Here is a 115,343-nt window from a genome sequence, read left to right as displayed (position 1 = left end):
GGGCCAGGTTGTCCAGAACGTTCAGACTGGCACTCAGGTGCAGGCGCTGCGGCACAAATCCGAGCTGGGCGCCGCGCCAGGCATCGCGTTGCCGCGCGCTCAGGCTGCCCAAGTCGCTGCCGGCCATGTCGATCCGTCCCTCGGTAGGCGTCAGCAAACCAGCCATCAAGGCCAGCAAGGTGGACTTGCCGCTGCCCGATGGCCCGCGCAAGAGCAGGTGTTGGCCGGCGGCCATGGAGAAATCAGGGAAAGACAAGAGGCCACTGCCACCGGCATAGCGGTAGCTCAGCCCTGACCATTGAATGCTCATCGACGCAATTCCCGGCGGAGAAAGATTCAGGCCGCAGGGCGCAAGAGTCGGGCAAAGGTCTTGCGGAATTTCTCCACTTTGCCTGCCACCACGAAGGCGCAATAGCCTTGGTCCGGGTTACGGGCGTAGTAATGCTGGTGGTAGGCCTCGGCCGGCCAGTAGTTCTGTTCGGGCAGCAACTCGGTCACCAGCCGGCCATCGTGCGCCGCTTGCGCTTCGTCCCAGACCAAGCGGGCTTCGGTGGCCTGCGCAGGCGAATGCACATAAATGCCCGAACGGTATTGGCTGCCGACATCAGCGCCCTGACGATTCAAAGAGGTTGGGTCATGAATGACAAAGAACACCTCCAGCAACTCGCGCAGGCTGACCACACTCGGGTCGAAATCGAGCCGCACCACCTCGGCGTGGCCGGTCTGGCCAGAGCAGACTTGCTCGTAGCTGGGATCATGAACCAAGCCGTTGCAATAGCCAGACTGCACCGCATGCACGCCCTTGACTTGCTCGAACACCGCTTCGGTGCACCAGAAACAACCACCGCCGAGGGTGATTCGCTGCAATGGGGTGTCAAGGCTGTTCATGCTGTGGGGCGACCGGTTCTTTGAGAGACGGGGCGAGCATAGCCGAGCCCGGAATTCCTAAGAGCGGCAGGGTAACGCGCCGGCACCGGCGATGATGTCCGCCTCGTAGTGACACAAACCATGACCGTGGACCTGAATCCGCTGACCCAGTTTTTCAAACCCTTCGCCCTAACGCTGGTCCAGCCTCCCCTGGTCTTCATGCTCCTGGCCGTGGCCGGCGGATTTCGCCTGCAACGGGGCCGCAAGCGGTTGGGCTGGGTTCTGCTCGGCATGGCCGCTGCGGGCATCTGGCTGAGTGGAAGCGAGGGCTTCGGACTGTATTTGGGCCGAGTCTGGCTGAAGACACCGCCCGCCCTGGAGCGGGCTGAGACCGAGCGGCTGCGTGAGCTGCAGGCCTCCAAAGGCGGGGTGGCGGTGCTGGTCCTGGGAGGAGGTGCGCGCCAATCGGCACCGGAGTACCAAGGCTCCAGCCTCAACGAATACAGCCTGCCGCGGCTTCGCCTGGGCATATGGCTGGCGCGACAGATCGGGGCGCCGCTGGGCTTCTCGGGTGGCGTGGGTTGGCAAGCGCACGATCAGATCAGCAGCGAAGGCGAGATCGCCCGGCGTATTGCTGCCGAAGAATTCCGCCATCCACTGAGCTGGGTCGAAGATCAATCGCGGGACACCCGAGAAAACGCCCAATTCAGCGTGGCGCTGCTGCGGCAGCGCCAGGTTCGGACCTTGGTGTTGGTCACCCATGAGCAGCACATGCCGCGCTCGCTTCGCGCTTTCAGGGATGCCTTGGCAGACAGCGGCGCGGAAAGCGACATCACGCTCATCCCTGCGCCAGCTGGTTTGCGGCCGGCGGAGCGCTGGCGCCTGAGCGCGTGGCTGCCCAGCAACGAAGGCTATGCACGCGTGCGCTACGTGGTCTACGAGGCCATCGCGCTGGCAGCTGCCCATTGAGACGCACCAAAAATACAGGCGCCCAAAGTAGAAACCCCCTCCGAGCCTGAGCTGGGAGGGGGTGTGGTGGCTGACGCCACCGATGGGGCTCTCGGGGGATGTGCCCGAGGGCTCCTGGCGCGCAATGATTGCGCCAGAGGTTGTGCCTGAGACAGGCTATGCAACAGTAGGCGAGCCCCGCCCCGCTTTCAAGGCCCGGATAAACCCGTGGGTGCCGCTGCGAACAGGGTCTCGAAGAGCTGATCGGCGCGCGCCTGCACGTCGGCACTCATGACAATGCCCCTGCCCCATTCCCGGCTGGTTTCGCCGGGCCATTTGTTGGTGGCATCCAAGCCCATCTTGCCGCCGAGACCGCTGACCGGGGAAGCGAAATCCAGGTAGTCGATCGGCGTGCTATCGACCAAGGTCGTATCTCGGACCGGGTCCATGCGCGTGGTAATGGCCCAGACCACTTCCTTCCAATCACGAATATTGATGTCCTCGTCCACCACCACAATGAACTTGGTGTACATGAACTGGCGCAGAAAGCTCCAGAGCCCAAACATCAGGCGCTTGGCATGCCCCGGGTAGGCTTTCTTGATGGAGATCACGGCCATCCGGTAGCTGCAGCCTTCGGGCGGTAAATAGAAGTCAACTATCTCCGTGAACTGCTTCTGCAAGATGGGCACGAACACTTCATTGAGCGCCACGCCCAAGATGGCCGGCTCGTCCGGAGGCTTGCCGGTGTAAGTGGAGTGATAAATCGGCTGCTCGCGCCGCGTCAGTCGGGTGACCTCGAAGACCGGAAACCAATCTTGCTCGTTGTAGTAGCCGGTATGGTCGCCGTAGGGGCCCTCCAGCGCATGGAGATAGCCGCCCTTTTCTTTCAGCGCAATGCCGTCTTCGCTGAACCCCGTGAAACCGGGTGCTGCCACTGGAATGCAGCCTTCCAGAACGATTTCAGCACTGGCCGGCACCTGCAGCATGCGAGCACCCTCACCCACACCGCTGTCGATGAGCTCGGTGCGTGAGCCGCGCAGCAGGCCGGCAAACTGGTACTCCGACAGGCTGTCAGGTACCGGCGTGACGGCGCCCAGGATGGTGGCCGGATCGGCGCCCAGCGCCACAGCAATCGGGAATGCTTGGCCCGGATTCGCCAATGCAAACTCGCGGAAATCCAATGCGCCGCCGCGATGGGCCAGCCACCGCATGATGAGTTGCTTGCGCCCGATCAATTGCTGGCGATAGATGCCCAGGTTCTGACGCGTGCGCGGCTTGGGCACCGACTGAGGACCACGCGTGATGACCAAGCCCCATGTGATCAGGGGGCCAATGTCACCCGGCCAGCAGGTCTGAATGGGAATGTCCTTCAAATTGATCTCGGCACCTTTCAACACCAGCTCTTGGCAGGCCGCACGGCGCACGGTTTGGGGCTTCATGTCCCAGACCGACTTCATCATCTGCAGGAGCCGGCCCACGTCCTTCACGCCCTTGGGTGGTTCTGGCTCTTTCAGATTGGCCAAGACGTGACCGACCTGGCGCAGGTCCTCCAAACTCTCAGCCCCCATGCCGAGCGCGACGCGTCGAGGCGTGCCGAACAGATTGCTCAACACCGGCATGCGGTGCCCCGTGGGATTTGCAAACAGCAAGGCAGGCCCTTCGGCTCGCAACACACGGTCGCTGAGAGCGGTCATCTCCAACACAGGAGACACCGGCTGCTCAATCCTTTTGAGCTCACCCATGGCCTCCAAACCGCCAATAAAGTCGCGCAGGTCACGGTACTTCATAACATCCAGTAATATAAAAACAGGTCTATAAGCTTGACGGGTTATTTTTGACCCTTAAAATCCGCCTGCCTTGAGTTTTCAGGGTTAACCCGTGTCTTCGCCTTTGGGAGGGTGGAGACGCCCCGCTGCCGATGGACGTCGGCCCGGTCGAAGTCAACGCTCGTCGTACTTCGCCCTCTGAGCCGACCCATTATCACTGCCGCACCTTTAGCCCCTTGGCCTCGGCCGGGGACTGGATGGTGTGGAAGAGAAGAAAGGAGTCGCATGACAGCGCGTCGTGATCTTTTATCCCTGACCCGCAGTACAGGTGCCGCTGCATCCTTGTTTGTCAAGGACATCGGCCAAGGCCTGCTGGTTGTCAGCCACAACACGCTGGCCCTCGTCGGTTTGGCTGTCGTGGCCATCATCCTGACCTTTGCCAGTCAGGCCGAATTGCGCCAGCAACTGGAAGGCCAGGTTCGTGGCTGGTTGCATGCACGCCAGGAGGCCCGCGACATCGCCGGTGGTAACACCTTGACCGGCAATGAAGAACCGGATGCCATTGCCCGCACCACGGCCGTCGACCCCAAGGACTTGCCGCGCCAGCAAGCCGCCATCGCTCAGTGGGTGGCTCGGCGCTACAAGGTCGCCCCTGAGCCGATCAGCCGTCTGGTTCAGGAAGCCTACACGGTGGGACAACGTGCCCGTGTCGAACCCACGCTCATTCTGGCCATCATGGCGATTGAATCTGCCTTCAATCCCTTTGCGCAAAGCACAGTCGGCGCACAAGGCCTGATGCAGGTGATGACCCAGGTCCACAACGACAAGTACGAGGCCTTCGGCGGCAATCTGGCCGCTTTTGACCCGATCACCAACTTGCGGGTGGGCGTCCAGGTGCTGAAGGAGTGCATTCAACGCGCGGGGAGCGTCGAGGAAGGCCTTCGTTTTTACGTGGGTGCAGCCAATTTGCCCGACGAAGGCAGCTACACCGGCCGTGTCCTGGCCATGCAAGAGCAACTCAAGGCGGTTGCCTCGGGTCGAGCCTTACCCGCCCGCCCGGCCAGCACGCCCATGGCTGCGCCCAAGCTGATCGAGCAGACGTCGCTGGACGACGAAAAGGTGGCACAGCTGCGCTGAACCGCTGCCTCTGGCCCGCGAGCGGCACCGTATGCTGAGGCTACACTCCAAGCTTCGCGCGACTGGCGATCAAGAGGGCCGAGCGACAGAGTGTCGCTGGCCGCCTGAGGTGGTGGACCACCGGGGAGCGCGAACGGTGATGGGCGGATGCTCACACCGACTTCAGCCGTTCGCCTGGGCAGCCTCCTCGGCCTGCATCTTTTTCAATCGATGCCTGGCATGACGGGCACTCCACTTCTAGAGCATTGCCACCCTATGTTTGACCGTAGCACTTCCACCCTCGCCCTTGTCGACCCGGATCTCTGGGCCGCTGTCCAGAACGAGAACCAGCGCCAGGAAGATCACATCGAACTGATCGCCTCGGAAAACTACACCTCGCCCGCCGTCATGGAAGCGCAGGGCAGCCAACTGACCAACAAGTACGCTGAAGGCTATCCCGGCAAGCGCTATTACGGCGGTTGCGAGTATGTGGACGTGGTCGAGCAACTGGCCATCGACCGGCTGAAAGAGCTGTTCGGCGCCAACTTTGCCAACGTGCAGCCGAATTCTGGCTCACAAGCCAACCAAGGCGTGTTCTTCGCCCTGCTGCAGCCAGGCGACACCATCATGGGCATGAGCTTGGCCGAAGGCGGTCACCTGACCCACGGTATGGCACTGAACATGAGCGGCAAGTGGTTCAACGTCATTTCCTATGGTCTCAATGCCAAGGAAGAAATCGACTACGACGCCATGGAAGCGCTGGCTCGTGAAAAGAAGCCCAAGCTGATCATCGCCGGCGCCTCAGCCTATTCCCTGCGCATTGACTTCGAGCGCTTCGGCAAGATTGCCAAAGAGATCGGCGCCTATTTCATGGTGGACATGGCCCACTATGCAGGCCTGATTGCTGCGGGCGTGTACCCCAACCCGGTGCCGCACGCCGATGTCGTGACCTCGACCACCCACAAGAGCCTGCGTGGCCCGCGCGGCGGCATCATCCTGTGCAATGACGAAGCCATTGCCAAGAAGATCAACTCGGCCATCTTCCCCGGCATCCAGGGCGGCCCGCTGATGCACGTCATCGCAGGCAAGGCTGTGGCCTTCAAGGAAGCACTGACGCCGGAATTCAAGGCCTACCAGACCCAGGTGGTCAAAAATGCTAAGGTCTTGGCAGATACGCTCATTGAACGAGGCCTACGCATTGTCTCTGGCGGCACCGAGAGCCATGTGATGCTGGTGGACCTGCGCCCGAAAAACCTGACGGGCAAGGAAGCCGAAGCCATCCTGGGCGCAGCCCACATGACTTGCAACAAGAACGGCATCCCCAACGACCCGCAGAAGCCCATGGTGACCAGCGGCATCCGTCTGGGCACACCGGCGATGACCACGCGCGGCTTCAAGGAGGAGCAGGTGCGCGCTACAGCCCATCTGATCGCCGACGTGTTGGACAAGCCACATGACGAAGCCAATTTGGCAGCTGTTCGCGAGAAGGTCGCCGCGCTGACGCGCGACTTCCCCGTCTACCGCTGAGCCTGACCCAGTCAAGGAACGCCGATGCGCTGCCCCTTTTGCAGTCATGGAGAAACCCAGGTCGCCGAGACCCGGGAATCCGATGAAGGCGATGTGGTGCGCCGTCGGCGGCGCTGCCTTGGCTGCGACAAGCGTTTCACCACCTACGAACGAGCAGAAATTGCCTTGCCCGTGGTGGTAAAAAAAGACGGCACGCGTGCGGATTTTGACTCTCGCAAAGTCCGCGCCTCCATGCAACTTGCCTTGCGCAAACGCCCGGTCAGCATTGAGCAGATCGACGCCGCCCTGCTGCGCATTGAGGAAGCCCTGCTGACCAGCGGCGCCCGAGAGCTGCCCTCGACCAAATTGGGCGAGTTGGTGATGCGCGAACTCAAGCGCATCGACAAGGTGGCTTATGTGCGCTTCGCTTCGGTCTACCGAAGCTTTGAAGATGTGGATGAATTCCGTCAGTTGATCGGCGAGATCTAACTGCCCCCCATCCCCGCTGAGCCCCCCCCTTTGGAGGGGACCATTCGCCCCCTCAGGGTGACAGAAAGCCAGCGCACCAGCTCCTAAATTTGCTGCATCCCACACAGCAAAGGAGACGGTCATGAACAACAGCAAGTCAGTCTCGCAACGCGGTCTTTCCGGTGTAGAGAGTCTGCTCGCACTTGTCGTTTCTGCCCTGCTCGCAGCACAAGCCCTGCCAGCCATGCAGCAGTTGAAGCAGAGGAAGGCTGTAGAGCTACGGGCTCAGGCCCTGATGACCGACTTGAAACAGGCTCGCAGCGAATCGGTGATGGCCGCCGCTCAGTACCACATCCGTTTTCGTCAAATGCCCGGCGGCAGCTGCTACGTGCTGCACTCAGGTCGCCCCAACGACTGCAGCTGCGATGAAAGTGGGCAAGCCATGTGCATCGGTGAGGCACAAGTGCTTCGCCACGAGTGGCTGCCGAGCAGCACCAGGATCACCATACGCGCCAATGTGGGCACCATGAGCTTCAATGCGCGACAAGGCGCCGTCACGAGTACGGGCAGCATCGACATCACCGAGGCCTCCGGACTGGGCATCCGGCATATTGTCAGCATTGCCGGTCGCGTGCGCAGCTGCGCGTTGTCGTCCGGTATTGGCAACCTGCCTGCGTGCGCTTAGATTGTCACTGAGAGAGCCCCCCCTATGTGAATGTCCCGCCGACTAGCGGTCAAACGCTCGCGACAAACGGCGCCTGAACTGGGGCTTTATATGAGGCAGCCTTCACATAATCTCTCATGCAAGCACCGTCCAGACTCAGCGCCCTTACGCATCATCAGCCGTACAAGACGAGCCGAGGGTTCACCCTTGTAGAGTTGATGATCGCGCTCGTGATCGTCGCCATCCTGGCGGCAATCGCTCTGCCCTCGTATCGCGAGTATTCAATGAAGAGCCGGCGATCTTCCGCCATTGCAGCCTTGACAGCGGTCACGCAAGCGCAGGAACGTTGGCGCAGCAACCGCGCAAGCTACTCGAATTCGCTGTCCAACTTGGGCTTTACCTCGAGCACCACATCCGACGGCAACTACGACCTGACCTTGAGCGGGCTCGGTGACCCTGCGCAGTATGTGTCGGGCTTCCAGATCAAGGCGGAAGCCAAATCTTCGGGCAGCCAATCCAACGATGTTCGTTGCGCCGTCATGATCATGCGCATGGAGGGAGGAAGCTTGCGATATCTCGCCCAAACCCAAGCTGGTGCTGACAATCAACAAGAATGTTGGCCCAAATGAAGGCCGCATTTCGCGAGCGCCGTGGCGTGACACTGGTCGAATTGATGATCGTGCTGATGGTTCTAGGTGTGCTGCTCAGTTTGGCTTTGCCATCTCTTGCAGACCTGTTGAACCGGCGTAGGGTCCAAATGGTCGCGGATCAGTTGACGACCGATCTCGCCTACGCGCGCTCTGAAAGTGGCATCGCATTGGAGTCGGTAAGCTTGCGCTTCATGAGCGATGCGACCCAGAGCTGCTATTCAATTCTCTATTTCGGGACCATCGGCGGCTGTGAGTGCACCCGCGGGGCAGGAAGTTCATGCATCAACACTCTGGGCCCTGGGTACACCAATTTCAGAGAAATCAGAACGACGCAGGTGCCACGGAATTCCGGAGTCAGTCTTCAGACCACGGGGAGCTGGGATGCGTCCTCGGTCGACAGGGTTCGATTTCTATATCCGCAAATGACTCCCACGGTGCCCGATTTCGCGGTCATCGTGCGCGGCCGTGGGTTCACCTTGAAAGTACAGCTGAATGCCATGGGCCGAGCGACTCAGTGCACGCCTGATGGCTCAATGCCGGGAGCACCCGCATGCTGAATTCACTCGCCTCGAAACGCCGTCAAACTGGTTTGAGCCTGATCGAACTGATGGTTGGCATCACCGTCGGCATGATTGTTGTGGCCGGCGCCAGCTTGATGATGACCAACCAAGTGGCCGAGCATCGCCTCCTCACATTGGAAACTCAGATTCAGCAAGACTTGCGAGCTACCGCAGATCTCATGCTCAAAGAAGTCAGGCGTGCCGGCTCCTGGGCCGTGCCGCAGAATGGGCTTTGGGCACCGGCAGCGGCGGGTAGCCCCTTTGTTGCCCCTGTGGCCAACCCCTACATCAGGCGCCTTTCGGTCACTCAAAGTGAGGGTGGAGACGAACTCCAGTACAGCTACTCGAAGCAGAAAGAACGATTCAACGACGCCAGTCCTCTCGAGGACAACTTGGTGGACGAGAGTACCGAGCTGTTCGGCTTCAAGCTGGAACAAGGTGTGATCAAGTTCCTTTTGGGCGGCAATTGGCAACCCATGACGGACCCCAGCGTGCTGATCGTGACCGGCTTGCAAATCACATTGAACACCCAAGAAAGTAGCTTGGCCGACAGTTGCGAGAACGTTTGTTCACCGGCGGCAGGAACCTGCCCGAAACTACAACAACGTCGCGTGGCCATTCGAATCGCGGGCCGCTCCGCCCACGACGCAGCGGTCACGCGCGAGCTGAACGTATCGGCCAGAGTGCGAAATGATGAACTCGCAGGGGCCTGCTCATGAGGCCCAAGCAAAAGTACACGCAGACCGGTGCTGCCACATTGGTGGTCGTCATGGTGTTGTTTCTCATCATGGCGATGATGGCGGCTTATGCCAATCGCAATATGATTTTCGAACAGCGCATCGCCAGCAACTATTACCGAATGGGCGTATCGAGCGAGGCCGCCGAAGCTGGTCTTGAATGGACGGTTGCCATGCTCAACGGCTTGAACGTGAACGCGAGCTGCCGAGAAGCCGCCGGTGCGAGTGAACGGTTTCGGGACCGCTATCTGAACGTCGCTAGCGACCGCGCGATAACCGAAAAACTCGCCGCCGGCTATGTCAGCAACTGCGTACGGACAAACGCAGGAAATAGTTGGGCCTGCCGCTGCCCAAACCCTAGTGCAGCAGGGCTTCCAGCCCCACCTGCGGTGGCCGCGGGCGACACCATGCAGCCGGGCTTTGCTGTATCGATCATTCCACCCCCGGTCACCAGTCCGACCCTGAAAAATCGGCCCGGCGCAGTTCGACTGAGAGTCGATGGTTGTAGCAGTGGTAACTATGTCGATTGCCGGAATCCTACTGCCATGGCCTCGCAGCTATTGAGCCTGACGGTCGCCGAAGTGGATGTCTCGCTCATCAGTGCGCTCAAGAACCCGCCTGCATCGCCACTCACGGTCAAGGGCACTTTGACCGTCGGTGCCACCGGGCTTGGCCTGCACAACAGCGATCCGCGCAGCGCTGGAATTCTCATGGTCAGCGGACAGCCTGCCCTTGCCACGCTCACCCCCTACTCCGATCGCTTAGACAGCCTACCGGGCACTCCTGGCTTGACCGCCATCATCGAGAACGAGTCAAACCTGAGCGGCAGCAGCGCAGCGCGTATGTTCTCCATGTATTTCGGCATGACGGCACCCCAGTATCGAGATCAGCCAGCCATGCGCATGGTCAATTGCCCCGCTGGCGCCGATTGCAGCGGGACTCTCTTGGCCGCCTACAACCGCGGCGTTCGCATGGCCTGGATTGAGGGGCCTTTGGTCCTGCAAGCCAACATCACCCTGGGCACCGACGCCAGCCCGATGGTGATCATTGCCACTGGCGATGTCGCCATTGATGGCCCCATGACCATTTCAGGGCTGCTCTATGCGCGCGGCGACTTGCGATGGACCAATGCCGGCGCGGATGTATCCCTACTCAAGGGCGCCCTGCTGGTGGAAGGCGATATGGATGCGTCTGGCCGAGTGGACTTGTGGTACCGAAGCGCCATCATCGACGCCCTGAAAAACCAGACCGGCAGCTTTGTGCGCGTACCAGGAAGCTGGTGGAACTGACATGAAGACGAAGAATCAGAGCCCAAGACCGGCCTTGCCCAGAACACCCATGACAGTAGAACGTGGCGTTGCCTTGATTGAGGCGCTGGTAGCGCTACTGATCATGGCCTTCGGCATGGTGGCCTTGGCGGGCATTCAAAGCACCATGCGACGCGGCAGCGATCAGGCCTTGCAGCGCGGTGAAGCCTTGCGTCTTGCACAGGGTGAGATGGAAACCTTGCGCGACTATTCCGTACTCAGTGCAGAAGCGGCGGCATCTGGCCCGGCAGGGACACGAGCCTATGCTGGAGTCGTTTCGGCAGCCGCGAGTTCAGCCGGCGGCAACACTGACTTCAGTGTCACCCGTTCGGTCGCTGACTGGGCTGATCCAGTTGTGGGTCAAGAGCAGCAACAAGCCGGCTTGCGGGAAGTCCGAGTGCGTGTGCAATGGCAGGACCGGGCAGGCAATGAACAGTTTGTCATGCTCGACAGTTTCATTGCCCGAGCCGACCCCGCCTTGGGCGCCTCGCTGGGCCTGCCCGCAAGCACTTCAGCAACTCGGCGCCCGGCTGAACGCAGCGTCAGCATTCCTGTTGCTGCCAAGGACCTGGGAAATGGCACGAGCGTGTTCGTGCCATCCCCAACTGCCACTGTCGCTTGGGTGTTCAACAACATGACAGGCGTGATCACGGGGCGCTGCACCGTGGCCATGGGAACCTTGAACAGCAGCCTGACGGCGGCTGATGTCGCCGGCTGTTCGAACAACACAGTGGGCTATTTGCTCAGCGGCGTGGTCAAATTTTCCTCGGCGGCGAGGCCAGATCCGGCCCAACCCGGCGGGACGGCTTGGCCGCTCGATGTCGGCATCGTCAACAGCACCTTGAACGGCGCGATCAGTGCTCCGGTCCACCAGTGTTTCGATGACGCGCCGACCAGCGCAGCAAACACCATGGCTTTTGTCAGTTTCAACTGCTTTGTCGAGCCCAACAACGGCACACCACGCATCTGGTCAGGACGACTCGAGCTGTCAGGCTTGAATTTGGGCGGCGGCGCCGACGCCAAGAAAGTGTGCCGTTACAGCGCTGACTATGATGGCAACGGCAGCGTCAGCAACAGCGAACATCCGGAGAACTACAACGCAGTTTCCGGCTCTCTGTCGCGTCAGAACTTCCTGGTCATCAACGCAACAGCCAGCTGCCCAGCGGGCGCAGCGATCAACCCCGAAAACGGTGTTTTCGTCAACAACAGCACCGTCCAACAGCAGCCTCGTTAAGCGGACCCGTCAGCGCCAGACACCGCGAGCTGAGTGACAATCCAAGCTTTGCCGCTCGCGCCCCAAGCGAGCGAGCTCCAGTGAAAAAGCAAGGACTGCAGTGTTCAAGAATTTGATGGTGTACCGCATTGCTGCGGAATGGCAAGCCACGGTTGAGCAGATTGAAGAAAGCCTAGAGAAATCGGTCTTCGTCGAGTGCGGTGCCACTCAGGCGCAGTCCTTGGGCTGGACCTCACCACGCGGCATTCCCCATGCCCCTTTGGTGGAAGACATCGGTGGCCATTGGCTGCTCAAGCTGATGCTGGAGCAGCGCGTGCTGCCTGGATCGGTGGTCCGCAAGCGAACCGATGAGTTGGCGGCCCGGATCGAGCAGGAAACCGGCCGCAAGCCCGGCAAGAAGCAGACCAAGGACCTGAAGGAGCAAGCCACGCTGGAGCTGCTTCCCCAGGCCTTCACCAAGCAGTCGTCGATCCGCGTCTGGATCGCGCCCGCACAGCAACTCTTGATGATCGACGCCGGCAGCGCCAGTCGCGCCGAGGAAGTCGTCACCCTGTTGGTCAAGGCGCTCGATGGCCTCAACCTGCACCTGGTGCAGACAGCCGAGTCCCCAGCCGTTTGCATGGCCGCCTGGTTGATGGACGGCGTGCCGCCCGAGGGCTTCACGATCGACCGCGAGTGTGAACTCAGAAGCGGAGACGAGATGAAGTCGGTCGTGCGCTACGCCCGTCATTCGCTGGACATTGAGGAAGTCCGCCAACATCTGCAGAGTGGCAAGGCACCGACACGCTTGGCCATGAGCTGGAAAGACCGCGTGTCCTTCATGCTCACTGACACCTTGCAAATCAAGAAGATCAGCTTTCTGGATCTCGCTTTCGAAGGTCGCGACACGCCCGAGAAGGACGAAGCCTTCGATGCCGATGCGGCCCTGGCCACCGGCGAGCTGTGCAAGCTCATTCCTGAGTTGATCGAGGGATTGGGCGGCGAGCACGACTTCTTCGCTGCCGGCGCAGCCCTGGCGGCCCTGCCGCCGTCGGAGAGCGTAGCCCTGAGCAGCAGCCCGGCCCCAGCCCTCGAAACCGCGCCCTGGGACTGAGCGGTGGGCGTCACCATGGCCCTGCCTCGCCCGGCCAGCTTGGCTTCGCCGCAGGAGGCCATGGGCCATGCCCTTCGTCTGGCCGAGCTGGCCGTTGGCTTGACCGACCCCAATCCGCGTGTGGGTTGCGTCATCGTTGCGCCCGATGGGCGCCTACTCGGCCAGGGCCACACCCAGGCGGCGGGCCAGGCCCACGCCGAGGTGATGGCACTTCGCGACGCGCAAACATGCGGTGAATCGGTCCAAGGCGCCACAGCCTACGTCACCTTGGAGCCTTGCGCCCACCATGGCCGCACGCCGCCTTGCTGTGATGCATTGATCGCGGCCGGCCTGGCTCGCGTGGTCGCGGCGCTGGAGGACAGCAATCCACAAGTCGCTGGCCAAGGCATGGCACGCCTGCGCGCGGCCGGGCTGGAAGCTAAATGGATCAGCGACACAGCCCTGAACGCAGCGGCACGCGAGCTGAACATCGGTTTTCTCTCGCGCATGCAGCGTGGCCGGCCCTTTGTGCGCATGAAGGTGGCGGCGTCCTTGGACGGCCGCACGGCGCTGGAAAACGGTCTCAGCCAATGGATCACCGGCCCGGCAGCCCGCCAGGACGGCCATGCCTGGCGCAAGCGCGCGGGCGCGGTGCTCAGCGGCATCGGTACCGTGCGCGATGACGACCCAAGGCTCGATGTGCGCCTGGTCGACACCGTGCTGCAACCGCTGCGCGTCATCGTTGATTCCCGGCTGGAGATATCGCCCGCGGCCCGATTGCTACCACCACCGGGTCAGGTCTTGCTCTGCCATGCGCTTGGCTCGCTGGAGGGGCATGCGTCGGCCGCCGCGCTGCGTGAGCAAGGCGCCGAACTGATCAGTCTGCCCAGCCCGGGCGGCAAGGTCGATCTGGCGGCCTTGCTGGATGAGTTGGGCCGGCGCGGCATCAACGAACTGCATGTCGAGGCCGGACACAAGCTCAACGGCTCTCTACTCAGGGCCGGGCTGGTCGACGAGTTGCTGGTCTATATGGCGCCCCTGCTGCTGGGCCCAGGGCGCGAGCTGGCCGCCTTGCCGACGCTCGACCAGCTCGACCAGGCACAGCGCTGGCAATGGCAGGAATGCACGCCCGTGGGCGAAGATCTGCGCCTGCGGGCCCGGCCGCTGCGCGATTGATGGCCCCGCTCCAGTTGGAGCGGCCCTGCCCCGCCTACAATCGGGTTTATGCCCATATCTCCCGTCCCCGAGTTGGTGGCCGAGCTTGCAGCCGGCCGTATGGTGATCCTGGTTGACGAAGAAGACCGCGAAAACGAGGGTGACCTCGTGCTGGCGGCCGACCATGTCACGCCAGAGGCGATCAACTTCATGGCCAAGTATGGCCGTGGTTTGATCTGCCTGACCCTCACCCGCGAGCGCTGCGAGCGCCTGCAGCTGCCGCCCATGGCCAGCCGCAACGGCACCAAGCACGCCACCGCCTTCACCGTGTCCATCGAGGCCGCCACCGGCGTCACCACCGGCATCTCGGCCGCCGACCGCGCCCGCACGGTTCAGGCCGCCGTGGCCCGCGGTGCCGAGGCGCGCGATCTGGTGCAGCCGGGCCACATCTTCCCGCTGCAAGCCCAGGACGGCGGCGTGCTGATGCGCGCCGGTCATACCGAAGCCGGTTGCGACTTTGCCCAGATGGCCGGCCTGACACCCGCCGCGGTGATCTGCGAAATCATGAAGGACGACGGCACCATGGCCCGTCTGCCCGACCTGATCGAGTTCGCCAAGGAACACGGGCTCAAGATCGGCACCATTGCCGACCTGATCGAACACCGCAGCCGCAATGAAACCCTGATCAGCCGCGTGGCCCAGCGCAAGCTGCAAACCGCACAGGGTGAATTCGACTGCAGCGTCTACACCGACCGCACCGGCGCCACCCACCTAGCCTTGAGCAAGGGCCACTGGTCGGCCAGTGACGAGGTGCTGGTGCGTGTGCACGAGCCCCTGTCCGTGCTCGACCTGCTGGACACCGGCTCCAGCGCCCACTCCTGGCCGCTGCCCGCCGCCCTGGCCGAGCTGCACGCCGCCCCCTGCGGCGTGGCCGTGTTGCTGAACTGTGGCGAAGAAGCCGGCAGCCTGCTGACACGACTGCAAGCCAGCGAACCCGCCCAGCCGCCTCGCACAGTGATGGACCTGCGCACCTACGGCGTCGGGGCGCAAATCCTGCGCGAACTGGGTGTGCACAAGATGCGCCTGCTCGGCAGCCCGCGCCGCATGCCCAGCATGACCGGCTACGGCTTGGAAGTCACCGGCTTCAAGGCCTCCACCCCTAACTCCTGAGAGAAGCGCACACCATGCAAGGATCGGACAAAGGCCACGCCGCGGCTCAAGCCTCGCTGAACGGGCAAGACTTGCGCATCGGCATCGTGCAAGCCCGTTTCAACCACGCCATCACCAGCCGCCTGGCCGAAGCCTGCGTGGCGGAGCTGAAGGCCCTGGGCGTGAGCGAACACCACATCCGCCATGTCACCGTGCCCGGTGCACTGGAAGTGCCGATTGCCCTCAACGCCATGGCCGACAGCCAAGACTACAGCGCCTTGGTGGCCCTGGGCTGCATCATCCGCGGCGAGACCTACCACTTCGAGCTGGTCGCCAACGAAAGCGGTGCGGCCATCACGCGGGTGGGCCTGGACAACCAGATCGCCATCGCCAACGCGATCCTGACAGTCGAGAACGAAGAACAAGCCTGGGCTCGCGCCGAGGAAAAAGGCCGTGACGCGGCCCGTGTGGCGGTCGAGATGGCCAATTTGATGGAAGACCTGCAGTGAACACGAACGACAAGAGCGCCACACCCCAAGCAAAAAGCGCCACTGGCAGCGCCCCGCGCAAGCGCGTGCAGCCCAAATCGGCCCGCCGTCGCTCGCGCGAAGCGGCGCTGCAAGGCCTCTATCAATGGCTGATCACGGGCGATGACGTGGCCACCATCGACGCCCATATGCGCGAGCAGCAGGACTTCGACAAGGCCGATCGCGCCCATTTCGACGCCCTGCTCAATGGCTGCATTCTGGAGGCTTCCGACCTCGACGGCGTGCTGGCACGCCATGTGGACCGCAAGACCACCGAGCTCTCGCCCATCGAGCACGCCGTGCTGATGATCGGTGCCTACGAGCTCAAGCACTGCGTCGACATTCCCTACAAGGTGGCCATCAACGAAGCCGTTGAGCTGGCCAAGTCTTTCGGCGGCACCGATGGCCACAAGTACGTCAACGGCGTGCTCGACCGTGCAGCCGGTGACTTGCGCCCTCTTGAAGTGAGCGCGCGCGGCAAGGCCGGCGGCGCCGGGAGTTCCGCTTCGAAATGAAGCTGGCCGGCCGACTCGACCACATCGAGCCTTTCTATGTGATGGAGTGCAGCAAGGCTGCCGCCGAACTGGCGCGCAGCCCCGTCTGCGACCCTGCACAGGGCGGCCGCCCCATGGTCTTCCTCAATATCGGCGAGCCTGATTTCGCCGCGCCTGCGGCCGTGCAAACGGCGGCCTTGGCCTGCATCAGCGCCGGCCGCACCCAGTACACACCGGCCACGGGACTGCCCACACTGCGCCAGGCCCTGTCCGACTGGTATGCCCAGCGTTTCAGCCTGAGTATTGCGCCCGAGCGCATCGTCATCACTGCCGGCGCTTCGGCCGGCTTGCAGCTGGTCTGCCAGGCTTTGTTTGAGGCGGGCGATCAGGTGCTGATGCCCGACCCCTGCTACCCCTGCAACCGGCATTTCGTCGCTGCGGTGGACGCCGAAGCCGTGCTGCTAGCGGCGGGACCCGAACAACGCTTCCAGCCCAGCCCAACTCAGGTGCGCGAGGCCTGGACCGCGCAGACCCGCGGCGTGCTGCTGGCCTCGCCCAGCAATCCGACCGGCACCTCGATCGAGCCTGAGGCCTTGCGCGAGATTGTTGAAGCCGTGCGCGCCCGCGGCGGAGTGACCATCGTCGACGAGATCTACCTCGGCCTGAGCCAGGACGCGCGCTTCGAGCACAGTGCGCTCGGCTTGGGCGAGGACGTGATCTCGGTCAACAGCTTCTCCAAATACTTCAGCATGACCGGCTGGCGCCTGGGTTGGCTGGTGCTGCCGCCCGCGCTGGTGGCGCCGATCGAGAAGCTGGCGCAAAACCTCTTCATCTGCCCGAGCAGCATTGCCCAACATGCCGCCCTGGCCTGCTTCGAGCCCGAAAGCCTGGCCATCTACGAACAGCGCCGCGCTGCTTTCCGCGAGCGGCGTGACTTCATCGTGCCGGCGCTGCAAGCCCTGGGTTTACGCGTGCCGGTGCTGCCGGACGGTGCCTTTTACGTCTGGATGGATGCATCGGACTACTGCCAAACCAGCAGCTGGGATTTGGCCTTTGACTTGATGCGCAGCGCTCAGATCGCCCTGACACCCGGCCGCGACTTCGGTCGCAGCGGTAGCGAACGCTGGCTGCGCCTGTCCTACGCCAGCAGCATGGAAGACTTGCGCGAAGCTGTGGCCCGGCTGGCCGAGCAACTGCCGCGTTACCGGATCGCATCCGTATGAGTGCGAACGACGTGACTCTTGCTAGTGCCACGCCAGTCTTCGAACATGGCCTGCGTGTGTACTGGGAGGACACCGACGCCGGTGGCGTGGTGTTCTACGCCAACTACCTGAAGTTCTTCGAGCGCGCGCGCACCGAATGGCTGCGGTGCCTAGGCTTTGGCCAGGAAGCCATGCGCCATGAAGCGGGCGTGATGTTCGTCGTCGGCCAGACCGCGGTGCGCTATCTGCGCCCGGCGCGGCTGGATGACTGGCTGTTCGTCACGGTCGAGCCGCGCGAACTCGGCCGTGCCAGCATGCTGGTCTTTCAGCAGGCCTTCATCGAGGGCCCCCAAGGCCGACGCTTGCTGGCAGAAGGCGAAATCCGCATTGGCTGCGTCTCCGCCCAGCTCTCGGGCACGGACGCCATCGCCGAATTCAAACCCTGCCGTATTCCTGCCTCGGTCATCGAGGCGCTCCAAAAACCTGTTGTGGCTCTATGAACCAAGACCTTTCCATCGTCGCCCTGATCATGCACGCCAGTCTGGCGGTGCAGCTGGTGATTGCCGCCTTGCTGACCGTGTCACTGGCCAGCTGGAGCGTGATCTTCAGCAAGTTGATCTCGCTCTCGCGCATCAAGAAAGGCAATGAGGATTTCGAGCAGGAATTCTGGTCGGGCAAGAACCTCAATGAGCTCTACACCGCCGTCAACGGCAAGGTCGGCGGCGCACCACTGGAACGCATCTTCGCTTCCGGCATGCGTGAATTTCTGAAGCTGCGCGAACGCCGCGTGGTCGAACCCACGGCCCTGCTGGACGGCTCGCGCCGCGCCATGCGCGCCAGCTTCCAGCGCGAGATGGACACCATGGAGAGCAACCTCTCCTTCCTGGCCTCGGTGGGTTCCGTCTCGCCCTATGTCGGTCTGTTCGGCACCATCTGGGGCATCATGCACGCCTTCGTCGGCCTGTCCAATGTGCAGCAGGTGACCCTGGCCACGGTGGCACCCGGCATTGCCGAAGCCCTGGTGGCCACGGCCATTGGCCTGTTCGCCGCCATCCCCGCCGTGCTCGCCTACAACCGCTTTGCGCGCCAGATCGACCGCAGCGCCATCACCCTGGAGTCCTTCATCGAAGAGTTCTCCAACATCCTGCAGCGCAACGCCACCCTGCCCGCCCAGCCGGCCGGCCCGGCGCGCTGAGCACGCGGAGCCCGCCACCATGGCCGCCGTCTCCTCGCGCAGCGGATCCCGCCGCCGCACCATCAATGAAATCAATATGGTGCCCTTCATCGACGTGATGCTGGTGCTGCTGATCATCTTCATGGTCAGCGCGCCGCTGATCACCACCGGTGTGGTTGACTTGCCCAGCGTGGGCAAGAGCCGCCAGCAACCCGAGCATGTGATCCACGTCATCGTCGGGCAGGACGAAAAGCTCAAGCTCAAGCTGGACCAGGAAGAGCCGCAAGCCCTGACTCTGAAGCAGCTGCCCGAGCGCGCGCGCCAGGCCCAGGGCGCCCAGAGCAACACGCCGGTCGTGATCTCGGCCGACAAAAACGTCAAATACGAGGCCGTGGTCAAGGTAATGGATGTGCTGCAAAGCGCTGGCATTCAGCGCGTCGGCCTGGCCGTACGCAATGGCGGCGGCAACAGCAGCAACAGCGGGAACCCCTGATCCGTTCATGAGCAGCCTGCCCCTGGGTGCCCGCCACCTGCATGATCCCCTGCGACCGCCGGCCCCGCCTGGCATGGGACGCGGCTTCGCCTTCGCCCTGGTCGCCCATGCGGCCTTGCTGGCGGCACTTAGCGCCGGTGTCAGCTGGCGCACCCAAGACCCGCCGGCCTTCGAGGCCGAGCTGTGGTCCGCCGTGCCGCAAGCAGCCGCGCCCAAGCTGGTCGAGCCCGAACCTGAGCCGGAACCCGAGCCGCCTAAGCCTGAACCCAAGCCTGAGCCCAAGGTCCAACAACCCAGCCCCGAAGAACTGCAGGCCGAGCGCGATGCCGAGATTGCCATCGCCAAGGCCAAGGAAAAAAAGAAGCTGGAAGCCGAACGGCTGCGCCTGGCCGAGCTGGAGGCTGAACGCAAGAAACAGCTGGCGCAGAAGGAAAAGGAACGGGAAAAGCTCGAACGCGAGAAGCAGTTGCAAGCCAAACGCGAGGCCGAGGACAAGCTCAAGAAAGAGAAGCTGGACAAGCAACTCAAAGAGAAGCAAGCCAAGGCCGAAGATGCCAAACGCGAAGCCAAGCTGGAGGCGCAGCGCCAGGAGAACTTGCGCCGCATCCAAGGCATGGCCGGCGCCAGCGGTGGGCCCGGAGCCACGGGCTCAGCGCTCAAGAGCTCCGGCCCTTCAGCCAGTTATGGCGGTCGCATCAAGGCACGCATCCGCCCCAACATCATCTACACCGACATACCCGAAGGAAACCCGGTGGCCGAGGTGGAGGTGCGCACCCTGCCCAGTGGCCAGATTGTGGCCAGCAAGCTGCTCAAGTCGAGCGGAGATGCCGAGTGGGACAGGGCCGTGCTGCGCGCCATCGACAAGACCGAGACCCTGCCGCGCGACACCGACGGACGTGTACCGCCGGTGCTGGTGATCAGTTTCCAACCCCGCGAGTGAGGGTTCAGGCGCGCTTCGCCCGGCGCGCGGCCCACCAGGCGTCCAGCGACCAGGGGCCGGCGCCCCAGAGCGCCAGCGTCATCAGCAAGGCGCCCCAAAGCTGATGGCCCAAGAGGGCCGCTGGCGCGATCTCACTCAGGCTGAGCACGGCGATGACGTTGACCACGCTCAGTCCCAGAGCAGCGAAGCGCCCGCCCAGCCCCAGGGCCAGAAGCAGGGGCAAGACCAGCTCGCCCGCCGTACCCATGTAAGCCGCCAGCTCGGGCGACAAAAGCGGCACATGGTATTCATCCTCGAACAAGGCCAGGGTGCTGGGCCAGTCGCGCAATTTAGTCAGACCGGACAGCAGGAAGACCTGGGCCACATAGAGCCGCGCCAGCAAGCTGGCCAGTGCCTGGGCATGGCATTCGATGACATGCAAACGCGGCGTCACGGGGTCCTGCGCATCGGCCGCAAGCAGCGTTCGGCGCGGGCCGGCATCCATCAGGAACAAGAGGGCCGCCCGCAGGCCGCCGATCAATGGGGTCGCCATGAGGTAGCTCCTTGAATGATGAAACAAGAAAAAACGGAAAGAACAAGACAGCAGGCAGGTCGAGCGCGCGAGTCGTTCAGCGCCTTGCCAGCAGGCGTGCGGAGCCCAGCCAGCCCTGCTTCAGCGCGGCCTGCAGCCAGGCTCCAAAATCAAACGCATCGCCGGACGATGCGCTTCGCTGCGCCGCATCCAAGGCCTGCTCCAGGCTTTGCCCCTGCAACAAGGCCCGCATGAACGCAGCTTCGTTCGGACCGAGCCGCTGCAGCTCAGCCCGCCAACGTGGGCGCCAGAGCAAAAGCTGCACGGCATCCATGTCGTCGCGTGGACTCTGTTCGCCCTGCCAAGCGCCCCAGGCCGTTCCGCTGAGCTCCAAAAGCTGCGAACCCGCGCGCAGAACCAGGGTGTAGTCCGGCGGCGCTGCCGTCGCCATGAGACCCAAGGAAGCCGGGTCGAGCGCATCGTCAGGCCAGCGTTCCAGGCTGTGAATTGCCCACTCCAGTTCTGCAAGCTCGGGCAGCCAGGGCTCCATCCCTGACTGATCAGCCAAAAAGCGAGGCACGACGGCGCCCCATTCGCCCAGGTCCCCGCAATGCGGAGGGCGCTGACGCCAGCAAGCCCAGGCCATGGCCGCAAAGTCGGCTTCACCCAGTTCTTGCCGGAGCCGGGGGAAAGCCTGCGCCAGCACCTTGTCAGCCAGCACCTGCGCATTGAGCCGGTAGGCCTGCAGTCCGCGCGCCAAGCCCGCTTTACCAAGCGCTGCATCACCATCTCTCACGGCCTGCAAGCCTTGCGGAATCAGTCTGACAGCTTCTGAAGCCGAAGCCGTCAAAGCCTTCAGCAAGGCTTGCTGACGCTGCAAGAGGATGGCTTCACTCATGCTTGCGCCGCCTGCATTTCCGCACGTGCCCGCGCCACCTCGGCGAGCAAGACCGGCAATTCGGGAATCTCGCTGTCCCACTCGACCAGGCTGGGCACAGGGCCGAAACGCGCAATCGCCGCCCGGTACACCTGCCAGACGGGCTCTGACACGCAGCTGCCATGGTCATCGATCACCAGATCGGGCAATTCGCGATGCCCGGCCAGGTGGATCTCGCCCACGGCGTCGGGCCGAAGGGCTTGCAGCCAGTTGGTGGCCTGCTGAGCCGCTGCATCGGCAGCAGCTCCGGCATTGCGCGCATTGACCACGAGGTTGTTGACATCCAGCAGCAGCCGACAACCGCTGCGCAAGGTCAGAGCATTGAAGAACTCGGGCTCGGACATGGCTCCATCGCCTTCGACTTGCCAGCCAAGATAAGCACTGAGGTTCTCCACCAACAGCGGCCGATGCAAGCGATCCTGCACTTGCTGCACATGACGGACCATCAAGTCCAGACTGCTGCGCTCAAACGGGATGGGCAGCAAATCGCCGGCATGCATCAAGCTCTGCTGCGTGCCGGACCAAGGCGCGCGGGTGAAAGCCGCATGGTCCGAGACCAGAATGGGATCCACCCGCTCGACCAAATCGACCAGGCGATCCAGATGCCACGGGTCAAGGCCGCAGGCCGACCCCAGGCCAAGGCCGACACCGTGCAGACTGACAGGCAGGCGCTCGCGCCCGGCCATCAAGACCTGCAAGCTGGCCCCACCTCCGGCAAAAAAATTCTCAGAATGGACTTCGAGAAAATCACAGCCCGGTTCGCTGCGCTCAGCGGCCAATACCTCGTCGTAATGCGCTTGCCGCCAACCCATGCCCACCAGGCCGCCTGCCATGATGATGAAGCCGCCCGGCCTTACTTCTTCAGCTTGGCTTTGGCTTCTTCGGCGCTCAGGCCGTTCTGGGCCTTGCAGCTGCCCTTGGCCACGTACTTCCATTCCTCGACGGCCATGTCCGTCTTGGCCTGACCCGCGCAGGAATGGCTGCCGCTGAGGTTGGAGCAGTCGTTTTCACCGGCCTTGGCAATACCGAAGCACTTTTCCTTGGCCGTTTTGTCCTGAGCGGCGGCTTGCCCGACCAGGCCGATGGCGAACACGGCAGCCAGTGCGGCAGAAACCATTTGCTTGCTTTGCATGAACTACTCCTGATGAATGAAAAGGGAGAGGAAGGAGACCGCTAGAGAGACTCGGTCCCGGCGGCATGATGCCGCGGGCTGGATTCAGTCGCAAGACAAGGGCCTGGTCTTACAGCGTTCGTGCAAAAAAACTTCGAAATCAGGCAATGGCGCCATCTGCGACCTGCAAATCCTGCTTCACTTGCAGCGCCACTTGCAAGGCCAAACGCAGGCCTTGGCTCATGCAGGAGAGGCTCATGCTGGCCATCTGGGCGTGCCGAGCTGCTTGCTCAGGCAGCATGGGAATATGCATGAAGCCGCTGCGCACCGGACTGCCTGCCAGCGCATGTTGCAGGCCGAAAAACACATGGTTGCAAACAAAGGTGCCGGCCGTCTGGGACACGGCCGCAGGCAGTCCGGCTGCACGCACGGCGGCCGTCATGGCCTTGATCGGCAAGGTTGAGAAATAGGCCGCCGGCGCGCCATGCACCACCGGTGTATCAACAGGCTGGGCCCCAGCGTTGTCTGCAATGCGCGCGTCGTCGACATTGATGGCCACCCGTTCCAGCGACAACTCACTGCGGCCCGCCGCCTGCCCCAAGGCCAACACCAAACTCGGCCGCACCTCGTGCAAGGCGCGGTCGAGCACCTGCAGCGCCTGCCCGAAGACACAAGGCAGCAGGCGCGCCACCACCCGGTGCCCTTCGATCACCTGTCCGTCCAAAGCTTGGGCCAGCAGCCAGGACGGGTTGACGGTTTCACCGCCAAAGGCTTCGAACCCTGTCAACAGAACGGTGGGCTGGCTTGATGGCAACTGGGGCATGGAGTTTCCGCGGCGTTGGTGGCGATGAATGATTGGATTGTGCCGGCAAGCATCCTGCACACCGAGTCGCCCAGCGAGCAGCTCAGCCTCACCCAAGTCTGCCCATGAAAAAACAAAGAGAATGTGGCACGCTGACCTATTCACGGTTTGCCGGCACTGCCGCCGGCCTTAGCATTCGTGGCGGACCTTGCGACCCGTTCGCGCCGCAGCGGCTGAAGCGGGTTTGCGCCTTGCCCTCATTGGAGAATTTCTGCATGACCGATCTGTCCACCCCACTGCCCTGGCCCCACGAGAAGGCCGGCTCCAGTGCGGGCGAGGCCGCCGCCACCATGCGAGCACAGAGCCGAGCCAATGATGGCTTTGCGTGGCCCATGCCGCCCTATGCGGCCTATCCTCAGGCCACGACGCAGGTGTCCCCTGAGCCCTGCGAGATCCTCGGGCTCAACAACAGCCGCAGTGCGGGTCATGTGATCCTGATGGCACCGCACGAACGCCTGGCGCAGATCAATGTGCCGCCGGCGCGCAGTGCCATGCCTTTGAAGTTCAGCCAGTTTCGCGCGCTCAAGCTGCTGCGGCCCATCGTGGTGCCGGCCCGAGCCGTGACCGATGATGACGTCCTGCGCCTAGACCACCGTCCGCGCAGCGAGTTCAAGCTGCACTTTGTGGGCGGCGGTGAACTGCGCGGCATCACCGTCGGCCACTGCCATGACGACCTCGGCCTGTTCCTGTTCCCGCCCTTGAGCGACAGCGACGACTCGGTCCTGCGTGTCTTCATCCCGCGCGAGGCCCTGGAGCATTTCGAGATCGGGGAACGCATCGGCGATCTGTTGATCAAGGAGCAGTTGGTCACCTCCGATCAGGTCGAAGAGGCGGCGTCGGAGCAATCGCATCTGCGTTCCCGCCGCGTCGGCGACATCCTGGTGGCGCAGCAGATCGTCACCGCCGACCAACTCGTGCAAGCCATCGACCAGCAGGCCCGCATGCCCATGGTGCGCATCGGCGAGGCCTTGCTGGCCTTGGACCTGATCACGCAGGAGCAGCTGGAACAAGCCCTGATCCAGCAGCGCGACGACCGTTCGGTGCCACTGGGCGAACTGCTGGTGCGCAAGGGCGTGGTGACCCGTCAAGCCCTGCAGTCGGCCCTGGCCCGCAAGATGGGCTACCCCCTGGTCGACGTCGGCAACTTTGCCTTCGAACCCGAGGCTATCGTCAAGCTCCCCTATGCGGTGGCCAAGCGATTGGAAGTCTTGCCCCTGCTCTTGCGTGATGGCCGCTTGATCGTGGCCATGGAGGACCCAACGCGACGCGATGCGCTGGACGAGGTCGAGTTCATCTCTCAACTCAAGGTCACGCCCACGCTGGCCAAGATCGGTTCACTGAGCTTCGCCATTCACCAGGCCTATGAACGCTACGGCAGTGAATCCGTGGGGCGCAGCAGCGAACTGAACCTGGGCGCTTTCCAGGTCGACTTCAGCCTCGACAAGGCCGACAAGCTGATCGAGACCCTGGAGCGCGAAGGCCAGGAGCGCAGCGTCCGCGAGGATGAGCAGCCGATCGAGCAAAGCGACAACTCCCTGGTCCGCCTGATCAACACCATGATCATCGACGCCAGCAACCAGGGCGTGTCCGACATCCATATCGAAACCCACCCGGGCAGCGAGAAGGTCAAGATCCGCTTTCGCCGTGACGGTGTGATGCACCCCTATCTGGAGCTGCCTCACACCTACCGCAATGCCATGATCGCCCGCATCAAGATCATGTGCGAGCTCGACATTTCCGAGCGCCGCAAGCCGCAGGACGGCAAGATCAATTTCTCACGCTATGTGCCGCAGTCCAAACTGGAACTGCGCGTGGCCACCATTCCGACCAACAACGGTTTGGAAGATGTGGTGATGCGCCTGCTGTCCTCCTCGCGGCCGATTCCGCTGGAGAAGCTCGGTCTGAGCCCGGACAATTTAAGCAATTTGCAGACGGCTGTGGCCCGCCCTTACGGCATGGTGCTCTGCGTCGGACCCACGGGCTCGGGCAAAACCACCACCCTGCATTCGGCCCTGGCCCATATCAACACACCCGACCGCAAGATCTGGACAGCCGAAGACCCGATCGAGATTACCCAGGCCGGTCTGCGCCAGGTGCAGGTCAACCCGCGCATCGAGTGGACCTTTGCCAAGGCCTTGCGCGCCTTCCTGCGCGCCGACCCGGACGTCATCATGGTCGGCGAAATCCGCGACCAGGAAACCGCTGAGATCGCCGTCGAAGCCTCGCTGACCGGCCATATGGTGATGTCCACCTTGCACACCAATAGCGCGGCGGAGACCATCACCCGCCTGCTGGACATGGGCATGGACCCCTTCAACTTCGCCGACTCCCTGCTCGCCGTGCTGGCACAGCGCCTGGTGCGCCGTCTGTGCCCGGCCTGCCGGGTTGGCGAGCCCTTGAGCCTGAGCGACCAGGACGAATGGCTGGATGATTACTTGCACGTATTCAGTGCCGAGCACCGCCCCTCGCGCACAGCCCTGCTGGCCAGCTGGCAGGCCCAGTACGGCATCAATGGCGAGCTGCTGCACTTCCACAGCCCTGGCTGTGAAAAGTGCGAGTTCAGCGGCTTCAAGGGCCGGGCCGGTCTGCATGAACTGCTGGTCGTCAGCAAGCCCATCCGTCGCCTGATCCAGACCGGGGCCCGTGCCGAAGAGCTGTTCCAGGCCGCTCTCAACGAAGGCCTGCGCTCGCTGCGACAGGACGGCATCGTCAAAGTGTTGCAAGGCGTCACCACAATGGGCGAAGTGCGCGCAACTAGCAACGCCTGACATCTGTTTTTCAAATATCCAAGCTTCAAATTGGGGGGCTAGACCTGCCAACCCGACCTTCCCCGCTTGCCAGCTTCCGGCACTTGCCCGATAGTGGTTCTTCAAATAAAGCATTCAGGGGCAGGTATTGTTTTCATCCCAAACCGTGAGGCCGGCTGCATCTGCGCACAGCCAGGCCTTGCACCAAAGCACCATCCAGAGTTCCCACGAGCGCTGCCAGATGTTCGGGCTGCAGCCGCATCAAACGCCGGATCTCCACCGAATCGAAGGCAGCCGGCTTGCTGACTTGCAGCTGCGCAATGCGCGCCTGTGCGCGCAAGCCCTGCCCTTGATGGAAATGCTCTACGAGCAACTGAGCCATGCGCAGAGCATGGTGTTGCTGACCGATGCCAGCGGCGTGGTCCTGCACTCGCTCGGCGACGCCGGTTTTCTAGCCCGGGCCCAGCAGATTGCGCTGGCACCGGGGGCGCAATGGGCCGAGGCCACGCAGGGCACCAATGCCGTGGGCACGACGTTGATGACCGAGCGCCCGACCGTGGTCAATGGCGCCGAACACTATCTGCGTTCGCTGCAGTTTCTGACCTGCTCCGCCGCACCCATCTTCGACCACAAAGGCGCCTTGCTGGGCGTGATCGATGTTTCCAGCGACCGCCGCAGCTACCACCCCCACACCCTGGCGCTGGCCCGCATCTCGGCCCGCATGATCGAAAACCAGTGGTTCAACGACCGATTCAGCAGCAACACCCGCCTGCATCTGCATGCCAGTCCGCAGCGGCTGGGCACGCTCAATGAAGGGGTGATGGCCCTGGGCGAAGACGGCCAGCTCTTAGGCGCCAACCGGCGTGCCCTGGATTTGCTGAACCTGCCTGCCACGGCGCTGCGCCGGCTCGATCTGACGCAAATCTTCGGCCTGGGCATGAGCGAACTGCAAGCGCTCAGCCGCAACCAGCCCGACACAGCGATGAGTCTGCTGCTGCATGGCACGGTGGCACGCGGCCACCCCGATGCCGCACCCATGCTCTACGGCCGTTTGAGCCCCAGCAGCCGCCCGTCATGGCCCGTCACGGCAGCAGCGGCCAACATGGCGACACCGGAAGCTCCAGCGGACGCGCCGGCCATCGTGCTCACTCCAGAACAGTCGCTGGATGAGCTCGCGCCTGTGGCTGACACCTCATTCAGCCCATTGCTGCTGGAGCCTGCCGTGCCCACAGCCGATGCCTTGACCTTGCGTGCCTCGGAGATGCGCATGATCCGCCAGACCGTGCACGCCTGTCAGGGCAACCTGGCCTTGGCAGCGCGGCAGCTGGGCATTGGCCGCAGCACCCTGTACCGCAAGCTCAAGAGCCCGGACGCGCATTCCTGAAGGACGCAGGGCCGGACGGGCTAAGCTGCAAATTCAGCGCGTCTTGCCCCAGCCAATCAGGCCCAAGGCCATCGCCGTTCCCGCCAGCACGATGGCGCAGCCCAGCGCCATCTGCCCAGTGAAGGCCTCGGCCAGAAACAGCCAACCCCAAAGCACGGCAAAGACCGGGATCAAAAAGGTCACGGCCAGGGTGTTGCTGGGACCGATGCGTTGCATCAAACGAAAGTACAGGATGTAGGCCACGCCGGAACACAAAAGCGCCAGCATCACGACACCCAACCAGGCCGAACGGCTCGGCGCCACGGGCGGCCAAGCCTGCAGCGCCGGCGCGGCCAGCAGCAAAGCAGCATAGACCTGGCTGCCGGTCGCCACCGTCAACGGCCGAATATGCGCGGCAAAGCGTTTGGTGAAGCTGGCCGCCAACCCGTAGCACAGCGTCGCCGCCAGACAGGCCAGCAAGGCCCAGCCACTGCCGCCGGGTTTGAAGTCAGCCTGCCCCCAGGCCAGAAAAAACACGCCGGCAAAGCCGATCGACAAGCCCATGACCCGCGACAGGCTCAAGGACTGGCCCAGCCAGGCCCAGGCCACCAAGGCGCCCCAAAGCGGAGTGGTGGCATTGAGGATGCTGGACAAACCGGCCGTGATCGACAGCGCCGCGAAGCTGAACAGGGTGAAGGGCAAGGCGCTGTTCAGCAAGGCAATGCCCAGCAGCACCCGCCATTCCCGCCGCAGCTCTTGCCAACCCTGGGCGCCGAATCGGCCGATCAACAAAGGCAGGAGCAAAAGGCTGGCGCCGCTGACGCGCAGAGCCGCCATCGCCACGGGGCCGAATTCGTGGGCTCCCAAGCGCATGAATAGAAAGGAGGCGCCCCAGATGGCCGCCAGCAACAGGAGCTCGCCCAGGTCAAAGGGCTTCATGGCGCCCAACTTACATGGCCTTGAAGAGATGGACATAGGCGCGGCTGACCGGCAGCTCGCGCTCGTGCCCCTTGAAGCGGACAAACAGCCTGCTCAGCTCGTCGCGCCGCGTCCCGGCCAGGTGGCTCAGATTGATCACCGTGGACCGATGAACCTGCCAGAACTGCGCGGGCTCCAGCTGGGCCACCAAGTCGACGATGGGGGTGCGGATCAGATGCTCACCGCGGGCCGTTTGCACCACCGTGTATTTGTCGTCGGCATGGAAGTAGAGAACATCCTCCACCGGGATCTGATGCGTCAGATCGCCTTGGGCAGCGCGCACATAACGCAAAGGTCCAGCGCCAGATTCCGCGCCCGAGACGACACCCGAACCAGTAACTGCGCTCCCCCGCAGCAAGGTCTGCAAGGCGGCGGCCAGGCCGCCTTCCAGCGCGGCCGCAGGCGCTGCATCGGCCGCGGCCGGCAGCAGGCTGGCGCGCACGCGCTCCAGCGTGCGTGCAAGTCGCTCGGTCTTCAGCGGCTTGAGCAGGTAGTCAAGGGCGGCGTGCTCGAAGGCCGCCACCGCATAGTCGTCATAGGCCGTCACAAAGATCACCCGGGTCGCACCCTCGATGCCCTGCGCCACCTCCAGCCCCGTCAAACCGGGCATCTGGATGTCCAGAAACGCGAGATCGGGTTGCAACTCGGCGATCTGCTCGGCGGCTTCGATGCCGTTACGGGCGATGGCCACGATCTCGAGTTCGGGCCAGAGCTGCTGCAGCTGGTTCTTCAGATAGAGGGCGAGATGCGCTTCGTCGTCGGCAATCAGGGCACGGGTCATGATGTCAGGTCGGGCTGGCGGTGGTGATGAAAGGTAGGCTGAGCGTGGCCACCGTGCCCAGGCCTTGCGGGCCAGTGCTCAGGGTCAGGCTGGATCGATCAGGATAGCGGGACTGCAGACGGGCGCGGATGTTAACCAAGGCAAGCCCGTGGCCTGCTTGGGGCGCCCGCCGGGGCCGGCGCGGCGCCTCCAGGCCGAGGCCATCGTCGAAGACCTGAATCTCCAATCGGGTCCCGTGCACGGAAGCGCGCACCCGCACCTGCCCGCCCTCGACCTTGGGTTCGAGCCCATGGTGGATGGCATTCTCGATCAGCGGCTGCAGCAACAGAGGCGGCAGCACGGCCGCGCGGGCCGCGTTGTCGGCCTCGATCTCAAAGCGCAGGCGCTCACCCATGCGGATCTGAAGCAGCTGCAAATAGCACTGAGCCATGTCCAGCTCCAGGGCCAGGGTGCTGTCGGCGTCACGCAACTGGCCCAGACTGGCACGTAAGTAGTCGGTGAAGGCCTCGAGCATCTGGCGCGCGCGCGGCGCGTCCACCTCCATCAAGCTCTGCACATTGGCCAGGGTGTTGAACAAGAAATGCGGCTCGATCTGGGCCTGCAAGAGGCGCAGCTGCGCCTCAGTGGCCTGCAGCTGCAGGTGCTTGCGCTGCCAGCGGATCTGCGCCCAGAGGCCCCAGATCACCGACACGGCCAGCGAAATAAGCAGGAACTTGCTGATGCCCTGCAAACTCTCGAACGCTTCAATGCGCACCGTCTGTTGCAGCATCCAGGACAGCAATGGGCGTGCCATCAGCATGCCCAAGGCCGTGCCGACGATGGGAATGCCGGCGAACAGCAGGCCGGTCCGCCAGCTGGGCTGATCTTGCAGGCGGTCGATGCGGTCCTGCGACAGCAGCAGCTCCGTCGCCCGGTACATGGCGTGGATGGTGAAGGCAATGAGGATACCGAGCAGCCAGGACGGCCACCAGGCATGGGTCGGCAAGCGCCCGCGCAAGGCCGCGTCGATCAGGATGAAGCCGGTCGGGAAAGCCAGGCCGATGCCAATGGTGATCAGCGCGCGCGCCCAGAAGGGCTCGTCGCGCCGCTTGTGCAGGCGCCAGTAGCGTCGCCACGTCTGTTGCAGGGTGTGCCAAGGGCTGTGGTTCATGGGCGTGCAGCATAAAGGTGATGAGGCTTCAGCCTAGCGCTGCCACCCACGCCGAACCCAGGTGGACGCGACAGATGGACAGGGGCAGCGACGAATGGCAAGCGACCCAAGCCGAAAGGCAGCGCCCGGTCTGCCTACAATCCGCCCTCAAATTCCACTCACAGGGGTATCCATGCAAGTTCAGGCGTCCATCTTCAAGGCTTACGACATCCGCGGCGTCGTCGGCAGCTCCTTGAACGAAGAGCTGGCCGAACATCTGGGCCGGGCTTTCGGCACCGAGGCTCGCAAGCTGGGCGAGAAAGCCGTGGCCGTGGGCCGCGACGGTCGCATCTCCGGCCCCAGCCTGGTGGCAGCCCTGATCCGTGGCCTGCAGTCGACCGGCCTGGACGTCGTCGACCTCGGCGCCGTGACGACGCCGATGCTGTACTACGTGGCCGCCACGCGCAGCAAAGAAGGCTGCCGCTCCGGCATCATGGTCACCGGCAGCCACAACCCCAAGGATTACAACGGCTTCAAGATGGTGCTCAAGGGCGCTGCCGTCTATGGCGAGCAGATCCAGGGCCTGCGCCGCCGCATCGAGGCCGAGGACTACACGAGCGGCCAGGGCCGCGTCGGATCCATGGACATCATTGCCGAGTACAGCGCCCGCATCGTGCGCGATGCCAAGCTCAAGCGGCCGATGAAGATCGTCGTCGACTCGGGCAATGGCATCCCCGGCGCCTCCGCCCCGGCCATTCTGCGCGCCCTCGGCTGCGAGGTGATCGACATCTACTCCAAGGTCGACGGTGACTTCCCCAACCACCACCCCGATCCTTCGCGCCCGGAAAACCTGGAAGACCTGAAGCGCATCGTCCACGCGACCGACGCCGAACTGGGCCTGGCCTTCGACGGCGACGGCGACCGCCTGGGCGTGGTCACCAAGGACGGCACCATGATCATGCCGGACCGCCAGATCATGCTGTTCGCCGCCGAGATCCTCAAGCGCAAGCCCGGCTCCGAGATCATCTTCGACGTCAAGTGCACCCAGCGCCTGGCGCCTTGGATCCGAGAGCACGGTGGCCGCCCGTTGATGTGGATGACCGGTCACTCGCTGGCCAAGGCCAAGCTCAAGGAAACCGGCGCTCCGCTGGCCGGCGAGCTCTCGGGCCACATCTTCTTCAAGGACCGCTGGTACGGCTTCGACGACGCCATGTACACGGCCGCCCGCCTGCTCGAAATCCTGTCCAAGGTGGCCGACCCCAGCGCCGTGCTGAACGGCCTGCCCAACAGCTTCAACACCCCCGAGATCAACGTGCCCTGCGCCGAAGGCGAGCACCACGAGGTGGTCAAGAAGCTGCTGGAAGTGGCCGAGTTTCCGGGCGCCAAGGAAATCATCACCATCGACGGCCTGCGTGTGGAGTACGACGACGGCTTCGGCCTGGTCCGCCCCAGCAACACCACGCCGGTGCTGGTGCTGCGCTTCGAAGGCCAAACGCCCGAAGCCCTGGCCCGCATCGAGCACGATGTGCTGGCCCAACTCAAGCGCGTCAAGCCCGACGCGACCTTTGCCGCCGGGCATTGATTCTTGAGCAAGGCTGACACCGCCGGCCGCAGCAGCACCCTGGGCCAGGCTCTGGCACTCGGACTCTACGGCCTGTTGCTGCAGCTGCTGAGCCCGCTCTATCTGCTGCGCCTGTGGCGACGCGGTGCGGCCGAACCGCTGTACCGCGAATGGCTTGGCGAGCGCTTCGGCTTCTACGCGCAGCCAGAGACGGCAGGAGGCCGGCTCTGGCTCCATGCGGTCTCCCTGGGCGAGACCCGCGCCGCCGCGGCCCTGGTGGCAGCCCTGCGCCAGGCCCGGCCGGACTTGCGCCTGCTGCTCACTCACAGCACGGCCACCGGCCGCGAGGCCGGGCGCGAACTGCTGCAGGCGGGAGACGCGCAGGCCTGGCTGCCCTATGACAGCCCGGGCGCCGTGCGCCGTTTTTTGCAGCACTGGCAGCCTGCGGTCGGCGTGTTGATGGAAACCGAGATCTGGCCCTGCTTGCAAGCTCGCGCCGAGGCGGTCGACCTGCCCATGGTGTTGGCCAACGCCCGATTGTCGGCACGCAGCCAGCGGCGCGGCCAACGCTTCGCCGCCCTGCTCCATCCGGCCGCGCGGCGCCTGCGCTTGGTCTTGGCACAGACCGAACCCGATGCCGGCCGGCTGCGCGCCAGCGGCGCCGCCGAGGTGCAGGTGCAGGGCAATCTGAAGTTCGACATGAAGGTCGATGAGCAGTTGCTGAGTCGCGGCCAGGCCTGGCGTGCCCAGCTGGGCCGGCCCGTGCTGCTGGCCGCCGTGAGCCGCGAAGGCGAAGAAGCCCTGCTGCTCAAGGCTTGGCAAGACCTGCCCCCCGGCACGACTCGGCCTCTGCTGCTGATCGTGCCACGCCACCCCCAGCGCTTTGGCGAGGTCGAAACCCTGCTGCTGGCGGCGGGCTTGACCGTAGCCCGACGCAGCCGCTGGCAGGCGCAGCCTGACCCGCAAGCCCTGCAAGCCGATGCCTGGTTGGGGGACTCCATGCGCGAGATGCACCTCTATTACGGCTTGGCCGATGTCGCCTTGCTTGGCGGCAGCTTTGCGCCCTTGGGCGGGCAAAACTTGATCGAGGCCGCCGCCTGCGGCTGCCCCTTGCTGATGGGGCCGCACACCTTCAACTTCGCCCAGGCGGCCGAATTGGCCGCCGAGGCTGGAGCCGCGCTGCGTGTGACCGATCTGAGGGAGGGGCTGGACCAAGCCCTACTGCTGTGCCAAGACCAAGAGCGCCGCAGCGAGATGCAGGCGCGCGCCCTGGACTTCGCTGCGCAACACCGCGGCGCAGCTGCGCGCATGGCGGCGACCATCCTGACGCTGGCACCACCACCGCCGGCCTGAGCTGAACCGACCCTCGCTGCCCGAGGAAAAACCGAGCACGCAGAGCGCACACAATCGCCTACATTGCTTAGCGCGAGCCATCATCGGGCCGCGGTGGCGGAGGGAGCGTGATGCGATCGAGTCCGAGACAGAACGATGTGTCCGAGGCGCTGCAGGCGCCGGCGGCCGCCTTGCCTGTGCCAGATTCACCGCGCCCGACCGGGCATTTCCGGCTGACCCGTTATTTCTCCTGGGTGTCGCTGGGCTTGATCGCAACAGTCGGTCTGCTGCTGACCCTGAGCATGCGCGCGCAGATGGAGCGCGAACTGATCCACATGGCCGAGCGCCGCAACGAGGCCATGACGGCGGTCTTCATCCATGCGCTCGGAGAGCGCTTGGCGCCTCTCCTGCACGACAACTCGGCGCTTGAGCCCGCGCAGTTGCAATCCCTGGTCGAAGCCCAAGAGCTGCACACCCGAGCACGAACCCTGATGTTCGGGGCCGACATCATCAAGATCAAGCTCTACAACCGCCAGGGCCTGACGGTCTATTCCAGCAGCGCCGCGCAGATCGGCGAGGACAAGCGCGACAACCCCGGTTTCCAGGCCGCCCTGGGTGGCCGCACCACCAGCGTTCTTGTCCACCGCAACAATTTCGATGCCTTTGAGGGGCAAAGGGCCACGGTCGACCTGATCAGCAGCTATATGCCGATTCCGGCCGGCGCCGAGCAGGCCCAGTCGCCTGGCGTGATCGAGCTGTACCAGGACGTCACACCCTTCGTTCAGCGCCTGGCCGCGCTGCATCGCCGCACCGTGCTGGCCGGCTTCGCCTTGATGCTGGGCCTGTACGGCCTGCAGCTGCTGCTGGTGCAGCGCGCCCAGGGCATTCTGCGCCGCCAGGAAGCTGCATTGCAGGAGGTCAACCGTGTGCTCGACCAGCGAGTTCAGTCTCGCACCGAAGAGTTGCGCGCCGCCCTGGCCCGGCTCGAGCACCTGGCCCATCACGACCCTTTGACCGGCCTGCCCAACCGTCTGCTGTGCAATGACCATCTGCGTTATGCCATCGCCAAGGCGCAACGCCAGCAGAGGCAGCTGGCCGTCCTCTTCCTGGACCTCGATCAGTTCAAAGAAGTCAACGACATGCTCGGCCACTCGGTCGGTGACGATCTGCTGATCGAAGTGGCGCGTCGCCTGGCGGCGCATCTGCGCGGCAGCGATCTGTTGGCTCGCCTGGGCGGCGACGAGTTCGTCTGCGTGCTCGAGTGCGAGAACGCGGCGCTGGAGTCTCCGCTGGTGGCTGACAAGCTGATCCAGGCCTTGAGCCGCAATATGGAGCTGCAAGGGCACGAAGTGCAGATCTCAGCCAGCATCGGCATTGCGCTCTACCCCGGTGACGGCGGCAGCGCCGACGAGCTGGCGCGGGCGGCCGACACCGCCATGTATGAGGCCAAGCGCGCTGGCCGCAACCGTTTCCATTTCTACCGCCCCGAAATGACTCAGGCGGCGCTGGCACGTGCACACATGGACCGCCTGCTGCGCCGCAGCCTGGAGTGCGCTGAAATCAGCGTGCACTACCAGAGCAAGTTCCTGGCTCGCGCGCCAGGCGTTCCGACTGGCGGTGTCGGCCCCTGCTGCGGCGTCGAGGCCCTGGCCCGCTGGCACAGCGCGGAGCTCGGCGCCGTGCCACCGGCCCGTTTTATTGCACTGGCCGAGGAGAGTGGCTTCATCAACGAGCTGGGTGCCTGGATGCTGCGACGCGCCTGCGAGGACATGATGGCCTGGCGCAGTGCCGGCCTGGCGCTGGACCATGTCTCGGTCAATGTCTCAGTGCGGCAGCTTGAGCGAGGCGACTTTGTCGACTTGGTGCAAGCCACCCTGGCCGCGACCGGTCTGCCGGCCTCGGCCCTGGAGCTGGAAATCACCGAGTCGGTCATCATGAATGCCGACAACGCCCTGGCCACCTTGAACGCCTTGCATGGCCTGGGCGTGCAGCTGTCCATCGACGACTTCGGCACCGGCTACTCCTCGCTCGCCTACCTCAAGCTGCTGCCGATCCAGACCTTGAAGATCGACCGCTCATTCGTGGCCGGCATCGGTGCCGCCGGCCGCGACACCGGCGACCGCGCCATCATCGAGGCGGTGATCGGCTTGGCGCGCAGCCTCGGCCTCAACACCGTGGCCGAAGGCGTCGAAAGCCCCGAGCAGCTGGCGGTCTTGCAAACGCTGGACTGCGCCCAGGTGCAGGGTTTTCTGTTCAGCCGCCCTGTGCCTGCCGAGCAGGTTCAGCTCGACTGCGTGCAGGAAGCTGCTTCGTCAGCCGTTTGAGTCGCCGGGGCCTTGGCCCTGCAGCAAGCCCTGCAGGCCCGCTTCATCGAGCACGGCAATACCCAGTTCGCGCGCCTTGTCCAGCTTGGAGCCCGCCTCCTCGCCGGCCACGACGTAATGGGTTTTCTTGGACACGGAACCGCTGACTTTGCCGCCGGCGGCCTCGATCAAATCCTTGGCGGCGTCGCGCGAAAGCGTCGGCAAGCTGCCGGTCAGCACCAGGATTTTGCCCAGCAAGGGCTGCGGGCCCCGTTCGGCCAAGGTGCCGCCGCCCTCCTCCCAGTGCAGGCCGGCGGCGCGCAGCTGCTCGACCACCTCGCGGTTGTGTGGCTGGGCGAAGAAGGTGTGGATGCTTTGCGCCACGATAGGGCCGACGTCAGGCACGCTGAGCAGTTGCTCGGGGCTGGCGTCCATCAGAGCGTCGATGCTGCCGAAATGGCGTGCCAGGTCCTTGGCCGTGGTCTCGCCGACCTGGCGGATGCCCAGGCCGAAGAGAAAGCGCGCCAGCGTGGTGCGTTTGCTCTTTTCCAGCGCGTCGACAATGTTCTGCGCACTCTTCTCGGCCATGCGCTCCAGCGCAGCCAGCTTGGCCACGCCGAGCTTGTACAGGCCCGGCAGGCTCTGCACGATGCCGGCGTCGACCAGCTGGTCGACCAGCTTGTCGCCCAGACCCTCGATGTCCACGGCCCGCCGGCCGGCGAAATGCAGCAGGGCTTGTTTGCGCTGGGCCGGGCAAGAGATGCCACCGCTGCAGCGGTAGTCCATGCCGCCACGCTCACGCAAAGCCGCGCTACCGCAAACCGGGCAGGCGCGCGGCAAGCGGAAATTGGGCACATAGGCCGCGCGCTCACCAGGCACGCGACCAACCACCTCAGGGATGACATCGCCGGCGCGCCGCACGATCACCTGGTCGCCGATGCGCACGCCCTTGCGCCGCAGCTCGAAGACGTTATGCAGGGTCGCGTTCGACACCGTCGTGCCGCCCACGAAGACGGGCTCCAGCTTGGCCACCGGCGTCAGCTTGCCGGTGCGCCCGACCTGGACCTCGATGCCGTTGAGGCGCGTCACCTGCTCCTGGGCCGGATATTTGTGGGCGACCGCCCAGCGCGGCTCTCGCGTCTTGAAGCCAAGCTGGCGCTGCAGCTCAAGGCTGTTGACCTTGTAGACGATGCCGTCGATGTCGAAAGGCAGCTGGTCGCGCTTGGCACCCATGGCCTGATGGAACTCGACCAGGCCCTGGGCGCCCTGCACCACGGCGCGGTCGGCGCAAACTGGCAGGCCCAAGGCAGCCAGGGCGTCCAGCAAACCGCTGTGACTGGTTGGCATGTCCCAGCCCTGAACCTCGCCCAGGCCGTAGGCAAAGAAACTCAAAGGCCGCTGCCGCGCCAGCGCCGGATCGAGTTGGCGCACCGCGCCGGCCGCGGTGTTGCGCGGGTTGACGAAGGTTTTTTCATGGGCCGCGCGCTGGCGCTCGTTGAGTGCCTCGAAATCATCGCGGCGCATATAGACCTCGCCACGCACCTCCAACACCGCCGGGCTCGGGCCCCGCAAGCGCAGCGGAATCTGGCCGATGGTGCGGATGTTCTGGGTCACGTCTTCGCCACTCTCGCCGTCACCGCGCGTGGCGGCCTGCACCAACAAGCCCTGCTCGTAGCGCAGATTGATGGCCAGGCCATCGAACTTCAGCTCGGCGGCGTATTCGATGGCCGGCGCATCCTCGCTCAGACCCAGCTCCCGACGCACGCGGGCGTCAAAATTCAGCGCCCCGCTGGCCTCGGTGTCGGTTTCGGTCTGGATGCTCAGCATGGGCACGACATGACGCACCGGCGCAAAGCCATCCAGCACCTGGCCGATCACACGCTGGGTCGGCGAATCGGCGCTCAACAGCTCCGGGTGGGCTGCTTCCAGGGCCTGCAGTTCCTGAAACATCTTGTCGTACTCGGCATCGGGCAAGGCCGGCGCATCGAGCACATAGTAGAGATGGGCGTGGTGGTTCAGGCTCTCGCGAAGCTGGGCGGCACGTTCGGCCGGGCTGGAGGCTTCAGCAGGAACGGAGGAAAACAAGTCAAGGGGCGTGGAACTCATGGCCCGGATTGTGGCTGAGCGGCGAACGCCTCGCCGGCGGGTCTTGCTTCAGCTCGAAGATGATCGGCCACCACCCCCGCCAGCCAGTCCATCACGTAGCGCACTCGTGCCGGCAACTGGCGGCGATGGGCATAGAGCAGGGTCAGCGGCATGTCGGGTGGGCGGTAGGCCGGCAGCACTTCGCGCAAAAGTCCTTGGCCCAGCAGCGCTTGCACGCCCACGCGCGGCGCCTGGATCAGGCCCAAGCCGGCCAGGCAGGCGGCCTGGTAGGCCTCGGCATTGTTGACGGTGAGCGCGCCCGCCATGGCCTGGCACTGCTGCTGCCCCGACGCATCAAGGTACTCAAAGCCGCGGCTGCGTGCGCCCAGCACCGAGACGTAATGGACCAGGCGATGCTCAGGCAATTCATCGGGCGTGCGTGGTTCGCCGCGGCGGGCCAGATAGGCCGGGCTCAGGCAATTGACCACCGGCAGCAGGCCCAGCGGGCGCGCCTGCAGCCCAGCCTCCGCGATGCCAAGGGGGCCGATGCGCAGCACGCAATCGAAACCCTCGCGGACCAGATCGACGCGGCGCTCGGTGCTGCTGAACTCGATCTCCAGCTCAGGGTGGCGCTCCAACAGCTCGGGCAGACGCGGCATCACGATTTGGCGCGCCACGCCGGTCGACATGTCCAGGCGCAGACGGCCGCGCAGCGATTGCGTGTCCGCCTGCCGGAACAGGCCATGGAGCTCGTCCAAGTCAGCCAACACCTCCTTGGCCCGTTCGTAGAACAGTTGACCGTCCTGGCTCAGCTGCAGGCGGCGCGTGCTGCGATGGAGCAGCCGGGTGCCCACGCGGGCTTCGAGCTTCTGCACCGCCGCCGACACACTGGCCTTGGCCAGGCCCAGGCTGGCGGCGGCCTGGGTGAAGCTGCCGGTTTCTACGACGCGGCTGAAGACCTGCATTTGCTCCATCGGATTCATCGCTTAGCTCCACGCTGAATTGTCTTCATTTCGAGAACAGTTCTTCCATTTGCAGATAGTTTATCGAATGGAATGCGATCAATAGACTTCACTCAATGATGCTGAAACACCAGCCTCTGCCCCCACAAACACCCGCCCAAATTCACAACGAGACCCTTATGAACGCCATCACCAGCAAGCCAGCCCAGGCCCTGCAGCACCCCATCACCCTGGTCACCGGCGGCAGTCGCGGCCTGGGTCGCAACACCGCCCTGCATCTGGCCGCCCAGGGCCATGACATCATCCTCAGCTACCGCAGCCAGGCGGCCGAGTCCGCCAGCGCCGTGGCCGAGATCCAGGCCCTTGGGCGCCGCGCTGTGGCCTTGCAACTAGACACAGGTCACAGCGAAAGCTTTGCCGATTTCGCCGCCGCCGTGCAGGCCGCGCTGGCCCACACTTGGCAGCGCGAGCACTTCGATCACCTGGTCAACAACGCCGGTCTGGGCATCCATGCCGGCCTGATGGACACCACCGAGGACCAGTTCGACGAGCTGTTCCGCGTGCACCTCAAGGGCGTGTTCTTCCTCAGCCAGAAGCTGCTGCCGCTGATGAACGACGGCGGCCGCATCGTCAATATCTCCAGCGGCCTGACCCGCTTCGCCCTGCCCGGCTACGGTGCTTACGCGGCCATGAAGGGCGCGGTCGAGGTGCTGAGCCGCTATATGGCCAAGGAGCTGGGCCCGCGCGGCATCGCGGTCAATGTGGTGGCGCCGGGCGCCATCGAAACCGACTTCGGCGGAGGCCTGGTGCGTGACGACGCCCGCGTCAACGGCTTCATCGCCAGCCAGACCGCGCTCGGCCGGGTCGGCCTGCCTGATGACATCGGCGGCGCCATCGCCGCCTTGCTGAGCCCAGGCAACCGTTGGCTCAATGCCCAGCGCATCGAGGCCTCGGGCGGCATGTTTCTCTGAACCGGTAAGTTTGACTCAGGCAGTGTCAGCCGTGTCGGCCGCTGAAGCCGCAGGCACGCGCGTGATCATCACCTGGTCGACCCGGTGGCTGTCGACGTCCACCACCTCGAAGCGCCAGCCCTCCCAGAACACATGGTCGGTGCGCTTGGGGATGCGGCGCAGCATCACCATCAGGAAGCCGGCCAAGGTGTCGTACTGACCGGCGTGGGGCAGGCTGTCGAGTTCCAGCGAACGCTGCACATCGCTGATCGGGGTGATGCCATCGGCCAGGAAGGAGCCATCCTCGCGGCGCACGATCTGCTCTTCATCGTAGGACGTGACCAGACTGCCCATGACCGTGCTCATGACGTCGTTCAGCGTGATCACTCCAACCACCAGGCTGTACTCATTGACGATGACGGCGAAGTCCTCGTGCACTTGGCGAAACTGGGTCAGCACCTCGGACAAGGTCAGCCGGTCCGGCACGATCAACACCTTTTTGACCAGACCCTCGGCACGCAAAGCGATCGGCTCATCACGCAGCACGCGCTGAAACAGATCGGTGGCGTCGACATAGCCAACGATGCTGTCGATCTCGCCGTCGCAGACCAGGTAGGTGGAATGCGGGTCATCGGCAATGCGGGTGCGGATCAGCGCATCGTCATCGGCCAGGGCGAAGAAGACGATGCGCTCGCGGTTGGTCATCGCGCTCTCGACCGTGCGGGTGTCGAGTTCGAACACATTGGCGATCATCTGCTGCTCGGCATCAGCGACCACACCGGCCTGGTTGCCGGCCTCGGCCAGCGCCAGGATGTCGTAATGGGTGATGGTGTTGTCGCGCTCGGCCGGCAGGCCCATCAGCTTGATCAGGCTGGCGGTCAAGGCACTGAAGGCCCAGGCCAGGGGCTTCATCAGGGTGATCAAGCCCAACATCGGCCCGATCACGACCACCGCCATGCGCTCGGGCTCGTTCATCGACAAGCGCTTGGGCACCAGATCGGCCAGCACGATGAACAGCGCCGTGATGGAGGCAAAGGACAGCGCAAAGGCTGCGGTCTGCGCCTGTTGCGCGCCCATTACCACTTGCAGCAGGGTCTCGAAATGCGGCGTCAGCGCGCCTTCACCGACGATGCCGCCCAGAATGGCCACGGTGTTGACGCCGATCTGCACCACCGTGAAATAGTGACCCGGCTGCTCCTGCACGGCGAGTACTCGCTCGGCGCGGGCGTCGCCTTCGTCGGCCCATTGGCGCAACTTCAAGCGGCGCGAAGCGGCCAGCGACAGCTCGGCCACGGAGAAGAAGGCGCTCGCGGCAATCAGGGCCGCAATCAAAAGCAGGCTGGAGGACAAGGCGGGTCTCGTTCGGTCTCGGCCTGCAAGTCTAGCCGCTGACTACCAGTGAGGTCTGGGCCTGTCGCAGCATCTCGCTGGCCTGTGCCGCCGGCACCGGGCGTGCATAGACATAACCCTGCATCAGGTCGCAACCCCAGTCGCGCAGGCAGGCCTCCTGAGACAGATCCTCCACGCCTTCAGCCACCACGGTCAAACCCAGGCTGTGGCTGAGCTGGATCAAGGCCTGAACGATGGCAGCATCCTCGCTGCGACGCATCAGGTCGGTGATGAAGGAGCGGTCGATCTTCAAACGGTTGATCGGGAAGCGGCGCAGATAGGCCAAGCTCGAGTAGCCGGTGCCGAAATCGTCGATGGCCAGATGCAGGCCGAGCGCCCGCAGGGCATGGAGCTGCGCCGTCGACCCATCGGCTTCGTCCATGACGGCGCCTTCGGTGATCTCCAACTCCATCTGCCCCGGGTTGACGCCGCTGCTCTGCAAGGTCTGTCGAACCATCTCCATGAACTCGGGGTGCTGGAACTGGCGCGGTGAGATGTTGACAGCCACCATGGGCTCGCCCAGGCCGGCCTCCTGCCAGGCGCGGGCTTGGGCGCAGGCTTGCTGTAGCACCCAGCGGCCTATGGGCACGATCAGACCCGAGGCTTCGGCCAAGGGGATGAAGCGGTCGGGCGGGATCAGGCCGTCGACACTGCGCCAGCGCAGCAAGGCCTCAAAGCCACTCAAGCGCCGGTCGCTGAGGCGGCACTGGGCCTGGTAGTGCAGCTCGAACTCGCCCTTTTCCAAAGCCTGCGACAGGCGCGACTCCAGCAGCAGGCGCTCATGCTGGCGCGACATCAAGTCTTCCGAGAACACCACCGCGCAGGTGCCCGCCTGCTCGCGGGCGCGGTGGCTGGCGAACTGGATCGCCCGCGCGACATCGGCCGGCGTGCGCCCATGCTTGGGGTACTCGGCGGCGCCGATGCTCAGGGTCACGGTCAACTGCTGCTGCGCGATCTGGAAGCTCGGTGCGATCACCTCGCTCAATTCAAGCAGCAAGGCGTCGAGGCCCAAAGACTCGCTGTTGCCCTTGAACAAGACCCCAAATGACAGGCCGTCGAGCCGGTACAAGGTGCCGCCGCGCCGGGTCACCACGGCGCGCAGGCGCTCTCCAACCTGGCACAGCAAGGCATCGCCCAGCACATGCCCGAGGCTGCCCATGATCAGGCCGAAGCGCTTGATGCCGATGCCCAGGCCGACAAAGCTGCTGTCCTTGAGCGCCTCGGTGTCGCGTTCGATCGCCCGGCGGTTGGGCAAACCGGTGACCCGGTCATGGAGGCTGACGAACTCCAGCTCCGCGTTCTTGCTCAGCAGCTCGCGATTGGCGCGGCGCACGCGCAGGTACAGCAAGGCGGTCAGAACGATCCCCAGAGCCAGGCTGCCGGCCAGCGCCAGGCCCATCAAGCGCTCGCCGCGCTGGCGCTCCAAGCTGCCGGCCAGCAAGGCACCTTGATGCGCCAGTTGGTCACGCTCGCGCTGCTGTGTTTCCAGACTGGACTGATGCTGCAGGTCCAGCACGGTGTTGAGCTTGTCCTTGCGCACCAGCTCCGACTCCATGGCCAAGGCCTCGCGCAGCCGCAGCAGCGCACCGCCGGCATCGCCGGTACGTTCCAGCAGCAGGCCGTAGCGGTTGAGCTCCAGCAGCAACTGCACCGATTTGCCGCGCTGGCGCAACCAGTCCAGGCCCTGTTCGACCGACTTCTGGCCTTCTGCCGGACGCCGCAGTCCGTGCAAAGCCATGCCATGGTTGATAGACGCCAGCGCGGACGCTTCGGCATCGCGCTGCTGCGCGGACAGCTGCAGACCACGCGCGGCCGACAGCCGGGCCTGCTCGAAATTGCCGGCGCTGAGGTAGAGGCCGCTGAGCTGCTGCAGCACGTGGAGCTGTGAGCTCAGCCAACGCGGCCCGCCGGCCTGCGGATTGATCTCCTGCCCATCGCTCCAGCCCTGACGCTGCATGGCGTAGGCGAGGTCCTGGCCACGCTTGGCGGCCGCTGTGGCCGCGGTCGGGTCATCCGAACGCTCGGCCACCAGGGACTCCAGCAAGCTGGCGGCGATCATCAAGGGCCCGACCTTGATCTCGTCCGCCAGTCGGTAAGCCAGCACCGCATCGACGCGCGCGCCGACCAAATCACCCATGGCCAGCTTGACCGGTGCCAAGGCCACATGCGCTTGCGCACTGCGGCGCAGGTTGCCGAGCTCGGTGGCCGCTGCATCGGCGGCTTCGAAATGGGCCCGCCCCAACTCCAGGCGCCCCAGGAACGCAGCGAGGTCGCCGGCCGTCATATAGACCCAATAGCGCAGCGAGGCGTCCGGGCTTTGTGCGACCAAGGGCAAGGCGGCTTCGATCCAGCCATAAGCCGCTTCAATGCGCCCGGAGAATTGCAGCATGGTCGCGCGCAAGGCATAGCCCGAGGCCAGGGCCAGCGATTGACGCTCCCGCTCCCCCAAGACCAGCAACTCGGCAATGGCGGCGTCGGCCACGGTCGGCTTGTCGAGTGCGCCATGGACATAGCCCCAGGCCGCCAGGAAGACACGCAGATCATCACCACCGGCGGCGCGCGCAGCGGCTTCCAGTGGTTTGAGCTTCAGCAGCAGCTCTGGCAACTGGTTGCCCCAGCGCGCCTCGATGTCATTGACCTGCTGTGCGATCGACACCTGGCCCGGCGCGGTCGAGGCCGCCTGGGGCGGCTGAGGTGGCTGAACGCCCTGTTGAGCCACGGCTGCGCCCTGACTCAGCACACAAAGGCAGGACAAGGCGAGCGAGCGCAGCCGAACTGCGCCTAAAGAGCAGGAGCGCGAAAAAGGCATATCTCGCCTTTTTCGGCGCCCCATGGGCCGACTTGAGCGGCCACGGCCAGGCTTTGGCCTAGCCCGGATGTTTCACGAAGGACGCGGGAATTGCGTGCGTCCAGGCCGCAGCCGGTGGCGCCGAGACGGCCGCAGCCGATGCCCAGTGACATCGGCGAGGAGTTGAGGCGTCAGGGGCAAGGTCTGGGCCGCGCAAGCCCGCATAGGCCCAGTGTCCAAAATGGATCGAAGGTCGAAGCGAGAGATCATCGTGCCCATCGGTGCTGCGGACCGGCCAGGGCCGACCTCGCGAAACACCCGGGCTAGGGCAGGCGCTCGCTCAGCTGAACAGGCGGCGGGCAGCCAGACTGCCGGCCGCCAGATCGCGCGAGGCCAGGGCGCGGTACAGGGTGCTGAGCTCCTGCCCGATGCTGGCGAAGGCATGGAGGTTGAGGATCTGGGCGCGGTCGTCGCAAACATCGGCCTCGATGTCGCGGGCCAGGCCGCGGGCAGCCTCCTGCCAGCTGGCAAATGGCTCCAGGGCCTCGGGCGTTTGCGGCACATCCAGCGACAGAGACAGCTCACGCAAGGAGGACTGCTGCGGATCTTCGGCCAAGGCGGCCTGGGGATCGAAACTCAAGGACAAAATCGGCGGCGCGCCCTCCTCGGCCGCCGGTAGCACCAGGCGCCCGGGCATGGCGCCCGGCACAAAACCGTGGCGCAAGGCCATCTGCTGCACATAACCGAGGGTCCAGGCGGCATTGCGGGCACGCAGGACCACGGCCAGCTGGGCGTCATGGGCGCTGGCAAACTGGTCCAGCTCGCGGGCCCGGCCGACCACATCGAGCATGTCGGGGAACTGGACAAAAGCACCGACACCATCGGCAAATCCCTGCACCTTCTGCACGAACTCCGAATACTCGATCTCGTTCATGGCGCCGTTGCGGTTGGCCATCTGCACGCCGGCCTGGAATTCGCCGTAGCGCTGGCCGGCCAGGGGCAGCTCCCATTCGCCGCTCTCGGCATTCAGGCCCTCGATATGAAAAGGCTTGGTGCCGGCACGCCGGCTGCCGGGCAGCTGCGAGCTGGCCATCTCACCGCTGATCGGCGTGTCCAGGGTGATGGTGGCAATGGCGTCGATCAGCGCGTCGATGCGAGCCGAGGGCTTGCGCGCGACGCGGCCGACGGCCGGCATGGTTTCATCAAGCGAGGCAGGCTGGCCACCGGCGTCGGCGTCCAGACCGGGCTCCAGGCGCTGGCCGTCCATCACCGGCTCCATCTGCGGGTCCGCCCGGCGCGGCCCAGCCTTGCGGGCGCTCCAGGCACCATGGCCGACCACGCCGGCCAGCACCAGGCCACCGAGCACGGCCAGCATTTCGGTCAGGCTCATGCTCATGCTTCCGCCAGCGCAAGCGCCTTGTCCATGTCCACCGCCACGATGCGTGACACGCCCTGCTCCTGCATCGTCACCCCAATCAGTTGTTCAGCCATTTCCATTGCAATCTTGTTGTGCGAGATGAAGAGGAACTGCGTCCCGCTGCTCATCTCGGCCACCAGTTTGGCGTAGCGTTCGGTATTGGCGTCGTCCAGCGGCGCATCGACCTCGTCCAGCAGGCAGAACGGCGCCGGGTTGAGCTGGAAGATCGCGAACACCAAGGCAATCGCCGTCAGCGCCTTCTCACCGCCCGAGAGCAGGTGGATGGTGCTGTTCTTCTTGCCCGGCGGTTGGGCCATGACCTGCACGCCGGCGTCGAGGATTTCATCGCCCGTCATCACCAGCTTGGCCTGGCCGCCGCCGAACAGGGTCGGGAACATGCGGCCGAAATGCAGATTGACCTGGTCGAAGGTGGCGCCCAGCAGATCGCGGGTTTCCAGATCGATCTTGTGGATCGCATCTTCCAAGGTCTTCATGGCCGACATCAGGTCGGCGCATTGCGAATCGAGGAAAGTCTTGCGCTCGCGCGCCGAAGTCAGCTCGTCCAGGGCGGCCAGGTTGACGGCGCCCAGGGCGGCGATCTCCCGGTTGATGCGGTCGATCTCGCCCTGCAGGCCGTAGAGCTTGACCTGACCCTGCTCGATGCTCAGTGCCAGAGCCTCCAGGTCGACCGCGCCGGCAAGCAACTGCTCCATATACTGTGCGCCGCCGAGCTGGGCCGCTTGCTCTTCCAGCTGAAGCTTGGTGATGCGGTCGCGCAGCGGGTCCAAGCTGCGCTCGAAAGTCAGGCGCTGCTCGTCGGCCTTGCGCAGGCGCAGGCTGAGGTCGTCGTAACTGCTGCGGACGGCGGCCAGGGCTTGCTCGCGTTCCATCTTGAGCGCCAGCGCATCCTGCAGGCCGGCTTGCGCGGCGGCATCGTTGAGCGTGTCCATCTCGCGCTGCAGGCTCTCGGCCGAAGCGCTGTTGGTCTGCACCTGCTGCTGCGCGGTCTCGATGGCGCGCTGCAGCTCGCCCCGGCGCGAGGCCAGGGCGCGGGCGCTGTACTGCGCCTCCTGGGCACGCCGCTCCAGCGCGCGCAGCTGCTCTCGCGCCTCGCCCATGCGGCGCTCGGCCAGGATCACCGCATCGTCGAGTTCGGCATGGCGCTCTTGCGTGGTGGCCAATTGCATGTCCAGCTCTTCGAAGCGAGCCTCGCCGGTGACGCGGCGCTCCTGCAACTCTTCGGCCTGGGCGTCAATCTCGCCCAGCTCGCCCTCGAGCTGGCCGCGGCGTGCGCTGGCCGCTTCGCTCTGCTGGCTCAGGCGCAAGAACTCGACATGCAGCTGATGGGCGCGGTTCTGCGCCTCGCCGGCCTCACGGCGCAGGTTCAGCAAGCGCTGCGAGCCTTCGGTGTAGCCAGCCTCAGCGCGCACCAGGGCGCTCTTGGCCTCTTCGGCAATCAGGGTCTGGGCGCGCAGCTCCAGCTGCAGGTGTTCGATTTCCTGTGCACGGGCCAGCATGCCGGCCTGCTCGGAATCGGGCGCGTAGAAGCTGACCGCGAACTGGCTGACCGCGTGGCCGGCCGGCGTCATGATCAGCTCGCCATGGCTCAAGCGGGCGCGCTGGGCCAGGGCTTCTTCCAGGCTGGCCGCGGTGTAGACGCCTTCCAGCCAGTCATTGAGCAGGGCTTTCAGGCCGGCGTCGTCCAAGCGCAGCAGATCGCTGAGCCGCGCCAGGGTTTCATGGGTGTTGGCAATGGCCGAGGCCGGCGGCGAGTAAAACGCCAGACGGGCCGGCGGCGCATCGGCCGCAAAGGCCTGCACGGTCTCCAGGCGGCCGACCTGCAGCGCGCTCATGCGCTCGCGCAGCGCCGCCTCCAGGGCATTCTCCCAACCCGCTTGAATATGGAGTTGGGTCCACAGTCCTTGCAGGCCGTCCAGGCCATGCTTGGCCAGCCAGGGCTTGAGCTTGCCCTCGGTCTGCACCTTCTCTTGAAGAGCGCGCAAGGCATCGAGTCGGGCCGAGAGCTCGGACTGGCGGCGGCCCTGCGCATTGGCGTCGGCCTGGGCGTGGCGGCGCTGCTCGTCCAGCAGTGGCACCTGCTCCTGCAGCTCATGCAGACGGGCATCGGCCATGTCGCGGGTCTCGTCGGCCGCTTCGCTCTGTTGCTTGAGTTCGCCCAGGCGCTCGGCATCGGGCACCGTCAGGCCTTGGCGTTCGGCCGCCAGGCGTTCGCGGCGGGTGCGCAGCTGACGGGCTTGCTCTTCGATGCTGCGGCTCTCGGCCGCCAGCACCTGGATTTGCTGCTGCACCTGCACGACCAGGGCGCGCTGCTCATTGGCCCGACCCTGGGCGGCGCGCACCGCGTCTTCGCCGTTGGGTAGATTGGCGGCTTGCTCCTCGGCCTGGGCGGCCAGGATCTCGCTTTGCTCCTCGGCCGTGGCGATCTGCTCCGCAATGGTCTCCAGCTCGTCCTGAGCCTGGATCGAACGCTCCTGCCACTGGGTGTTCTGGGCCTGCAGCTCGATCAGGCGGGCCTCGACCCGCTGGCGGCCCTCGACCACATAGCGGATGCGCTCTTCCAGGCGGCTGACTTCCAGCTGCGCCTCGGCATAACGGCCTTGTGAAGCGTGCAGCTCGTCGCCAGCGGCGTAATGGGCCTGGCGCACGGTCTCCAGCTCCGCCTCGACCTGGCGCAGCTCCGCCATGCGCGATTCCAAGGCGTTGACAGCCTCCAAATGCTCGGTCTTGACCCGGCCTTGCTCGGAGGTGGCGTCGCGGTGCTTGAGAAACCAAAGCTGGTGCAGCTTGAGCGTGCCGGCGTCCTGCAAGGCGCGGTAGCTGGCCGCCACCTCGGCCTGCTTTTCGAGCTTCTCGAGGTTGTTGTTGAGCTCGCGCAGGATGTCGTCGACGCGAGTCAAGTTTTCGCGCGTGTCCTTGAGCCGGTTCTCGGTCTCACGGCGGCGTTCCTTGTACTTGGAGACGCCGGCCGCCTCCTCCAGGAACATGCGCATCTCTTCCGGCTTGGATTCGATGATGCGGCTGATGGTGCCCTGGCCGATGATGGCGTAGGCGCGCGGCCCCAAGCCCGTGCCCAGAAACACGTCCTGCACATCGCGGCGGCGCACCGGCTGGTTGTTGATGAAGTAGCTGGAGGTGCCATCACGGGTCAGGACGCGCTTGACGGCGATTTCGGCAAATTGGTTCCACTGGCCACCCGCACGACCGTCCTCGTTGCTGAAGACCAACTCCACGCTGGCACGACTGGCCGGCTTGCGGTTGCCCGAGCCGTTGAAGATCACGTCCTGCATGGACTCGCCGCGCAGCTCGGAAGCCTTGCTCTCGCCCAGCACCCAGCGCACCGCGTCCATGATGTTGGACTTGCCGCAGCCATTGGGCCCGACCACGCCGACCAGCTGCCCGGGCAGCTGGAACACCGTCGGATCGGCGAAGGACTTGAAGCCCGAGAGCTTGATCGAGTTCAGACGCATGGGCGCAAGACCATTCTCACCCGGCGGGCGGCACCCAAGGCGCCTGCCACCGAGCCTCCTAAGCTGTTGATTTATTTGAACAAAAGCCCATAAATCGGGGGCTTGAGCGGGCCTGGATGATACCATCGGGCCCTCCCCATCTTTTGGCATGTCGTCGCGTCTTTCCGACGCGGTGATCGCCCCGCATTGACTCCATGGCCAAGTCCACCCCCACCACGTCTGCCACTGCCCCCTCCACCCGTCGAAAGACTGCCGCGCCCGCTGTCCTCCCCGCCGAGGCCTACAAGGCCCCGATCAAATCGGCCGCCAAGCCCAGCAAGGCGGCCCCCAAGGCAACGCCCAAGATGCGCGAGATGCCGCCCAACCCGCCCTCGGCGCCGAGCAAAGAGCTGCACGTCTTCCCCAACCCGGCCCCCGAGCGTGACTATGTGATCCAGTTCCAGGTGCCCGAGTTCACCTGCCACTGCCCGCTGACCGGCCAGCCTGACTTCGCGCACTTCACCATCGACATGATCGCGGACCAGTACTGCGTCGAGCTGAAGAGCCTGAAGATGTACTTCTGGAGCTACCGCGACGAGGGCGCCTTCCACGAGAAGGTGACCAACACCATCCTGGAAGACATCGTCAAGGTCACCAACCCACGCTTCATCCGCATCACCGCCAAGTGGTATGTGCGCGGCGGCATCTACACCAATGTGGTGGTCGAGCACCGCAAAAAAGGCTGGAAGCAGGAGCCGCGCGTGGACCTGCCGGCCCACGGTTTCGAGTCCGGCCTGCTGCGCTGAAGCGCGGTTGAGCTGCACGCCTTGGCCCTCGCCTCTCATCCGGCCTACCAGCTGATCGAAGTCACGGTGCGGCGCAGCCGCATCGATGGCTTCGGCGTGTTTGCGGCGGAAGCCGTGCCCGCGGGCGCCCAGATCGGCGCGCTCACCGGCGAAGCCATCAGCGTGGCCGAGGCGCGGCGGCGCGCCCAGGGCCGCCAACGCATCATGCTGGTCGAGCTGTCCAGCAGCCGCGCGGTGGACGCCACTCGCTCCAGTGACCCCATGCGCTTCACCAACCACAGCTGCCGGCCCAATGCCCGCATCGCGGTGGAAGGCGGCGCCATCGAGTTCTTCGCCCTGCAGGAGATTGCCGTGGGCGAAGAAATCACCGTGGCCTACGGCGCCACCCACCACGAAGGCAGGCTTGCCTGTCGCTGTAGCCAGCCAGGGTGCCTGGGCTGGCTATGATGCCGGCGATTCCCCCACCCGCTGTCATGAACGCTGCTGCCGCCTCTTCCGTGCCCCACAACCCGCTGCTGGACAAGCTGCACCCCTATCCTTTTGAGCGTTTGCGGGCCCTGAACGCGGGCATCACGCCAAGTGCGGCCTACCGGCCCATCAGCCTGGGCATCGGCGAGCCCAAGCATCCGGCGCCCAAGCTGATTGAAGACGCTCTGATGGCCAGCCTCAAGGGCTTGTCGGGCTACCCGGCCACGGCCGGCGAGCCGGCGCTGCGCGAAGCCATCTGCGCCTGGCTGCAGCGCCGCTACGGTCTTAGCCTCAACCCGGCCAGCCAGGTGCTGCCGGTCAACGGCTCGCGTGAAGCGCTGTTCGCCCTGGCGCAAACCGTGATCGACCCCAGCCGCGCCGGCGCCACCGTGGTCTGCCCGAATCCCTTCTACCAAATCTACGAAGGCGCAGCCCTGCTGGCCGGCGCGCAGACCGCTTTTGCCAACAGCGACCCGGCCAAAAACTTCGCCGTCGACTGGTCGCAAATCGACGAGGCCACCTGGGCCCGCACCCAGCTGCTCTACGTCTGCTCGCCCGGCAACCCGACCGGCGCGGTCATGCCGCTGGACGAGTGGCGCATGCTCTTCGAGCTCAGCGATCGCCATGGCTTTGTGATCGCCTCGGACGAGTGCTACTCGGAGATCTACTTCCGCGACGAAGCGCCACTGGGCGGCCTGGAGGCCGCCGCCCGCCTGGGCCGCGCGGATTTCAAGAACCTGATCGCCTTCACCAGCCTGTCCAAGCGCAGCAATGTGCCGGGCATGCGCTCGGGCTTTGTCGCCGGCGATGCGGCGCTGCTGAAGAAGTTCCTGCTCTACCGCACCTACCACGGCAGCGCCATGAGCCCCATCGTGCAAGCCGCCAGCGTGGCCGCCTGGAACGACGAAGCCCATGTGATCGAAAACCGCGCGCAGTACCGCGCCAAGTTCGCCGCCGTCACACCGCTGCTGGCCGCACATATGGATGTGGCACTGCCCGATGCGGGCTTCTACCTCTGGTGCGGCGTGCCGCACCACATCCACGGCGGCGACGACATCGCCTTCGCTCAAGGGCTGCTGGCTCAATACAATGTGGCCGTGCTGCCCGGCAGCCTGCTGGCGCGCGAGGCCCACGGCGTGAACCCCGGCGCCGGCCGCATCCGGCTGGCCCTGGTGGCCGAAAGCGCGGAATGCCTTGAAGCGGCCCAGCGCATCGTCGCCTACATCGAATCCTTTTCCACCTCCTCTTCTTCCCTTTCCTCCTGACTGGCACCCGCTGCCGCGAGCTTTCACTCATGACACAAGCCCATCTGCAATCGACCATCGAACTGGCCTGGGACAACCGCGCCAACATCACGGCCGCCAATGCCCCTGAAGTGCGCGAGGCCGTGGAGCATGTGCTGGCCGATCTGGACGCTGGCCGCCTGCGCGTGGCCGAGCGCCAGGCCGTGGGCCAGTGGACCGTGCACCAGTGGGTCAAGAAAGCCGTGCTGCTGTCTTTCCGCCTGAACGACAACCGCCTGATGGGCGCCGGCGACATGACCTTCTTCGACAAGGTGCCGACCAAGTTCGGCGGCCTGAGCGAAGAAGCCGTCCGCGCCATGGGCGTGCGCGTGGTGCCGCCTGCCGTGGCGCGCCGCGGCAGCTTCTTGGCCAAGAACGTGATCCTGATGCCCTCTTACGTGAACATCGGCGCCTACGTCGATGAAGGCACCATGGTGGACACCTGGGCCACCGTCGGCAGCTGCGCTCAGATCGGCAAGAACGTGCACCTGAGCGGCGGCGTTGGCATCGGCGGCGTGCTCGAGCCCCTGCAGGCCAACCCCACCATCATCGAAGACAACTGCTTCATCGGCGCCCGCTCGGAAGTGGTGGAAGGCGTGATCGTGGAGGAAAATTCGGTCATCTCCATGGGCGTCTACATCGGCCAGAGCACACCGATCTATGACCGCGAAACCGACACCGTCAGCTACGGCCGCGTGCCCGCCGGCTCGGTGGTGATCAGCGGCAGCCTGCCCAAGAACGAGGGCAAGTACAGCCTCTACGCGGCCATCATCGTCAAGAAGGTCGACGCCGGCACCCGCGCCAAGACCAGCATCAACGACCTGTTGCGCGCCTGAGCGCAGCACCGCACAGCCCTGGCTGAAGCCGGGGCGCATCCAGCGGCTTGAAAACCAAGAACAGGGAGACTGCGCGATGAGTGGAAACATGGAACGCATCCTGCGGCTGATGGCCGAGAAGGGTGCGTCCGACGCTTACCTGTCGGCCAAGATGCCGGTGCTCATCCGCCTGAACGGGCAGATCGTGCAGCTGTCTGATCAATTGCTCGGGCCCATGCAGCCACGCCAGCTGATCGCCGAGGTGGTCGAGCCGGCGCAGATGGCCGAGCTGGACCAGAACGGCGAGCTGAACATGGCCGTGGCCATTCCCGGCGTGGGCAGCTTCCGGCTTTCGGGCTTTCGCCAGCGCGGCACCATCGCCGCGGTGTTCCGCCACATTCCGCACATCATCCCCTCGCTGGAGCAGCTGAACCTGCCGCCCATCCTGGGCAAGCTGGTACAGGAAAAGCGCGGCCTGATCCTGATGGTGGGCGCCACCGGCACCGGCAAGAGCACGACTCTCGCCTCCATGCTGGAGCTGCGTAACCAAACCATGGCCGGCCACATCCTGACCATCGAGGACCCGCTGGAGTACCTGTTCAGCAACAAGCGCTCGGTGGTCAACCAGCGCGAAGTCGGGCGCGACACGGCCTCGCTGCAGATTGCCTTGAAGAACGCGCTGCGCCAATCGCCGGACTGCATCCTGATCGGCGAAATCCGTGACCGCGAGACCATGACGGCCGCGATTTCCTACGCCCTGTCCGGCCATCTGGTGCTGGCCACGCTGCACGGAAATAACACGTATCACGCGCTGAACCGCATCTTGTCCTTCTACACGCCGGAGTCGCGCCCGGCTTTGTTGAACGACTTGGCCGCTGGCCTGAAATCCATCATCTCGCAGCGACTGGTCCGGGCCACAGCCGGCGGCCGCATTCCGGTGATTGAGATCATGCTGAACACCAAGTTGATCGGTGAGTTCATCGAGAACGGCGACTTTGGCGGCGTCAAAGAGGCCATGGAGAAGTCCATTGCCGAGGGCTCTCAGAGTTATGAAGAGCATTTCGCCCAGCTGATCAAGGACGGCGTCATCACCCGTGACGAAGGCCTGGCCTTCGCCGACTCGCCGACCAATCTGCTCTGGCGTTTGCAAAACGACGAGCCGGGCGCCAACAAGCAAGCGGCGATCAAGGAAGAGGCCGCCAGCGACGAGGCCAGCTTCACCGAGATCACTTTGGACGTGCGCGGCGACTGAAACGCCTCCCTTCGCTGCGCCTTGGCGCGGCCCCCATTTCACTCTGTTGCCCATCCACTGCCCACCCATGTCCGACACCCTCGCCCTGCTGGAAGCGCTGGTCGCCCGCCCCTCCGTCACGCCCGATGACGCCGGTTGCCTGGAATTGATCGGCGAGCGCCTGTCCGCCCTGGGCTTCGAGCTGCAGCGCATGGACAGCGGGCCCGAGTCCTTCCGGGTCAGCAACCTCTGGGCCATCAAGCGCGGCCGCGATGCCGAAGGCCCCGTATTGATGTTCGCCGGTCACACCGATGTGGTGCCGCCTGGGCGCCTGGACGCCTGGACCTCCGACCCCTTCGTGCCCAGCTACCGCGAGGGCCGCATCTACGGCCGCGGCGTTGCTGATATGAAGGGCTCGCTGGCCGCCATGGTGGTGGCCGCTGAGGAGTTCGTGCGCGCCCAGCCCGAACACAGCGGCAGTCTGGCCTTTTTGCTGACCAGCGACGAAGAAGGCCCTTCGGTCGACGGCACCAAGGTCTGCTGTGAGCAACTCAAGGCTCAGGGCCAGCGCCTGGACTTCTGCATCGTCGGCGAACCGACTTCGGTCGAACAAGTCGGCGACATGATCAAGAACGGCCGCCGGGGCACGCTCTCGGGCAAGCTCAAGGTCAAGGGCGTGCAAGGTCATGTGGCCTACCCGCAGCTGGCCCGCAACCCGGTGCATCAGGCGGCTGCGGCCATCGCCGAGCTGGCTGCGGCCCGTTGGGACGAGGGCAACGACTACTTCCCGGCCACCACCTTCCAGATTTCCAACATCCACGCCGGCACCGGCGCCACCAACGTCATCCCTGGTGACATGGTGGTGGATTTCAACTTCCGCTTCTCGACCGAGTCGACGCCGGAAGGGCTCAAGGCCCGCGTGCAATCGCTGCTGGCCCGCCATGGCCTGGAGTACGCACTCGACTGGACCCTGGGCGGCGAACCTTTCCTGACCCCGGTGGGCACACTGAGCAAGGCCATCTGTGCCGCCATCGAAGCCGAGACCGGCCGCCCGACGCAGCTGTCCACCACCGGCGGCACGTCGGACGGCCGTTTCATCGCCAAAATCTGCCCCCAGGTGATCGAGTTCGGCCCCATCAACGCCAGCATTCACAAGGTGGACGAGTACCTGCCGGTCGACAACCTCGAGCCCTTGAAGAACATCTACCGCCGCACGCTGGAGCTGCTACTGGCATGACATGAAGCGCAGCCTCGAAGGGCTGCTGCATGAAAGGGCGCAACTTCCGGTCGGTGACCGTCACTGAATGTGGCTTGGCCTATAGGGTGGTACACCTGATGTTCCCGAACAGGGATTGAGCTGAGGGCTCCATGGCGTACAGACCCGGTGACCGATAGGTACCGCACCATCGGCGACAATCACGCCCTGCCCTTCACCGAGCCCCCATGAATTTACTGAACTGCATCGAGGCCCAAGCCGCCCGCCTTTCCGAGGCGGGCGTTTCATTTGGCCACGGCACGGCCGTGGCCTTCGACGAGGCCGCCTGGCTGGCGCTCTGGGCCCTGGGGCTGCCACTGGACCAGCTGGACGAGCATGAAGCCCAGGAACTGAGCGCCGAGCAGCAAGCGCGCATTGGCGAGTTGATCGAGCAACGCATCGCGACGCGCAAGCCGGCCGCCTACCTGACCCGCGAGGCCTGGCTGCAAGGCGTGCCCTTTTACGTGGACGAACGTGCCATCGTGCCGCGCAGCTTCATCGCCGAACTGATCGCCGATGCCAGCATCGACTCTTGGCTCTCCGGCCAAACGACCGAGGTGCTGGACCTGTGCACCGGCAATGGCTCGCTGGCCGTGCTGGCCGCCATGGCCTGGCCCGAGGTACAGGTGGACGGCCTGGACCTGAGCGCCGAAGCCCTGGAAGTGGCGCGCATCAACGTCGACAAGCATGGCCTGCAAGCCCGCATCCGCTTGATACAAGGCGACGGCCTGGCACCGGCGATCGCCGCCGGCCGCCGCTACGACCTGATTCTTTGCAACCCGCCCTATGTCAACAGCCAGGCCATGTCGGCCCTGCCGGCCGAGTACCGCGCCGAGCCCGAGTTGGCACTGGCTGGCGGCACCGATGGCATGGACTTCATACGTCGCCTGCTGGCCGATGCGCCGGCTGTGCTCAAACCTCATGGCGTGCTCTTGCTGGAGATCGGCAATGAGCGGCCGTTTTTCGAAGCGGCCTTCCCCGAGCTGGAAGCTGCCTGGATGGAGACCTCCTCGGGGGCCGACCAGGTGCTGCTGATCACTGAAGAATCACTGAATATGAACGCCAACAAGAACAACAACCAGGGCCCGGCTACATCATGATCACGCTGCGCAATATCACGCTGCGACGCGGCACCAAGGTCGTGCTGGATGACGCCAGCGTTCTCCTGCAACCGGGCGAGAAAGTCGGCCTGGTCGGGCGCAACGGCGCCGGCAAGTCCAGCCTCTTTGCCCTGCTGACCGACCGCCTGCAAAGCGACAAAGGCGAAGTCGACATTCCGCGCCAATGGGCGGTGGGTGAAGTGGCGCAGAACATGCCGGAGACCGACATGCCGGCCACCGAGTTCGTGCTCGAAGGCGATGTCCGCCTGATGGCAGCACGCAAGGCCTTGGCCGACGCGGAAGCTGCCGAAGATGGTCACGCCATGGCCGACGCTCACGCCCTGCTGATGGACGCCGGCGCCTTCGATGCCAAGCCGCGCGCGCAAGCCCTGTTGATGGGTCTGGGTTTCAAGGGCGAGCAGGTGGATGCCCCGGTGAACAGCTTTTCGGGCGGCTGGCGCATGCGCTTGCAACTCGCCCGCGCCCTGATGTGCCCGGCCGAGCTGATGCTGCTGGACGAGCCGACCAACCACTTGGACTTGGACGCCCTGGTCTGGCTGGAGGCTTGGCTGCAACGCTATGACGGCACCCTGATCATCATCAGCCATGACCGTGAGTTCCTGGACGCCATCACCAAGGTGACCTTGCATCTGGACGAGGCCAAGCTGCATCGCTATGGCGGCAATTACACCGCCTTCGAGTCGATGCGCGCCGAGCGCATGGAGCAGCAACAGGCCGCGTTTGGCAAGCAGCAGGACCGCATCGCCCACCTGCAGAAGTTCATCGACCGCTTCAAAGCCAAGGCCAGCAAGGCCAAGCAGGCGCAAAGCCGGGTCAAGGCGCTGGAGCGCATGGAGCGCCTCGCGCCGGTGCTGGCCTCGGCCGACTTCAATTTCGAATTCAAGGAGCCGGTCAGCCTGCCCAACCCCATGCTCATGTTCGATGACGTGGCTTGCGGCTATGAAGTTGACGGCATCGAGAACATCATCGTGCGCGGCATCGACCGTTCGGTGCTGGCCGGCCAGCGCATCGGCATTCTGGGCGCCAACGGCCAGGGCAAGTCCACCGTGGTCAAGACCGTGGCCCGTATGCAGCGCGCCATGGGCGGCAAGATCACCGAGGGCAAGGGCCTGACCATCGGCTACTTTGCCCAGCAGGAAATGGACGTGCTGCGGCCCGAGGAAGGCCCGCTCTCGCACATGGTGCGCCTGGCCAAGGAAGTGAGCCCGCAGGCGCGCGAGCAAGAGCTGCGCGACTTCCTGGGCCAGTTCCGCTTTGTCGGCGATATGGTCAACCAACAGGTGGGCAGCCTCTCGGGCGGCGAGAAAGCACGCCTGGTGCTGGCCATGCTGGTCTGGCAGCGCCCTAATCTGCTGCTGCTGGACGAACCCACCAACCACCTGGACCTGAACACCCGCGAGGCACTGTCCATGGCGCTCAACGAGTTTGAAGGCACCGTCATGCTGGTCAGCCACGACCGGGCCCTGCTGCGCGAGGTCTGCGACGAGTTCTGGCTGGTCACCAAGGGCGCGGTGTCACCGTTCGACGGCGACCTGGACGACTACCAGCGCTGGTTGCTCGACCAATCCAAGGAAGCCGCGAAAGCGGCCAAGGAAGCCGCCAAAGCCATGGCCAAGGCCGGCAAATCCACGGCGGCACCAGCACCTGCGCCCGTGGCTGCCGTGGCCACACCAGCCTCTGCCCCGGCCGCGCGCGAAGACCGCAAGCTCAGTGGCCAGGCGCGGCAGAAGCTGGCCGATCAGACCCGGCCCTTGCGCAAAGAGATGGACGCCATCGACGCCAAATTAAACAAACTCGCCGACGAGCGCACGGCCCTGGAGGCGCAGTTGGCGGCGGGCTCGGCCACGCCCGGACAAATCGTCGAAGCGGGCAAGCGCCTTAAAGGCATCCATGATGAGCTTGAAAGCGCCGAACTTCGATGGTTGGAACTGAGTGCCCAGGTGGACGCGATTCACGCGGCGGCTTGATCCTCACGACGCGAAACAAAGCGCTGTTGTCAGGCACGGTTTGACGCAAAAAGGGCCCGAGGATTTCGGGCCCTTTTTTCTTGCCTGCTCCAGCGCTCAGGCGAGCAAGACCAAGGCAGCAGCAAGCGCCGCTGGCACGGCTTGCACGAACAGGATCTTCTTGCCCACCGTGGCCGCGCCATACACGCCCGCCACCACCACGCACGCCAGGAAGAACAGCTGCGTGGGCACACCGGCCGCCCCCTGCAGCAGGCCCCAGACCAAGCCCGCGCTCAGGAATCCGTTGTACAGCCCCTGATTGGCGGCCAGGGTCTTGCTTGCCTCCGCAAACTCAGGCGTCAGGCGGAACACCCGCCGACCCAAAGGTTTGGTCCAGAAAAACATCTCCAGCACCAGAAAGTACAGGTGCAAGGCAGCCACCAGGGCCACCAACACATTGGCCAAAAGGCTCAGAGACATGTCGTGCTCGCTTTCATCGTCAGCTCGGACCTGCGGCGCCCAAAGGTCGCCGCGAATACCCGCATAAATTGTGCGCAATTAAATTGCGAACTACATTATTACCCATGCCACGCAAGAGCAAGCACAACAGCGACGCACCGCACTCAGCCTACAAGCCCGAAGACTGGCTCCGTCTGGACCGGCAACTGTGCTTCGCGCTCTACGCCAGTTCGCTGGCCATGACCAAGCTCTACAAGCCCCTGCTGGAACCACTGGGTCTGACCTATCCGCAATACCTGGTGATGTTGGTGCTTTGGGAACAAGACGGCATCAGCGTTTCTACCCTGGGCGAGCGCCTGTCGCTCGATTCCGGGACGCTCACGCCCTTGCTCAAACGCATGGAAGTCGCAAGCCTGGTGAAACGACAGCGCGCCATTCAAGATGAACGGCGCGTCGACATCCTGCTGACCCCGACCGGCCTCAGCCTCAAGGCTCGGGCCCTCGCCATCCCTCCGCAGCTGGCCTGCGCCGCCGCCTGCTCACTGGAAGAACTGAGTTCCCTGACTCGACGTCTGCACGAGCTGCGCCAGCAGCTGGCGGACGCCGACATTCCTCCCGCCACCTCTGTTTGATAGGAAGAACTGCATCATGTCCATCGAAAAAGTCCTCTACACCGCCCGCGCCACCTCCACCGGCGGCCGCCAAGGCACGTCCTCCAGCTCGGACGGCGCGTTGAGCGTGCAGCTCTCCACGCCCAAGGAACTGGGCGGCGCCGGCGGCCCGGGCACCAACCCCGAGCAGCTGTTTGCGGCCGGTTATTCAGCCTGCTTCATCGGCGCACTCAAGCATGTGGCCATGATGAAGAAGGTCGCCCTGCCGGCCGAAGTGTCCATCACAGCCGATGTCGGCATCGGCCCAATTCCCGCCGGTTTCGGCATCCAGGTGGCACTGAACATCTCGGTGCCCGGCGTGGACCGCAGCGTGGCCCAAGACCTGGTGGATGCTGCCCACCAGGTCTGCCCTTACTCGAACGCCACCCGCGGCAATATCGACGTCACGCTGACCCTGGCCTGAGTCGGAAGCTAGGGGCGCGGTTCAGCGCTGCGCTGGGTTTGAGAGCAAGTCCAGCAGCAGTGCAATCCGCGCCTTCACCGGGCTCAGCGCGCCCGCGCTGGGCAAGGCCTCGTTTGACGCCGTGACTGGCCCAGCATCGCAGCGGGTGCTTCGCAGCACCCGCACGCCTTGCGCCTGGGCCTCCCGCAGCGCAGCCTCAAGCGACTGAGAAAGACTGCCATTGCCGGTGCCGGCGACCACCAGCCCGTCCACACCTTGCGCCAACAAGGCCCGCACCACGGAGCCATCCGCGCCGACGTGGTTGAACACCATCTGCACACGCGGCCAAGTCAAAGCTGAACGTCGCAAAAGAGCGAGATCAAACGCCGCGCCTGCATCGCGCTGCGGTCGGGCCGCGAACCAGCGCACGACGCCCTCTTCCACCGCAGCCAAACGCGCCCCATCAGCGGACGCGAATGCATCCACGCGGTAGCTGTGGACCTTGCGAACTTGTTCGGCGGAGTAAATGCTGCCGGCAAACACCACAAAAACTCCCGGCGATAAACCCTCGGCAGCCAGCGTCACCGCATCGAGCAGGTTCTGAGGCCCATCGGTTTGCAAGGCCGTGGCCGGGCGCATCGCTGCCGTGATCACCACCGGCTTGCCCGGCGCCAAGACGCGCTGCAGGAAATAGGCCGTCTCTTCCAGCGTGTCCGTGCCGTGGGTGATGACCAGACCTGCCACCTCGGGTCGCTCCAGGTGGAAAGCCACCCGTTCGGCCAACAACTGCCAGGTGGCGAAATCCATGTCCTTGCTGTCCAGCTGCGCCACTTGCTCGGCCTCCAGACGGCGCTGAGCCAGCGGTGGAATAGCGGCGATCAACTGACCCACGCCGAGCTGAGCGGCCTGATAACCGACATTGTCCAAGGCATCGCTGGCCGTCCCGGCAATGGTGCCGCCGGTCCCGAGAATCACGACCAAGCCAGAATTCACTGCTGAAACTGGCTCATTCACTGCATTTGAGTCTGGCTTGCTTTGCAATTTTAGATTTCCTGGATGAAAATACAGTCACTGGATAAATATTCAGGCACTCAAGCTCCAAGCAGAGGATGACCACCGTGGAAGACAGCCCGAAACTCACCGCGCGCCAACAGCAGATCCTCGATCTGGTACGAGCCGCCATCGAACGCACCGGCGCTCCACCGACCCGCGCCGAGATCGCAGCCGAGCTCGGCTTTCGCTCCGCCAATGCAGCCGAGGAACACCTGCAAGCCCTGGCCCGCAAAGGCGCTATCGAACTGGTTGGCGGCACCTCGCGCGGCATCCGGCTGAAGTCTGACACATTGAGAGCGCTCAACTCCGCACGTGATGCCCGCGAATCACAAGAAGCCCGCGAGTTTCAAGCCGAGTATGCGCGTGGCCGCGCGGCACCGCGAGGCAGCGATCGGCAGCAACTTGACTTCCCATTGCCCAGCCTGGCCCAGCTGAATCTCCCGCTCATTGGGCGCGTGGCAGCCGGCAACCCCATCCTGGCGCAGGAACACATCGAACAAAACTACGCCGTCGAGGCGAGCATGTTCGCCAAGAAGCCCGACTTCCTGCTCAAAGTGAAAGGCATGAGCATGAAAGATATCGGCATCATGGATGGCGACCTTTTGGCCGTGCAAAAAGCATCAGAGGCCAAGAACGGCCAGATCGTGGTGGCGCGGATCGGCGATGAAGTGACCGTCAAGCGCTTCAAGCGCAACCGCAATGGCATCGAATTGCTGCCGGAGAACACAGATTTCGAACCCATCCAGGTGGCTGCGGACGACGAAAGCTTCGCAATTGAGGGCTTGGCTGTAGGATTGATCCGCAATCAGATGTTCAGCTGAGCCTTAGATTCGGGTTGCGAGGAAACCTGAGTTCCTCCCGCGAGATTCAACAGAGTCGCGAACGACGCTTTGAATCAGCGAACGTCGGTCTGCATATGCAAAGAGCTCCCTGCGGGAGCTCTTTTTTGTTGGATGCAACGCGCCTGGGGCGAATTCAAAACAGATTCGGTGATAGTGGCTGGGCATTCGGGAAACGCGAACCCACCTGAATTCTCAACTCTGAAGCTATCCATCCACGTTCAGGTGTGTATTCTTCATCACCATTCACTTGCCTGCTATGGATATTGCATCGATATCCGAACTGATATCAAACAGCAATTGAACAGAACTGTAAGGCAAGTATCGTTCGGGCAAGAAAAAACCCCACAAACTCTCGTATGCGGGGTTTATCCAAATGTTGGCGGAGTGGACGGGACTCGAACCCGCGACCCCCGGCGTGACAGGCCGGTATTCTAACCAACTGAACTACCACTCCAGATGAGCCACAACATCGAAACCGATATTGCGCTACACCGAACAAGTTACGCAGCGCTGTTTCATGCACTGCCAAGCCTTGTCAAACTTGGCGTCCCCTAGGGGATTCGAACCCCTGTAGTCACCGTGAAAGGGTGGTGTCCTAGGCCTCTAGACGAAGGGGACTAAACCTTCTTGCCTGATCGCATACTGAATCGCGCGCCACTTCCAAACAGCGTTTGGTGGTGGAGGTAAGCGGGATCGAACCGCTGACCTCTTGCATGCCATGCAAGCGCTCTCCCAGCTGAGCTATACCCCCAGATCCTTGCGAACCTCGGTTGCCGCGCCATTCAAGCGTGTCAAACTTCAAAACAATCTTACAAATAACTGCGGCCAATTTCTTGGCCGCCTTTGAAACTCGTTTTACCGAATTTCTTCAACGCAAACAAAGAACCTACATTCTTTGCTTAAAAGCTGGCGGAGTGGACGGGACTCGAACCCGCGACCCCCGGCGTGACAGGCCGGTATTCTAACCAACTGAACTACCACTCCAGATGACGAATCAACATCGAAACCGATATTGCGCTACACCGAACAAGTTACGCAGCGCTGTTTCAATAACTACCAAGCCTTGTCAAACTTGGCGTCCCCTAGGGGATTCGAACCCCTGTAGTCACCGTGAAAGGGTGGTGTCCTAGGCCTCTAGACGAAGGGGACTAAACCTTCTTATTAACTGCCGCAAAGTATACAGCAATTAACTCTATATATTCAAGCTCTGCAGTATATCGCAAAACTTTTGCACATGAACCGCGCGCCACACAAACTCCATATTGAATTTGGTGGAGGTAAGCGGGATCGAACCGCTGACCTCTTGCATGCCATGCAAGCGCTCTCCCAGCTGAGCTATACCCCCGACGATTCTTTTCAGCACTTCAGACAGTCAAGCAGTCTCTACAGACCTTTCAACTCCCCTAAGCACCGCGAGACATCTAAAGTTTCGCGCTGTTCAAGCAAGACGTAGAGTATAGGATGTTTTTCACAAGGAGCGCAAGCGTTTCACAACAATTTCTTGATCGAACAGTTCCAGCACCGCATCGACGCTGGGCGTTTGCACGCGGCCGCACACCAAAGCGCGCACCGGCATGGCCAATTGAGGCATCTTCAGACCGTGTGCTGCGATGGTTTCCTTGATGGCCACGGCAATTGCGGGCTTGCTCCACTCAACCAAGGCTTGCAGCTTGTCTGCGAGCGTGTCCAACGCTGGCTTCACTGCGTCAGTGACATGAGCAGCCAAGTCCTCGGCCGAAGGGCTGACCGGACCGAAGTACATGGCAAGCCAATCGGCCAGCGCCACGGTCGTGGAACAACGATCCTTGAACAAGGCGCACATCGGTACAAGCTTGGCAGCATCGGCCTGCATGCCGCGTGATGCCAGCTGAGCCGCCACAAGAACAGACAAGCGGCCGTCATCAGCCTGCTTGATGTATTGGCTGTTGACCCACTCCAGCTTGGCCGGGTCCCATTGCGCGGGGCTCTTGTTCAGATGGCTGCCATCGAACCACGACACCAGCTGCTCACGGCTGAACAGTTCGTCGTCGCCATGGCTCCAGCCCAGGCGCGAGAGGTAGTTCAGCATGGCCTCAGGCAGGTAACCGCCTTCTTCGTAAGCCGTGACGCTGACGGCGCCGCGGCGCTTGGACAGCTTCTGGCCATCGTCACCCAGAATCACCGGCACGTGCCCGAAGGCCGGTAGCGGTGCGCCGAGGGCACGGAAGATATTGATCTGCCAAGGCGTGTTGTTGACATGCTCGTCGCCGCGGAAGACATGGCTGATTTGCATATCCCAGTCGTCCACCACCACGGCGAAGTTGTAGGTCGGCACACCCAAGCTGCCGGCTGGTGCATCTGCAGCCGCTGGGCGAACGATGATCAAGTCATCGATCTCGCGGTTGTTGATCGTGATGGGGCCCTTGACCAGATCGTCCCAGGTGACGTCGCCGTCCAGCGGATTCTTGAAGCGCACCACGGGCGCTATGCCGGCCGGCACCGGCGGCAAGACCTTGCCGGGCTCGGGACGCCAGCGGCCGTCGTAACGGGTCTTTTCACCGCGTGCCCGTTGAGCTTCGCGCGTTTCGTCCAGCTCGGCCGGCGTGCAGTAGCAGCGATAGGCCTTGCCCTCAGAAATCAACTGTTCGGCCACGGCCTGGTAGCGATCGAGGCGCTGCATCTGGTAGATCGGACCCTCGTCGTAATCGAGGCCCAGCCACTTCATCGATGCCAGGATCTGCTCGACCGAATCCTGGGTGGAGCGCGCCACATCGGTGTCTTCGATGCGCAGTACAAACTTGCCGCCGTAATGGCGGGCGTAGGCCCAGGAATACAGGGCCGTTCGGGCCGTGCCCAGATGCAGGAAACCGGTCGGCGACGGCGCAATGCGGGTGCGCACGGGAGTGTTGGCGTGTTGGCTCATAAGCTGTTCAAAGTGGAAAGGCCGCGGTTCAGGTCGTCGGTGATGTCGTCAACATGCTCAAGACCGACGGCCAGGCGAATCAGACCTTGGCTGATGCCTGCGGCCTGACGCTGGGCCTCGCTGAGGCGGCCATGCGAGGTGGTGGCCGGATGGGTGATGATGGATTTGGTGTCGCCCAGATTAGTGGCAATGCTGAGCACGCGGGTGCTGTTGATCACATGGAAGGCCGCCGCGCGTGCAGCATCGGGCGTGTCAGCCCTCAACTCGAACGACAGCACCGCCCCGCCCTGCCCTGACTGCTGGCGCATGGCCAACTCATGTTGGGGATGCGAGGGCAAAGACGGGCAATAAACACGCGCCACCTCGGGCCGGGCTTCCAGCCAGCGCGCCACAGCCAGCGCCTGTTCGCTCTGCGCCTTTATGCGCAGGCTCAAGGTCTCCAACCCTTTCAAAATAACCCAGGCATTGAAGGGCGAGAGCACCATGCCGGCCGTGCGCATGACCGGGCCGAATACATCTTTGATCAGGCGATTGGTGCCGCACAGGGCGCCGCCCATCACGCGGCCTTGGCCGTCCATGTACTTGGTCGCTGAATGCATGACCAGGTCTGCACCAAAGCGTGTGGGCTGCTGCAACGCTGGTGTGGAATAGGTGTTGTCCACCACCAGCAGCGCGCCAGCGCCATGGGCGATGTCAGCCAAGGCACGGATATCGCAGACTTCGGTCAGCGGGTTGGTCGGCGTCTCGGCAAACAGCAGGCGTGTGTTGGGGCGCAGGGCCGCGCGCCATTCATCGAGATTGGTCTGCGAGACAAAAGTCGTTTCGACGCCGAACTTGCCGAACTCCTTGGCGAACAGATTGATGGTGGTACCAAACACCGAGCGCGAGCACAGCACATGGTCGCCCGCCTTGAGCAAGCCCATGCACAGCAACAGGATGGCACTCATGCCCGTGGACGTGGCGATGGCAGCTTCGGTGCCTTCCATTGCAGCCAGGCGCACTTCCAGACTGCGCACCGTCGGGTTGCTGGTGCGCGAGTAGGTGAAATCTCCCGAGTCGGCAAAACGCTGGGCTGAGGTGGCCGCATCCGGCTGCACATAGGCGCTGGTCAGAAACAAGCCCTCGGAGTTCTCGCCGTGCTGGCTGGGCGGCAAGGCCGTGCGTACCGCCAGGGTTTCTGGGCGCAGGCCTTCGGGCAGCGTCGCGCGGGCCATGCGGCGGGCTTCATCGCTCAAACTCATTGGCCATCACCCCCGCTTTGCAGCGCCAAGCGGCTGCGCGCCGGGCCGTCCTCTTCATCACCCTGGCTGCGGCGCTGGGCTTCGAGCTTGGCGAAGTCTTCGGCGGTCACATCACCGGTGATGTAGCGCCCGTCGAAACAGGAGGCCTCGAAGCCTTGCAAGTTGGGCTGCAGGGCCGCGACCACGCGCTTCATTGCGTCCACATCCTGGTAGATCAGCGCGTCGGCGCCAATAAACTCTCGGATCTCTTCGATGCTGCGGTTGTGCGCCACCAGCTCTTCGCTGGTCGGCATGTCGATGCCGTAGACATTGCGGAAGCGCACCGGCGGCGCGGCCGAGGCGAGGTAGACCTTGCGCGCACCGGCTTCACGGGCCATCTGCACGATTTCCTTGGAGGTGGTGCCGCGCACGATGGAGTCATCGACCAGCAGCACATTGCGGCCCTTGAACTCCAGACCGATGGCGTTGAGCTTCTGGCGCACCGACTTCTTGCGAGCGCCCTGCCCCGGCATGATGAAGGTGCGGCCGACGTAGCGGTTCTTCACAAAGCCTTCGCGGTAAGGTTTGCCGATGCGATGCGCCAGCTGCATGGCCGAGGGGCGGCTCGATTCAGGAATCGGGATCACCACATCGATGTCGCTGGGCGGCATGGTCGAGATCAGGCGCTGGGCCAGGGTCTCACCCATATTCAGGCGGGCCTGGTAGACGGAGATGCCGTCCATCACCGAATCCGGGCGAGCCAGGTAAACGAACTCGAACATGCAGGGGTTCAGCGTCGGGTTCTCCGCGCATTGCTGGGTGTGCAGCGTGCCGTTCATGTCCACGAACAACGCTTCGCCGGGCGCCACATCGCGGGCCAGCTGGAAACCATTGCCTTCCAAGGCCACACTTTCGCTCGCCACCATGTACTCGCCATCGGCCGCTTGCCCAAAGCACAACGGGCGAATGCCATAAGGATCACGGAAGGCCAGCAGTCCATGACCTGCGATCAAAGCGATCACGGCATAAGAGCCCTTGATGCGCTTGTGCACGGCTCGCACCGCCTTGAACACACCGTCAGGCGTCAGCGGCAGATCGCGAGCCACCTGTTCCAGCTCGTGGGCCAACACATTGAGCAACACCTCGGAGTCACTCTCGGTGTTGATGTGGCGGCGATCAATGTCAAACAGCTCGGTCTTCAGCCCTTGCGCATTGGTCAGGTTGCCGTTGTGCACCAGCACCAGGCCGAAAGGCGCATTGACGTAGAAAGGCTGAGCCTCTTCTTCGTTGTAGGCATTGCCGGCGGTCGGGTAGCGGACTTGGCCCAGGCCGATGGTGCCGGGCAGCGCGCGCATATTGCGGGTGCGGAAGACATCACGCACCATGCCGCGGGCCTTGTGCATGAAGCATTTGTTGCCCTGCATCGTGACGATGCCCGCAGCATCCTGACCGCGGTGCTGCAGCAACAGCAAAGCGTCATAGATCAGCTGATTGACAGGGGAACGGGAGATCACGCCAACGATGCCGCACATGGCTTTTCCTTCTCTGGATGAGACTTTTGTCTACGAAATACCCAGCGGCGCCGCGAGGCGCCGCTCAAATTCACACCGGCCCAAGCTTGTGGCTCAGGCCGGCAATCGATTCACCACCGCCTCCGGCAGCAGCGGCCTCAAGGCGCCCAGCACCTGATGCAGCTGCGGCGCCAGCCGCGACTCTTGCCAGGCCGGCCACTGCGCGGCCGGCGTCATCTGCACCAGCACCACCAACAGCAAAGCCACCAACAGCCCACGCAGCGCGCCGAATCCGGCGCCCGCCAAACGGTCCAAAACACTCAGCGGCGAGGCCTGGATCAAGGCCCGCAGCAGTTTCGCACCCAGGCCCCACAGCAACAAGACAAGGGCAAAACTCAAGACCAGCCCCAGGCCCGCACTCAGGCTGGGCCCGAGACGCTGCTGCGGCAAGAAGGTCTGCAGCCAGGGCGCCACATGTGGCGCCGCGAGATAAGCGACAAACCAACCGGCCAAGGACAACAGTTCAAACACCAGGCCGCGCCATACGCCGACCAGCACGGACAAGAGCAGCAAGCCCAACAGCGTCAGATCCACCCAGCTCATACCGCAGCGCGCTCCATCGCAGGCTGCGCGCTTGTCCGCAAGAGCAGGTTGCGCCGCATCAAAGCGTCAGTACCGCTGCCGACAAGCCGGCCGATTTCAGCTTGGCCGCAGCCTTGTCGGCCTCTTCGCGGCTGGCGTAGGGCCCCAGGCGAACGCGAATGCGCTTGCCGGCGGCCGTGTCCACGGCCTGGGTGTAGGTCTTGAGGCCCAAGCGTTCAACCTTCATGCGAACCTCCTGCGCCGACTTGCTGTCGGCATAGGCGCCAATCTGCAGGATGTGGCGGGTGCTTGCTGCAGCATCGGCGGGCTTGCTGCTGCCGCTGCGGCCTTCGAGCAAGGCTTGCACACGGGCGGCTTCGGGGCTGTGCTTGGAGTTGTCGCTGGCGGCTGCACTGCGTTTTTCTGCAGCTTTGTCTGCGGGTTTATCAAGCAAAGGCTTGGTGCTGGTCTTGTCGACATGCTTGTCCGCCACCTTTTCGGTCGGCTTGTCGATCAATCTTTCAGTCGGTTTGACCGAAGGCTGCTCGGCGCCTCTTTCGGCGGCCTTGGCAGCCGCAGGAACTGGCGCAGGCGTCGGGATGGCGGCCGGCGCCACTTTGCCTTCGCTGGCGCTGGCTGGAGCAACATTCAGCCCAGGGTGATCCGCAGCGGCCAGCGGCGGCAAGCTTTGCTGTTGCGGCTGAGCCTGAGCAGGCCGAGGCTGCGGAATTGCCAGCGGCGCCGCACCATCCTTGCTGGGAATTTGAATCGGCAGGTCCACCGGAATCGGCCGCGGCTGAGTTTCAAACACCAGCGGGAAACCAATCACACCCACACCCACCAGCACCGCGGCGCCGATCAAGCGATGGCGGGCGCGTAGGCGCAGCTGCTGCACCGCATCGGCCGAATCCGACACCCGCTTGGCAGCCGGTGCGGCCTTGTCGCGCTTGAAAAAGGACAGCAAACCCATGGCAAGAAATCCGGCCTGCGCCGAGGTGAAGGACAGCGTTGACGATGGAAAGCGAAGCACCGGAGCGGGTGAGGCAACCGGCCTCGGCGCATCAGCACCGCACCGAACACCCCGCCCGGCCGCCGGACGAATCTGGCGACCCAGCCCGATCAGGCGGTGGGGAATTGCGGTGGCGGCACCGCTTCTGACGGCGGTTTGTGGGACTGCAAACGGGGGACACCGTTCTTGAGTACGCCACCCACTGTGTAGAAGGAACCGAAGACCAGAATTCTATCAGCGGGGTCTGCCTCGGCCGCCGCGGCGGACAGGGCGTCGAGCGGCTGCGCATGGGTGTGCAGGCGCACCTGCGGCGGGGCTTTCAGGCGCCCATCGGCCTGCAGGGCTGCGAACTGAGCCTGCAAATCGGCGGCGCTGGCGGCACGGGGCAGTTCCAGATTGCAGAAATGCCAGACGTCAACCAGCGGGGCCATCCGTTGAAAGATGCTGGCCAGGTCTTTGTCGGCCATGGCGCCGAAGACCGCATGCGTGCGCGGGTAGAAGCCCATCTGGTCCAGGTTCTGGGCCAGGGCCGCCACCGCATGCGGGTTGTGCGCCACATCCAGCACCAGGGCCGGCTGGCCGGCCACGACCTGGAAGCGCCCGGGCAACTCCACCAAGGCCAGGCCGGTGCGCACCGCCTGCGCACTGATCGGCAAGCGCTCGTACAAGGCCTCGAACACCGCCAGCACGCCGGCCGCATTGAGCAGCTGATTGACGCCGCGCAGCGCCGGATAGGCCAGGCCGCTGAAGCGGCGCTCGCGGCCCGACCATTGCCACTGCTGGCGGTCGCCGCTGTAGCTGAAATCAACGCCCAGCTGGCGCAGATCGGCGCCGATCTCGGCCGCGCGTGCCGCCAGGCTGTCCGGCGGCATGGGGTCGCTGACGATCACGGTGCGGCCGGCGCGCATGATGCCGGCCTTCTCGCGGCCCACCGACTCACGGTCCGGCCCCAGGTACTCGGTGTGGTCCAGGTCAATGCTGGTGATGACGGCACAGTCGCCGTCGATGCAGTTGACGGCATCCAGGCGCCCACCCAGGCCCACCTCGAGAATCACCAGATCCAGCGGCTCGGCCGCCAGGCGGCGCATGATGGCCAGGGTCGTGAACTCGAAGTAGCTCAGCGTCATCTCGCCGCGCGCCGCCTCCACCGCCGCGAAATGCGGCAGCAGGCTCTCGGCCTCCACCGGCGCCCCGCCCACCCGGCAGCGCTCCTGGAAATGAACCAGATGCGGCTTGATGTAGAGGCCCACGCGGTAGCCCGCCTGCAAGGCGATGGACTCCAGCATGGCGCAGGTCGAGCCCTTGCCATTGGTGCCGGCCACCACCACCACTGGCGGCTCGAAGTTCAAGCCGAGGCGCTCGCGCAAGGTGGTGACCCGTTCCAGGGTCATGTCGATGGTCTTGGGATGCAGACGTTCGCAATGGGCCAGCCAGTCGTCCAGAGTGGCAGGCACGGGCGTGAGGTTCTGAGAGGTCATGGCGAAGAAAACGCTTCCAGCAAAGAAAGACGGCCAGACCTTGTGGGCCTGGCCGTGTGGGGAGAGGAGCGAGGGCTCAGACAGCGGCCGCCAAGGCAGCTCAGGCCACGGCGTCCGAGCTCTGGCGTTGCAGCATGGCCAGCGAGCGGGCGATGGTCTCGCGCAGTTCGCGGCGGTCCACGATCATGTCTACGGCGCCCTTTTCCATCAGGAACTCGGCGCGCTGGAAGCCAGCGGGCAGCTTCTCGCGCACGGTGTTCTCGATCACGCGCGGGCCGGCAAAGCCGATCAGCGCCTTGGGCTCGGCGATCACCACGTCACCGACGAAAGCAAAGGAGGCCGACACGCCGCCCATGGTCGGGTCGGTCAGCACGCTGATGTAGGGCAGCTTGGCTTTGGCCAGGCGGGTCAGGGCCGCATTGGTCTTGGCCATCTGCATCAGGCTCAAAAGGCCTTCCTGCATGCGGGCGCCGCCGGTGGCGGTGTAGCAAATGAACGGAGTCTTTTGCTCGATGGCGGTTTCCACGCCACGCACAAAGCGCTCACCGACCACCGAACCCATGGAGCCGCCCATGAAGTTGAACTCGAAGCAGGCCACCACCACCGGCAGCGTCATCACCGCGCCGCCCATGACGATCAGCGCGTCGGTTTCGCCGGTGTGCTCCAGCGCTTCCTTCAGGCGATCGGGGTACTTCTTGCTGTCCTTGAACTTCAGCGCGTCCACCGGCAGCACTTCCTGGCCGATCTCGTAGCGGCCTTCGCCATCGAGGAAGGCGTCCAGGCGAGCCCGGGCACCGATGCGGTGGTGGTGGCTGCACTTGGGGCAGACGTTGACGTTCTTTTCCAGATCGGTCTTGTAGAGCACCGTCTCGCAGGACGGGCACTTGATCCACAAACCTTCCGGCACCATGCGGCGCTCGGTCGGGTCGGTTTGCTGCATCTTGGGCGGCAACAGTTTCTCAAGCCAACTCACAAGCAGACTCCTTTGTTCTGGTTCTCAGGTCAGGCTACGCGTCGAGCGCAGCGCGGATCTCGCGGATGAACTGGGCACCCGTCAAAGCGACATTATCGCGTGTCTGCGTCTCCAGCAGCTCGACCAGGCGAGAACCGATCACCACCGCGTCCGAAACATCGGCCACGGCCCTGGCGGTGGCCGCATCACGGATGCCGAAACCCACACCCACCGGCACGCTGACATGCTTGCGAATGCGCGGGATCATCTCGGCCACGGCCGCGGTGTTCAGGTGGCCCGCGCCCGTCACACCCTTGAGCGAAACGTAGTAGACGTAGCCGCTGGCGATCTTGCCGATGCGAGCCATGCGCGCCTCGGTCGAGGTGGGCGCCAGCAAGAAGATCGGGTCCAGGCCGCGCGCCTGCAGCAGGCCGGCGAAGGTTTCGCACTCCTCGGGCGGATAGTCCACCACCAGCACGCCGTCGACACCGGCCGCCGCCGCATCGTCAACGAAACGGGCAATGCCGTAGCGCTCAATCGGGTTGGCGTAGCCCATCAACACCACCGGCGTGACATCGTCGGCCTGGCGGAATTCGCGCACATCGGCCAGCACACGGGCCAGACCGATGCCTTTTTGCAAGGCCCGCTCGGCCGCACGCTGGATCACCGGGCCGTCGGCCATGGGGTCGGAAAAGGGCACACCGAGCTCGATCACATCGGCGCCGGCCTCGGCCATGGCGCGCATCAGCGGCACCGTGGTTTCGGGATACGGATCACCGGTGTGGACGAAAGGGATCAAGGCCTTGCGGCCTTGCGCGGCCAGACGGGCGAAGGTGGCTTGGATGCGACTCATCACAGGCCTCCTTTCGACGTCAGCACATGGACCGGCTGTTCACCACCCTTGACCGATTGCCCTTTGCAAGACGGCCGGCAGTAGAACTCGGCCTTGGACAGATCGGCCACGGTGCCGATGTCCTTGTCGCCACGGCCGGACAGATTGACCAGCAGGTGCTGATCGGGCCGCATCGTCGGTGCCAGCTTCATGGCATGAGCCACCGCATGGCTGGACTCCAGCGCCGGGATGATGCCCTCGGTGCGGCACAGGTGATGGAAGGCGGCCAGCGCTTCCGCATCGGTCACGCCCACATACTCGGCGCGGCCGATGTCCTTGAGGTAGGCATGCTCGGGGCCGACGCCAGGGTAATCCAGGCCAGCCGAGATCGAATGGGTTTCGATGATCTGGCCGTTGTCGTCTTGCAGCAGGTAGGTGCGGTTGCCATGCAGCACACCCGGGCTGCCGGCGCTCAGCGTGGCTGCATGCTTGCCGCTGTCCATGCCCTCCCCGGCTGCCTCCACGCCGATCAGGCGCGTACCGGCATGGGGGATGTAGGGGTAGAAGATGCCCATGGCATTGCTGCCGCCGCCCACACAGGCGATCACAGCGTCGGGCTGGCGGCCGATCATCTCGGGCATCTGCGTCAGGCACTCGTCACCGATCACGCGCTGGAAGTCGCGCACCAGCATCGGATACGGGTGCGGGCCGGCCACGGTGCCGATGATGTAGAAGGTCGATTCGACGTTGGTGACCCAGTCGCGCATGGCTTCATTGAGCGCGTCTTTCAGCGTCTTGGAGCCCGACTCCACCGGCACCACGCGAGCGCCCAGGAGGTTCATTCGGTAGACATTGGGGCTCTGGCGCTTGACGTCCTCGCTGCCCATGTACACCACGCATTCCATGCCATAGCGAGCGCAAATGGTGGCCGTGGCCACGCCATGCTGGCCGGCGCCAGTCTCAGCAATGATGCGTTTCTTGCCCATGCGCTTGGCGAGCAAGGCTTGGCCGATGGTGTTGTTGATCTTGTGCGCGCCGGTGTGGTTCAAGTCCTCGCGCTTGAGGTAAACCTGGGCACCACCGAGCTCACGACTCAAGCGGTCGGCGTGATAAATCGGGCTGGGGCGGCCGACAAAATGGGCCAACTCGCGCTTGAACTCTTTGATGAATTCCGGGTCCTTGCTGTAGTGGGCATAGGCCTCTTTCAGCTCGTCGAGGGCGTGAACCAGGGTCTCGGCGACAAAGCTGCCGCCATAAGTTTGGCCATGGATGGGGCCGAAATGCCCTTGGGCATCGGGCTGGGCGTAGTCTTGCATGGTAGGGCGTGCTTCTCTTCAGGCGCAGTCCAGACCGGCCACTTGGGCATCGGCCTCGCGCACGGCGGCGCAGAACTGCTGGATCAGGGTGGCGTCTTTCAGGCCCTTGGCCTGCTCGACGCCGGAGCTCACATCAACGGCCGTGGGCCGGACCTGAAGCACGCCAGTCAGCACATTTCCGGCATGCAACCCACCAGACAAAACGACTGGAGAGGGCACGTTTCTTGGAATGAGTGACCAATCGAAAACCTTTCCACCACCGCCATAGCCTTCGACATGGGCGTCGAGCAGGATGGCTTGTGCTGTTGAAAACTGTTGGGCGAAGTTTAACAAATCAAAGCCCGGCTCCATGCGCGCAGCGCGGAGATAGGGCCGGCCGTAGCGCTCGCAGTCGGCCGCGCTCTCATCACCGTGGAACTGCAGCAGCATCTGCGGCAAAGCAGCCAGGGCTTCCTGGACCTCGGCTTCACGGGCATTGACGAACAAGCCCACCGGCGTCACGAAGGGCGGCAACAAGCGAGCAAGTTCAGCTGCACGAGCCGGATTCACGAAACGCGGGCTCTTGGCATAAAAGACAAAGCCAATGGCATCGGCACCGGCCGACACGGCCGCTTGCACATCGGCCTCGCGGGTCAGACCGCAGATCTTGATTCGGGTACGGCTCATGGGCGCTCTGGCTTCAAAGAATAGGAGTTGACAGCACACTCAAGGCAACCAGTCCATGGCTGCGGTGTGGGTCGGAATCTGCAGATCCGCATCGTAGTACGGGCCTTTGAAGTAGAGCCCGTCCGGAGGAAAGGTCGGTGCTGCAACGCTGCGCTCGCGTGCCGCCAGCACCTCACCCACCCACGCCGGTGGCCGGCTGCCATTGCCCACCGCGATCAAACAACCCATCAAATTGCGCACCATGTGGTGAAGAAAGGCCGAGGCGTCGAAATCGAAACGCCAGTAGGCGCCGCGCCGAGTGATCTCGATCGCACGCATGGTCTTGATCGGCGATTTCGCCTGGCATTGCGAGGAACGAAAGCTGCTGAAGTCATGCTCGCCCAGCAGCAGCGCCGCGGCGGCTTGCATGGCGGCCATGTCCAGCGGGCGGAACACCCAGCCCACGGCGCCAGCCTCAATCGCCGGCCGCACCACCGATTCCAGCAAGAGAAAACTGTAGCGCCGGCCGCGCGCCGCAAAACGGGCATGGAAGTCGTCCGGCGGAAACACACACCACTGAATAGCCACATCGGCCGGTAGGTAGCGATTCGTGCCCCGCACCCACGAAGCCGGCTCGCGCCGCACCGAGGTATCGAAATGAACCACCTGGTTGAGTCCGTGCACCCCGGTGTCGGTACGCCCGGCGCAGATGGTGCGAACCTCGCGATCGGCGAATTCGCTGAGCGCTGCCTCCAGCACATCCTGCACGGTCTGGCGGTCGTTCTGGCTCTGCCAGCCGTGATAGGCCTGGCCGCGATAACTGACGCCCAGGGCGACGCGCTGCAGAGCTTCCGCCTGCCCCGCCGGCAGGACTTGGCCCTGCTCCACCCCAGACACGATCGACATCAAAGCACTCCCCAATGAAAAAGGCGCTCGGCCAGGCCGAGCGCCTCGAAGCATGCCACAGGCCTCAGCGCAGTTCGTTGAGCATGGCTTGAGCCTTGTCGCGTAGACCGCCGCTGGTCTTGGAGATCAGCTCCTGCAGCACTTCGCGCGCGCCCTCGGTGTCACCAATCTGCCGGAACTCATCGGCCAACTCCAGCTGACGCAGCAGCGGGTCGCCATCGTCCAGGCCCAAGTCAGCGATGTCCGGGATGGCCGGAGCTGCAGTGGCCGGAGCCTCTTTCATCAAGGCATCGAACTCGGCCGCGAGATCGCCTTCCAGGGCCGAAGACTCGGCGGACGGAATGGCGGGCGTGGCCGGCAGGTCGAGGTCGATGGACGACAGATCAAAGTCCAGCGCGCCGCCGGCCGCTTCCGGCGTGACCGTGGCCGGGCGATCGTCGTCGAGATCGTCCAGATCAAATTCCAGATCGGCTCCACCCGCTTGAGTCGGCGTCGCCGGCGGCGACAAGTCGAAGTCCATGGCCATGGGCGCCTGATCGACTGTGGTCGGCAGAGCCTGGGTGGCTTCCATGGAAATCGGCGACGGCGCCGGTGCGGCCGGCGGTGAATCCAGGTCGAGATCCAAGTCCAGGTCGAACACACTGGTCGGACCCGTGTCCGGTGCATTGCGACCCAGCGGCTCGGTGGCCAGATGGCCGCCCGCGGTCACCGTGTGAGGCATGGTGCTGGCGTCCATGGGCTCGGGATGAACCTCGCGCCCGCTGGCCGGCAAACTCGGCGCACCACCCGGCTGGTAGAGCGGGTTCTCTGGGTCGATCTGGCGGCCGAGCTCCTGAGCCTTGGCCCAGTCATCGCCACGGCCTTGGGTCTCTGCATAGAGCTGGATGGCCAACTGCTCAAAGCCCTTGGTGTCGCGGCGTTTGGCATAGACCTCGAGCAGTTTGAGCCGGATGGCCATGCGCTCGGGGTTGGCACGCAAGGCTTCCTTGAGGATTTCCTCTGCCTGCAGATCGCGGCCATAGGCCAGGTAGACATCGGCCTCGGCCACTGGATCGACATCGCCGATGGCGTCCAGCTGACTCAGCGAATAGTTCATCGACGAGGCACCGTTGGCCGCATCGCGCGTGTCCACACGCTGGCCGCCGGTGGCGCCGAAGAAGGAATCCGGCTGCAGACGGCTTTCCTGGAAACCCGTGTCGGACTTGGCCTGGGCCTTTTGATTGCGGAAGCGGTAGAAACCAAAGCCGCCGGCCGCGAGCAACAGCAGTCCGGTCAGGGGCAGCAAGGGGTTGTCCAGCAGCTGTTCCAAGATACCGGGCTGAGCGACTTCGGGCGCCGCCGGCATGACCGCACTGGCCGGCTTGGACGCCGCCGGAGCCACGGTACTGGGCAAGGGCTTGGATGCCACGGGTGCCGGCAGCGGGGCAGGAGCCGGCATGGGTGCCGGTACAGGCGCAGCCACAACCGGAGCCGGTGCTGGGACCGGAGCTGGGGCCGGTGCCGGGGCCTGAACTGGCGCGGGAGCGGGAGCCGCCACTGGCGCAGGCGCAGGCGCCGGCTTGGCCGCGCTGGACAGCTTCTTCAGCTCTTCCACATTGCGAGTCAACTCGGCCACGCGAGCCGCCGAGTCTTTCTTCTCAGTGTCCTTGGACACCTTGGCAAGCTTCGCATCGGCCGCAGCGGCCTTGCTCAGGGTCAGCTTGTCAGGCGTCGGCGCAACGGCTTGTTTGCGATCTTCCACCGCAGCCTGAACCTGGCCCTTGGCTTGGCGATCACTCTCGTCTTGCTTGATCGTTGGGGCGGCACCGCTGAGTCGCTGGCGGTAGGCATTGAAGTCGGCGCTCTGTGCGCGAATCACCTGGCGCGCCTCGGCCGTGCTGAGCGAGGACACGCTGTCCGCGGAAGGCACTTGCAGCACGCTGCCGGCCTTCAAGCGATTCATATTGCCGTTGATGAAGGCGTCTTCGTTGTTGCGATAGAGACCCACCAGCATCTGGTCCAGCGAAACACCGGCCGGCTGCGTCTTGCCGGCGATGCGCGACAGGCTGTCGCCGGGCTTGACCACATATTCGGAGGCAGGCGCTTCATTGCTCCTGGCCGGGCGTGCCGGCGCTTCGGTGCGCGGGCGGGCTTCGGCCACGGCGGGCGCAGGCACAGGCGCGGATGCAGCAGGACGTGGATCCAGGCGTGGACGGCTGCTGGCCGGCAGCGGCGTGGCTTCAGCCGGAGCGGAGGAAATCACCGGGGCAGCGGCCACGGCAGGCGCTGCGCTGGTGGGCTTGGGGCTGGCCGGCGGATCGAACAACAAGGTGTACTCGCGCACCAAACGGCCACTGGCCCAGGTGAGCTCAAGAATCACATCGACAAAGGGCTCCTGAACCGCACGGTCGCTGCTCACACGCAGCACATTGCGGCCATCGCGGCGCAAGACCTGCACCTGCGTGCCCGTCAGCACGGCGTTGTACTCGACACCGGTGGCCCGATAGGACTCGGGCGGAGCGACGCGCACCTTCAGGGTACCGGCCTCTTCGGCGCTGATGCTGGTGATGTCGATCTCGGCCTTGAGCGTTTCGCCGAGTGCAGATTGCACCGTCAGCTTGCCCAGACCCAGACCCCAGGCTCCGCTGCTGGCTGCAGCCAACAGAGCAGCCGCCATATGGGTCAGCGAAAAACGGCCCCATGTGCGGCTCATTGCGCTACCCAAGGCGCTTTTGTGTAGTTTCAAGGCATCCCCCAAAGCAACAAGGCGGGCACCAACGGGTGTCCGCCTGTTTCGACGATCAGTATTCTCCGCTCAACAGCGCTCACGATGCCATCCTCTTGCAGTCGGTACGCGAACCGGAAAACTCAACAGCGGCAAGCATATACGCTAAGAAGCTCAGGCAATGGCTGAAAAGCTCTTTTGAAGCAGCAGGGCTTCTCCGTCAAGGCACCGCTTGTCGCTTGAGGACAACGCGTGTGAGGGATATCACGGAGGGCGGGCCTCGCCCAAAACTTGGGAAGGCACCGCCCGGTCCGCTCGATGGATCAGCGGTCCAGCAGGATGCGCAGCATGCGGCGCAGCGGTTCGGCCGCACCCCACAGCAGCTGGTCACCGATGGTGAAGGCACCCAGATATTCCGGACCCATGGCCAGCTTGCGCAGGCGGCCGACGGGAATCGTCATGGTGCCAGTCACGGCCACCGGGGTCAGGTCTTTGATCGTGGCTTCACGCGTGTTGGGCACCACCTTCACCCACTCGTTGTCGGCGGCGATCATGGCTTCGATGTCGGCCAGGGGCACATCGCCCTTGAGCTTGAAGGTCAGGGCCTGGCTGTGGCAGCGCATGGCGCCCACGCGCACGCAGAATCCATCCACGGGGATGGCGCTGGAGCCGAAGCCCTCGCCGATTCCGAGGATCTTGTTGGTTTCGGCCATGCCCTTCCACTCTTCCTTGGATTGGCCGTTGCCCAGATCCTTGTCGATCCAGGGGATCAGCGAGCCGCCCAGCGGCACGCCGAAGTTGGCGGTCTCGGCGGCGCTCAAACCACGCTGGGTGGCGATGAGCTGGCGATCGATCTCGAGGATGGCGCTCTTGGGGTCATCCAGCAGGGCGCGCACGGACGCGTTAAGCGTGCCGTACTGCGTCAGCAGCTCGCGCATGTGCTGGGCACCGCCACCGCTGGCGGCCTGGTAGGTCTGGGTGCTCATCCACTCGACCAGACCGGCCTTGTAGAGCGCGCCCACGCCCATCAGCATGCAGGACACGGTGCAGTTGCCACCGACCCAGTTCTTGCCGCCCTTGGCCAGGGCATCCTTGATGACCGGCAGATTGACCGGGTCCAGGATGATGACCGCGTCGGATTCCATGCGCAGCGTCGAGGCCGCGTCGATCCAGTGGCCGGTCCAGCCGGCGGCGCGCAGCTTGGGGAAGACTTCGCTGGTGTAGTCACCGCCCTGGGCGGTGATGATGATCTCGCAGCGCTTGAGCTGCTCGATGTCGAAAGCGTTCTGGAGCTTGGTTTCGTTCTTGGCCTGGGCCGGGGCGGCGCCGCCGGCGTTCGAGGTGCTGAAGAACAGCGGCTCGATCAGGTCAAAGTCTTTTTCTGCGCTCATCCGATCCATCAGGACCGAACCCACCATGCCGCGCCAGCCTACCAATCCAACAAGTGTCGTCATCGCTGTTACCTCTATCGCCCTAAAAAAGAAAAAAGCCTCTGGACTTCTTCTCCCCCGGCTCGTGTCGCCGGGGGTGTAGGGGCGAGACGAACCGGAGCTGAACTAGCCCTTCATGGTTTTGGTCGTGGTAATCGCCGTGTTCAATGCAGAAACGACAGCGTCACCCATCTCGCGCGTGCCCACCTTCTGGGTGCCCTCGCTCCAAATGTCTGCGGTGCGCAAACCTTGGGACAACACCGAGCCCACTGCGGCTTCGATACGAGCAGCAGCTTCGGGTTGGTTGAGGGAGAACTTGAGCATCATGGCAGCGGACAGGATTGTAGCCAGAGGATTGGCGATTCCCTTACCGGCAATGTCCGGCGCGCTGCCATGGCTGGGCTCGTACAGGCCCTTGTTGTTCTTATCCAAGGAGGCCGAAGGCAGCATGCCGATGGAGCCGGTCAACATGGCCGCCGCATCAGACAAGATGTCGCCAAACATATTGCCGGTCACCATCACATCAAAGCGCTTGGGCGCCTTGACCAGCTGCATGGCGGCGTTGTCCACGTACATATGGTCGAGTTCCACATCGGGGTACTCGGCGCCGACTTCGATCATCACGTCTTTCCAGAACTGGAAGGTCTCCAATACATTGGCCTTGTCCACCGAAGTGACGCGCTTGTTGCGCTTGCGCGCGGCCTGGAAGGCGACATGGGCGATGCGCTCGATCTCCGGGCGCGAATAGCGCATGGTGTCGAAGGCTTCTTCGCTGCCCGGGAAATGCCCGTCCACCGCGGTGCGGCGGCCGCGCGGCTGACCGAAATAGATGTCGCCAGTCAGCTCACGGATGATGAGGATGTCCAGGCCAGCCACCAGCTCGGGCTTCAGGCTCGAGGCGTGCGTCAGCTGCTCGTAGCAGATGGCCGGGCGGAAGTTGGCGAACAGACCCAGGTGTTTGCGCAGGCCCAGGATGGCTTGCTCGGGACGCAGGGGGCGGTCCAACTTGTCGTACTTCCAGTCGCCCACGGCGCCGAACAGAATGGCGTCGGCGTCCTTGGCCAGCTGCAGAGTGGAGTCCGGCAGCGGATGGCCGGCGGCCTCGTAAGCGGCGCCGCCCACCGGTGCGGTTTCCATCTCCAGCGGCAGGTCCAGGACCTTGAGCACCTTGACGGCTTCGGCGACGATTTCGGTGCCGATGCCGTCACCGGGGAGGATTGCAATCTTCATATCTGTCCTTGAATGGATTCGCGCGGCACTCAGGCCGACAGCTGGTGCTTGAGCCAAGGCTTGGCGGCCAGGCGCTCAGCCTCGAAGGCCTTGATCTTGTCGGCATGGCGCAGGGTCAGGCCGATGTCATCAAAACCACCCAGCAGGCAGAACTTGCGGAAGGCCTGCACCTCGAAGGGCAGCTCCGTGCCGTCCGGCTTGATCACCACCTGACGCGGCAGGTCGATGCTCAGCTGGTAGCCAGGGAAGGCAAGCACTTCGTCGAAGAGCCGCGCCACTTGTGACTCGGGCAAGACGATGGGAAGGATGCCGTTCTTGAAGCAGTTGTTGAAGAAGATGTCCGCGAAGCTGGGCGCGATCAGGGCACGAAAGCCGTACTGCTCCAGCGCCCAGGGCGCATGCTCGCGGCTGGAGCCGCAGCCGAAATTGGCACGCGCCAACAGCACCGAAGCGCCGGCATAGCGTGCCTGGTTCAGCACGAAATCAGGGTTGGGCCGGCGGCTGGCCGGGTCCTGGCCGGGCTCGCCGGCATCCAGATAACGCCACTCATCGAACAAGTTAGGACCGAAGCCGCTGCGCTTGATGGACTTGAGGAATTGCTTGGGGATGATGGCGTCGGTATCGACGTTCTCGCGGTCCATGGGGGCGACGAGGCCCTGGTGCAGGGTGAACTTTTCCATCAGAGAAACCTTTCTCAAAATTCTTTCGTGCCCCACCCAGCAGGCACCGGCGATCCGGCTTTGCCGGTCGAGCGGTGACGCCCCCTCGAGGGGGCGCGCGAAGCGCGTACGGGGTGGGTCATGCCAAGTGGCTGACGTCGACGAAATGGCCGCGCATGGCGGCCGCGGCGGCCATGGCCGGGCTGACCAGATGGGTGCGGCCGCCGGCGCCCTGGCGCCCTTCGAAATTGCGGTTGCTGGTGGAGGCGCAGCGCTCACCGGGCTCCAAACGGTCGGCATTCATGGCCAGGCACATGGAGCAGCCGGGCTCGCGCCACTCGAAACCTGCGGCCTTGAAGACCTGATCCAGGCCTTCCGCCTCGGCCTGCGCCTTGACCAGGCCCGAACCCGGCACGACCAGGGCCAGCTTCACATTCGAGGCCAGGCGGCCGCCGATGCGGCGCACCACGGCGGCAGCTTCGCGCATGTCCTCGATGCGGCTGTTGGTGCAGGAGCCGATGAAGACCTTGTCCACATGGATGTCGGCGATGGCCTTGTTGGGCTCCAAGCTCATGTACTGCAGGGCGCGCTCGATGGCGCCGCGCTTGACCGCGTCCTTCTCCTTGTCCGGATCGGGCACACGGGCGTTCACATCGAGCACCATCTCGGGCGAGGTGCCCCAGGTGACTTGCGGGCGGATCTGGCTGGCATCCAGCTCGACCACCGCGTCGAAATGCGCGCCGGCATCCGAATGCAAGCCGCGCCAGTACTGCACGGCCAGATCCCATTCGACCCCGGTCGGCGTGAAGGGCCGGTCCTTGACGTAGTTCAGCGTGGTCTCATCCACGGCGATCAGGCCGGCGCGGGCGCCGGCTTCGATGGCCATATTGCACACCGTCATGCGCCCTTCCATCGACAGCGCGCGGATGGCCGAGCCGCCGAACTCGAGGGTGTAACCGGTGCCGCCGGCCGTGCCGATCTTGCCGATGATGGCCAGCACGATGTCCTTGGCGCCGACGCCGGGCACGACCTGACCCTCGACGCGGATCAGCATGTTCTTGGCCTTCTTGGCCAGCAGGGTCTGCGTGGCCAGCACATGCTCGACCTCGGAGGTGCCGATGCCATGCGCCAGTGCGCCGAAAGCCCCGTGGGTGGAGGTGTGGCTGTCGCCGCAGACGACGGTCATGCCGGGCAGCGTGGCGCCCTGCTCCGGGCCGATCACATGGACGATGCCCTGGCGCGTGTCGTTCATCTTGAACTGGGTCACGCCGAAACGGTCGCAGTTCTGGTCCAGGGTGTCGACCTGCAGCTTGGAGATCGGGTCTGCGATGCCGCCGCTGCGGTCGGTGGTAGGCACATTGTGGTCGCTGACCGCCAGATTGGCGGACAGACGCCAGACCTTGCGCGAAGCCAAATCCAGGCCTTCAAAGGCCTGCGGGCTGGTCACCTCATGCAGCAGATGGCGGTCGATGTAGAGCACGGCCGTGCCGTCGTCTTCGGTGTGGACGACATGCTCATCCCAGAGCTTGTCGTAGAGCGTGCGAGCAGTCATGACAGTCTTCTTTCCTTCAATTCAATCGATGAGTTCGGGGCGGCTTGAAGGTCAATCAAGCCTTGGGCGGCGGTGGGCAGAGGCTGTCGACAAAGCGCTGCAGCACGGCCGGCAAGCGTTCCTGGCGCAGCACGCCCAAGCAGTACTCGCGCACGGCCCAGTCTTCGTCCAGAGCCAGCAGCTTGACGTCAAACACGCGCGAGAAGCGCTCGGCCGGCCCGCCGGGCAGCACGGCCACGCCCAGGCCGGCCTCGACCAGTTGGGCAATCGCATCAAAGCCGCGCACCTGGATGCGGGCATTGAGCGTGCGGCCGAGGGCCTGGGCCTGCTGGCGCATCATTTCCTGGGCCGAGGCGCCGGCATGCAGGCCAATCAGGTCGTAGTCCAGCAGGTCGGCAAAGCGCACGCTGTCCTGCTCCGCCAGCGCATGGCGCTTGGGCACCAGTACGGCCAGACGGCCACGAGCGTAGGACCAGGTCTGCAAGCGGCTGTCCAGCAAGGGCGCGGTGAACACGCCGGCATCGGCCCGGCCCTCGGCCACGGCCGCCTGCACCTCGGCGCTGGTCAGGTCTTCCAGGCTGATGCGGATTTGCGGGTGGCCCTGGCTGAAAGCCACCAGATCGGCGGGCAGGCATTCGGCAATTGCGCCGCTGTTGGCGGCGATGCGCAGATGACCCTTGATGCCGCGGGCGAACTCCACCACCTCGCTCTCCAGCGCATGCAGGGAGGCATGGAGGGAACGGATGTGGCGCACCAGGGCGCGGCAGGCCTCGGTCGGCTCGACCCCTCGCGAGCGGCGCTCGAACAACTGCACGCCCAGGCGGGCCTCCAGGTCGGACACCCGCTTGCTGGCCGCGGCCAGGGCCAGATGCTCCTGCTGCGCACCGCGCGTGATGGAGCGCGTCTGCTCAATGGCCAGCACGAGGTTGAGGGTGGTCAGGTCAAGGCGCATGGTTGTGTCCGTGGTCTGGATTCAGGGCCGGTGGACGAGGATGCAATGTTTCAGGGCGGAATGAAGGTCGAAAGCGCGACGAAGCGAGGCTGAATTCAAATCCAGATTGGCCCTCATGCCAGCAGCCAATACTCAGGGGATGGAATTTAGCTTTCGCCAACAACATGCGCACACCGATATTCACAATTGCATCTTCGCAGTTCACGAAGTCTAAACCAAGCAGCCACCCCTTTGTTGCGGCGCCTGAGGCCGGGCAGCGCGCGCGGGCTGGCGCAGCACGAGCGAACACGCGGCCGGCATGACACATGCAGCTTCGGCGCAACATCGCACCCAGGCCCACCGCGGCGCCCCGCAAACAGGGGTCGAGACAAACCCGCGAATCACGCGCATTTCAGCGCCTGACTTTCGACAGCGTCAGGCCATCTTCCTAAGGTGCTGCATTCGCGTCGGTAGCCGACAAGTTTCGGCCTGCCCGAGCCAGCAATTCCGCTGCCGCGACAATCGCCCGCTTCGCGCCGACGCAAACACCTGCGCCCGGCTCCACACCATGTCTGTGAAATCGCCATGAAACTGCCCCGTCTGACCCTTCTCGCCGTATTGCTGCAACTGGGCAGCGCCGCCCACGCTGTGGAAAACACCATCGGCCTGGACCTGCCCGGCTTCGACGCCAGCGTGCGCGTGCAGGACGATCTGTTCCGCGCCGCCAACGGCGGCTGGCTCAAGAGCACCGAGATCCCGGCCGACAAGGCCAGCTTTGGCAGCTTTGCCGTGCTGCGCGACCTGTCCGACCAACAGGTGCGCGCCATCGTCGAAGAACTGGCCCTCAAGCCACAGACCACCGGCAGCGTCGAGCACAAACTCGCCGCGTTTTACACCGCCTTCATGGACACGGCGGCCATTGACCAGGCCGGCCTGGCCCCGCTGCAGCCCCAGCTGGCCGACATCGATGCGTTGAAGAGCCCGCGCGAACTGGCCCAGTGGCTGGGCCGCATGCAAGGCCATCTGTCGACGCCGGTGGAGCTCTCGGTCGGCCCCGATTTCAAGAACCCCAGCCTGAACCTGGCGGCGGCCAGCCAGGGCGGCCTGGGCTTGCCGGGCCGCGATTACTACCTGAAGAAAGAGCCGCGCATGCTCAAGGCACGCGCCGCCTACCTGCAGTACCTGCAAACCTTGGCGGAACTGGCCGGCGTAGCCCAACCCGCCCGCGCCGCCGCCCGCGTGCTGGCCCTGGAGACCGCGATCGCCAAGGCCCACTGGGACCCGGTGGCCAACCGCGACCCGGTCAAGGCCTACAACCCCATGAGCCCCGCCGAGCTGGCACGCAAGGCGCCCGGCTTCGACTGGGCCGCCTTCCTGGCTGCCGCCCGCCTGGGCCACATCGACCGTCTGGTCGTGGCCCAGCCCAGCATGGCCATCGCACTGGGCCGCCTGCATGCCAAGCTGCCGCTGGCCGACTGGAAACTCTACGCCAAGCTGCATTTGTTGGACGCCCATGCGGCCACCCTGCCCCAGGCCTTCCGCCAAGCCCGCTTTGCCTTCCGCGGCAAGGCCTTGTCCGGCGCCAGCAGCGAGCAGGCACGCTGGCAGCAAGGCATGACGCAAGTCAACGCGGCCCTGGGCGACGCTTTGGGCAAGCTCTACGTCGAGCGCCATTTCCCGGCCGGCCACAAGGCCCGCATGCAAGAGCTGGTGGGCAATCTGATGGCCGCCTTCGGCGACTCGCTGGAAGCCCTGAGCTGGATGTCGCCGCAGACGAAGCTGCAGGCGCGCGACAAGCTCAACAAGTTCACCGTCAAGATCGGCTACCCCGACCAATGGCGTGATTTCAGCGCCCTGGAGGTGCGCGCTGGCGACGCGCTGGGCAACCGCCTGCGCTCGGCCGATTTCGAATGGCAGGTGCTGGCCGCCAAAGCCGGCCGCCCGGTGGATCGCAAGGAGTGGGGCATCAACCCGCAGCTGGTCAATGCCTTCTACGACCCCACGACCAACGAGATCCTCTTCCCCGCAGCCATCCTGCAGCCGCCCTTCTTCGATGCCACGGCCGATGACGCCGCCAACTACGGGGCCATCGGTGCCGTGATCGGCCACGAGATCAGCCACGGCTTTGACGACCAAGGCAGCCAGTTCGACGGCGACGGCAAGCTACGCAACTGGTGGACACCGGCCGACCGCAAGGCCTTCGAGGCCGTCGCCGCCAAGCTGGTGGCCCAGTACAGCGGCTACGAGGCCATCCAGGGCAAGCATGTCAATGGCGAGCTGACCCTGGGCGAGAACATCGCCGATCTGTCCGGCCTGCAAGTGGCATACAAGGCCTACCAGCGCTCCCTGGGCGGCAAGCCCAGCCCGGTGATCGGGGGCTTCAGCGGCGAGCAGCGCTTCTTCCTGGGCTGGTCGCAAGCCTGGCGGACCAAGATGCGCGAAGAGGCGACGCTGATGCAGGTCACCATGGACCCGCACTCGCCCGCCGAGTTCCGGGCCAATGGCGCAGCCGTCAATCACGACGGCTTCCACCAGGCCTTCGGCACCAAGGCTGGCGACAAGATGTTCAAGGGCAGCGCGGAGCGCATTCGCATCTGGTAAGCGCAAGAGGCCCGGCATGGGCCGTGAAACTCAGCACAGAACAGGATTAGGCCCAGGAATGCCCATATTCCTGGGCCTGAGCGACCCGGCTTGAGCCTAGGATGCACAGACACGGTGCAGCCATTCGGCTACCGGTCTCACTCAGCCCCTGTTTTGTGAAAGACCCACGCTCATGCCCAAGCTCATCCCTGCCGTGAACGGCCTGGCTCTTTTCGCCCTGCTGCTCGCCCCCCACGCTCTGGTTCAGGCCGCCGACGCGGCGCCCGAAAGCCTGCACATCTGCCACGAAAACGAAGACGCTTTCCCCTGGCTGCTCAAGGACAAACCCGGCTACAGCCAGATCATGATGGCGCAGCTGGAAAAGCAGCTGGGCACGCCGATCAAGCTCATGCCCATGCCTTGGAAGCAATGCCTGGCCGAGCTGAAGAGCGGCAAGGTCGACGCGGCCATGAATGCCAGCTTCAACGCCGAGCGCGCCGAGTTTGCCCATTACCCGCTCAAGCTCGACGGCGAGGCGGACGCCACCAAGCGCATGTACCGCGCCACCTATGCGCTCTACAAAGGCAAGGCGGCCGCCGTCAGCTGGGACGGTAAGGCGTTGACTGCAGCCGGCACCATCGGCGCGCAAGCAGGTTTTTCCATCGTCGCGCAGCTCAAGCAGCTGGGCGCCAAGGTTGAGGACAACGCGCCGACGGCCGACGAACTGCTCAACCGCGTGGCCTCGGGTCGCTACCTCGCGGCCGCGCTGCAGACCACCGAAGCCGACAACTCTCTGGCCGCTTTGCCAGCCCTGCAAGGCAAGGTCGAGCGGGTGAATCCCCCGCTTGTGGACAAGGCCTACTACACCATCTTCTCCAAGCCCTTTTTTGCCAAGCATGGGCAGACCGCTCGTGAAGTCTGGCGCCTGCAAGGCAAGATGCGCGAGTCGCCCGAGTTCAAGGCCCAGGTCTCGCATCTGATGAAGTCGGTGGACTGAGTATGAAATGCTGCCTAGCTTCACCCGCTCGGGGTGAGGCTAAGCCAGCCAGCTGTTAACCTCGTCCCTGGCTGAACAGGAGCAGGTTTGGGCGATACCGCGGACAGCGCCAAAGCGAACGAAGCACAAGCGCTCTGGACCCACGACGAGCAGGGGCCGCTGCTGCGCCTGAGCGGCGACTGGCGCGGCAAGAGCCGCCTGCCGGCCCGTCCAGACACCACAGCCTCCGCCACAGCAACGCTGCCACTGCGAATTGATGGCCGCGCGCTGGAAGCCTTTGACAGCAGCCTGGCCGCAGCCCTTTGGGCCCTGAGCCGCAGCGCCCGGGCGCCGCTGGACACGCGTGAGCTACCGCCGGCCTTGAGCGGCATGCTGGATCTGGCCGCCCGACAGAGCGCCGGCGACGCGCCCGGCGGCCGCCGCCGCCCGCGCTGGCTGACCCGCGTCGGCCTGGCCTGGCAGGCACGCTATCGCCGCACGCGCGACACCTTGGCTTTCACCGGCGATTTGCTGACCGCCGTCTACCGGGCGATGCGCGGCAGCACCGCCATGCGCGGCGAAGACCTGGCCCAGCAGTTGCACGCCACCGGCCCAGCCACCTTGCCCATCGTCACCCTAATCAGCTTTCTGGTCGGACTGATCATTGCCTATATGGGCGCGGCCCAGCTGCAGCGTCTCGGCGCCCAGGCCTTCATGGCCGACCTGGTGACCATTGGCGTGGTGCGCGAAATCGCTGCCCTGATGACCGGCATCATGCTGGCCGGACGCGTCGGTGCCGCCTTCGCTGCCCAGATCGGCAGCATGCAGGCCAATGAAGAAATCGATGCTTTGCGCGCCCTGGGCCTGAACCCAGTCGAGCATCTGGTGCTGCCGCGCGTGCTGGCCATGGCCTTGATGGCCCCCTTGCTGACCACGTTTGCGGCCGTGGTGGGCATGTTGGCCGGCCTGCTGGTGGCGGTGGGCATCTTCCATGTCGAACTCCTGGACTACCTCTACCGCAGCTCCAAGGCCATCACCCTGGCGCACGCCGGCATCGGCCTGCTCAAGGGCACGGTTTACGGCGTGCTGGTCGCCATGGCCGGCTGCCGCCAGGGCTTGCATGCCGGTCGCAGCGCCCAGGCCGTGGGCGAGGCCACCACCGCCGCCGTGGTGCAGGCCATCATCTGGATCGTCATTGCCGCCTCGGCGCTGACGATTGCTTTCCAGAGGCTGGGCTGGTGATGAAGCAAGCCGCGAGCCCGCTGCTATGTGCCGAAGGTTTGAGCCTGGCCGTGGCCGGCCGCTTGCTGATGGAGAACCTCAGCTTCGAGCTGCAGCGCGGCGAGATCCTGGTGCTGATGGGCGGCAGTGGCTGCGGCAAGAGCACGCTGATGCGCCATCTGATCGGCCTGCAGGAGCCGGCCCTAGGCCGCGTCATCTTCGGGGAGCGGGATCTGGCCGATGCCGACGTGGAGGAACTGGCCCGCCTGCGCCGCCAGTTCGGCGTGATGTTCCAAGGCGGAGCACTCTGGAGCTCAATGACGGTGGGCGAAAACGTCATGCTGCCGCTCACCGAGTTCAGCGAACTGGACGAGGACGCGGCCGAGCAGATGGCCCGCTTCAAACTGGCCCTGGTCGGCATGGAAGGTGCCTTCGACGAACTACCCAGCGCCCTCAGCGGTGGCATGAAAAAGCGGGCCGCCATCGCGCGCGCCATGGCCCTGGACCCACCCCTGCTGTTTCTGGACGAACCCTCGGCCGGCTTGGATCCGATCAGCTCCGCCAGTCTTGATGAGCTGATCCTCAATTTGCGCGATCATCTCGGCACCAGCATCGTGCTGGTGACGCATGAACTGAGCAGCATCTTCGCGGTGGCCGACCGCGCCCTCTTTCTCGACGCCAAGGAGAAGACCATGACCGCGCTCGATGCCCCGCGCCGCCTGCTGGAGTCAGGCCCCGAGACGGTGCGCCTGTTCCTGCGTCGCGGCCTCGATGAAGCAGCAGGAGCAGGTGCATGAGAAAGCGTCACGGTCACCCTGCCCTGCTGGGCTTGTTTGTTGTCACGGCCCTGATCCTGCTTTTCATCGCTGTTTTTGTGATCGCCGGCGGCAAGCTGCTGGGCGGCAAGGAGCGCGTGGTGATGTATTTCCACGGCTCCATTTACGGCCTGCAAATCGGCGCGCCCGTGGTGTTCCGCGGCGTGCACCTGGGCAATGTCAGCGCCATCGGCGTGGCCTACAACAATGCCAGCAATGCCGTGTCCATTCCGGTCGAAGCCGAACTGGAGCGAGACATGCTCGGAAATCTCAGCGGCGAGCGCCTGCCTGGCAGCGGCGCCACCTCGCTCAAGGCCTTGGTCGATCGCGGCCTGCGCGCTCAGCTGGGCCTGCAAAGCCTGCTGACGGGCCAGCTCTATGTGGACCTGGACTTTCGGCCGGACAAAACCACCACTGGGGCCACCGTCGAGACCAGCCGCTATGTGCAGATCCCCACCGTGGCCACGCCATTCCAGGACCTGCGCAACCAGGTGGACGGCTTGGACATCAAGCGCCTGGTCGGCGACCTCTCGGCCATCGCCAGCACCGGCCGACGCCTGATCGAGGGCCCGGAGCTCAGCCGGGCCTTGCAGGACATTGAGGCTGTGAGTGCCAATCTGCGCCGCCTCAGCACCCAGCTGGACCGCCGCGCCGGGCCCATGGGTGATGCTGCCCTGGGCGCCTTGGCCGCCACCCAGCAGGCCATGGAACGCATGAGCCGCGCGGCCGTGACGGTCAACGACTCGGCCGAGCGCGTCGGCAAGACCTTCAACCCCGAGGGCGCCGTGGTGCAAGACCTGCGCCGGGTCTCGACCGAGCTGGCCCGGGCAGCAGCAGCCGTGGCCGATGTGGCGCAGGATGAAGCGCCGCTGAACCAGAACCTGCAACGTGCGCTCAAGGACATCGCCCAGGCCGCCCGCGCCCTGCGCGAACTGGCGGACACCTTGGACCAGCAACCCGAAGCCGTACTCAAGGGCCGAGCCAAATGAGCACATTCATCCGCCGCATGAAGACGATCCCCGTCCTGATCGGGCTCAGCCTGCTGGCCGCCTGTGGCAGCTCACCCAAGGTGCAGTACTTTCAGCTGCGCGCTGAGCTGCCACCGGGCTTGGAAGCAGGAGCCTTGGTGGCGCCGGCATCGCCAACAGGCATCTGGGCCCTGGGCCCGGTCCAAATTCCCGAATACCTGGACCGCGACGCCATCGTCCGGCCCAGTGGCTTGGCCACGCTGAATGTCCAGCCCACGGAGCGCTGGGCCGAGCCTCTGCGCGACGCCATCCCTCGCCTGCTGCAACAAGATCTGGCGCGCCTGCTCGGCAGCGCCCGCATCTGGCGCCTGCCCCTGCCGCCGGGACTCACGGCCGAGCGGCAGCTGCGCGTGGACATCCAAAGACTGGACGCTGATACCGGCCTACGCCCGCTGCTCGTACTGCAAGCGCGCTGGACTTGGGTCGACCCCAGTGGCCGTCAGCCGCCTCAGGTGCGAGAGCAGCGCATTGAAGTGCCGGCCGGAGACGGCAGCACGGATGCACTGGTGGCAGCCCATCGGGCGGCACTGTGGGCGCTGGCGAAAGCCATCACAGCGAACTAGGGCCACAACCGCAGGCCTCAAGCTCCCATCAAGGCCTGACCACACACCCGCAAGGTCTGCCCCCTCACGGCGCCTGACTCGGGCAAAGCCAAGAAGGCGACGGCCTCAGCCACATCGCGGGGCTGGCCACCTTGAGACAGTGCGTTGAGGCGGCGGCCGGCTTCGCGAATGAACCAAGGGATCTGGCGGGTCATGTCTGTCTCAATGAAGCCCGGTGCCACGGCGTTGATGGTGGCGCCGCGACTGGCCAACAGAGTGCTGCGCGCGGCGACGTAGCCAATCAAGGCGGACTTGCTGGCCGCGTAATTCGTTTGACCGGCATTGCCGGCGATGCCGCTGATGGAAGACAAGCAAATTTCTCGCGCGCCGGGCGCCAGCAGGTCGGCCTGATCGAGCGCGCCATCGATGGCCAGGATGGCCTGCAGATTGACAGCCATGACCTGGCTCCACTCGGCCTCGCTCATCTTGAACAGGCTGCGGTCGCGCGTGATGCCGGCGTTGTGCACCAGCACATCGACAGCCATGCCGGGATGCTGGCGCAGCCAGTCGCAAAGCAAAGTGGGCGCGGCGGCACGGGTGATGTCCAAGCTCAGTGCGTCGCCCTGGATGCGCCGCGCCAGTTCGCGCAAATGCGGCTCAGCCGAGGGCACATCGATGCACAGCACGCGGGCGCCCTCCTCGGCCAGGCGCTCGGCGGTGGCGGCACCTAGGCCACGCGCGGCGCCGGTGACCACGGCCAAGTGCTCACGCAAGCGCCCCGGGACCATGGGGACTTCAAGAGCCGCAGGTGCCCCCAGACCGGCGTCCAAACGCAGGATCCGACCGGACACATAGGCGCTGCGCGAGGAGCAAAAGAAGCGCAATGGCCCCAGCAAGCCGCCCAAAGTCGCAGCCGGCACTTGCAGCGCATTGACGGTGGCTGCGTGGCTACGGCCCAGCTCCTTGGCCAGGCTGCGCACAAAGCCTTCGATGCCTTGGGCGGCAGCCGCGGCCTCGGGTGAGATGCGAGCGGCGTCCAGCGGACAGGGCGCCAGCAACAAGAGCTTGGCGCAGGGCGCCAGGCGGCGCAGCAACGGCGCAAAGAAACTGCGCAACTGGGCCAGGGACGCGACCTCACGGCAGCCGGTGGCATCAAACACGGCGATGTCGACGCGAGCCGTCGCATCGGAGGCCTGCTCCGTCTCCAGCACCAGGCTGGCACCCAAAGCTTGGAGTAAGCCTCGAGCAGATTCGCCAGCATGCCCACCCGGCATGGCCGCCAACACCAGGCGGCGTCCACGCAGTTCGTCGCCGCGATAGGGGCCGGTCTCGCGGCGCAAGGCGCGTGGGCGCGGCAGGCCGAGCGCACGCACCAGCGGGCCCGTCAAGCGGCCAGCGGCCAGGCCGATCAAAGGATCTGAGGTCGAAGCCATAGCTGTCCGCGAAGGGCCCGATCAGCCCAGGGCTGCGATGACCTCGGCCGGCGCCTGCACCAGCTCGATCAAGACCCCTTCGCCACCGATCGGAAACTCGGCGCTGGACTTGGGATGTATGAAGCAAATGTCGTAGCCGGCCGCACCCTTGCGGATGCCGCCCGGCGCAAAGCGCACGCCGTTCGCCGTCATCCACTCGACGGCCTTGGGCAGGTCATCCACCCAGAGGCCCACATGGTTGAGCGGCGTGGTGTGCACGGCCGGCTTCTTCTCGGGATCGAGCGGCTGCATCAGATCGACCTCGACCTTGTGTGGGCCCTGGCCGATGGCGCAGATGTCTTCGTCAACGTTCTCGCGCTCGGAGACGAAGTTGCCGGTGACCTGCAGACCCAGCACATCGACCCAGAGCTTACGCAAGGCCTGTTTGTCGGGGCCGCCGATGGCGATCTGCTGGATGCCGAGGATTTTGTAGGGCTTCATGTTTGGTACACCGTAGTTGATGCTGCTGCAGTCGGTTTGCTGAACAAGGGGAGAGGAAGTGAACGTGTGAACAGGTGAGCGGCGCTGCGCGCCTGGTGAACCATTCACCTGTTCACCTGTTCACCTGTTCACCTGTTCACCCATCAACCTCACTCAAACCTCAAAATCAGCTGATCCACCGACAGGCTCTCGCCCACTTTGGCCAGCACCTCGGCGACCTTGACGTCACGCTCGGCGATCAAGATGTTCTCCATCTTCATGGCCTCGATCACGGCCAGGCGCTCGCCGGCTTGCACGGTCTGGCCGGGATGCGCAGCGATCTGCACCAGCAGGCCCGGCATGGGCGAGAGCAGGAACTTGCTGGTGTCCGGCGGGGCCTTGAAAGGCATCAAGGCCTGCAGCTCGGCCGCACGCGGCGAAAGCACATTGACGAGGATGGCGTAGCCGTTGTGCTGCAAGCGATAAGCCAGCGGCTGCTTGGCCGTGCCACGCTCGGCCTGGGCCACAAAGGGCTGGCCGTTGACGGTGCCGGTCAGGCGGATGTCGTTCAGGCGCGAGTTGCAGACGATGCGATAGCTCTTGGCCTCGGCGCCTTCACCGACTCGTACCAGTGCCTCACCCAGGTGCCCCACGAACTCGGAGATGTGCAGGACGTGGCGGGCTTGCTGGCCGGCCGTGCCCTCGGACACCAGGGCCACGTAGTCGTGCTCGATGCGCACCTCGTGCCCGGGCAGCTGGCCGCTGATGCCAGCCTCGCGCTCGCGCGCCTTGCGGCGGATGAAGCCAGCCAGGGCAACCAGGAACAACGGATCGCTGTGCGGCACGTCCTCGGCACGGAAGCCACCGCCGTAATGCTGGGCGATGAAGCCGGTGTTGAAGTTGCCGGACTTGAAGTCCTCATGCGCCAGCAGGGCCGACTGGAAGGGGATGTTGCTGGAAATGCCGCGGATGACAAAGCCATTCAAGGCTTCGCGCGTCTTGGCGATGGCATCGGCCCGGTCGCGGCCATGGACGATGAGCTTGGCGATCATCGAGTCGTAGAACATCGGGATCTCGCCGCCTTCGTAGACGCCGGTGTCGACCCGAACGCCTCCGAATTGTTCTGCGGCATAACTGTCACCCTGCAGGGTCAGCGTGCCCTGCTCCAGATTGGCCTGCGGGGGCTGGTACTTGACCAGGCGGCCGGTGGAGGGCAGGAAGTTGCGGAAGGGGTCTTCGGCATTGATGCGGCACTCGATCGCCCAGCCTTCGCGCTTGATGTCCTCTTGCTTGAGACTCAGCGGCTCGCCGGCGGCCACACGGATCATCTGCTCGACCAGGTCCAGGCCGGTGATGCACTCGGTCACCGGGTGCTCCACCTGCAGACGGGTGTTCATCTCCAGGAAATAGAAACTCTGGTCCTTGCCGACCACGAACTCCACCGTGCCCGCGCTCTGGTAGTTCACCGCCTTGGCCAAGGCCACGGCCTGCTCGCCCATGGCCTTGCGCGTGGCTTCGCTGATGAAGGGCGACGGCGCCTCTTCGATCACCTTCTGGTGGCGGCGCTGGATGGAGCATTCGCGCTCCCACAGGTAGAGCGTGTTGCCCTGGCTGTCGCCCAGCACCTGGATCTCGATGTGGCGCGGCTCCTCGACGAACTTCTCCATGAAGACGCGGTCGTCGCCAAAGCTGTTGCGCGCCTCATTGCGGCAGCTGCTGAAGCCCTCGAAGCATTCCTTGTCGTTGAAGGCGACGCGCAAGCCCTTGCCACCACCGCCGGCGCTGGCCTTGATCATCACCGGGTAGCCAATGCCCTGGGCAATCTTGACCGCCTCTTCGGGCGAGAGGATGGGCTCGTTGTGGCCCGGGATGGTGTTGACCTGGGCGGCGTTGGCGAGCTTCTTGGAGGCGATTTTGTCGCCCATGGCGGCGATCGAGCCATGCTTGGGGCCGATGAAGGCGATGCCCTCTTCTTCGACCCGGCGCGCGAACTCTTCGTTCTCGCTCAGAAAGCCGTAGCCGGGGTGGATGGCCTGGGCGCCGGTCTGCTTGGCCGCCGCAATGATCTTGTCGGCCACCAGATAGGACTCGCGGCTGGGCGCCTGGCCCAGCAGCACGGCCTCATCGGCCAGCTCCACATGGCGGGCGTCCTTGTCGGCCTCGGAGTAGACGGCCACAGTCTTGATGCCCATCTTGCGGGCCGTCTTGATGACCCGGCAGGCGATCTCGCCGCGGTTGGCGATCAGAATTTTTTCAAACATGATGTCTTGTCCCCATCAAAAATTGTTCGGTCGGCTGACGTCAACGCTGTGCGGAAAAACGCAGGCGCCCGGCCAGGCAGAGATCGGTCCATTCGACGACACGGCGCTCGATCCAAGCGGCGCCCTGCCCCTTGGCCGCCGCGGCTCCCTGGTAGGCAAAGCTCAGCATGGCCGGAGCGCGCTGCGCGTATTCGCTGCCATCGCTGAGCGCAGCTTCGCGCTGCAGATCGGCCAGGGCCTGGGTGCGCGACAGGCCATCGACTCGGTAGAGCAGGATCACCGGCAGGCTGGCCAGATCGTTGCCGCAGGCCTCCACGCGACTGGCGGCCGAGGCGCCGTAGCGCTGCAAGGCACAACTGGCGAACAGCTGCTGGGCCGAAGCGCTTTCCGACGCCGACGCGGCCGAGTCCTCGGCGGGCACTGAAGCCGCATGGGCCTGGGCATGGGCTGCCACACAGTCCGCCGCTGGCACAGCCGCTTGCACGCACGCGTGGCCACTCAGAAGCAAGCCCGACATCAGCAGCGTCTTCGCAGCTCTCACAGCGGAATGTTCCCGTGCTTGCGCCAGGGGTTGTCCAGCTTCTTGTCCTTGAGCATGACCAGGGAGCGGCAGATGCGCTTGCGGGTCTCATGCGGCTGGATCACATCGTCGATGAAGCCACGGGCGCCGGCGACAAAGGGGTTGGCGAAACGGGCTTTGTATTCGGCTTCCTTGGCGGCCAGCTTCTCCGGGTCGCCCTTGTCTTCGCGGAAGATGATCTCGACCGCGCCCTTGGCACCCATCACCGCGATTTCGGCGTTAGGCCAAGCAAAGTTGACGTCGCCGCGCAGGTGCTTGGAGGCCATCACATCGTAGGCACCGCCGTAGGCCTTGCGGGTGATGACGGTCACCTTGGGCACGGTGCACTCGGCATAGGCATACAGCAGCTTGGCGCCATGCTTGATGATGCCGCCGTACTCCTGGCTGGTGCCGGGCATGAAGCCGGGCACATCGACGAAGGTGATCACCGGGATGTTGAAGGCATCGCAGAAGCGCACAAAACGCGCGGCCTTGATGGAGCTCTTGATGTCCAGGCAGCCGGCCAGCACGAGCGGCTGGTTGGCGACGATGCCCACCGTTTGGCCTTCCATGCGGGCAAAGCCGGTCAGGATGTTCTTGGCGTAGTCAGGCTGCAACTCGAAGAAGTCGCCATCGTCGACCGTCTTCTGGATCAGCTCCTTCATGTCATAGGGCTTGTTCGGATTCTCCGGCACCAGGGTGTCGAGCGAATGGTCGAGGCGGTTGCCGGGGTCACCGCTGGGCCGGGTCGGCGCCTTCTCGCGGTTGTTCAGCGGCAGGTAGTTGAAGAAGCGGCGCAGCATCAGGATGGCTTCGACATCGTTCTCGAAGCTGAGGTCGGCCACGCCGCTCTTGCTGGTGTGGGTACCGGCGCCGCCGAGTTCTTCGGCCGTCACTTCCTCGTGCGTCACCGTCTTCACCACCTCGGGCCCGGTCACGAACATATAGCTCGAGTCCTTGACCATGAAGATGAAGTCGGTCATGGCCGGCGAATAGACCGCGCCGCCGGCGCACGGGCCCATGATCATGCTGATCTGCGGGATCACGCCCGAGGCCAGCACATTCTTCTGGAACACATCGGCATAGCCGCCCAGGGAGGCCACGCCTTCCTGGATGCGCGCGCCGCCCGAGTCATTGAGGCCGATCACTGGGGCCCCGACCTTCATGGCCTGATCCATGACCTTGCAAATCTTCTCGGCATGCGCCTCGGACAAGGCGCCGCCGAAGACGGTGAAGTCCTGGCTGAAGCTGAAGGCCAGGCGGCCGTTGATCATGCCGTAGCCGGTGACCACGCCGTCACCGGGAATCTTGTTCTCGGCCATGCCGAAATCGACGCAGCGGTGCTCGACAAACATGTCCCATTCTTCGAAGGTGCCTTCGTCGAACAGCAGCTCCAGGCGCTCGCGCGCCGTCAGCTTGCCCTTTTTGTGCTGGGCGGCGATGCGCTTTTCGCCGCCGCCCAGACGGGCCTGGGCACGTTTTTCTTCCAGTCGTTGTTGGATGTCATGCATGGGAAGTCCTTTCGTCGGGCCGTCCCAAGGAAGGACGCGCCCCCTCGGGGGGCAGCCCATTCATTGGGCGTGGGGGGTTCATTTCTCGTCTCCGGAGAAGAAATTCAACAGTTGGCGTGCTGCGGTCGAAGGCGCCAGTCGGCCTTGCAGCACATCTTCGGTGATCTGAGGCAGTTGGGCACTCACGGCCGGCGAGCCGGCAAACTGCTGGCGCAAGCCGGCATGGATGCGCTCCCACATCCAACTCTGCGCCTGTTGCTGGCGTTTGGCCAGCCAGTGGCCTTGGGTCTGCTGCAATTCGCGGTAAGCCGTCACCTGGGCCCAAAAACGCTCCAGGCCTTCGCCCTGCTCAGGCTTGAGCGCGCTGAGCTGCATCACCTGCGGGTGCCAGGTCTTGCTCGCTGTGGCGTGGTCGGTGTGCGAATGGCCATGGAAGCCGTAGATTCGCAGGCTGGAGCCGATCTGCGCCTGGGCGCGGGTGGCGGCCGCCCAATCGAGATCGGCCTTGTTGATGACGACCAGATCGGCCAGCTCCATCACGCCCTTCTTGATGGCCTGCAAATCATCGCCGGCATTGGGCAGCTGCAGCAGCACATACATGTCCGTCATGCCGGCCACGGCGGTTTCGCTCTGGCCCACACCGACGGTCTCGACGATGACCACATCGAAGCCAGCCGCTTCGCAGACCAGCATGGCCTCACGCGTTTTCTCGGCCACGCCGCCCAGGGTTCCGCTGCTGGGGCTGGGGCGGATGTAGGCGCGCTCGTCCATGGACAGGCGCTCCATGCGGGTCTTGTCGCCGAGGATGGAGCCGCCCGAGACGCTGCTGCTCGGGTCCACGGCCAACACAGCGACGCGGTGGCCGCGTGCGATCAGAAAGAGGCCCAGGGCCTCGATGAAGGTGCTCTTGCCCACGCCGGGCACGCCCGAGATGCCGAGGCGAAAGCTTTTGCCTGCGTGCGGCAGCAGTTCGGTCAGCAAGGCATCGGCTTGGACGCGGTGATCGCGGCGCGTCGACTCCAGCAAGGTGATGGCCTTGGCCATGGCGCGGCGCTGCTGGGGGCCAGGGCCGGCCAGCAAGGCCGGTGCCAGACTTGGGCTGGGCAACACGAGCGTCATGCACGCCCCGGCCGCTCGCCCTGCACGCCCGACCACACCGGGGCAATGCCGTCCGGCACCTGGGCCAGGCGGGCCTCCTCACCAACGACGGGCAGGCGCCAGAGGTAGTCGATGTCGAACTCGCTCTCCCCCACCGCTTTGAAGCCGTGGCGCAGATAGAAGCGGTTGGCATTGCTGAGCTTGAGGGCCGAGAGGCTGAGATCGCGCCCCGCACGCCGCGCCTGATCTTTGGCCCAGCTGAGCACCCAGGCCCCGATGCCCTGGCTTTGCGCCGCGGGCTGCAGATACAGCTGCTCCAGGCGCAGGATCGCCGGCTCCGTTGACGGCGTGTGCAACATCAGAAAGCCAACACGCTCGCTGCCGCGGCAAATATGGCGCATGGTCGCCGGGTCGAACAAGGTCTGGAATCGCTCACGGCTGCGCGCCAGGTCATAGCGGCCGAGACGCTCCAGACTCGGGCGCAAGGCCTCCATGCGCAGCTGGAACAGCGCGTCCAGATCTTCGGCCGCCACCGGCTGCAGCTGATAAGCACTCATGCGCGGCTCCGTGTGCCGGTCACGCCGCAGCGGCCGTCAGCGACTTGCGGATCTGCTCCAGCACATCCTTGGCACTGGCCGGGATCGGGGTGCCGGGGCCGTAGATGCCCTTGACGCCGGCCTCATAGAGCATGTCGTAGTCCTGCGCCGGAATCACGCCGCCGACGAAGACGATGATGTCGTCCGCACCTTGTTCCTTCAGAGCGGCGATGATGGCCGGCACCAGGGTCTTGTGACCGGCGGCCAGGGTCGAGATGCCGACCGCATGGACGTCGTTTTCAATCGCTTGGCGGGCGCATTCCTCGGGGGTCTGGAACAGCGGGCCGATGTCCACATCGAAGCCCAGGTCGGCATAGGCCGTGGCCACCACCTTGGCGCCACGGTCGTGGCCGTCCTGCCCCAGCTTGGCCACCATCACGCGCGGGCGGCGGCCGTTTTCATCGGCAAAAGCCTTGATCTCTTCCTGCAGCTTGGCCCAGCCCTCGGCAGAGTCATAAGCCGCGGCATAGACGCCTGTGACCTTTTGCGTGTCGGCGCGGTGACGGCCATAGACCGCCTCCAAGGCGTCGCTGATCTCGCCCACCGTGGCACGCAGGCGCACGGCCTGGATGCTCAAGTCCAGCAGATTGCCTTGACCGGACTTGGCGGCTTCGGTCAGGGCATTGAGCGCGGCCTGAACGGCGGCGTTGTCGCGGCTGGCCTTGATGGATTTGAGCCGCTCAATCTGGCCGTCACGCACGCGGACATTGTCGACATCGAGGATCTCGATCTTGTCTTCCTTAGCCAGCTTGTATTTGTTGACGCCCACGATGACATCGCGGCCCGAGTCGATGGCCGCCTGCTTCTCGGCCGCGCTGGCTTCGATCTTGAGCTTGGCCCAACCACTGTCCACCGCCTTGACCATGCCGCCCATGGCCTCGACCTCTTCGATGATGGACCAGGCCTTGTCGGCCATGTCCTGGGTCAGAGACTCCATCATGTAGCTGCCGGCCCAGGGGTCGATCACGCTGGTGATGTGGGTCTCTTCCTGGATGATGAGCTGGGTGTTGCGGGCGATGCGCGATGAAAACTCGGTGGGCAGGGCAATCGCCTCGTCCAGCGAATTGGTGTGCAGGCTTTGCGTGCCGCCGAAGACCGCGGCCATGGCCTCGATGGTGGTGCGCACCACATTGTTGTAGGGGTCTTGCTCAGTGAGGCTCCAGCCCGAGGTCTGGCTGTGCGTGCGCAGCATCAGGCTCTTCGGATTCTTGGCCTCGAAGCCCTTCATGATCCGGCACCAGAGCAAGCGCGCCGCCCGCATCTTGGCAATCTCCAGATAGAAGTTCATGCCCACCGCCCAGAAGAAGGACAGGCGCGGCGCGAAGTCATCGACATCCAGGCCCTTGGCCAGGGCGGTCTTCACATACTCCTTGCCGTCGGCGAGGGTGAAGGCCAGCTCCAGCGCCTGGTTGGCGCCGGCTTCCTGCATGTGATATCCGCTAATGCTGATCGAGTTGAACTTGGGCATCTTCTGCGCCGTGTACTCGATGATGTCGCCGATGATCTTCATCGAGGGCTCGGGCGGGTAGATGTAGGTGTTGCGGACCATGAACTCCTTGAGGATGTCGTTCTGGATGGTGCCGCTCAACTTGTCCTGCGAAACGCCCTGCTCTTCCGCTGCCACCACATAGCCCGCCAGCACCGGCAAGACGGCGCCGTTCATGGTCATGGAGACGGACACCTTGTCGAGCGGAATCTCGTTGAAGAGGATCTTCATGTCCTCGACCGAATCGATCGCCACGCCGGCCTTGCCGACATCGCCGGTCACGCGCGGATGGTCGCTGTCGTAGCCGCGGTGGGTGGCCAGATCAAAGGCCACCGACACGCCCTGCCCGCCGGCCGCCAAGGCCTTGCGGTAGAAGGCATTGCTTTCTTCGGCGGTGGAGAAACCCGCGTACTGGCGGATGGTCCAGGGCCGCACCGCATACATGGTGGCCTGCGGGCCGCGCAGAAAGGGCTCAAAGCCCGGCAAGGTGTCGGCATGCGGCAGACCCGCCGTGTCGGCTGCGGTGTAAAGCGGCTTGACCGAAAGTCCTTCGGGCGTGTGCCAGTTCAGGGCCGAGACATCGCCACCGGGGGCGGATTTGGCGGCGGCTTTTTCCCACTGCGCCAGCGTGGCTTGCGGGAATTCGAACGCTTGCTTCTTGGATTCAGACATCTCTTGGCTCCTGCGGACGCTCCATCATAGCGACCATCATTCATAATTATAAATTCAGAATTGACGCTACACTGACGGCGACGCACCCCCACCATGCCTGCCGAACCTCGCTCGATCAAGCCCAGCCCGGCACTCGGAACGGCCGCTCCGGCGCTCCCGCTTGCCCACGCACTGGCCCACCGCGCTCTCTATCAAGAGGTGGCGGAACATCTGCGCCAACAAATCTTCAGTCGCCAGCTGGAACCCGGCGCCTGGATCGACGAACTCAAACTCTGCGGCGAGCTGGGCATCAGCCGGACACCGATGCGGGAGGCGCTCAAGGTGCTGGCGGTCGAGGGCCTGGTGACCATGAAGCTGCGCCGCGGCGCCTATGTCACCGAGATGAGCGAGCGCGATGTGCGCGAGGCCTACCAGCTGCTGGCTCTGCTCGAGAGCGACGCCGCCGCCCGCGTGGCTGCCCAGGGCAGCGAGGCCGACCTGGCCGAGCTGCAGGCCCTGCATGAGGAGCTGGAACGCCAGGTGGCCGAGCGCGACGCCTTCTTCGCCGCCAACGAGCGATTTCACCTACGCATGCTGGAGATCGAAGCCAACCGTTGGCGTCAGCAGATCGTCACCGACCTGCGGCGCGTGATGAAGCTGAACCGCCACCACTCGCTGTTCAAACAAGGCCGGCTGCAAGACTCCCTGAAAGAGCACCGCATGCTGATGAAAGCCCTGCGTGAGCGGCACGCCGACGAAGCCGCCCGACTGATGCGGGCCCACTTCGACAACGGGCTGGCCGCCGCGACGCAGGCCTGAGCCAAGCCGGTCAAAGCCCTGAATTGGGCCGCTAGCGCCCCGCTCCACTGCCTCTTCGCGCCATGGCATGGCGTGCAAACTGCACGGCATTCGGGTCCTCGGAATCGTGACTGCTGATGCTCTTGCATGCCAGCGCACCGTCCGGTGGACCTCCCCTGGAACCAGCCGAACAGGCGAGCAAGGAGAGCCGCGATCATGGTCACACGCGAGGCACTGGAAAAGTCCGTCAAGGAATGGTGGTACTACACCGTGCAACTGGCCCCCGATCTGGTGGCCCAGGGCACCTACCCCGCCGACTTCCCGTACATGCCGCGCATGCTGATGCGCAACGCCCATTTGCAAGGCCAGGACTGCCTGGACCTGGGCAGCATGGAAGGCGTGATCCCGGTGCTGATGCATCGCAAGGGGGCCAAGCGCATCATTGCCGCCGACGCCGTGCCGCATTGCGCCGAGAAGATGGATTTGCTGCAGAAAGTCTACGGCGCCAGCTGGGACTTCCGCGAAGTCGGCCTGATGTACGACTTATCGCAAAAGCTGGCGGCCGATGGCACGTTTGATTATGTGAACCTCTCCGGCGTGCTTTACCACGTGTTCTCGCCAATGCACACCCTGGCCAGCGCCCGGCCGCTGGTCAAGAAGAATGGTCTCTTCATGCTGTCCACCAATGTGGTGAACGAGCAGTCGGACCTGATGCACTTCAACACCGCCGGCAAGCTGCAGACCGAGCCCAACACCTTCTGGTACCCGAGCATTCCACTGCTCGAGTACATGCTGCGTTACTTCAACTTCGCACCCATCGACTGCCTCTACAGCCGCCACCCCTCGAACAGCCCCCTGCATGTACCGGGCAAGGAGTGCGGTTTCATCTCCATCGTCTGCCGCGCCGTCGACCGGGGTGCGGCCGTAGCCGCCAGCGACCACTGGGCCAAACGCTCGATGCTGGGCTCCTGGGAGTACACCGGCCTGTCGCCGCAAAAGCACGACCCGGCCGAAGTGCCCTCCAGCATTGGCTACGACATTCCTGACACATTGAAGGACATGATGGCGCGCAACGGCTCCATCGACCTGCACCTGGCCGTGAACGAACTCGGCCGTCGCGTCGAGCGGGCCAAGCGTGTGGAAGACACTTACTTGCTGCGTTTGGGCGACGAGTCCTGATGGGGGCGGCCCAGGCTTGAGGGCGGGATGGCGGACTACTAGATTCAGTGGCCGGAGCCGGCGCTGAACGGTCTTCCGCCAGGTAGTTTCGGCACGCAGAGCTCGCAGAGAACCGCAAAGTACGCTGAGACGACAGTCTTGTTCCTCTCTCTGCGACCTCTGCAGTCCTCCGCGCACTCTGCGTTCGAACTGAAACCGCAGAGAACGACGGCTCCGTGCCGCATCCAGGCAGCACAGAAAATGCTTCGCAAGCCCCGGCACTGCGCGAGTTGAGAGGCTCCGTGAGCCTCGTTCCTTGAACTCAGGCGCTTCCGTCCGGTCTCTCGTCCACCCGCCCTACCACCCGCGCCGGATTGCCCGCCACGATGGACAGCTCGGGCGCCTGGAAATGCGGAGACAGCACCGAGCCGGCCGCGATCACGCAACCGCGACCGATGCGCACGCCCTTGAGTATGGTCACACGCGAGCCGATGAAGACCTCGTCGCCAATGACGACTTCGGCCGGCTGCGGGTCGGGCTCGCGGCGGTGGTCCAGGCGCAGGTCGTGCAGATTGCTGTCCATGACCTGGAGCTCGGCACCAACCAGGCAGTTGGCACCGAAACGGATGGCAGCGCCTTCCGAAATCAAGTTCAAGCGGTTGTTGAACACCGTGCCAGGGCCGACTTCAATCAGCGAGTCGGGCGTGCGCGCCTCGACATAGCTGCAGGCATAGCTGCCCGGTGAACGCGGTACACCGAACACCGTGCTGGTGGCCAGGCGAATGCGCCCTGCCCCCTTGAGCACTGTAGGTGTGAGGAAGTTGAGATTGCGCGAGCCGGCCCCGCTGATCTCGATCCGGCCCTTGTCGGAGACATGAAAGAAGTAGTGCACCAGCAGCGCGCGCACCCAGGTCTCGAGCTCGAAAGGCGGGCTGCGCGAGATCAGACCACGCCAGCGTTCCAGACGGTTTTGCATGCTCATGTCGGTGGGCCGGGACTCAGAAGCCGTGGGTGTCGAGGAACTGGCGCCAGGCCAGCAGGAACTCGGCCTCGCTGCCGGGTTCACCGGCGGCCATGCGTGGCAATAGCTGGGCGAAGCCCTGCATATCGGCCTGCTCGGCATAGCCCTTGCTCAGGGCATTGCCAATGCCGCGGTAGCAAAGCTGGGCCTGTGCCTCACTGAGCTTGCCCAGACGCAGGCCGCCAATCGCCAGGGCGACAAAGCCGAGATGGGCACCCTTCATATGGGGGCCATTGAACTGGGCCGAGTGCCCTTCGCCACCGGCGCGGAAATAGCCCAGACGGTCCTGGATATAGGCCACCGGCGCTTGCAGGCTGGCCGCCAGAAAAAAACCCAGGTCCCACAAGCCGGCATAAGACACCTCGCCAAACGCCGGCTGCGCCAGCAGTTCGGCGCAACGCGCCCGCACCACACAGTTGGAAAACTCGCCCAGCCAGTTCTGACACAGGGGCACGGTGCTGCTGAACAAGGCGTTCGGCCCGACCGAGAGCATGCGGTTGTTGGAGCTGAAGATGGCCTCAGGAATCGGCATGCCTTCGATGGGCTGACCGCGCTCATTGGCGGTCCAGCGCGCGCTGATGCTGCAGGACACCTCGGCCATGGCGTGCGCCGCCAGATGCTGGGTGTAGAAGTCGGGAAAGATCACATCGTCGTCGAGCAGGATGTGAAAAAGCTCACCGCTGCCGCCCCAGAGTTTGACCAGATGTTTGAAGTTCTCATACGCGCCGGCACGGGGCCCGCGGTGAATCTCCAGCGGCAAGGCCGCCACCCACTGGGCATAACGCGGTGAACGCAGGGCCTCGCTGAACTCGCCGTTCGGGCTGTCGTCGGACACGATGATGCGGTCCGACTTATGGGTCTGCGTGAGCAGGCCGGCCAGCAGCTCCTGCAGGTACTTGGTCTTGTAGGCCGGGATCAAGGTGGTGATGTGCATGGCTCAGGGCGCGCTCGGGCTCACCGCAGCTTGCGGTCTGCACATTACAACCGCACACCCCCACGCCATAGGACGCGAACAGGCGAGTAATGGCCCCGTTTATGGGGCCTTCGCGCAGGGCGTCCGTCTCTAGCATCGGCAAACCTGGAAGAAACTTGAGAAAAAACTTTTCATGAACACCGCCGCCCTGTGTCAAACCGCCGCACTGGCAAATTCGAGCGCTCAAGTCCTCTGGACCGGCGCCGAAATCGCTAGCACGCGGGCAGCCGAACGGTGCTTGGAAAAGACCTTGTTTGTCTGCTCTTTTGTGGAATTTGCCGCGCCGCGAACGGGAGCTGCTGAACGCAGCGCTCGACCGATGCGCCGCGTGCAAACGCCTGTGCAGGCCAGTCGCCATGCCCCTGGGCCGGGGTGGGCGCAGCCGAGTACGGGTGTTAGGACGAGCAGGAACTCCAGCCAGACCCAGGCCTTTCACGCCGCCGCCCGGAACGCAATCCGAGGATACAGCGCCATGGCAACGCAGCCGGTGAGCCAACCATGACAACTCTGGTCACGCATCTGACGACGGCCCAGATCGCCGGTCTGGGCACGCGCACGCTCGCTCGCTTTTCCAGCGAAGACTGGGCGGCGTTCTCCAGCGAGCAGATCCAGGCGCTGACCAGCCAGCAGTTCGCCTCGCTGAGCAGCTTTGCCATTCGTTCGCTCAGCAGCGAGCAGGTGCGTCATTTCCAGACCGAAGACCTGCGCGCGCTGAGCAGCAGTGCCTTGCGCGCCCTGGGCACCGATCAGCTTGGGGTTTGGAGCTCGGACCAGTTTGCCGCCTTGGGCACGGCCCAAGTCAATGCACTGAGCAGCACGCAAATTCAAGGCCTCGCGACCGAAGACCTGAACGCACTCACCTCCAGCCAATTCAAGGCCATCAATTCCGCCCAGGTCGCCGCCCTGCTGACCGAGCAGCTGCGTGCCCTGAGCACCGAGGACTTCGCCGCCATCGGTACGGCCGGGCTCAAGGGCCTGAGCTCGACCCAGTTGGCCGCCCTCGGTAGCGATCAAATCGTCGCCTTGACCACGGCGCAGGCCGCCTCGCTGAACAGCGCCCAGGTGGCCGGCTTCTCGACCGAGCAGATCAGCAAGCTGGCGACCGATGACCTGAAGGCACTGAACACTGGCGCCCTGCGCGCGCTGAGCAGCGAGCAACTTGCGGCCCTGGGCTCGGACCAATTCGGCGCGCTCACCACCGCGCAGGTCAATGCCCTGAGCACGAACCAGCTGCGCAGCCTCGGCACGGAAGACTTCAACGCCCTGACGACCACGCAGTTCCGCGCCATCAGCTCGGCCCAAGTGGCCGCCCTGGGTACCGAACAGCTGAGCAGCCTCAATACTGAAGACTTCGCTGCCATCGGCACGGTTGGTTTCAAGGGTTTGAGCTCGACCCAGTTGGCCGTACTGAGCAGCGACCAGATCGTCGCATTGACGACCGCTCAGGCTGCCTCGCTGAACAGCGCTCAAGTGGCAGGTCTCACGACCGAACAAATCAGCAAGCTGGCCAGCGATGACCTGCGTGCCATCAGCAGCAGCGCCTTGCGCACCTTCAGCAGCGACCAGCTGGCGGCACTCGGCTCCGACCAGATCGCCGCCCTGACGACCGCACAAGTCAGCGCGCTGACCAGCACCCAGATCCGCAACTGGGGCACGGAGGACCTCGGGGCCCTGGGCAGCGCCCAGTTCCGAGCCCTGAACTCGGCCCAGACCGCAGCGCTGAGCACCGATCAGATCCGCGCGCTGAGCACCGAGGACTTCGCCGCGCTCAGCACCGCCGGCCTGCGAGGCTTCAGCTCCAGCCAAATCGCCGCGCTGAGCAGCGATCAGATCATCGCCCTGAGCACGGCCCAAACGGCCTCCCTCAGCAGCGCCCAGGTGGCCGGCCTGAACACAGAACAAGTCAAGCAGTTGCAGACCGATGACTTGCGTGCCCTGGGCACGGGCGCACTGAAAGCCTTCAGCAGCGAGCAGATCGCCGCCCTGGACTCGGAGCAGATCGCTGTGCTGACCACCGCGCAAATCGCGGCCATGACCAGCACCCCGGTCAACCAGCTCGCGACCCTGAGCACGGACGAGATCCGCGCCCTGACCACCGCCCAGGCCGCCGTGCTCAACAGCGCGCAAGTGCGTGGCCTGAGCACCGAGCAATGGGCAGCCTTCGCGACCGAGGATCTGCGCGCTCTCAATACCAATGCCTTGCGCGCCCTGGGCACCGACCAGCTGGCCGTGCTCGGCTCGGACCAGTTCGCCGCGCTCAGCACCGCGCAAGTCAATGCCCTGACCAGCACGCAAGTGCAGTCGCTGAGCAGCGAAGACCTGAACGCCTTGACGTCCAACCAGTTCAAGGCCATCAATTCCGCCCAGGTCGCTGCCCTGCTGACCGAACAGCTGCGTGCCTTGAGCACTGAAGACTTCGCGGCCATTGGCACAGCCGGGCTCAAGGGCTTGAGCTCCACCCAGCTGGCTGCATTGAGCAGCGATCAGGTCGTCGCCCTGACGACCGCGCAGGCCGCCTCGCTGAACAGCGCCCAGGTGGTCGGCTTCTCGACCGAGCAGATCAGCAAGCTGGCCACCGATGACCTCAAAGCCCTGAACACCGGCGCCCTTCGTGCGCTGAGCAGCGAGCAGCTCGCAGCCCTGGGCTCGGACCAGTTCGGCGCACTCACCACGGCGCAGGTCAACGCCCTGACCACAACCCAGCTGCGCAGCCTCGGCACGGAAGACTTCAACGCCCTGACGACCACCCAGTTCCGCGCCATCAGCTCGGCCCAAGTGGCCGCCCTGGGCACTGAACAGCTGAGCAGCCTCAACACCGAAGACTTCGCTGCCATCGGCACGGTCGGATTCAAGGGTTTGAGCTCGACCCAGCTGGCGGTGCTGAGCAGCGACCAGATCGTCGCGCTGACGACGGCTCAAGCCGCGACATTGAACAGCGCCCAAGTGGCCGGCCTCACGACCGAGCAAATCAGCAAGCTGGCCAGCGACGACCTGCGGGCCATCAGCAGCAGCGCCCTGCGCGCCTTCAGCAGCGACCAGTTGGCGGCACTCGGCTCCGACCAGATCGCCGCCCTGACGACCGCACAAGTCAGCGCGCTGACCAGCACCCAGATTCGCGCCTGGGGCACCGAGGACCTCGGGGCCCTGGGCACGGCCCAGTTCCGCGCCCTGAACTCGGCCCAGACCGCGGCACTGAGCACCGATCAGATCCGCGCGCTGAGCACCGAGGACTTCGCTGCGATCAGCACCGCCGGCCTGCGCGGCTTCAGCTCCAGCCAGATCGCGGCGCTGAGCAGTGACCAGATCATCGCCCTGAGCACGGCCCAAACGGCCTCACTCAGCAGCACCCAGGTCGCCGGCCTGAACACCGAACACATCCACCAGCTGCAGACCGACGACTTGCGTGCCCTGGGCACGGGCGCACTGAAAGCCTTCAGCAGCGAGCAGATCGCGGCCCTGGACTCGGACCAAATCGCTGTGCTGACCACCGCGCAAATCGGGGCCATGACCAGCACCCCGGTCAACCAGCTCGCGGCCCTGAGCACGGACGAGATCCGCGCCCTGACCACCGCCCAGGCCGCCGTGCTCAACAGCGCGCAAGTGCGTGGCCTGAGCACCGAACAATGGGCGGCTTTCGCGACCGAGGATCTGCGCGCCCTCAACACCAATGCCTTGCGCGCCCTGGGCACCGACCAGCTGGCCGTACTCGGCTCGGACCAGTTCGCCGCGCTCAGCACCGCGCAAGTCAATGCCCTGACCAGCACGCAAGTGCAGTCGCTGAGCAGCGAAGACCTGAACGCCTTGACGTCCAACCAGTTCAAGGCCATCAATTCCGCCCAGGTCGCTGCCCTGCTGACCGAGCAGCTGCGCGCCCTGAGCACCGAAGACTTCGCCGCCATCGGCACCGCTGGCCTCCGGGGCCTGAACTCCACCCAGCTGGCTGCATTGAGCAGCGATCAGATCGTCGCCCTGACGACCGCGCAGGCCGCCTCGCTGAACAGCGCCCAGGTGGCCGGCTTCTCGACCGAGCAGATCAGCAAGCTGGCGACCGATGACCTGAAGGCACTGAACACCGGCGCCCTGCGCGCGCTCAGCAGCGACCAGCTCGCAGCCCTGGGCTCGGACCAGTTCGCCGCGCTCACCACCGCGCAGGTCAACGCCCTGAGCACGACCCAGCTGCGCAGCCTCGGCACGGAAGACTTCAATGCCCTGACGACCGCCCAGTTCCGCGCCATCAGCTCGGCCCAGGTGGCCGCCCTGGGCACCGAACAGCTGCGCAACCTCAACACCGAAGACCTGGCCGCCATCGGCACGGTCGGCTTCAAGGGTCTGAGCTCAACCCAGCTGACCGTGCTGAGCAGCGATCAGATCGTCGCGCTGACCACGGCTCAAGCGGCTGCCTTGAACAGCGCCCAAGTAGCCGGCCTCACGACTGAGCAGATCAGCAAGCTGGCCAGCGACGACCTGCGTGCCATCAGCAGCAGCGCCCTGCGTGCCTTCAGCAGCGATCAGTTGGCGGCTCTCGGCTCGGACCAGATTGCGGCACTGAGCACGGCTCAGGTCAACGGTCTGAGCAGCAGCCAATTCCAAAGCCTGCGCAGCGAAGACCTGGGCGCCTTGAGTACGGCACAGTTCCGCGCGCTCAGCTCGGCCCAGGTGGCGGCCTTGAGCAGCGAGCAGCTGGCCAGCCTGGCCACCGACGATTTCGCAGCCATCGGTACCGGCGGCCTGCGTGGTCTGAGTTCGACCCAGCTGGGCTGGTTGTCCAGCGATCAGATCAAGGCCTTGAGCACGGCGCAAGCCGCCTCGCTGACCAGCGCCCAGGTGGCCGGCCTCAGCAGCGATCAAATTGCCAAGATGGCCAGCGAGGATGTGGCCGCGCTCAGCAGCGCCGCCCTGCGCGCCTTGCGCAGCGAACAGCTGAGCGCCCTGGGATCGGAGCAAATCGCGGCTCTGGGCACGGCCCAGGTCAACGCCTTGACGAGCGAGCAGATCAGGACCTGGAGCAGCGAGGACCTGAACGCCTTGACCACGGCGCAGTTTCGCGCACTGAGCTCAGCCCAGGCTGCGGCCTTCACCACGGAACAAGTCCATGGCCTGCGCAGCGAAGACTTTGCGGCCATCAGCAGTGCCGGCCTGAAGGGTTTCAGTTCGGTGCAGATCGCCGCGCTGAGCACGGAGCAGATCGTCGCCCTGAGCACGGCCCAAGCCGCCGCCTTGAACAGCGTACAGACGCAAGGCTTGAGCACCGAGCAGCTGGCCAAGATCCAGACCGATGATCTCCGCGCCCTGAGCAGCGCGGTCATCAAATCACTGAGCAGTGAACAACTGCAAGCCTTGGGCTCGGACCAGGTGGCCAGCCTCAGCACGGCACAGATCGCCGCACTGGGCAGCGCGCCCATCAACCAGCTGGCCAGTTTCAGCAGCGACGAGATCCGGGCGCTCAGCAGCGCCCAAGTGGCGGCCTTCACCAGTGCCCAGGTGCGTGGCCTGAGCACCGAGCAGATCGCCGCCCTGGCCACCGAAGACCTGCGGGCCCTGAAGACGGCCGCCTTGCGCGCCCTGGGCACCGACCAGCTGGCCGCCCTGAATAGCGAGCAGCTGGCCGCCTTGACCACGACTCAGGTCAATGCATTGACCAGCACACAAGTGCAGTCGCTGGCCAGCGATGACCTCAACGCGTTCACATCGAGCCAATTCAAGGCCATCAATTCCGCCCAGGTCGCCGCCCTGCTGACCGAACAGCTGCGCGCCCTGAGCACCGAAGACTTCGCCGCCATCGGTACGGCCGGCTTGCGCGGCCTGAGCTCGATCCAGCTGGCGGCGCTCGGCAGCGATCAGATCATCGCTTTGACGACAGCTCAGGCCGCTTCGCTGACCTCCGCTCAAGTACCGGGCTTGAGCACCGAGCAGCTCAGCAAACTGGCCACGGACGACCTGATGGCTCTGAACTCGGCCGCCCTGAGAGCGCTCTCCAGCGACCAGTTGGCGGTGCTCAGCAGCGAGCAATGGCGCAATTTGGGTACGGCCCAGATCAACGCCCTGCGCAGCGACCAGATCCGCAGCCTGGCCAGCGATGACCTCAATGCACTGGGCAGTGAGCAACTGCGCCAGATCAGCTCCAGCCTGATCGCAGCGCTGACAACCGAACAGCTGCGCACCTTGGGCACGGAAGACTTTGCCGCCATCGGCACGGGCGGCCTGCGCGGCCTGAGCTCGACCCAGCTCGCCGTGCTGAGCAGTGACCAGATCATCGCCCTGAGCACCGCACAGGCCAGCACCCTGAGCAGCGCCCAAGTGGCAGGATTCAGCAGCGATCAGATGGCCAAGCTGGCCAGCGATGACCTGCGCGCCTTGAACAGCGCCGCCCTGCGCGCCTTGAGCACCGATCAGCTCGCGGCCTTGGGCTCGGATCAGATCGCAGCCTTGAGCACCGCTCAGGTCAATGCCCTGACCAGCACCCAGGTTCAGGGCTTGCGCAGCGAGGACCTGAATGCCCTGACTTCGCAGCAGTTCGCTGCCATCAACTCTGCCCAGATGGCCGCGCTGAGCAGCGATCAATTGCGCAGCCTGAGCACCGAGGACTTCGCGGCCATCGGCACCGCCGGCCTGCGCGGCCTGAGCTCGACGCAGATTGGCGCGCTGAGCAGCGAGCAGATCATCGCCCTGAGCACCGCCCAGGCGGCCTCGCTGAGCAGCGTGCAGGTCTTGGGACTGAGCACCGAGCAGATCACCCGGCTGCAGACCGACGACCTGCGTGCACTCAGCACGGGCGCAATCCGCGTGCTCAGCAGCGATCAGTTTGCGGCGCTGAACAGCGATCAGATCAGCGCGCTCACCACCGCCCAGGTGGCGGCCCTGGTGACCTCACCGCACAACCAGCTCGGCAGCCTCAGCACCGACGAAATCCGCGCCCTGACCACGGCCCAGGCCGCCACCCTGACCAGCAGCCAGATGAAGGGCTTCAGCAGCGACCAGATCGCGGCCTTCGCCACCGACGATCTGCGCGCGCTGAGCAGCAATGCGCTGCGCAATCTGGGCACGGACCAGATCGCCGCACTCGGCTCGGATCAGTTGGTGGCCCTGAGCACGAACCAGATCAATGCCCTGACCAGCACACAGATCCGCGGCCTGAACAGCGAAGACCTCAATGCCCTGAGCAGCGAGCAGTTCGCCGCCATTGCATCCAGCCAGATCGCGGCACTGGGCACCGAGCAGCTGCGCAGCCTGAACAGCGATGACCTGGCCGCGATTGGCACGGGCGGTCTGCGTGGCTTGAGCTCCAGCCAGCTGGGCGCCCTAGGCACCGAGCAAATCCTGGCCCTGAGCACGGACCAGATCGCCTCGCTGGGCAGCGCACAGACACCTGGCTTCAGCACCGAGCAGATCAGCAAACTGGCCAGCGACGACCTGCAGTCCCTGTCCAGCGCCGGCCTGCGCGCGCTCAGCACGGAGCAGATCGCGGCCTTGTCGTCCGATCAGCTGGCCCAGCTCGGCACCGCCCAGATCAACGCCTTGACCAGCACCCAGTTCATGGGCCTGACCAGCGAAGACTTGCGCGCGCTGACGACCACACAGTACCAGGCCCTGGCCTCCAGCCAAGTCGCCACGCTGAGCAGCGATCAGCTCAAACTGCTCGCCACCGACGACTTCGCCGCCATCGGCACCGCCGGTCTCCGCGGCCTGAGTTCGCTGCAGATCAGCCAGCTGGGCAGCGAGCAGATCAAGGCCCTCAGCACCACGCAGAGCGCATCCCTGAACAGCAGCCAGGTCGTGGGCCTGAGCACCGAACAATTGGCTTTCCTGCAAACCGAGGACCTGCGCGCCCTCAACAGCAGCGCCCTGCGCGCGCTGAGCAGCAGCCAGTTGGCGGCACTGAGCTCAGACCAGATTCAGGCGCTCAGCAGCAACCAGGTCAATTCGCTGACCACGGCCCAGATCCAGGGCCTGGGCAGCGATGACCTCAATGCCTTGAGCAGCAGCCAGTTCAATGCTCTGGGCTCGGCCCAGATCGCCGCGCTGAGCACCGAGCAGATCCGCACGTTGACGACGGAAGACTTTGCCGCCATCAGCACAGCCGCCTGGCGCGGCCTGAGTTCGACCCAGATCCGCTCTTTGGGCAGCGACCAGATCATTGCCATGAGCAGCGACCAGTCGGCGGCCATGACCTCGGCCCAGGTCCAGGGCATAGGCACCGACCAGCTTGCACGCCTGCAGACCGAAGACCTGCGCCAGCTCTCGACCGCTGCCGTCCAGGCGCTCAGCACCGAACAGTTCCGGGCCTTGACCTCGGAGCAATTGAAGGTGCTGACCAACAGCCAGTTTGCCGCCATGACTTCGGCCCAGGTGGCCACCATCAGCACCGACGAACTCAACGCCTTCAGCACCGAGCAGATCCGCGGCTTCACCTCCGTGCAGCTGCAAGGCTTCAGCACCGAGATGGTGGCCCAGCTGAGCACCGAGAACGTGGCAGCTCTGAGCATCTTCGCCCTGCGCGGCTTCAACAGCCAGCAGCTCAATGCCTTTGACACCGAACAGGTTGGCGCCTTGAGCCGCGTGCAGGTCAGCTCGCTGACGACCAGCCAGATGCAGAGCTGGGCCACCGACGACGTCAGGGCCTTGGACAGCGATCAAATCAGCGGCCTGAGCTCCAGCCAGGTTGCGGCCTTTGGCACCCAGCAGCTGGTGACCTTTGCCAGCGACGAGATTGCGGCGCTGGGCAGCAGTGCCGTGCGCGGCCTGGCCTCGGAGGACCTCGCAGCCTTCAGCTCCGAGCAAATCGGGGCCTTGAACAGCGCGCAATTCGCCGTGCTGAGCTCGGTTCAGATGCAGGGCATAGAAGCAGCCGATATCGCGGCCATTCAGAGCGAAGACATCCGCGCACTGGGCAGCCAGGCCCTGATGGGCTGGGGCACCGACCAGTTCGCAGCGCTGAGCAGTGAACAGATCTCGGTGCTCAGCACCGCCGTTGTTCGGGCCATGACGACCGATCAGTTGGCGACCTTGAGCAGCGAGGACATCGAGGCCCTGGGTACTCAGCAGATCGCGGCCCTGAGCTCCAACCAGCTTGGCAGCTTGTCGACCGAGCAGCTCGATCATTTCCACAGTGATGACATCAAAGCCTTCACCACGGCTCAGATGGCCGGGCTGACCACCGAGCAGATTCACAGTTTCACCACCGACCAGGTGGTCGGCTTCGACCCGGAGGACCTGGCGCAGCTGAATATGAGCCAGGTGCTGTCCTTCTCGGACGCCGCCTTGGCCAGCTTCTCGGCCGAGCAGCTCGACGCCCTGCAATCCGCCACCCCCATCGTGTTGGACCTGAACGGCGACGGCGTTCACACCCTGGCTGCGGCAGACGGGGTTCAGTTTGACCTGTTCGGCACCGGCAAAAGCGCGCAATGGGCCTGGGCGGCCCCTCAGGACGGCCTGCTGGTCATGGACCGCAATGGCGACGGCCAGATCAACAATGGCCGCGAGTTGTTCGGTTCCGGCACCCTGCTGGCCGACGGCAGCCGGGCCGCCAACGGCTTCCTCGCCATGCGCGAGTTGGACCTGAACTTTGACCAGCGCCTGGACCAGGGGGACGCAGCCTTCAAGGACCTGCGCATCTGGGTCGACGGCAACAGCGACGGGCGCAGCGACGCCGGCGAACTCAAAACCCTGGATGAGCTGGGCATCACGGCCCTGAATCTGCAGGCACAGAGCGGCACGGTCATGGACCAGGGCAATTTGCTTGGCCTGGTGTCCAGCTATGAAAGCGCCGATGGCCGCAACCACGATATGGCCGATGTCTGGTTTGCCAAGGCCAGCGACAGCGCTGCGAACTCCATCGGCGCTCTGCCCCAGTTGGCCGACTTGCTGAGCGGCCCGAGCGACCGCCTCTTGAGCGACAGCAGCGCCGGCGAGCCACAGCTGGCCGCCTCTGCCCTCACGAAATCAGGCGGCATGAGCCTGCATTTGCAGGCTTTGAAGCGCGAACTCGACGACGACGATACGGCCTTGACGGGCCTGATTTGAGGTGAACCCCATGACCGACGCTTTCACCCCTTTCACTGCCATTCCTCTGCCGCGCCGGCGACTACGCCTGAGTGAAGGCCTGATTGAAGGTATGGCAGGACAGGCGCGCCCGCCAACTAGTCACGGTTTGTACGCCGCGCTACTCCATCCCCCCCAAATGCGGGAGGTACAAGCATGAAGCTGCTGCCAGTTTGTGAAAACGGCGGGCCGCCTCGCCCTGGGCGCGGCCGCCGTGCCTTCTCAAGTTTGTCCTCACGGCGTCGAAATCCAACAGAAGCCGGAAGGGATTCGGAGCGTTCCAAGAGCTTCGATAGCCACCCTTCCCACCGAGTCAGAAATGTCCCGTGTTCTCGCAACTTGGAAGCGCGATCACTTCAGCCCGCCAGCGCTTCGCAGTCCCTGCGGCGCAGGCAACCCGCCAGCTAGAACGGTCGCCGTTCAAGAGATGCGTAATACAAAGCAGCAGTGAACTCGCAAGGTTCTCTGCTCCTGGAACAAACCAAGCGAGCCCACCATGCCTACACTCATCCCCGGCTACTCGACAGAACAGATCGCTGGCCTGTCTACCCGTACTCTGTCGCGCTTCACGTCCGAGGACTGGGCGGCCTTCAGCAGCGATCAGATCATGGCGATGACGACCAAGCAGTTCGCCTCGCTGGGTACTTTCGCCATCAGTTCACTGAGCAGCGACCAGGTGGTCTTCATCCAGACCGAGGACCTGCGCGCCCTGAGCAGCGCGGCGATTCGCTCGCTGGACGACGCCAAATTGGGCAATTTGAGCTCCGATCAGCTGGGCTCGCTGACCACGGCGCAGGTCAACTTCCTGACCAGCTCGCAAATCCGCAATCTGAGCACCGAAGACCTGAACGCCTTCACCACGGCGCAGTTCAAGGCCATCAGCTCGGCCCAGATGAATGCGCTGTCGACCGACCAAGTCGCAGCCCTGAACACCGATGACTTCGCCGCGATCGGCACCGCCGGCATGCGAGGCCTCGCCTCGACCCAGCTCGGCGTCCTGACCACCGACCAAATCGTTGCGCTGACCACGGCCCAGACCGCCTCGCTGACCAGCGCTCAGGTGGTCGGTCTGACCAGCGATCAGATCGCCACGCTCGCCACCGACGACCTCAAGGCGCTCAACACGGCCGCCCTGCGCGCACTGAACTCCGAGCAGCTCGGTTCCCTGACCTCGGACCAGATCGCCACGCTGACCACGGCCCAGGTCAATGCCCTGACCAGCAGTCAGATCCAGACCCTCAGCACC

The 115,343-nt window shown here is 64.6% G+C and carries 93 protein-coding genes, 6 tRNA genes and 1 riboswitch (2 of these 100 cut by a window edge); of the genes, 47 read left to right on the top strand and 52 right to left on the bottom strand.

The features are described from left to right. Both LNV28_RS21545 and msrA read right to left on the bottom strand, forming a co-directional pair. Positions 1-310, bottom strand: the start of a protein-coding gene (locus LNV28_RS21545) for an ABC transporter ATP-binding protein (RefSeq protein ID WP_263520172.1). Its footprint begins 368 nt before the window's first position; the window shows 310 of its 678 coding nt (coding positions 1-310); the start codon lies at positions 308-310; the stop codon falls past the left edge of the window. A 26-nt stretch (positions 311-336) separates the two neighbouring features. Further along, positions 337-888: a peptide-methionine (S)-S-oxide reductase MsrA gene (gene msrA, locus LNV28_RS21540; RefSeq protein WP_263520170.1), complete on the bottom strand. Its 552-nt coding sequence runs from the start codon at positions 886-888 to the stop codon at positions 337-339. 120 nt (positions 889-1,008) lie between these two features. On the opposite strand from msrA, the gene LNV28_RS21535 reads away from it, so the two are divergent. Further along, entirely contained in the window at positions 1,009-1,836 is an 828-nt protein-coding gene (locus tag LNV28_RS21535; protein WP_263520169.1) for a YdcF family protein, read from the top strand. A 188-nt stretch (positions 1,837-2,024) separates the two neighbouring features. Here LNV28_RS21535 and LNV28_RS21530 read toward each other — a convergent pair whose 3' ends face one another. Continuing rightward, positions 2,025-3,602, bottom strand: coding sequence for a UbiD family decarboxylase (locus LNV28_RS21530; protein WP_263520167.1), 1,578 nt, complete (start codon positions 3,600-3,602; stop codon positions 2,025-2,027). A gap of 264 nt (positions 3,603-3,866) precedes the next feature. Here LNV28_RS21530 and LNV28_RS21525 point away from each other — a divergent pair, with 264 nt between their 5' ends. From LNV28_RS21525 to tolA, 19 genes are all read left to right on the top strand, one after another. Then, a complete protein-coding gene (locus tag LNV28_RS21525; RefSeq protein WP_263520165.1) occupies positions 3,867-4,718 on the top strand; it encodes a lytic transglycosylase domain-containing protein in 852 nt (283 codons plus the stop codon). A 48-nt stretch (positions 4,719-4,766) separates the two neighbouring features. Further along, a riboswitch (ZMP/ZTP riboswitch) is annotated at positions 4,767-4,905 on the top strand. A gap of 68 nt (positions 4,906-4,973) precedes the next feature. Next, positions 4,974-6,224, top strand: a complete 1,251-nt coding sequence (glyA, locus tag LNV28_RS21520) for a serine hydroxymethyltransferase (RefSeq protein ID WP_263520163.1) — start codon at positions 4,974-4,976, stop codon at positions 6,222-6,224. 24 nt (positions 6,225-6,248) lie between these two features. After that, positions 6,249-6,692, top strand: a complete 444-nt coding sequence (gene nrdR, locus LNV28_RS21515) for a transcriptional regulator NrdR (RefSeq protein WP_263520161.1) — start codon at positions 6,249-6,251, stop codon at positions 6,690-6,692. A gap of 121 nt (positions 6,693-6,813) precedes the next feature. Further along, positions 6,814-7,356, top strand: coding sequence for a GspH/FimT family pseudopilin (locus tag LNV28_RS21510; RefSeq protein WP_263520160.1), 543 nt, complete (start codon positions 6,814-6,816; stop codon positions 7,354-7,356). Between the two features lie 116 nt (positions 7,357-7,472). Further along, positions 7,473-7,964, top strand: a complete 492-nt coding sequence (locus tag LNV28_RS21505; protein ID WP_318013889.1) for a type IV pilin protein — start codon at positions 7,473-7,475, stop codon at positions 7,962-7,964. Continuing rightward, complete coding sequence (locus tag LNV28_RS21500; RefSeq protein ID WP_263520158.1) at positions 7,961-8,542, top strand: pilus assembly FimT family protein; 582 nt, start codon at positions 7,961-7,963, stop codon at positions 8,540-8,542. The genes LNV28_RS21505 and LNV28_RS21500 overlap by 4 nt, the downstream gene beginning before the upstream one ends. Continuing rightward, positions 8,536-9,264, top strand: a complete 729-nt coding sequence (locus LNV28_RS21495) for a PilW family protein (protein WP_263520156.1) — start codon at positions 8,536-8,538, stop codon at positions 9,262-9,264. The genes LNV28_RS21500 and LNV28_RS21495 overlap by 7 nt, the downstream gene beginning before the upstream one ends. Further along, positions 9,261-10,571, top strand: coding sequence for a pilus assembly PilX family protein (locus LNV28_RS21490; protein ID WP_263520155.1), 1,311 nt, complete (start codon positions 9,261-9,263; stop codon positions 10,569-10,571). Before LNV28_RS21495 ends, LNV28_RS21490 begins: the two co-directional genes overlap by 4 nt. After that, positions 10,540-11,823, top strand: coding sequence for a type IV pilus modification PilV family protein (locus tag LNV28_RS21485; protein WP_263569040.1), 1,284 nt, complete (start codon positions 10,540-10,542; stop codon positions 11,821-11,823). The genes LNV28_RS21490 and LNV28_RS21485 overlap by 32 nt, the downstream gene beginning before the upstream one ends. Positions 11,824-11,923: 100 nt before the next feature. Beyond that, entirely contained in the window at positions 11,924-12,916 is a 993-nt protein-coding gene (locus LNV28_RS21480; protein ID WP_263520152.1) for a recombination-associated protein RdgC, read from the top strand. A gap of 15 nt (positions 12,917-12,931) precedes the next feature. After that, positions 12,932-14,071 carry a bifunctional diaminohydroxyphosphoribosylaminopyrimidine deaminase/5-amino-6-(5-phosphoribosylamino)uracil reductase RibD gene (ribD, locus tag LNV28_RS21475; RefSeq protein WP_263520142.1) on the top strand — a complete coding sequence of 380 codons (1,140 nt, stop codon included), beginning with the start codon at positions 12,932-12,934 and terminating at the stop codon, positions 14,069-14,071. A gap of 48 nt (positions 14,072-14,119) precedes the next feature. Continuing rightward, positions 14,120-15,220 carry a bifunctional 3,4-dihydroxy-2-butanone-4-phosphate synthase/GTP cyclohydrolase II gene (ribBA, locus tag LNV28_RS21470; RefSeq protein ID WP_263520141.1) on the top strand — a complete coding sequence of 367 codons (1,101 nt, stop codon included), beginning with the start codon at positions 14,120-14,122 and terminating at the stop codon, positions 15,218-15,220. A 14-nt stretch (positions 15,221-15,234) separates the two neighbouring features. Beyond that, positions 15,235-15,708 carry a 6,7-dimethyl-8-ribityllumazine synthase gene (gene ribH, locus LNV28_RS21465; protein WP_263520140.1) on the top strand — a complete coding sequence of 158 codons (474 nt, stop codon included), beginning with the start codon at positions 15,235-15,237 and terminating at the stop codon, positions 15,706-15,708. Then, entirely contained in the window at positions 15,705-16,241 is a 537-nt protein-coding gene (nusB, locus tag LNV28_RS21460; RefSeq protein ID WP_411970007.1) for a transcription antitermination factor NusB, read from the top strand. The genes ribH and nusB overlap by 4 nt, the downstream gene beginning before the upstream one ends. Further along, complete coding sequence (locus LNV28_RS21455) at positions 16,238-17,443, top strand: pyridoxal phosphate-dependent aminotransferase (protein WP_263520139.1); 1,206 nt, start codon at positions 16,238-16,240, stop codon at positions 17,441-17,443. The genes nusB and LNV28_RS21455 overlap by 4 nt, the downstream gene beginning before the upstream one ends. Further along, entirely contained in the window at positions 17,440-17,922 is a 483-nt protein-coding gene (locus tag LNV28_RS21450) for a YbgC/FadM family acyl-CoA thioesterase (protein ID WP_263520138.1), read from the top strand. The genes LNV28_RS21455 and LNV28_RS21450 overlap by 4 nt, the downstream gene beginning before the upstream one ends. Beyond that, entirely contained in the window at positions 17,919-18,617 is a 699-nt protein-coding gene (gene tolQ, locus LNV28_RS21445) for a protein TolQ (protein WP_263520137.1), read from the top strand. Before LNV28_RS21450 ends, tolQ begins: the two co-directional genes overlap by 4 nt. A 19-nt stretch (positions 18,618-18,636) precedes the next feature. Continuing rightward, positions 18,637-19,089 (top strand): protein TolR, encoded by a 453-nt coding sequence (gene tolR, locus LNV28_RS21440; RefSeq protein WP_263520136.1) that lies wholly within the window; start codon positions 18,637-18,639, stop codon positions 19,087-19,089. A gap of 7 nt (positions 19,090-19,096) precedes the next feature. After that, complete coding sequence (gene tolA / locus LNV28_RS21435; protein WP_263520135.1) at positions 19,097-20,029, top strand: cell envelope integrity protein TolA; 933 nt, start codon at positions 19,097-19,099, stop codon at positions 20,027-20,029. A gap of 4 nt (positions 20,030-20,033) precedes the next feature. Here the strand turns inward: tolA and LNV28_RS21430 are convergent, their stop codons facing one another. From LNV28_RS21430 to pcp, 5 genes are all read right to left on the bottom strand, one after another. Then, a complete protein-coding gene (locus tag LNV28_RS21430; protein WP_263520134.1) occupies positions 20,034-20,561 on the bottom strand; it encodes a DoxX family protein in 528 nt (175 codons plus the stop codon). A gap of 76 nt (positions 20,562-20,637) precedes the next feature. Continuing rightward, on the bottom strand, positions 20,638-21,438 hold the full coding sequence (locus LNV28_RS21425) for an HvfC/BufC family peptide modification chaperone (protein WP_263520133.1): 801 nt from the start codon (positions 21,436-21,438) through the stop codon (positions 20,638-20,640). Next, complete coding sequence (locus tag LNV28_RS21420; RefSeq protein ID WP_263520132.1) at positions 21,435-22,310, bottom strand: MbnB/TglH/ChrH family RiPP precursor modification enzyme; 876 nt, start codon at positions 22,308-22,310, stop codon at positions 21,435-21,437. Before LNV28_RS21420 ends, LNV28_RS21425 begins: the two co-directional genes overlap by 4 nt. A gap of 20 nt (positions 22,311-22,330) precedes the next feature. Continuing rightward, positions 22,331-22,609: a BufA1 family periplasmic bufferin-type metallophore gene (locus LNV28_RS21415; protein ID WP_263520131.1), complete on the bottom strand. Its 279-nt coding sequence runs from the start codon at positions 22,607-22,609 to the stop codon at positions 22,331-22,333. 139 nt (positions 22,610-22,748) lie between these two features. Then, on the bottom strand, positions 22,749-23,411 hold the full coding sequence (gene pcp / locus LNV28_RS21410) for a pyroglutamyl-peptidase I (RefSeq protein ID WP_263520130.1): 663 nt from the start codon (positions 23,409-23,411) through the stop codon (positions 22,749-22,751). Positions 23,412-23,665: 254 nt separating this feature from the next. On the opposite strand from pcp, the gene LNV28_RS21405 reads away from it, so the two are divergent. Together LNV28_RS21405 and LNV28_RS21400 are read left to right on the top strand one after the other, a co-directional pair. Further along, on the top strand, positions 23,666-26,218 hold the full coding sequence (locus LNV28_RS21405) for a GspE/PulE family protein (RefSeq protein ID WP_263520129.1): 2,553 nt from the start codon (positions 23,666-23,668) through the stop codon (positions 26,216-26,218). A gap of 178 nt (positions 26,219-26,396) precedes the next feature. Next, on the top strand, positions 26,397-27,581 hold the full coding sequence (locus tag LNV28_RS21400) for a GAF domain-containing protein (RefSeq protein ID WP_263520128.1): 1,185 nt from the start codon (positions 26,397-26,399) through the stop codon (positions 27,579-27,581). Between the two features lie 33 nt (positions 27,582-27,614). Here the strand turns inward: LNV28_RS21400 and LNV28_RS21395 are convergent, their stop codons facing one another. The 3 genes from LNV28_RS21395 to LNV28_RS21385 are packed head-to-tail and all read right to left on the bottom strand — an operon-like array spanning position 27,615 to position 30,469. Next, a complete protein-coding gene (locus tag LNV28_RS21395) occupies positions 27,615-28,499 on the bottom strand; it encodes a DMT family transporter (protein ID WP_263520127.1) in 885 nt (294 codons plus the stop codon). Between the two features lie 10 nt (positions 28,500-28,509). Continuing rightward, positions 28,510-29,319: a LytR/AlgR family response regulator transcription factor gene (locus LNV28_RS21390; RefSeq protein WP_263520126.1), complete on the bottom strand. Its 810-nt coding sequence runs from the start codon at positions 29,317-29,319 to the stop codon at positions 28,510-28,512. 4 nt (positions 29,320-29,323) lie between these two features. Then, positions 29,324-30,469, bottom strand: coding sequence for a sensor histidine kinase (locus LNV28_RS21385; protein WP_263520125.1), 1,146 nt, complete (start codon positions 30,467-30,469; stop codon positions 29,324-29,326). A gap of 172 nt (positions 30,470-30,641) precedes the next feature. On the opposite strand from LNV28_RS21385, the gene LNV28_RS21380 reads away from it, so the two are divergent. From LNV28_RS21380 to LNV28_RS21370, 3 genes are all read left to right on the top strand, one after another. Further along, complete coding sequence (locus tag LNV28_RS21380; RefSeq protein WP_263520124.1) at positions 30,642-32,030, top strand: phosphomannomutase/phosphoglucomutase; 1,389 nt, start codon at positions 30,642-30,644, stop codon at positions 32,028-32,030. A 3-nt stretch (positions 32,031-32,033) separates the two neighbouring features. After that, positions 32,034-33,362, top strand: coding sequence for a 3-deoxy-D-manno-octulosonic acid transferase (locus tag LNV28_RS21375; protein ID WP_263520123.1), 1,329 nt, complete (start codon positions 32,034-32,036; stop codon positions 33,360-33,362). Between the two features lie 110 nt (positions 33,363-33,472). Next, a complete protein-coding gene (locus tag LNV28_RS21370; protein WP_263520122.1) occupies positions 33,473-35,665 on the top strand; it encodes a putative bifunctional diguanylate cyclase/phosphodiesterase in 2,193 nt (730 codons plus the stop codon). Here the strand turns inward: LNV28_RS21370 and ligA are convergent. Both ligA and LNV28_RS21360 read right to left on the bottom strand, forming a co-directional pair. Then, the gene (gene ligA, locus LNV28_RS21365) at positions 35,654-37,750 is read right to left on the bottom strand and encodes an NAD-dependent DNA ligase LigA (protein ID WP_263520121.1); all 2,097 of its coding nucleotides are present in this window, start codon (positions 37,748-37,750) and stop codon (positions 35,654-35,656) included. The two genes, LNV28_RS21370 and ligA, sit on opposite strands and share 12 nt — an antisense overlap. Beyond that, positions 37,747-38,712, bottom strand: a complete 966-nt coding sequence (locus LNV28_RS21360) for a LysR family transcriptional regulator (protein WP_263520120.1) — start codon at positions 38,710-38,712, stop codon at positions 37,747-37,749. Before LNV28_RS21360 ends, ligA begins: the two co-directional genes overlap by 4 nt. A gap of 158 nt (positions 38,713-38,870) precedes the next feature. On the opposite strand from LNV28_RS21360, the gene LNV28_RS21355 reads away from it, so the two are divergent. Next, on the top strand, positions 38,871-39,662 hold the full coding sequence (locus LNV28_RS21355) for an SDR family NAD(P)-dependent oxidoreductase (protein WP_263520119.1): 792 nt from the start codon (positions 38,871-38,873) through the stop codon (positions 39,660-39,662). A 15-nt stretch (positions 39,663-39,677) separates the two neighbouring features. On the opposite strand, the gene paeA is transcribed toward LNV28_RS21355, so the two are convergent. The 4 genes from paeA to smc all read right to left on the bottom strand — a co-directional run bounded on the left by paeA (position 39,678) and on the right by smc (position 48,723). Further along, positions 39,678-40,991: a polyamine export protein PaeA gene (gene paeA, locus LNV28_RS21350; protein ID WP_263520118.1), complete on the bottom strand. Its 1,314-nt coding sequence runs from the start codon at positions 40,989-40,991 to the stop codon at positions 39,678-39,680. A gap of 31 nt (positions 40,992-41,022) precedes the next feature. Next, positions 41,023-43,785, bottom strand: coding sequence for a putative bifunctional diguanylate cyclase/phosphodiesterase (locus LNV28_RS21345; RefSeq protein WP_263520117.1), 2,763 nt, complete (start codon positions 43,783-43,785; stop codon positions 41,023-41,025). A 373-nt stretch (positions 43,786-44,158) separates the two neighbouring features. Continuing rightward, entirely contained in the window at positions 44,159-45,208 is a 1,050-nt protein-coding gene (locus tag LNV28_RS21340) for a cell division protein ZipA C-terminal FtsZ-binding domain-containing protein (protein WP_263520116.1), read from the bottom strand. A gap of 2 nt (positions 45,209-45,210) precedes the next feature. After that, the gene (gene smc / locus LNV28_RS21335) at positions 45,211-48,723 is read right to left on the bottom strand and encodes a chromosome segregation protein SMC (protein ID WP_263520115.1); all 3,513 of its coding nucleotides are present in this window, start codon (positions 48,721-48,723) and stop codon (positions 45,211-45,213) included. A 353-nt stretch (positions 48,724-49,076) separates the two neighbouring features. Between smc and queF the strand changes: the two genes are divergently transcribed. From queF to LNV28_RS21295, 8 genes are all read left to right on the top strand, one after another. Continuing rightward, on the top strand, positions 49,077-49,508 hold the full coding sequence (gene queF / locus LNV28_RS21330) for a preQ(1) synthase (RefSeq protein WP_263520195.1): 432 nt from the start codon (positions 49,077-49,079) through the stop codon (positions 49,506-49,508). Between the two features lie 21 nt (positions 49,509-49,529). Continuing rightward, a complete protein-coding gene (locus tag LNV28_RS21325) occupies positions 49,530-49,955 on the top strand; it encodes an SET domain-containing protein (RefSeq protein WP_263520114.1) in 426 nt (141 codons plus the stop codon). 26 nt (positions 49,956-49,981) lie between these two features. After that, the gene (gene dapC, locus LNV28_RS21320) at positions 49,982-51,241 is read left to right on the top strand and encodes a succinyldiaminopimelate transaminase (RefSeq protein ID WP_263520113.1); all 1,260 of its coding nucleotides are present in this window, start codon (positions 49,982-49,984) and stop codon (positions 51,239-51,241) included. A gap of 29 nt (positions 51,242-51,270) precedes the next feature. Further along, entirely contained in the window at positions 51,271-52,095 is an 825-nt protein-coding gene (gene dapD, locus LNV28_RS21315; RefSeq protein WP_263520112.1) for a 2,3,4,5-tetrahydropyridine-2,6-dicarboxylate N-succinyltransferase, read from the top strand. Positions 52,096-52,171: 76 nt separating this feature from the next. Continuing rightward, positions 52,172-53,326: a PilT/PilU family type 4a pilus ATPase gene (locus tag LNV28_RS21310; RefSeq protein ID WP_263520111.1), complete on the top strand. Its 1,155-nt coding sequence runs from the start codon at positions 52,172-52,174 to the stop codon at positions 53,324-53,326. Between the two features lie 67 nt (positions 53,327-53,393). Continuing rightward, positions 53,394-54,542 (top strand): succinyl-diaminopimelate desuccinylase, encoded by a 1,149-nt coding sequence (gene dapE, locus LNV28_RS21305; protein ID WP_263520110.1) that lies wholly within the window; start codon positions 53,394-53,396, stop codon positions 54,540-54,542. Positions 54,543-54,748: 206 nt separating this feature from the next. Further along, positions 54,749-55,660 (top strand): 50S ribosomal protein L3 N(5)-glutamine methyltransferase, encoded by a 912-nt coding sequence (gene prmB, locus LNV28_RS21300; protein ID WP_263520109.1) that lies wholly within the window; start codon positions 54,749-54,751, stop codon positions 55,658-55,660. Next, positions 55,657-57,648 (top strand): ABC-F family ATP-binding cassette domain-containing protein, encoded by a 1,992-nt coding sequence (locus LNV28_RS21295; protein WP_263520108.1) that lies wholly within the window; start codon positions 55,657-55,659, stop codon positions 57,646-57,648. The genes prmB and LNV28_RS21295 overlap by 4 nt, the downstream gene beginning before the upstream one ends. Before the next feature lie 96 nt (positions 57,649-57,744). On the opposite strand, the gene LNV28_RS21290 is transcribed toward LNV28_RS21295, so the two are convergent. Further along, entirely contained in the window at positions 57,745-58,107 is a 363-nt protein-coding gene (locus LNV28_RS21290) for a DUF1304 domain-containing protein (protein ID WP_263520107.1), read from the bottom strand. A gap of 104 nt (positions 58,108-58,211) precedes the next feature. Between LNV28_RS21290 and LNV28_RS21285 the strand changes: the two genes are divergently transcribed. Continuing rightward, a complete protein-coding gene (locus LNV28_RS21285) occupies positions 58,212-58,718 on the top strand; it encodes a MarR family winged helix-turn-helix transcriptional regulator (RefSeq protein WP_263520106.1) in 507 nt (168 codons plus the stop codon). A 16-nt stretch (positions 58,719-58,734) separates the two neighbouring features. Beyond that, a complete protein-coding gene (locus LNV28_RS21280) occupies positions 58,735-59,160 on the top strand; it encodes an organic hydroperoxide resistance protein (RefSeq protein ID WP_263520105.1) in 426 nt (141 codons plus the stop codon). Positions 59,161-59,181: 21 nt separating this feature from the next. Here LNV28_RS21280 and LNV28_RS21275 read toward each other — a convergent pair whose 3' ends face one another. Beyond that, positions 59,182-60,132, bottom strand: coding sequence for an asparaginase (locus LNV28_RS21275; RefSeq protein ID WP_263520104.1), 951 nt, complete (start codon positions 60,130-60,132; stop codon positions 59,182-59,184). Between the two features lie 125 nt (positions 60,133-60,257). Here LNV28_RS21275 and lexA point away from each other — a divergent pair, with 125 nt between their 5' ends. Then, positions 60,258-61,013 carry a transcriptional repressor LexA gene (gene lexA / locus LNV28_RS21270; protein WP_263520103.1) on the top strand — a complete coding sequence of 252 codons (756 nt, stop codon included), beginning with the start codon at positions 60,258-60,260 and terminating at the stop codon, positions 61,011-61,013. A 398-nt stretch (positions 61,014-61,411) separates the two neighbouring features. Here lexA and LNV28_RS21265 read toward each other — a convergent pair. From LNV28_RS21265 to LNV28_RS21155, 23 genes are all read right to left on the bottom strand, one after another. Continuing rightward, positions 61,412-61,488: transfer RNA gene (locus LNV28_RS21265), tRNA-Asp, on the bottom strand. A gap of 88 nt (positions 61,489-61,576) precedes the next feature. Further along, a tRNA-Glu gene (locus tag LNV28_RS21260) sits at positions 61,577-61,652 on the bottom strand. A 57-nt stretch (positions 61,653-61,709) separates the two neighbouring features. Further along, positions 61,710-61,785, bottom strand: a tRNA-Ala gene (locus tag LNV28_RS21255). A gap of 156 nt (positions 61,786-61,941) precedes the next feature. Continuing rightward, positions 61,942-62,018: transfer RNA gene (locus LNV28_RS21250), tRNA-Asp, on the bottom strand. Between the two features lie 89 nt (positions 62,019-62,107). Further along, positions 62,108-62,183 (bottom strand) — tRNA-Glu (locus LNV28_RS21245). A 120-nt stretch (positions 62,184-62,303) separates the two neighbouring features. Then, positions 62,304-62,379: transfer RNA gene (locus LNV28_RS21240), tRNA-Ala, on the bottom strand. A gap of 123 nt (positions 62,380-62,502) precedes the next feature. Next, positions 62,503-63,936 carry a glutamate--tRNA ligase gene (gene gltX, locus LNV28_RS21235; protein ID WP_263520102.1) on the bottom strand — a complete coding sequence of 478 codons (1,434 nt, stop codon included), beginning with the start codon at positions 63,934-63,936 and terminating at the stop codon, positions 62,503-62,505. After that, positions 63,933-65,150, bottom strand: a complete 1,218-nt coding sequence (locus LNV28_RS21230) for an O-succinylhomoserine sulfhydrylase (protein ID WP_263520101.1) — start codon at positions 65,148-65,150, stop codon at positions 63,933-63,935. The genes gltX and LNV28_RS21230 overlap by 4 nt, the downstream gene beginning before the upstream one ends. 23 nt (positions 65,151-65,173) lie before the next feature. Next, positions 65,174-66,688 (bottom strand): amidophosphoribosyltransferase, encoded by a 1,515-nt coding sequence (gene purF / locus LNV28_RS21225; protein ID WP_263520100.1) that lies wholly within the window; start codon positions 66,686-66,688, stop codon positions 65,174-65,176. 93 nt (positions 66,689-66,781) lie between these two features. Beyond that, positions 66,782-67,270, bottom strand: coding sequence for a CvpA family protein (locus LNV28_RS21220; protein ID WP_263520099.1), 489 nt, complete (start codon positions 67,268-67,270; stop codon positions 66,782-66,784). A gap of 58 nt (positions 67,271-67,328) precedes the next feature. After that, on the bottom strand, positions 67,329-68,219 hold the full coding sequence (locus LNV28_RS21215; protein ID WP_263520098.1) for an SPOR domain-containing protein: 891 nt from the start codon (positions 68,217-68,219) through the stop codon (positions 67,329-67,331). A gap of 149 nt (positions 68,220-68,368) precedes the next feature. Further along, a complete protein-coding gene (gene folC, locus LNV28_RS21210) occupies positions 68,369-69,736 on the bottom strand; it encodes a bifunctional tetrahydrofolate synthase/dihydrofolate synthase (protein WP_263520097.1) in 1,368 nt (455 codons plus the stop codon). A 100-nt stretch (positions 69,737-69,836) separates the two neighbouring features. Further along, on the bottom strand, positions 69,837-70,709 hold the full coding sequence (gene accD / locus LNV28_RS21205; protein ID WP_102766892.1) for an acetyl-CoA carboxylase, carboxyltransferase subunit beta: 873 nt from the start codon (positions 70,707-70,709) through the stop codon (positions 69,837-69,839). A gap of 34 nt (positions 70,710-70,743) precedes the next feature. Further along, positions 70,744-71,541 carry a tryptophan synthase subunit alpha gene (gene trpA, locus LNV28_RS21200; protein ID WP_263520096.1) on the bottom strand — a complete coding sequence of 266 codons (798 nt, stop codon included), beginning with the start codon at positions 71,539-71,541 and terminating at the stop codon, positions 70,744-70,746. Continuing rightward, positions 71,541-72,836: a tryptophan synthase subunit beta gene (gene trpB / locus LNV28_RS21195; protein ID WP_263520095.1), complete on the bottom strand. Its 1,296-nt coding sequence runs from the start codon at positions 72,834-72,836 to the stop codon at positions 71,541-71,543. Before trpB ends, trpA begins: the two co-directional genes overlap by 1 nt. Before the next feature lie 18 nt (positions 72,837-72,854). After that, complete coding sequence (locus LNV28_RS21190) at positions 72,855-73,502, bottom strand: phosphoribosylanthranilate isomerase (RefSeq protein WP_263520094.1); 648 nt, start codon at positions 73,500-73,502, stop codon at positions 72,855-72,857. A 39-nt stretch (positions 73,503-73,541) separates the two neighbouring features. Further along, positions 73,542-74,327 carry a tRNA pseudouridine(38-40) synthase TruA gene (truA, locus tag LNV28_RS21185; RefSeq protein ID WP_263520193.1) on the bottom strand — a complete coding sequence of 262 codons (786 nt, stop codon included), beginning with the start codon at positions 74,325-74,327 and terminating at the stop codon, positions 73,542-73,544. Positions 74,328-74,451: 124 nt separating this feature from the next. Beyond that, the gene (locus LNV28_RS21180; RefSeq protein WP_263520093.1) at positions 74,452-77,079 is read right to left on the bottom strand and encodes a FimV/HubP family polar landmark protein; all 2,628 of its coding nucleotides are present in this window, start codon (positions 77,077-77,079) and stop codon (positions 74,452-74,454) included. 335 nt (positions 77,080-77,414) lie between these two features. Then, a complete protein-coding gene (gene asd, locus LNV28_RS21175; RefSeq protein WP_263520092.1) occupies positions 77,415-78,545 on the bottom strand; it encodes an aspartate-semialdehyde dehydrogenase in 1,131 nt (376 codons plus the stop codon). 102 nt (positions 78,546-78,647) lie between these two features. After that, entirely contained in the window at positions 78,648-79,751 is a 1,104-nt protein-coding gene (gene leuB, locus LNV28_RS21170) for a 3-isopropylmalate dehydrogenase (protein WP_263520091.1), read from the bottom strand. A gap of 29 nt (positions 79,752-79,780) precedes the next feature. Further along, positions 79,781-80,431, bottom strand: a complete 651-nt coding sequence (gene leuD, locus LNV28_RS21165) for a 3-isopropylmalate dehydratase small subunit (RefSeq protein WP_263520090.1) — start codon at positions 80,429-80,431, stop codon at positions 79,781-79,783. Between the two features lie 118 nt (positions 80,432-80,549). Then, positions 80,550-81,962 carry a 3-isopropylmalate dehydratase large subunit gene (leuC, locus tag LNV28_RS21160; protein ID WP_263520089.1) on the bottom strand — a complete coding sequence of 471 codons (1,413 nt, stop codon included), beginning with the start codon at positions 81,960-81,962 and terminating at the stop codon, positions 80,550-80,552. A gap of 55 nt (positions 81,963-82,017) precedes the next feature. Next, complete coding sequence (locus LNV28_RS21155; protein ID WP_263520088.1) at positions 82,018-82,914, bottom strand: LysR family transcriptional regulator; 897 nt, start codon at positions 82,912-82,914, stop codon at positions 82,018-82,020. 564 nt (positions 82,915-83,478) lie between these two features. On the opposite strand from LNV28_RS21155, the gene LNV28_RS21150 reads away from it, so the two are divergent. The 6 genes from LNV28_RS21150 to LNV28_RS21125 all read left to right on the top strand — a co-directional run bounded on the left by LNV28_RS21150 (position 83,479) and on the right by LNV28_RS21125 (position 90,076). Continuing rightward, positions 83,479-85,494: a M13 family metallopeptidase gene (locus LNV28_RS21150; protein ID WP_263520087.1), complete on the top strand. Its 2,016-nt coding sequence runs from the start codon at positions 83,479-83,481 to the stop codon at positions 85,492-85,494. A 172-nt stretch (positions 85,495-85,666) separates the two neighbouring features. After that, positions 85,667-86,470, top strand: a complete 804-nt coding sequence (locus tag LNV28_RS21145) for a substrate-binding periplasmic protein (RefSeq protein WP_263520086.1) — start codon at positions 85,667-85,669, stop codon at positions 86,468-86,470. An 87-nt stretch (positions 86,471-86,557) separates the two neighbouring features. After that, on the top strand, positions 86,558-87,691 hold the full coding sequence (locus LNV28_RS21140; protein WP_263520085.1) for an MlaE family ABC transporter permease: 1,134 nt from the start codon (positions 86,558-86,560) through the stop codon (positions 87,689-87,691). Continuing rightward, positions 87,691-88,467 (top strand): ABC transporter ATP-binding protein, encoded by a 777-nt coding sequence (locus LNV28_RS21135; protein WP_263520084.1) that lies wholly within the window; start codon positions 87,691-87,693, stop codon positions 88,465-88,467. The genes LNV28_RS21140 and LNV28_RS21135 overlap by 1 nt, the downstream gene beginning before the upstream one ends. Beyond that, a complete protein-coding gene (locus tag LNV28_RS21130) occupies positions 88,464-89,474 on the top strand; it encodes an MlaD family protein (protein ID WP_263520083.1) in 1,011 nt (336 codons plus the stop codon). The genes LNV28_RS21135 and LNV28_RS21130 overlap by 4 nt, the downstream gene beginning before the upstream one ends. Positions 89,475-89,491: 17 nt before the next feature. Then, positions 89,492-90,076, top strand: a complete 585-nt coding sequence (locus LNV28_RS21125) for a PqiC family protein (RefSeq protein WP_263520082.1) — start codon at positions 89,492-89,494, stop codon at positions 90,074-90,076. A 17-nt stretch (positions 90,077-90,093) separates the two neighbouring features. Here the strand turns inward: LNV28_RS21125 and LNV28_RS21120 are convergent, their stop codons facing one another. The 8 genes from LNV28_RS21120 to scpA form a co-directional block, all read right to left on the bottom strand. Then, on the bottom strand, positions 90,094-91,488 hold the full coding sequence (locus tag LNV28_RS21120; protein WP_263520081.1) for a 3-oxoacyl-ACP reductase: 1,395 nt from the start codon (positions 91,486-91,488) through the stop codon (positions 90,094-90,096). A 21-nt stretch (positions 91,489-91,509) separates the two neighbouring features. Next, the gene (locus tag LNV28_RS21115) at positions 91,510-91,968 is read right to left on the bottom strand and encodes a VOC family protein (protein WP_263520080.1); all 459 of its coding nucleotides are present in this window, start codon (positions 91,966-91,968) and stop codon (positions 91,510-91,512) included. 149 nt (positions 91,969-92,117) lie between these two features. Beyond that, the gene (locus LNV28_RS21110) at positions 92,118-94,208 is read right to left on the bottom strand and encodes an acetyl-CoA carboxylase biotin carboxylase subunit (RefSeq protein ID WP_263520079.1); all 2,091 of its coding nucleotides are present in this window, start codon (positions 94,206-94,208) and stop codon (positions 92,118-92,120) included. A gap of 40 nt (positions 94,209-94,248) precedes the next feature. Next, positions 94,249-94,725: a hypothetical protein gene (locus LNV28_RS21105; protein ID WP_263569039.1), complete on the bottom strand. Its 477-nt coding sequence runs from the start codon at positions 94,723-94,725 to the stop codon at positions 94,249-94,251. Between the two features lie 20 nt (positions 94,726-94,745). Beyond that, positions 94,746-96,278 carry an acyl-CoA carboxylase subunit beta gene (locus LNV28_RS21100; protein ID WP_263520077.1) on the bottom strand — a complete coding sequence of 511 codons (1,533 nt, stop codon included), beginning with the start codon at positions 96,276-96,278 and terminating at the stop codon, positions 94,746-94,748. 78 nt (positions 96,279-96,356) lie between these two features. Continuing rightward, a complete protein-coding gene (gene meaB / locus LNV28_RS21095; RefSeq protein WP_263569038.1) occupies positions 96,357-97,397 on the bottom strand; it encodes a methylmalonyl Co-A mutase-associated GTPase MeaB in 1,041 nt (346 codons plus the stop codon). Then, complete coding sequence (locus LNV28_RS21090; protein ID WP_263520075.1) at positions 97,394-97,933, bottom strand: GNAT family N-acetyltransferase; 540 nt, start codon at positions 97,931-97,933, stop codon at positions 97,394-97,396. The genes meaB and LNV28_RS21090 overlap by 4 nt, the downstream gene beginning before the upstream one ends. Positions 97,934-97,952: 19 nt before the next feature. Next, positions 97,953-100,130: a methylmalonyl-CoA mutase gene (scpA, locus tag LNV28_RS21085; protein ID WP_263520074.1), complete on the bottom strand. Its 2,178-nt coding sequence runs from the start codon at positions 100,128-100,130 to the stop codon at positions 97,953-97,955. A gap of 93 nt (positions 100,131-100,223) precedes the next feature. Between scpA and LNV28_RS21080 the strand changes: the two genes are divergently transcribed. Both LNV28_RS21080 and LNV28_RS21075 read left to right on the top strand, forming a co-directional pair. Then, a complete protein-coding gene (locus LNV28_RS21080) occupies positions 100,224-100,928 on the top strand; it encodes a GntR family transcriptional regulator (RefSeq protein ID WP_263520073.1) in 705 nt (234 codons plus the stop codon). Between the two features lie 195 nt (positions 100,929-101,123). Continuing rightward, entirely contained in the window at positions 101,124-102,086 is a 963-nt protein-coding gene (locus LNV28_RS21075) for a class I SAM-dependent methyltransferase (protein WP_263520072.1), read from the top strand. A 301-nt stretch (positions 102,087-102,387) separates the two neighbouring features. Here LNV28_RS21075 and LNV28_RS21070 read toward each other — a convergent pair whose 3' ends face one another. Together LNV28_RS21070 and LNV28_RS21065 are read right to left on the bottom strand one after the other, a co-directional pair. Further along, positions 102,388-103,047, bottom strand: a complete 660-nt coding sequence (locus LNV28_RS21070; protein WP_263520071.1) for an acyltransferase — start codon at positions 103,045-103,047, stop codon at positions 102,388-102,390. Positions 103,048-103,063: 16 nt separating this feature from the next. Beyond that, positions 103,064-104,020 (bottom strand): glycosyltransferase family 2 protein, encoded by a 957-nt coding sequence (locus tag LNV28_RS21065; RefSeq protein ID WP_263520070.1) that lies wholly within the window; start codon positions 104,018-104,020, stop codon positions 103,064-103,066. 537 nt (positions 104,021-104,557) lie between these two features. On the opposite strand from LNV28_RS21065, the gene LNV28_RS21060 reads away from it, so the two are divergent. Together LNV28_RS21060 and LNV28_RS21055 are read left to right on the top strand one after the other, a co-directional pair. Further along, on the top strand, positions 104,558-114,079 hold the full coding sequence (locus tag LNV28_RS21060; protein ID WP_263520069.1) for an SPM autocatalytic domain-containing protein: 9,522 nt from the start codon (positions 104,558-104,560) through the stop codon (positions 114,077-114,079). A gap of 514 nt (positions 114,080-114,593) precedes the next feature. Continuing rightward, positions 114,594-115,343, top strand: partial view of an SPM autocatalytic domain-containing protein gene (locus LNV28_RS21055; RefSeq protein ID WP_263520068.1) — the start only. It continues 8,337 nt past the right edge of the window; only the first 750 of its 9,087 coding nucleotides appear in the window; it begins with the start codon at positions 114,594-114,596; the stop codon falls past the right edge of the window.

This window comes from Paucibacter sp. DJ2R-2 (assembly GCF_025717675.1).
In the GTDB taxonomy this organism is placed as follows: Bacteria; Pseudomonadota; Gammaproteobacteria; order Burkholderiales; family Burkholderiaceae_C; genus Paucibacter_A.
Note: the sequence above shows the minus strand (reverse complement) of the source record. Positions and strands in the feature narration are given on the sequence as shown.

Coding starts and splice junctions, on each gene's coding strand:
- msrA (WP_263520170.1), bottom strand. CDS start 888: ATGAACAGCCTTGACACCCCATTGCAGCGAATCACCCTCGGCGGTGGT.
- LNV28_RS21535 (WP_263520169.1), top strand. CDS start 1,009: ATGACCGTGGACCTGAATCCGCTGACCCAGTTTTTCAAACCCTTCGCC.
- LNV28_RS21530 (WP_263520167.1), bottom strand. CDS start 3,602: ATGAAGTACCGTGACCTGCGCGACTTTATTGGCGGTTTGGAGGCCATG.
- LNV28_RS21525 (WP_263520165.1), top strand. CDS start 3,867: ATGACAGCGCGTCGTGATCTTTTATCCCTGACCCGCAGTACAGGTGCC.
- glyA (WP_263520163.1), top strand. CDS start 4,974: ATGTTTGACCGTAGCACTTCCACCCTCGCCCTTGTCGACCCGGATCTC.
- nrdR (WP_263520161.1), top strand. CDS start 6,249: ATGCGCTGCCCCTTTTGCAGTCATGGAGAAACCCAGGTCGCCGAGACC.
- LNV28_RS21510 (WP_263520160.1), top strand. CDS start 6,814: ATGAACAACAGCAAGTCAGTCTCGCAACGCGGTCTTTCCGGTGTAGAG.
- LNV28_RS21505 (WP_318013889.1), top strand. CDS start 7,473: ATGCAAGCACCGTCCAGACTCAGCGCCCTTACGCATCATCAGCCGTAC.
- LNV28_RS21500 (WP_263520158.1), top strand. CDS start 7,961: ATGAAGGCCGCATTTCGCGAGCGCCGTGGCGTGACACTGGTCGAATTG.
- LNV28_RS21495 (WP_263520156.1), top strand. CDS start 8,536: ATGCTGAATTCACTCGCCTCGAAACGCCGTCAAACTGGTTTGAGCCTG.
- LNV28_RS21490 (WP_263520155.1), top strand. CDS start 9,261: ATGAGGCCCAAGCAAAAGTACACGCAGACCGGTGCTGCCACATTGGTG.
- ribD (WP_263520142.1), top strand. CDS start 12,932: ATGGCCCTGCCTCGCCCGGCCAGCTTGGCTTCGCCGCAGGAGGCCATG.
- ribBA (WP_263520141.1), top strand. CDS start 14,120: ATGCCCATATCTCCCGTCCCCGAGTTGGTGGCCGAGCTTGCAGCCGGC.
- ribH (WP_263520140.1), top strand. CDS start 15,235: ATGCAAGGATCGGACAAAGGCCACGCCGCGGCTCAAGCCTCGCTGAAC.
- LNV28_RS21455 (WP_263520139.1), top strand. CDS start 16,238: ATGAAGCTGGCCGGCCGACTCGACCACATCGAGCCTTTCTATGTGATG.
- LNV28_RS21450 (WP_263520138.1), top strand. CDS start 17,440: ATGAGTGCGAACGACGTGACTCTTGCTAGTGCCACGCCAGTCTTCGAA.
- tolQ (WP_263520137.1), top strand. CDS start 17,919: ATGAACCAAGACCTTTCCATCGTCGCCCTGATCATGCACGCCAGTCTG.
- tolR (WP_263520136.1), top strand. CDS start 18,637: ATGGCCGCCGTCTCCTCGCGCAGCGGATCCCGCCGCCGCACCATCAAT.
- tolA (WP_263520135.1), top strand. CDS start 19,097: ATGAGCAGCCTGCCCCTGGGTGCCCGCCACCTGCATGATCCCCTGCGA.
- LNV28_RS21430 (WP_263520134.1), bottom strand. CDS start 20,561: ATGGCGACCCCATTGATCGGCGGCCTGCGGGCGGCCCTCTTGTTCCTG.
- LNV28_RS21425 (WP_263520133.1), bottom strand. CDS start 21,438: ATGAGTGAAGCCATCCTCTTGCAGCGTCAGCAAGCCTTGCTGAAGGCT.
- LNV28_RS21420 (WP_263520132.1), bottom strand. CDS start 22,310: ATGGCAGGCGGCCTGGTGGGCATGGGTTGGCGGCAAGCGCATTACGAC.
- LNV28_RS21415 (WP_263520131.1), bottom strand. CDS start 22,609: ATGCAAAGCAAGCAAATGGTTTCTGCCGCACTGGCTGCCGTGTTCGCC.
- pcp (WP_263520130.1), bottom strand. CDS start 23,411: ATGCCCCAGTTGCCATCAAGCCAGCCCACCGTTCTGTTGACAGGGTTC.
- LNV28_RS21405 (WP_263520129.1), top strand. CDS start 23,666: ATGACCGATCTGTCCACCCCACTGCCCTGGCCCCACGAGAAGGCCGGC.
- LNV28_RS21395 (WP_263520127.1), bottom strand. CDS start 28,499: ATGAAGCCCTTTGACCTGGGCGAGCTCCTGTTGCTGGCGGCCATCTGG.
- LNV28_RS21390 (WP_263520126.1), bottom strand. CDS start 29,319: ATGACCCGTGCCCTGATTGCCGACGACGAAGCGCATCTCGCCCTCTAT.
- LNV28_RS21385 (WP_263520125.1), bottom strand. CDS start 30,469: ATGAACCACAGCCCTTGGCACACCCTGCAACAGACGTGGCGACGCTAC.
- LNV28_RS21380 (WP_263520124.1), top strand. CDS start 30,642: ATGCAAGTTCAGGCGTCCATCTTCAAGGCTTACGACATCCGCGGCGTC.
- LNV28_RS21370 (WP_263520122.1), top strand. CDS start 33,473: ATGCGATCGAGTCCGAGACAGAACGATGTGTCCGAGGCGCTGCAGGCG.
- ligA (WP_263520121.1), bottom strand. CDS start 37,750: ATGAGTTCCACGCCCCTTGACTTGTTTTCCTCCGTTCCTGCTGAAGCC.
- LNV28_RS21360 (WP_263520120.1), bottom strand. CDS start 38,712: ATGAATCCGATGGAGCAAATGCAGGTCTTCAGCCGCGTCGTAGAAACC.
- LNV28_RS21355 (WP_263520119.1), top strand. CDS start 38,871: ATGAACGCCATCACCAGCAAGCCAGCCCAGGCCCTGCAGCACCCCATC.
- LNV28_RS21340 (WP_263520116.1), bottom strand. CDS start 45,208: ATGAGCCTGACCGAAATGCTGGCCGTGCTCGGTGGCCTGGTGCTGGCC.
- smc (WP_263520115.1), bottom strand. CDS start 48,723: ATGCGTCTGAACTCGATCAAGCTCTCGGGCTTCAAGTCCTTCGCCGAT.
- queF (WP_263520195.1), top strand. CDS start 49,077: ATGCCGCCCAACCCGCCCTCGGCGCCGAGCAAAGAGCTGCACGTCTTC.
- dapC (WP_263520113.1), top strand. CDS start 49,982: ATGAACGCTGCTGCCGCCTCTTCCGTGCCCCACAACCCGCTGCTGGAC.
- dapD (WP_263520112.1), top strand. CDS start 51,271: ATGACACAAGCCCATCTGCAATCGACCATCGAACTGGCCTGGGACAAC.
- LNV28_RS21310 (WP_263520111.1), top strand. CDS start 52,172: ATGAGTGGAAACATGGAACGCATCCTGCGGCTGATGGCCGAGAAGGGT.
- dapE (WP_263520110.1), top strand. CDS start 53,394: ATGTCCGACACCCTCGCCCTGCTGGAAGCGCTGGTCGCCCGCCCCTCC.
- prmB (WP_263520109.1), top strand. CDS start 54,749: ATGAATTTACTGAACTGCATCGAGGCCCAAGCCGCCCGCCTTTCCGAG.
- LNV28_RS21295 (WP_263520108.1), top strand. CDS start 55,657: ATGATCACGCTGCGCAATATCACGCTGCGACGCGGCACCAAGGTCGTG.
- LNV28_RS21290 (WP_263520107.1), bottom strand. CDS start 58,107: ATGTCTCTGAGCCTTTTGGCCAATGTGTTGGTGGCCCTGGTGGCTGCC.
- LNV28_RS21285 (WP_263520106.1), top strand. CDS start 58,212: ATGCCACGCAAGAGCAAGCACAACAGCGACGCACCGCACTCAGCCTAC.
- LNV28_RS21280 (WP_263520105.1), top strand. CDS start 58,735: ATGTCCATCGAAAAAGTCCTCTACACCGCCCGCGCCACCTCCACCGGC.
- gltX (WP_263520102.1), bottom strand. CDS start 63,936: ATGAGCCAACACGCCAACACTCCCGTGCGCACCCGCATTGCGCCGTCG.
- LNV28_RS21230 (WP_263520101.1), bottom strand. CDS start 65,150: ATGGCCCGCGCGACGCTGCCCGAAGGCCTGCGCCCAGAAACCCTGGCG.
- purF (WP_263520100.1), bottom strand. CDS start 66,688: ATGTGCGGCATCGTTGGCGTGATCTCCCGTTCCCCTGTCAATCAGCTG.
- LNV28_RS21220 (WP_263520099.1), bottom strand. CDS start 67,270: ATGAGCTGGGTGGATCTGACGCTGTTGGGCTTGCTGCTCTTGTCCGTG.
- LNV28_RS21215 (WP_263520098.1), bottom strand. CDS start 68,219: ATGGGTTTGCTGTCCTTTTTCAAGCGCGACAAGGCCGCACCGGCTGCC.
- folC (WP_263520097.1), bottom strand. CDS start 69,736: ATGACCTCTCAGAACCTCACGCCCGTGCCTGCCACTCTGGACGACTGG.
- trpA (WP_263520096.1), bottom strand. CDS start 71,541: ATGAGTCGCATCCAAGCCACCTTCGCCCGTCTGGCCGCGCAAGGCCGC.
- trpB (WP_263520095.1), bottom strand. CDS start 72,836: ATGCAAGACTACGCCCAGCCCGATGCCCAAGGGCATTTCGGCCCCATC.
- LNV28_RS21190 (WP_263520094.1), bottom strand. CDS start 73,502: ATGAGCCGTACCCGAATCAAGATCTGCGGTCTGACCCGCGAGGCCGAT.
- LNV28_RS21180 (WP_263520093.1), bottom strand. CDS start 77,079: ATGAGCCGCACATGGGGCCGTTTTTCGCTGACCCATATGGCGGCTGCT.
- asd (WP_263520092.1), bottom strand. CDS start 78,545: ATGACGACACTTGTTGGATTGGTAGGCTGGCGCGGCATGGTGGGTTCG.
- leuB (WP_263520091.1), bottom strand. CDS start 79,751: ATGAAGATTGCAATCCTCCCCGGTGACGGCATCGGCACCGAAATCGTC.
- leuD (WP_263520090.1), bottom strand. CDS start 80,431: ATGGAAAAGTTCACCCTGCACCAGGGCCTCGTCGCCCCCATGGACCGC.
- leuC (WP_263520089.1), bottom strand. CDS start 81,962: ATGACTGCTCGCACGCTCTACGACAAGCTCTGGGATGAGCATGTCGTC.
- LNV28_RS21155 (WP_263520088.1), bottom strand. CDS start 82,914: ATGCGCCTTGACCTGACCACCCTCAACCTCGTGCTGGCCATTGAGCAG.
- LNV28_RS21150 (WP_263520087.1), top strand. CDS start 83,479: ATGAAACTGCCCCGTCTGACCCTTCTCGCCGTATTGCTGCAACTGGGC.
- LNV28_RS21145 (WP_263520086.1), top strand. CDS start 85,667: ATGCCCAAGCTCATCCCTGCCGTGAACGGCCTGGCTCTTTTCGCCCTG.
- LNV28_RS21135 (WP_263520084.1), top strand. CDS start 87,691: ATGAAGCAAGCCGCGAGCCCGCTGCTATGTGCCGAAGGTTTGAGCCTG.
- LNV28_RS21130 (WP_263520083.1), top strand. CDS start 88,464: ATGAGAAAGCGTCACGGTCACCCTGCCCTGCTGGGCTTGTTTGTTGTC.
- LNV28_RS21125 (WP_263520082.1), top strand. CDS start 89,492: ATGAAGACGATCCCCGTCCTGATCGGGCTCAGCCTGCTGGCCGCCTGT.
- LNV28_RS21120 (WP_263520081.1), bottom strand. CDS start 91,488: ATGGCTTCGACCTCAGATCCTTTGATCGGCCTGGCCGCTGGCCGCTTG.
- LNV28_RS21115 (WP_263520080.1), bottom strand. CDS start 91,968: ATGAAGCCCTACAAAATCCTCGGCATCCAGCAGATCGCCATCGGCGGC.
- LNV28_RS21110 (WP_263520079.1), bottom strand. CDS start 94,208: ATGTTTGAAAAAATTCTGATCGCCAACCGCGGCGAGATCGCCTGCCGG.
- LNV28_RS21105 (WP_263569039.1), bottom strand. CDS start 94,725: ATGTCGGGCTTGCTTCTGAGTGGCCACGCGTGCGTGCAAGCGGCTGTG.
- LNV28_RS21100 (WP_263520077.1), bottom strand. CDS start 96,278: ATGCATGACATCCAACAACGACTGGAAGAAAAACGTGCCCAGGCCCGT.
- meaB (WP_263569038.1), bottom strand. CDS start 97,397: ATGACGCTCGTGTTGCCCAGCCCAAGTCTGGCACCGGCCTTGCTGGCC.
- LNV28_RS21090 (WP_263520075.1), bottom strand. CDS start 97,933: ATGAGTGCTTATCAGCTGCAGCCGGTGGCGGCCGAAGATCTGGACGCG.
- scpA (WP_263520074.1), bottom strand. CDS start 100,130: ATGTCTGAATCCAAGAAGCAAGCGTTCGAATTCCCGCAAGCCACGCTG.
- LNV28_RS21080 (WP_263520073.1), top strand. CDS start 100,224: ATGCCTGCCGAACCTCGCTCGATCAAGCCCAGCCCGGCACTCGGAACG.
- LNV28_RS21075 (WP_263520072.1), top strand. CDS start 101,124: ATGGTCACACGCGAGGCACTGGAAAAGTCCGTCAAGGAATGGTGGTAC.
- LNV28_RS21070 (WP_263520071.1), bottom strand. CDS start 103,047: ATGAGCATGCAAAACCGTCTGGAACGCTGGCGTGGTCTGATCTCGCGC.
- LNV28_RS21065 (WP_263520070.1), bottom strand. CDS start 104,020: ATGCACATCACCACCTTGATCCCGGCCTACAAGACCAAGTACCTGCAG.
- LNV28_RS21060 (WP_263520069.1), top strand. CDS start 104,558: ATGACAACTCTGGTCACGCATCTGACGACGGCCCAGATCGCCGGTCTG.